The following is a 112,936-nucleotide window of genomic DNA, read 5'->3' as shown; positions in this document are numbered from 1 at the left end:
GCGAATCACCGGCGCTCGCCACGGCAATCTTTCCATCGGCCGATACATCGAAAGCGTCTCCGGCGGAGTAGCGCCGGCCCGTCGGTGGGGGAACCCTGGTGTTGATATCGCTTCGAATGGTCCGAACGATGCGTCCAGTTGCGACGTCGATGACGGAGAACACCGCGTCCATGTTCGTGGATGTCTGCCAGTTCCAGTCGACCGCCGACGTCAGCAGATGGCGGCCCTGGTCGATAAAGGCCGCGTGCTGGCCGCCCATCGATCCGATATGGATCGATGGGATCGTCCATTCTACCCATTGCGTCGAGAGCTTGTAGGACGCCAAGCGCTTCTCGCCGACGATGATGATGCGCTGCTGGTCGGGGGTCCAAAGCAGCTCGTATGCACCTCCATTGTATGGCAGCCGCGTCACGCTCCCGAGCGCCGTCCCTGCATCTTGAGCCTTTACCGGAACCAGTGGCAGGAGGAAGCCAAGGATACCCGCCCCGAGAAGAACCGGAATCGAACGACAGAACCGCAGTGTCACAACACTCCCCCCTCAGGACAGTGTTACAAGATCACCGCTCCTTCCGAATTTCCAGAGCTTGGAGAGCTGCGTCCCTGCCCCGCCGTCAGCCCTTGCCGGCCTCCAGCCGGTAGCGCAACCACAGCGCGCCGTGCTCCAGCACCTCGTGACTCGTGAGTTCCATGCGGGCGAGCGGTGCGGGACCAAGATCGGTGTCGCCGGAATTGAACACGGTGGGCGCGCCGCTGCTGCCGTCGAGGGCAGCCGTGATGACGAGGCTCAGCTCGTCGAGCAGACCGGCCCGCAGGAACGCGCCGTTGGCCCCGCCTCCGCCCTCGATCATCAGGGTCCTGATGCCAAGTTCTGCAGCCAACGCCTCGCACACGCGGGCGAGATCGACCTCGGTCTTGCCGCCGAAGATGTAGGAGACGCCGTCGCGGCGCAGGCCAGCCAGGTGCGAGTCGGGCACCTGCTCGGTCAGGATCACCAGGATCGGATCGCCGCCGATGTCGGCCCGCTCCCAGCACGCCTTGCCGTGCGGGTCGAGAAAAACGCCCCAGGCCTTGGCGTCGCTAGTGGCGAACCAGTTCTGGCGTGGGAAGGTCTCCGTGGTCGGCGGATAGCTCTTGCCCTTGCCGCGCGCGAATTCCTGTGCCGTGACGCGGCCGCACAGCCACGAGGCGCCACCTCGTTCCTCGACCAGCTTGTCGTGCAGCGTCTCGAACAGGTTCGGCACCACATTCGCCTTGGGCCGCCAGCGGCTGCCCCAGATCCGGCCGTCCACGCTCGAAACCATATGGCAGAGGATGTACGGCCTCATGCGCTTCAGAACTCCATCGGATTGCGGAAGTGCGCGGCGAAAACGCGGTCGCGATGGGCGAGCAGGATCGGGTCGAGCGCCGCCACGATCTCGGGCTCGCGCGCGGTGAACCCTTTGCGGAAGGCATCGGGCATGGGGCACTGTTCGGGCGATAGCGGCGCCAGCAGGTTGGAGAAGGCTGTCCAGTAGATGTCGAGCGCGCTCAGGGCGTCGCCGACGAGGTAGGGAATGCCGCGTGCCTGCTGAGCCTCGAGCTGTGCCGCGAGGGCGCCGAGCGTGGCCGCGATGCGTGCGGTGGCGTGGCTGGCCGCCGTGGCATCGAAGCCGTACTTGTCGATCAGCGTCTGCGACATCGGCGGGACCTTGCCACTGTCGATCGCGCGCGCGAAGCCCTGCAAGCGGCGGTTCCAGCCGATCCCGCCCTCGCCGCAGATCTCCGTCGCGAAGCCCCACATCAACGCGCGCTGCGTCGCATCCGCCGGAACGAGCGCGGGTGCGGGTGCAAGACGCTCGGCCAGGCGCAGGATATCGTCCCAGCGGGTGAGCGGCTTCTCGTCCGCCCACGCCGCGACCGGCGCGCTGTTCTGGCCGGACCAGGCGACGATCTCCGGATTGGCGCCGGCCAGTTCGAGCGGCGCTGCGACATAGTCGAGGCCCTTGATCTCGAAGATCGCCTTGGCCGCCTGTCCCCACGGACTCGGCACGCCTCTCACCAGCACGAGCCGAAGCCCGAGATGGTGGACGGCCTCGGCGGGAGAGATGTAGGTCAGCATGACCGCTGCCCCCTAGCGGACCGTGATCTCGGCACCGCCGAGGCCGGCGAACTCGCTCTTCGCCTTGCCCGGCCCAGGCAGGAACTGTGGCGGATGGACGGAGCCGGTCAGCACCATGTCACCGGCCTTGAGATGCTTGCCGTGCGCGATCAGGCGGTTGGCCAGCCAGGCGAGCGCGATCATGGCGCCGCCCATGACCATGCTGCCGGGGCCCTTGGCCAGTTCCTTGCCCTCGTGCTCGGAGTGGCCCTGGACGTTGGCGAAGTCGAGCTTCTGCCAATCCTTGATCTCGGTGCCGACGATGCACGCGGCCTGGAGCACGTCGTCGGCGATGCGGCCGGGACCGCCCAGCTTGGAGACGTCGCCGTAGCGATTCTCCACCACCTCCATGCCGCAATAGAGATTCGAGACGAACGGCACGATCGTTTCTGCAGTGTAGTCGCCCGCAGCCTTCGGCACGTCGCGCGCCAGGCGGGCCACCATCTCGCATTCGACGCCGGCCTTGAGCGGCCAGCCCTTCTCGAACACCACCCCGCTCGGGCGGATGCCATCCTTGTAGAGGCCGGCGAAGGCCGGGCCGGACAGCTTCAGCGGCTCGTACTGCGCCGGCACGCTGAAGGCGACCTTCCAGCCGGCGAGCGGATTCTTGCCGTCCACGGTGAGGCGATCGTGGACCGCGAACTGGACCTTGTAGGCGTCTTCCTCGGACAGCGTGGCCGTGGCGTCGGCGAGGAAGTCCATGACCTTCCGGGCGCGACGATACTCGGCGATGCGGTCGGCCAGCGCGGCGATGTCCTGGGCGTTCATGGCAATTCCCTCCGGTTTCAAAACGGCCGGGGATATTTGCCGCGACTCACTTGCAAGGCAAGTGTTCCCTCGGAACACGCCACGCCCGTGACTTTCTTTCGAAAGTCATGGGAGATGACGCGCGACTGGGGTCGCGCGCCCCCAGCGATGATCAGGCAGCAATGCACGCACGCACCGGGGGCGCGCCACTCCAGTAGCGCGTCTTCGGCTGGCACGAAGGACGCGCGATCGGAATCGCGCGTCCTGACTACAACTACGCCGCCTGCGCGGTCTGGTGGCCGTAGAAGCTCTGGCCCTTGGCGGCCATGTCGCGCAGCAGCTTCGGCACCTCGAACTGCGGGCCGTACTTCTTCGCGAACTCGTCGCACTCGGCGACGAACTTCTTGATCCCGACCTGGTCGATCAGGCTGATCGCCCCGCCGGTCTGCGGCGCGAAGCCCAGTCCCATGATCGAGCCGACATCGCCGTCCTGCGGCGCGGTGAGCACGTTCGCTTCCAGGCAGCGGGCCGTGTCGACGGCCTGCACATAGAGCAGGCGCTTCTTGATCTCGGTCTCCTTGGCGCGCTTCTCCTCGCCCTCGCCGTAGAGCAGCTTGGGATCGGCCGGGAAGTGCTTGGCGAGATCGGGCCACAGGCGCTTCTTGCCATCGGCCGGATACTCGTAGAAGCCCTTGCCGTTCTTGCGGCCGAAGCGCTCCAGTTTCTTCACCATCAGTTCGAGGATGTCCTCGGTGCCCGAGCCCTCGTACTTTTGGCCGGCCGCCTCAGCGTCGCGCCTTGTCTGGTCCATGATCTTCCACGACAGGTCGATGGCGACCTCGTCGTTGAGCGCCAGCGGGCCGACCGGCATGCCGGCCATGCGGGCACAGTTCTCGATCATCGGCGCCGGCACGCCCTCCTTGAGGAGGCGATGGCCCTCGCTGATGAAGGCGCCGCAGACGCGAGAAGTGAAGAAGCCGCGGCTGTCGTTCACCACGATCGGCGTCTTGCGGATCTTCTGGACGAAGTCCATGGCGCGCGCCAGCGTCTCCGGCGAGGTCTTCTTGCCGACGATGATCTCGACCAGCGGCATCTTCTCCACGGGCGAGAAGAAGTGCAGGCCGATGAAGTTGGCCGGCCGCGACGAGGCCTCGGCGAGGCCGGTGATTGGCAGGGTCGAGGTGTTGGAGGCGAAGACCGCATCCGCCGCCAGCACGGCCTCGGCCTTCTTGGTCGCCTCGGCCTTCACGTCGCGATTCTCGAACACCGCCTCGATCACCAGATCGCAGCCCTTGAGTGCGCCGAAGTCCGGCGTCGCGGTGACCTTGGCGAGCAGCGCCTCGGCCTTCTCCTTGGCGAGACGGCCGCGCTTCACGGCCTTGCCGAGTTCGTCGGCGATGTGCGCCTTGCCCTTGTCGGCCGCCGCCTGGTCGCGATCAATCAGCACGATCTCCAGACCCGCCTGGACCGAGACGGTGGCGATACCGGCGCCCATCAGGCCGGCGCCCAGCACGCCGATCTTCTTGTATTCCTGCTTGGCCACGCCCTTGGGCCGGCGCGCCAGCTTGTTGGCTTCCTGCAGGCCGAAGAACAGCGTGCGGATCATGCTCTTGGCGACCGGGTCGCGCAGCAGCGACACGAAATAGCGCGTCTCGACCTTGAGCGCCGTGTCGAACGGCAGCAGCAGGCCTTCATAGACGCAGCTCATGATGGCCTTGGGCGCCGGATAGACGCCGAAGGTCTTGCCCGCGATCATGGCGTTGCCGCCGATGAAGGTCTGCACACCGACCGGGCCCCACACCTGGCCACCGGGGAAGCCCGGGACCTTGAAGCCCTTGCGGTCCCACGGCTGCACGGCACGGCCGTCGATCGCCTTGGCTCCCTTGCCGGCATATTCCGGAACCACCTGCTCCTTGGCCGGCGCGGTGAGCCATTCCTTGGCCTTCGCGAGCAGCTGGTCGGCCGGCACGACCTCGTGGATCAGACCCATGCCCTTGGCGGTGTCCACGGACAGGTCCTTGCCCTCGAGCAGGATCGGGGCGGCGTTCATGACACCGATCAGGCGCGGAATGCGCTGCGTGCCGCCGCCGCCCGGCAGCAGGCCGATCTTCACTTCCGGCTGGCCGATCTTGGTCTTCGGGTTGGCCGCGGCGATGCGGTAATGGCAGGCGAGGCAGATCTCGAAGCCGCCGCCCAGCGCCGTGCCATTGATCGCAGCGACCATCGGCTTGCCGCCGGTCTCCTGGCGCCGGAACATCTTCTGCAGCCGGCTGAACTGCTCCATCAGCTTGGCGGCGTCCGACGTATCGACGTTCAGCAGCATGTCGAGATCGGCGCCGGCGATGAAGGTGTCCTTGCCGGAGGTCAGGATGATGCCCTTCACCTTCTCGTCCTTCAGCGCCTTCTCCAGCGCCTCGGCATAGGCCGTCATCGAGGCCTCGTTCAGCACGTTCATCGTGCGGCCCGGCATATCCCAGGTAATGGTGGCGATGCCGTCACTGTCGACGTTGTAGTTGATCATGTCCTCTGCCCTCATTGGAGCGCGCCACTCCAGTGGCGCTCATGAAATGTTGGATCGAAGAAGATGCGCCACTGGAGTGGCGCGCTCCTCTGATCAGACGCGCTCGATGATCGTCGCGGTGCCCATGCCGGCGCCGACGCACAGCGTCGCCAGGCCGGTCGAGAGGTTGCGTCGCTCCAGCTCGTCGAGCAGCGTGCCCAGGATCATCGCACCGGTGGCGCCCAGCGGATGGCCCATGGCGATGGCGCCGCCATTCACGTTCATCTTGTCGTGCGGGACCTTGAGGATCTGCATGTAGCGCAGCACGACGGCCGCGAAGGCCTCGTTGAGCTCGAACAGATCGATGTCCTTGGCGTTCATGCCGGCGCGCTTCAGCGCCCGCTCCGAGGACGGCGCCGGGCCGGTCAGCATGATCGCCGGTTCCGAGCCGATCGAGGCGAAGGAGCGGATGCGGGCGCGCGGCTTGAGGCCGTTCTTCTGGCCGAACTCCTTGGTGCCCACCAGGATCGCCGAAGCGCCGTCGACGATGCCCGACGAGTTGCCGGCATGATGGACGTGGATCACCTTCTCGATCTCGGGATAGCGCTGCAGCGCTACGGCATCGAAGCCTGGCATCGTCTCGCCCTGGACCTTGAAGCTCGGCTCGAGCGCGGCCAACGTCTGCATGGTGGTCTGCGGACGCATCAGCTCGTCATGGTTCAGAAGCTCGACGCCGTTCTGGTCCTTGACCGGGATGATCGACTTCTTGAAATAGCCCGCATCCCAAGCGGCCTTGGCGCGCTTCTGCGATTCGACCGCGTAGGCGTCGACATCGTCACGGCTCATGCCGTACTTAGTCGCGATCACGTCGGCCGAAATGCCCTGGGGCAGGAAGTACATCGGAATGGCCACCGCCGGATCGACCGGCCAGGCGCCGCCGTCGGAGCCCATCGGCACGCGGCTCATGCTCTCGACACCGCCGCCGATCGCCGCCTCGCTCTGGCCCGACATCACCTTGGCCGCGGCCATGTTGGTCGCCTCGAGACCGGAGGCGCAGAAGCGGTTGACCTGCACGCCGGGCACCGTCTCGTCGAAGCCGGCACGCACCGCCGCGACGCGGGCGATGTCGGAGCCCTGCTCTCCCACCGGCATCACGCAGCCCAGGATCACGTCGTCGACCAGCTTGGTGTCGAGGTTGTTGCGGTCACGCACCGCTTCCAGAACCGTGGTCGCCAGCCGAATCGGCGTCACTTCGTGCAGGGAGCCATCCTTGCGGCCCTTGCCACGCGGCGTGCGGACGGCGTCGTAGATATATGCGTCGGTCATGGTGCTTTCTCCTAACTCAAAATCCCTGCGAACCACGAAGACCTCACCCTGAGGAGGCGCGCAGCGCCGTCTCGAAGGGTCGGCCTCAGTCTTGGTGTTGCCCATCCTTCGAGACGCGGCCTGCGGCCGCTCCTCAGGATGAGGTGGTGCCTCAAAGCGTGCGTCCAATGAGCTCCTTCATGATCTCGTTGGTGCCCCCATAGATCTTCTGCACGCGGCTGTCGGCATAGAGCCGCGCAATCGGATACTCCCACATGTAGCCGTAGCCGCCGAAGAACTGCAGGCACTGATCCATCACCTCGCACTGCAGGTCGGTGGTCCAGTACTTGGCCATGGCGGCGGTGGCGACATCGAGCTCGCCCTTGAGATGGCGGGCCACGCAGTCGTCGACGAACACGCGCGCCACCTGGGCCTTGGTCTTGATCTCGGCCAGCTTGAAGCGGGTGTTCTGGAAATCGATGATCGCCTTGCCGAACGCCTTGCGCTCCTTGACGTAGGCGAGCGTATGCGAAAGGGCGGCCTCGATGGCGGCTATTGCCTGGATGGCGATGACCAGCCGCTCCTGCGGCAGTTGCTGCATGAGCTGGATGAAGCCCATGCCCGGTCCGCCCAGCAGATGATCGGCCGGCACCCGGACATTGTCGAAGAACAGTTCCGACGTGTCCTGCGCCTTCATGCCGATCTTCTCGAGATTGCGACCGCGCTTGAAGCCGGGCGTATCGGTCTCGACGACGATCAGCGACGTGCCCTTGGCGCCGAGCTTGGGATCGGTCTTGGCGACCACGATCACGAGGTCGGCGAGCTGGCCGTTGCTGATGAAGGTCTTGGAGCCGTTGATCACCCAGTGGTTGCCGTCCATGACGGCATTGGTCTTCACCGACTGCAGGTCCGAGCCGGTGCCAGGCTCGGTCATGGCGATCGCCGTGACCAGCTCTCCCGAGCAGGCCTTGGGAATCCACTTCTTCTTCTGTTCCTCGGTACCGTACTGCAGCAGGTAAGGCACGACGATGTCGCTGTGCAGCGAGAAGGCTGGACCGGAGGCGATCGCGCGGCCCTGCTCCTCGATCAGGATGGCACTGTAGAGGAAGTCGGCGCCGGCCCCGCCATAGGCTTCGGGCATGGTCACGCCGAGCAGGCCCTGCTCGCCCGCCTTGCGCCACAACTCACGCGGCACGATGCCTTCTTCCTCCCACTTGAGGTGGAAGGGCACGACTTCCTTCTCGAAAAAGCGCCGGCAGGTCTCGCGGAACATCTGGTGTTCGGGCGTGTAATGGGCAGCCAAGGCTGTCACTGGGCGATTCCTCTTTATGGTGTCGGATGTCTGTCTTGACGCAGACTTTGGGCTTGCGGCGCCGGGGGCGCCAGTGGTGGTTACGTAGTTTACGTTTACGTAAAGGTCAACCTCTAACCAGCCCCTTCCTCTGTGCGGCCAGGCACGGTCGGCAACGGCGATGAACGCAATGTTGGTGATTGATGAAGATCAATTGCCGTAGCCAGATCAAGGCCTAGAGTATCGACCTTAGCTCGGGGCAAATCGCCATGTTCGACCTTCAATTCAACCGCGCACACGAGGTCGTCGTTGCCCACTTCCATGGGCATGTGTGCCGGCGCGACCTTGCCGAATTCGACGTGACGTCGATGCTCCTGCTCGCGGTCGAGGCACCGAGCGACTGCATCTATGATTTCAGCGATACCCAAAGCTTCGACATCTCGATCAAGGTCCTGGCCGACTGGGCGCAGCGGCCCGAGCCATGTCCCGGCCGCCGGCAGATCTTCGTGACGCCCCGTGCCGATCTCAAAGCCCTGGCCCGGCTGTTCGCGGCCTATCAGGAAGTGCTGGGCGGTCAGCCGCCCTTGATTGTCGACCGGCTGGACGAAGCACTCGCCCAGCTCCACTGCCCGAGCGGCGGCTTCCGTCCCGTCGAGCGGAACTGGTTGCGCGCCTCGATCTCGATGGAGGAAAGCGCCTTCATGCACTGAAGGCGATCAGGGCGTCGCGCTTTGATAACAGGCATCGACCGACTGCTCATCGGCCTCGCCGTAGCCTTGGGCGTTGGCCTGCTGATCGGAGCGGATCGCGAGCGGCGCAAGGGCGAAGGACCGTCCCGCGCCGCAGCCGGGCTTCGAACATTCGCCGTCGCGTCCATGGCTGGCGCTGTCGCCATCGCGGCCGGTGGCGAGCTGTTGCTTGTGACTGTGACCCTGGGCGTGATCCTGCTGGCCGGTCTTTCCTATTGGCGGACCCGAGACGACGATCCAGGCATTACCACCGAGATCACGTTGGTCCTGACGACCGTGCTGGGTGGACTCGCGCCGCGGGAGCCGGCCCTGGCCGCGGGTCTCGGCGCGCTCGTGGCGGGACTGCTTCATGCCCGCTCGCCGTTGCATGGCTTCGTCCGTTCGATCCTTTCGGAGGAAGACGTTCGCGACATCATGATCTTCGCCGGCGCGACACTCGTCGTCCTGCCGCTGCTGCCGGATCGTCCGATCGGGCCGTATGGTGCGCTCAATCTCCATACGCTGTGGATCATCGTCATCCTGATCATGGGCGTCAGCACGATCGGCTACGTGATGATACGCATCGCCGGTGCCCGCTTCGGCCTGCCTCTGGCCGGCCTCGCTTCCGGTTTCATCTCCAGCATCGCCACCATCGGCGCGATGGGCGAGCGGGTCATCCAGGCTCCCGCCATGCTGAAATCGGCCGTGGCCGGCGCGGTGCTCTCCACGGTCGCGACCATCGTTCAGATGGCCGTCCTGCTTGCAGCCACGAACCTGGCCGTCCTCAGGACCTTGGCCCTTCCTCTTGCCTGCGCCGGCATCGTCGCTATCGCGTACGGCGTTTTCTTCACGACCCGTTCGATGCACGAGGCAACGGAAAGCGCCTATCGTCCCGGGCGCGCCTTCAGCCTGTTCTCGGCCCTGGTCTTCGCGGCCAGTCTCGGCACCATCAATCTCGCCCTCGCGGCCTTCCAGCACTGGTTCGGCTCGACTGGAACCCTGATCGCCGCCGCCGCTGGCGGATTCGCCGACACGCATGCGGCAGCCGTATCGGTCGCCTCTTTGGTTTCGGCAGGAGAGATGACGGCTCATGCCGCCGTCATCCCCATCCTGGCCGCTCTCTCCACCAACACCGCCACCAAGATCGTCTTCGCGGCGACGAAGGGCGGCCGCTCCTTCGCCCTTTCTGTGATTCCCGGACTGATCCTGGTCATCGCCGCCGCCTGGGTGGGACTGGTGTTGATCTAGACTTCCGGATGCCAACCCGCACTGCTACAGCCGTGCAATTGCGCCTTGGACGCAACTTCTACTGGCAGTTGAAGCATCTGGTTGCTTTCAGGATAACCAATCGCCTATAGCGGCCGAATGGATTTCTTAGGAAAGTTGCGCGGGCTCTTCGGAAACAACCAAGCCGAGAGCCGTATCAAGGTCAAGGTTGACGGGCGCAATATACGCTATTCTGTCCCCACGAACTTCGCCAGGGAAGCGCACGAGATCATTCAACTGTCGGAGTATGATCTGACGAAGATCGACTTCGACAAGGTCTCCCTCGTTGTCGACATCGGCGCACATGTGGGCATGTTCAGCGCCTTGATGCGCTCCCACTACCCGGCGGCAATCATCCACGCATTCGAGCCGCTTTCGGTCAACGTGGCGTTGCTGGAGCGCAATTTCAAAGGTGATGCCTCGGTCGTGGTCAGACCGTATGGACTCGCAAAGAGCGAACAGGAGGCAACCATCTGGCTGGCGCCCTACTATGGCCAAGGCGCCGCGTCGACGAAGAGGACCGTCGATCATTCCGGAGACTTCGAAGTGGTCCGCTTCAAGCCAGCGCTTGCGGAAATTTCCGCTCTGGGAAACCGTATCGATATCCTGAAGATCGATACGGAAGGACACGAGCTTTCCTTGCTTCGGGCACTGGATCCGATGCTCCACCGGGTGGACGCCATCTTCCTCGAAGTGCATTCGTCGCTGGCGCTCGCCAATATCCTCTCGCTCCTCGATTGCCGCTTCATACCGGTACACTTCGGCGAAGGACGCGGGAACCGGTACAAGCCCTTGTTCGTCAGCCGCGATGCAGTCGCGGAAAAGCGGCTCAGCGCAACGATTGCGCCGGACATTTACTACGATTGATCCCGATCCGGCCGCAGCGGACACAGGCTTGTCTCACTGCGGCCAACGTGCCTGGTCTTATTCCGGCGTCGTCGCGCTCATCCCGAGCATGGCCCGGCGCCGCAGCCACTGGCTCGGACGATAGCGGTCGTCGCCGGTGATGGCCTGAAGCTGGACGAGGATCTCGTGGCACTCCTTGACGCCGAGCCAATCGGCGAGGGCCAGCGGACCGCGCGGATAGTTGAGCCCCAGCGTCATGGCGGTGTCGACGTCGGCTGCCGAGGCGATGCCGATCATGGCCATCTCGCAGCCGAGATTGGCGATCATCGAACACATGCGCTGGGCGATGAAGCCCGGCGAATCCTTGATGAGCGTCACCTTGGCCCCCGAGCGCGCCAGGATGGCGGCTGCCGCATCCCGGACGAGGTCGTCGGCGCCCGGTGCCGTCATGATGGTGAGGCGCTTGGCGATATCGCCGGTAAGATCGACCGCCACGGTGCGCCGCGGATCGAGCCCGCGCTCGACCGCGACCGTCGTGCAATCCTTGCCGACCGGAGCCACGAGGATCGGGCTCTTGCCGTCATCGACAGCGAGCGCCTTAGCGCCCGAAGCGAGGACGAGACCGACCAGCTTTTCGTTGTGGCTGTCCATCACCACGACATTTGCCGCGGGGACCACCGAGGGCACGTGATCCGCGCCGGGATCGACCTTGTTGCCCTTGGCATCGTAGGCGTACCAGCCGCCGCCGGTCTTGCGGCCGAGCTTGCCGGCGGCATAGAGGCTTTCGTGATACGGGCTCGGGGTCATCCGCCGATCGTGGAAGAAGCCTTCGTAGATGATCTTGCGCGCCGGGAAATTGACATCGATGCCCGTGAGATCCATCAACTCGAAGGGCCCCATGCGGAAGCCGCAGGTGTCGCGCATGACGGCGTCGATCTGGCTGACCGTGGCCCGGCCTTCCTGATAGATGCGAAGTCCCTCGGTGCCGATGGCCGTGCCGCCGAGATTGACCAGGAAGCCAGGCGTATCGCCGACCACGACCGGCACGCGCGTCTGGCGCTTGCCCAGCGCCACCATGGCATCGATCACCCACGGCGCGGTATCCGCGGCGCGGATCACCTCGACCAGTTTCATCAGCGGCACCGGATTGAAGTAGTGCATGCCGCACACGCGATCGCGATGTTTGAGCGAGCGGGCGATCGAGGCGATGCGGATCGACGAGGTATTCGAGGCCAGGATGGTCTCTGGCGCCACAACGGCCTCGAGCTCGCCGAACAGCTTCTGCTTCACCTCGAGATTCTCGAATACGGCTTCGACCACGATGTGGCAGCCCTTCAGCGCCTCGATCGTGTCTGCGACGTCAAGATTGCCTTCCGCCTTGGCAACGTCGGGATCTGTCAGCCGTCCCTTCGCGACCAGGCCCTTCAGGGTGTCGACGATGGCGGCTTTCGCCTTGGCCGCGCCACCGGGGGCCGCATCGAACATGATCGCCTTCATGCCGCCTTGCGCGGTGACCTGCGCGATCCCCCGCCCCATCGCGCCAGTGCCGACGATGCCCACGCAAAGATCCGATCGATTTATGTCGAGCGTCATACCCTAATTCCTTCCGTCCTTACTCAATCAAACTTCACACAAAAACCTGAACATCGCTGTTCGAAAAACGATCAGGTCTTCGCCGCATAGCCCGCCGACTTCAATCCACCCTCGATCTCGTCCAGCACGACCGGGTCCTCGATCGTCGCGGGCATGGTCCAGGGTTGGTTGTCGGCCATCTTCTGGATCGTGCCGCGGAGGATCTTGCCGGAGCGGGTCTTGGGCAAGCGTTGCACGACCAAGGCACTCTTGAAGAAGGCAACGGGACCAATCCGATCGCGCACCATCTGCACGACCTCGTTCCTGATCTCCTCGTGCGGCCTGTTCACTCCGGATTTCAGGACCAGGAAGCCGAGCGGCACCTGCCCCTTCAGCTCATCGGCCACGCCGATGACCGCGCACTCGGCGACATCGTTGTGCGCGCCCAGCACTTCCTCGATTTGCCCGGTGGACAGACGATGGCCCGCGACATTGATCACGTCATCGACGCGGGTCATGACTGAGACATAGCCCTCCTGATCGATGAAGCCCGCGTCACCGGTCTTGTAGTAACCCGGAAACTCCGTGAGATAGGCCTGCTTGAACCGCTCATCGGCATTCCACAGCGTCGGAAACGTGCCCGGCGGCAGCGGCAGCTTGCCGGCCAGAGCGCCGACCTCGCCCGGCTTCATCGGATGCCCGTTCTCGTCCAGCACATCGAGATGCCAACCGGGCGCCGGCACGGACGTCGAACCCGGCTTGATCGGCATCGGCTCGAGGCCGACGAAGTTGCCGCAGATCGACCACCCGGTCTCGGTCTGCCACCAATGGTCGACCACCGGCACGCCGAGAAGCTTCTGGGCCCATTGTACCGTCGGCGGGTCTCCACGCTCCCCGGCCAGGAACAAGGTCCGGAAACTCGAGAGATCGTACTTCTTCAGGAGCTTGCCCTCGGGATCCTCGCGCTTGATGGCGCGGAAAGCGGTCGGAGCGGTGAACAGCGCCACGGCCTTATGTTCGGAGATCACGCGCCAGAAGGCACCGGCATCGGGCGTGCCGACAGGCTTGCCTTCGTACAGGATGGTCGTGGCGCCGTAGATCAACGGTCCATAGACGATATAGCTGTGGCCTACGACCCAGCCGATATCCGAGGCACACCAATAGACCTCGCCCGGCTTCACCCCATACAGGTTCTTCATGGTCCACTGGAGAGCCACGCAGTAGCCGCCGGTGTCGCGCACCACGCCCTTGGGGAAACCTGTCGTGCCGGAGGTATAGAGGATGTAGAGCGGATCCGTCGCCTGTACCGACACACAGCCGTGCGGCGTCGCCGCCGCGACCGCCTCGTTCCAGTCGACGTCGCGGCCCTCGATCATGGTCGCCTCGGCCTGTGGGCGCTGGAAGACGACCACCTTCGACACCTTGTGCCGGGCCATCTCGACGGCCTGGTCGATCATCGGCTTGTAATGCACCACGCGAGCCGGCTCGATGCCGCAGGAGGCCGTCAGGATGAGCTTCGGCTGGCAATCGTCGATGCGGCTGGCCAGCTCCTTGGCGGCAAAGCCACCGAACACGACCGAATGCACGGCGCCCAGGCGGGCACAGGCCAGCATCGCCATCACTGCTTCCGGAATCATCGGCATGTAGATGATCACGCGGTCGCCCTTGGCAACGCCTTGCGACGCAATCGCACCCGCGAGCTTCGCCACCCGATCGCGCAGCTCCCGATAAGTAAAGCTCTTCTTGGTCCCGGTGACCGGCGAATCATAGATCAGGGCGGTCTGGTCGGCCCTGTTGCTCCCCGGGGCGCCCTCGACATGGCGGTCCAGCGCATTGTGACAGGCATTGAGCTTGCCACCGGCAAACCAGCGATAGAACGGCGCCCGGGACGAATCGAGCACCTTGTCCCAGCGCTTGCCCCAGTCGATCGCCTGCGCCTGCTCTGCCCAGAAGCCTTCCGGATCCTTCAACGAGCGGGCATGAACGGCCCGATAGATATCGCCGACTGCCATGTTCTTCCTCCCTCCTCCTGACGCGTTTGATGCGCTAGGATTGAGTGACTGACAAGGGCTCTGACAGGGAACGCGCATGGCCAAGGGCAAGGGGAAGAGCAGCGGCAAGGGCAAGGCGAAGCGGCCGCCGAAGCGCAAGGTTACCAAGACCAAGAAGCCGGCCGCGAAACCGGCTGGCCGCGGAACGAAAGCCGCTGCCAAGAAAGCGCAGGCCGGCAAGCCCGCGTTGCGCCCGGCGCTGCGGCGTCCGGTAAAGAACCGTCCCTCGGTTGCCCGCGTTCCCGCGGCGCGCCCCGCGCCGCACAAGACGCCCACGCTCAATCACAATATCTACGAGCGCGATCTCGAGAAGACCGGCGCCAACTACGCGCCCCTTACCCCCCTGCAGTTCCTGGAGCGCAGTGCGAGCGTCTATCCCGACCATGTGGCGCTGATCCATGGGCCGCGGCGCCAGAGCTGGGCCGAGACTTACGCCCGCTGCCGCCAGCTCGCTTCGGCGTTGGAGAATGTCGGCATCGGCGTTGGCGACACTGTCGCCATCATGGCTCCGAACATTCCCGAAATGTACGAGGCGCATTTCGGCGTGCCGATGGCGGGTGCCGTTCTCAATTCGCTCAACACGCGCCTCGATGCCGCGATGATCGCTTTCATCCTCGACCACAGCGAGACCAAGGTCCTGCTGGTCGACCGCGAATATCACCGCGTGATGACCGAGGCACTCGGTCTCTGCAAGGTGCATCCTCTGGTCGTCGATATCGACGATCCCGAATGCGACGATCGCGGCCAGATCGGCGATACGACCTACGAGGAATTCCTCGCCACCGGCGATGCCGATTACGCCTGGGACTATCCTGCCGACGAGTGGAACGCGATCTCCCTCAACTACACGTCCGGCACGACGGGCAATCCGAAGGGCGTGGTCTATCATCACCGCGGCGCCACCCTGTCCGCCTATGGCAACGCCACGCAGTGGGCGATGGGCCTGCACCCCGTCTACCTGTGGACGCTGCCGATGTTCCACTGCAATGGCTGGTGCTTCCCCTGGACCCTGGCCCTGGTCGCCGGCACGTCGGTGTGCCTGAGGCGGGCCTCCGCCAAGACGATCTTCGATGCGTTGGCCGATCACGACGTGACGCATATGTGCGGCGCGCCGATCATCATGCAGTTCATCATCGGAGCGGGGCCGGCGGATCGCCGCCCGCTGAAGCGCCGCGTCGAATTCATGACAGCAGCCGCGCCACCGCCTGCCGCGGTGCTGGAGGCGTTGGAGAAGGAAAACTTCCGCGTCACGCACGTCTATGGCCTGACAGAGGTTTACGGGCCCGCGACCATCTGTTCGTGGCATCCGGAATGGGATGCGCTCGATTCCGGAACGCGGGCCAGCCTCAAGGCCCGGCAGGGCGTGCGCTACGCCGCCGAGGACGGCGTTACCGTCATGGATCCAACCACCATGCAGGCGGTGCCGCGCGACGGGAAGACCATGGGCGAGGTCATGTTCCGCGGCAATCTCGTCATGAAGGGATACCTCAAGAACCCGAATGCCACCCGGGAAGCCTTCGACGGTGGCTGGTTCCATTCCGGCGATCTCGGCGTGCTGCATGCCGACGGCTATCTCGAGCTTCGCGACCGTTCCAAGGACATCATCATCTCCGGCGGCGAGAACATCTCGACCATCGAAGTCGAAGGCGTGATCATCAAGCATCCGGCCGTGGCCAATGTCGCGGTGGTGGCCAAGCCGGACGAGAAATGGGGGGAGACTCCCTGCGCCTTCGTTGTCCTGAAGCCGGGCGCATCAGCGACGGCCGAGGAGATCGTGGCGCATTGCCGCGCGAACCTGGCGCATTTCAAATGCCCGCGTCACATCGTTTTCCGCGACCTCCCCATGACATCGACGGGCAAGGTGCAGAAGTTCGTGCTGCGCGACTGGGCGAAGGCGGTGTGAACCGGTCGCTCTGTCGCGTAGGCTCGCCGCCGATCCGGCACCATCGCACCGCCACAATCGACCGGCTAATCTAGGTCCGGTATGTCCGGCCAGAGTACGCTTGTCGTCACGACGCTGAGCGGCGTTCGCCCCTTGGGCGTGCGCGGCCAGCCGCTGCACAATTCGGCAATCCAGCTCATCCGCATCGTGCGTCATCGCTTGGGCGACACGGTCGCGGACCTGCTGGCCGAGCCGCAGCTCCATGCCGACGGCAAGGGCATCGACTGGTACGCGAACTGGCCGGGGCCGGTGCGACGCCTGGTCGATCTCGACCCCCGACAACGTGGCGATGTTCTTTCCCAGGTCGATCGCGGGTTGATCGAAGTTGGAAGACTGGGCCAGATCCTGTCGACGAGAGGCGACGGCGATGTCATCGGCCGCTCGCTGCAACTCGCCGCCCGCCGACCGGACGAATCCTTCGTCTTCCTGGTCGGCGACCGGCCTGTCGTCGTTTGCTGGGGTTATGAGAAGGAAGCCGCCCAGGGACTGTTGCCGACTGCGTTGCTGCGCACTCCAGTCCGTCAATCGGTACTGGAACCTCCCCCGCTTCAGGCCTTCGCGCCCCGCCCGGTATTGCCACCGCCGCCGCGGACAATTCCCTGGGGCCGCGCACTCCTGCTGGCGCTGCCATTGTTGGCGTTGCTGCTTGGAACGATCTGGGTCCTGCGGAATTGGCTGCCCACCAGCCCGTTCGTCGCCCTGGCGACCAAGGAGAGTACGGCAGCCGTGCAAGTGCCTGCAGCTCCCGCCGATCGCAGGCCCATTCTCAAGGCATCGCTGTCTCAGGAGCAGGCGCGCGCCAAGGCCTTGCAGGTCGAGCTGGCGGCCATCGAAGGCGAATTGAAGAAGCGCGTCGCCGCGTGCAAGCCGCCGGAACCGCCCCCGGCGCCCAAACCTCCCCAGGTCGCGGTCGCTCCCCCACCACCCAAGCCTGCTCCCCCGCCTGCACCGCCGGAACCGCAACGGCCGCGTGATAACCGACTGCGCCTGCCGAGCGGGCCGACACGGGACTTTTCCTTCTTGCAGGGCTGCTGGCGAAGCGACCAGTTCCGCCACGAACTGGTTCAGCTCCAGCCCGGAGTCTCGTCCTACTGCTTCGATTCCAGCGGCTACGGTCAACTCGAATGGCGCAGCGGGCGCACTGCTTGTCGGACCAGCGCTCAGGCTCGTTTCGATGGCTCGACCCTGCGGTTGCACGACTCCGATACAACCTGCAACGACGGTTCGCACTGGTATGCCGACCAACTGGTCTGCCAGCGTGGTGCGGACAACGTGGCGCAGTGCAGTGGCTATTCGCGCGGCGCGTTTGGCCCAACCTCCTGGACCGTCAATCTGCACAAGTTGAATTGATCGCGCGGGGCGAGCGGCAAACGCACAATGGGGACGGGCGCACCCGAGTCGCAGCCGTCATTGTGCTTGCGCCCGCCCGCGCGCGGCGCTGCCGTAAACAGCACCGCGGTGCCTGATTGTCGCTTTGGGGGAATGCGGCTAGTGCGACGTCACTCGCTTGAGTCGCGTGATCTCGTCCTTGATCTGCAGTTTCCGCTTCTTGAGGCTGCAGATCGCGTCGTCATCGGGCTGCGGACGCGCGTTCTCTTCGCTGATCGCATGCTCGAGCATCGCATGCTTGGCCTTCAACGCTTCGATGTGATCTACGGCACTCATAGACACCTCCGAGCTGATTGCAGACACAAAAACTCTGACTCCGTCCGATGGCCAAGTCACGGCCAAATCGGTCGCCGTCGCCGCCCTGTGCAAAAGTAGGCTAGAATGGTCAATATGGTTGACCGTCCAAGGCTGATCGTCGGCATCTCCGGCGCATCAGGCGTGATCTATGGCGTTCGTTTATTGCAGACACTGCAATCGTTGCCGTTGGAAACTCACCTCGTCATGACGCGGACCGCGGAGGTGACGCTCGCGCATGAGACTGATTTCAAGGTGGACGACGTGCGGCGGCTCGCGGATGTGGCATATAGAATTGACGATCTCGCCGCTGCGATTTCGAGTGGGTCATACCGGACCATCGGAATGATCGTGTCGCCCTGCTCTATGCGCAGTCTCAGCGAAATCGCCCACGGCATCACCAGCAATTTGCTGACGCGAGCCGCCGACGTCGTGCTGAAAGAACGCCGCAAATTGGTCTTGGTTGCCCGCGAAACGCCACTTCATGCGATTCATCTGCGCAATATGACGACGCTCGCCGAAATGGGCGCGATTATCGCTCCATCGGTACCCGCCTTCTACAATCGACCCCAGTCGCTCGACGATCTCATCGACCACACGGTCGGCCGGATCCTGGATCTTTTCGATCTCGAGAGCGGCAGGGTGAAGCGTTGGAGAGAATGAGCTAGAGGCCGATGGCGCGGTCGACCTCCTCCTTCAAGAGGCTCGGGAACGTTGCCGCCATCAATTGAGCCACAGCGACACGGTCGTGCTTGTCCGGAACGACCCCCAGACACACTGCATAGACGCCAAGATTGCCGACGGCAGCCCGTAGGCGCTGCTCGGCCGGACGATCGCGATCCGCCGGCGGGCCGTGCAAAGAGACGAGCGTCAGCTGTTCGGCATGCTCGGCGGCCAGTTCGGCCTCTGCAACCCTGCGCCGGGCCGCGTCTACGGTCTCCGGGAGCGTTTCGCTCCAGGACCGCTCCTTGAGGGCTTTCCTGACCTGGCGCAGGGGGCGCACGACGTCGGCCTGCCACCGGTCGCTCACGGCCAGGATGCTCTTCAGCCTGTCCGCCGTCAGGGTCGGCCGCCCCGACGCTCCCAACCAACAGCAGAAAAGCAGGATATTGACGTCGCAGCCGCGGCGATCCTGAAGATCCAGGCAAGCTGGCGCCACGCCCTCGCTGGCATAAAGTTCGAGGGAGAAATTCCAGAATGGGTGAGGTAGGAAGTCTGACATGGCGTGGGGTTATGCGCTTCCCTTTGGGCGGCCGAAGGGGTACACGGCCCGCATCCACGTGGCTAGCCCGCCGGGACGAGTGCGCTGAAGCATGAACGACGACGTGCCATCGGAACCTCAGGATGCCGAAGCCCTCAAGGCCAAGCTGGAGACGTTGCGAAGCGAGCATCGAGATCTCGACGAGGTGATCGATCGCCTGATCGAGAAGGCTCCCTTTGACCAACTCCAGCTTCAGCGCCTCAAGAAACGGAAGCTTGGGCTGAAGGACCAGATCACCAGGTTGGAAAGCCAACTCATCCCCGACATCATCGCCTGAAGACATTTTCCAAGACCAAATGGCAAAAATCTCCGCCAAACGCCGCCCGCTGGTGGGCCTGATCATGGGAAGCCAGTCGGACTGGGCGACCATGCGCCATGCCGCCGAGACCCTCGACACTCTCGGTGTCCCTTACGAGGCCCGCATCGTGTCCGCGCATCGGACGCCGAAACGGCTGGTGGCCTACGCCTCGGGCGCCAAGGAGCGCGGGTTGAAAGCCATCATCGCCGGAGCCGGTGGCGCCGCCCACTTGCCGGGCATGACAGCCTCCATGACGCCTTTGCCGGTGCTGGGCGTGCCAGTCGAGAGTGCTGCCCTCAAAGGCATGGATAGCCTTCTTTCCATTGTCCAGATGCCGGCCGGAATCCCCGTCGGCACACTGGCCATCGGCAAGTCAGGGGCCATCAATTCGGCGCTTCTGGCAGCCTCCATCGTCGGTCTTGGCGACGCCAAGATCATGGCAGCAGTCGAGCGCTGGCGGCTACGCCAGACCGAGGCGGTCGCCGACGCCCCGTCGGATACCCCGCCCGAGCAGCGATAGAGGCATGGCCGGACAGATTCTGCCTCCCGGATCGACCATTGGCATCCTGGGCGGGGGCCAATTGGGTCGGATGACCGCGATGGCCGCGGCCCGGCTTGGCTATCGAACCGTCGTCTTTGCTCCCGAGGCGCATTCGATCGCAGCCGACGTCTCAGCGGGCTATGTCCAGGGAGCCTATGACGACGGAGACGCCCTCGGCCGGTTCGCGGCCAAGGTCGATGTCATCACCTACGAGTTCGAGAACGTGCCGGAAAGCACGGTCGCCATGTGTGCCCGGTACAAGCCGGTGCGCCCCGGAACTGCCCCGCTGTTCGTCGCGCAACATCGCCTGCGCGAGAAGGCATTCTTCCGCGACTCCGGTCTCGGCACGGCGGACTACCAGCCCATCCGCACCGAAGCGGACGTCGCCAGTGCCACGGCCTTTCCCGGCATCCTGAAGACCTGCACCGAGGGCTATGACGGCAAGGGGCAGGCCCGGGTTTCGAGCCGGGAAGACCTCGCATCAGCCTGGAACAGGCTCGGCCGCCGCGAATGCATCCTCGAGGTGCTGGTCGATTTCGACTGCGAGGTCTCGGCAATCGTCGCGCGCGGCCTCGACGGCCAGGCGCGTTGTTTTCCCATCGGCCTGAACGATCACCGCGACGGCATCCTGCGCACCACCACGGTGCCCTCGGGCCTGCCGGCGGAGACGCTCACCATTGCCGAGCGCTATGGTCTTCAGCTGGCCGAGAAGCTGGATCTCGTCGGCCTGGTCGCGCTCGAGATGTTCGTGACCAGCGACGGCAAGGTGCTCGCCAACGAAATGGCACCCCGCCCCCACAATTCCGGCCATTGGACGCTCGATGCCTGCGCCACCAGCCAATTCGAGCAGCTCGTGCGCGCGATCTGCGGTCTTCCGCTTGGAGCCGTCGACATCCTGGCGCCATCGCGCATGGTCAACCTGATCGGTCCCGAAGCCGACGACTGGGCCCGCTACGTCGCCGAGCCCACGGCGCGCTTGCATCTCTACGGCAAAGGCAAAGCGCGGCCCGGCCGCAAGATGGGCCACGTCACCTATGTGACGGTGCCGCAGGAATAGGTCAGCGCCGTACGGCTGTCCGCATGCGGTTGCCGGGCTGCCAGGACCGTGCCCGGGCCTTCAGCTTCTCGACTGTCATGACGTTGTCGATCCGCCGGTCCAGAAACTTCCAGGTCGCTTCGCTGCCGGGCGAACGGTCGTTCAGCCAATAGAGCAGCGTCGAGGAGTAGACCGCCGCCAGCGTCGCCCGCTTGGTATAGAAGTTGAAGTCCGTGCTGGTGTCGCCGGCCGAGTACCATATGGCATCGACGGTGCGATACAGGAGCTTGAGACCAAGCGGCGCGTTGAACGGCAGCGCAAGCAGTGCCAGGGCCCGGCGGGCCGCCTCCTTGTTGCCCAGATGCCGGTCGAGCCGAATCCGGATGGCCTCGCGGATGCGGTCGCGGATCTTGAGGCTGCCCATCCCCTCGGCCTCCATGTCGGCCACCATACGGCGATCGGCTCGGAGGCTGAGGTGGTTCAGGACGTCCAGCGCCCCGCCCGGAAACAAGCGGTCCGCCTCGCCGGCCGGCAATCCCAGCCCGCGGGCGGCGGCCCGGAGGGCGGTTCCAGTCCATCCTTCGAAGGCCGCCTCGTTGGCGACGGCGTCGGCCAGACGGTCGCGAAGGTCGGAGTCGGGGTCGCTTTGCGGGGAATTGAAGTCGTTCATGGCCGAAATATATGACCTTCGCCGGGGCTTCCCAAGGGCGGTCCCCTGTGATACCTACGCGCCTCTCGAATTCATGCCCTGGAAATCCCGGGGCGTATTAGCTTGGAAGGAAGCAATCGCAGTGCAGGTTCTCGTCCGCGAAAATAACGTCGATCAGGCGCTCCGCGTCCTGAAGAAGAAGATGCAACGTGAAGGCATCTTCCGCGAGATGAAGCTCCGCCGCAATTACGAGAAGCCCTCCGAGCGTCGCGCCCGCGAGCGGGCCGAGGCCATCCGCCGCACGCGCAAGCTGATGCGCAAGCGCCTCGAGCGCGAAGGCTATTAAGCCTCCGCTTCAATGGAAGCACCCCCAAATACCCCCGGCACTGTCGGGGGTTTTTTATTGGTTGCCCGCTGAATTGCGCCTTCTTGCCGGCGGGCGCTGAGCAACGTCGTGCCGACGCCCAACGTTCTCAGACACCGGAGTTCAACAGGAGAAGGCATATGACCAAGATCTCCCTGATGACCGCCTGTGCGCTGGTTCTGTCGGGTTCGATGGCCATGGCGCAGATGCCGGCCGGCCCCAACAGTGGTCCGGGCGGAGCGAGCGGCGCCGCACCGACGCGGGATGTCGGCACCCTGCCCAACGCCGCGACCACCAGCAACTCGACCTCGACGTCGAGCAGCATATTGGAGCAACAGAACAAGCAGGTGAGCGCCGGCCAGGCCGAGCCGCGCGGGAGCTACGGTCAAGGATACCGGCAACAGGCGACGGCCCCGATGGACTCGCAGGCCAGTTGCGGCGGCCCTGGCCGGCATCAGGTGGCTATCACCGACGAGTATGGCTTCAAGTACGATAGCTGCGGCAATCGTCTGAATGCCCAAGGCCATTCCATGGCGCCCCATACGCGCTAACGGCGGCGTGTGGCGATCATCCTGTGACGATTGGCAGGGGCCGCCCGAGGGCGGCCCTTCGCCTACCGACTGTCTGCCAGTAGAGCGAAAATCGCTTCTTCGAGTTCCCGTACATCTGTCACGGTGACGTCCGGCGTCTCGGCGGCAGAGCGCGGTTTTTGGCGGCGCCATCGCCCGCTCCGAAACTGGATCGTCGTCATCCCCTGCGCCTTGGCTGGCGCGACATCCTGATCGAGCCGATCGCCGACGAAGATCGTCTCGACAGCGGGAATGTGCGCGTCGTCGGCAAACAGGGGCGCAATCCCGGCCCGCTCCAGGCGATCTCTGGGGTAGTCGGCGGCTGACAGGACCACCCCATGGCCGACCAGCCTGTGCAGAAGCTGTTCGATCCCGGGCCGAAGCTGGAAAACATCCAGTCCGCGCGTCATCGCCTCGAACCGCTGCGTCACTCGGCCAATGGTCCTGGGTTCCCCGCCGCACAGGATCCCGATCATGGCGCCGTATGTGTCAGCCGCGAAGGACAGCACGGCCTGCTCGGAGGCAGCCTCCACCATTGGCTGATCGACGCGAATGCCCTCGAGGCTGCAGGCGGAGGCGATTGCTCCATCCACCGCCATCTCCCAGGCGAACTCGAGGTCGATCGCGCCGCCGATATCGAACAGGACGGCGCGATACGTCACGTCGACGTCAGTGAGCCGAACCTTCCAGCGCCTTGACGATGTTCTCGCACATCACCTTGGCGTCGGCGAACAGCATCATCGTGTTGTCGCGGAAGAAGAGCTCGTTCTCGACGCCGGCATAGCCCGAGGACATGCCGCGCTTCACGAACAGCACGGTCTGCGCCTTCTCGACGTCGAGAATCGGCATGCCGTAGATGGGGCTCTTCGGATCCGTCTTGGCGGCCGGGTTGGTGACGTCATTGGCGCCGATGACGAACGCCACGTCGGTCGAGGCGAAGTCGCGGTTGATGTCGTCGAGTTCGAACACCTCGTCGTAGGGCACATTGGCCTCGGCCAGCAGCACGTTCATATGGCCCGGCATACGGCCTGCGACCGGATGGATGGCATAGCGCACCTGGACGCCGCGCTCCTTCAGCAGGTCCGCCATTTCACGCAATGCATGCTGGGCCTGCGCCACCGCCATGCCATAGCCCGGCACGATGATCACCGAACTGGCATTCTCCATCAGGAACGCGGCATCCTCGGCCGAGCCGGCCTTCACCGGCTTGTCGGGCTTGCCGCCGGCAGCAGCCACCGCCGCGCCACCGTCGGTGCCAAATCCGCCCAGGATCACATTGAAGATGGAGCGGTTCATGCCCTTGCACATGATGTAGCTCAGGATCGCGCCCGACGAGCCCACCAGCGCGCCCGTCACGATCAGGGCCGTGTTGCCGAGGGTGAAGCCGATGCCGGCAGCCGCCCATCCCGAATAGGAATTGAGCATCGACACCACGACCGGCATGTCGGCGCCGCCGATGGGCAGGATCAGCAGGAAGCCGACCGCCAGCGACAGGATGATCAGCAGCATGAAGGTCACCGGGTGGCCGGCGGAAGCGAACCACACCAGCAGCAGCACGATGACGATGCCGATCAGGGCGTTCAGGTAATGCTGGCCCCGGAACACCAGCGGCGCACCCGAAACCAGCCCCTGCAGCTTGGCAAAGGCCACGATGGAGCCCGTAAAGGTGATGGCACCGATGACCGTGCCAAGCCCCATCTCGATCAGGCTCTGGGTCTTGATATGACCGGGAGAGCCGATCCCAAAGGCATCGGGCGACACGAACGCCGCGGCCGCCACGAACACCGCCGCGAGCCCCACCAGCGAATGGAAGGCCGCGACGAGCTGAGGCAGCGCCGTCATCTGGATGCGCATGGCCACGATCGTGCCGACCGTCCCGCCGACCACCAGGCCGGCGAGGATCAGCCAGGGCGATACGATGCCCGGTGACAGGACCGTGACGCCGATCGCCACGACCATGCCGACGATGCCGTAGAGATTGCCGGCGCGTGATGTCGTGGGCGAGGAAAGTCCTCGCAGCGCCATGATGAAGCAGATAGCCGAAATCAGATAGCCGTAGGCGGCCAGTTCTTGAGTAATCACTTTGCGCCTCGCCTACTTCTTGACCGGCTGCTTCTTCTTGAACATCGACAGCATTCGGTGCGTGACGATGAAGCCGCCGAAGATATTCACCGCAGCCAGCGCGACGGCGATGGCGCCGAAGAGCTGGGCCGCCCCAAGGCCTCGCAGTCCCGCTGCCAGCAGAGCGCCGACGATGATGACGGAGGATACGGCGTTGGTGACCGCCATCAGCGGCGAGTGGAGCGCCGGCGTCACGCGCCATACCACGTAGTAACCGACGAAGCAGGCCAGCGCGAAAATCGTCAGCAACGCCACGAACGGCATATGCCCGCCTTCGGGCGTCGTCAGCGTGCCCTGAGCCGCCATATCGGTGATCTGCTGCGCCAGGTTCTTGAGATTGCCCGCGAGCTCCTGGGCCTGGGTGGCGAACTTTGCCGCTTCGCCAGCGATTCTGTCGTCCATGCCTTCTCCTAGCTCTGGCCGGAATTCTGGATGAGGGAGGGATGCACGATCTGCCCGCCCTGGGTGACGAGCGTGCCCTTCACGACCTCGTCGTTGACGTCGATCTTCAGGGCCTTGGTCTCCTTGTCGACCATGGGCGTGATGAAGTTGAGCAGATTGCGCGAGAACAGCGCCGACGCATCGGTCGGAAGCTCCGCCGGCAGATTGGCCGGGCCGACGAGTTTCACGCCGTACTTCTCGACCACCTTGCCATATTCGGAGAGCGGGCAGTTGCCGCCCTGCTCCACCGCCATGTCGACGATGACCGAGCCGGGCTTCATGGTCTTCACCATGTCCTCGGTCACCAGGACCGGCGCCTTGCGGCCCGGAATGAGGGCCGTTGTGATGACGATATCCTGCTGGCGGATGTGATCGGCCACCAATGCAGCCTGCTTGGCGCGATAGTCCGCGCTCATTTCCTTGGCGTAGCCACCGGCCGTCTCCGCCGCCTTGAACTCCTCGTCCTCGACGGCAACGAACTTGCCGCCCAGCGACTGAACCTGCTCCTTCGTGGCGGGGCGCACATCGGTCGCCGAAACGATGGCGCCGAGTCGCCGAGCCGTGGCGATCGCCTGCAGGCCGGCAACGCCGACGCCCATGATGAAGGCCCGCGCCGGCGCAAGGGTTCCAGCCGGCGTCATCATCTGGGGAAAGATCCGGCCGAAGGTGTTCGCCGCCACGAGCACGGCCTTGTAGCCGCCGAGGTTCGCCTGCGACGACAGGATATCCATCGACTGCGCCCGGGTGATGCGCGGAATCAACTCGAGCGCGAAAGCCGTGACGCCTTTCCCGGCAAGCGTTTGCACCAACTCGGCATTCGTGAGCGCCCCGAGGGGCGACATCAGGACCTGACCGGAACGCAGCAAGCCGATTTCGTCGAGGCCTTCCGCCGCCGACATCGGACGCTGAATCTTGAAGACGATATCGCCGGCTGCAACCGCCGATGCCGCATCCGGCACGATGTTTGCCCCGGCGTCCATATAGGCCTGGTCGGTATAGGCAGCCGCGATCCCGGCTCCGGCCTCGATGGTCACTTCCCCTCCGAGCGCCTTCAATTTCTTCACGGTCTCGGGCGTTGCGGCCACGCGTGTCTCGTATGGCCGGCGTTCTTTGAGGATGGCGATTTTCATGGAGCGCTTCAGATCGTTTCAGGGGGCGCGGAAGGAAACTAGGATGCGAACCATGCCCAGCCGTTCGTTCTTTGCCAAGGAGGTTTTTCGCCGCGTGAGACGGCTGGATTTACGCTCGTGGCCGTTGCGTGTTAGGCGAGATCATGGCTGACCGTCCATTCATTCTCACTGGCTTCACCTTCACGAAGCAGACACTCGCAGCCTTCTCTCGAAACTGCGAGATCGTCGGACATATGGACAAGCCTGATCCCGCGCTCGTTCCGCCCGAGGTTGCGCCGCGTGTGCAAGCGCTGGTGACGACCGGAAGCGTGGGCGCCTCCGACAGGTTGATGGCCGCCTTGCCGCGATTGTCGATCATCTGCTGCTACGGCACCGGCTACGAGCGCATCGATATCGAAGCCGCCCGTCGCCGCAACATCATCGTCACGCACGGCGCCGACGCCAACGCGCCCGACGTCGCGGAGATGGCCGTCGGCATCCTGCTGGCCTCGACGCGCCGCATCGTGCGCGCCGACAAGATGATCCGCCGCGGCGAATGGACCAAACGCATCCCTAACCGCTTCGGCGCCATCGCCGGCCTCACCGGTGGAAAGGTCGGCATTCTCGGCCTTGGCGCCATTGGCATGGAGGTCGCCAAGCGCCTCAAGGGCTTCGACGTGCAGATCGGCTATTGCAACAGGAACAAACGCGCCGACGTCGACTATGCCTATTTTGCCGACGTCATGGCGCTCGCGACATGGGCGGACTATTTGATCGTCTGCCTGCGCTCCGATGCCTCCAACAGGCATATCGTCGACGCCGAGGTGCTGAAGGCGCTGGGCCCGCGCGGCCACCTGGTCAACATCAGCCGAGGCTGGGCGGTGGATGAAGCAGCGCTCGCCGACGCCCTGCGCGACAACGTGATCGAGGGTGCGGCGTTGGATGTATTCGACGAGGAACCCTACGAAGGCCAGGCGTTTCTTCCCCTCGACAATCTGGTGATGACCCCGCATTTCGGCGGTGGCACAGAACATGCGCAGGCGCGCATGACGGCCTTGGTCTGCCAGAATCTCGACGCCCATTTCGCGGGCAAGCCGGTCGTGACGCCCTTGCCTGAATTGCGCGACCTGGCCGCTAGGACGGAGGGTCGACTCCGATGACGACCGGCTTCGCGGCATGGCGGGCGGGCGTGTCGAACCACACGTCATAGTAGGCCCGCAGCGCCGAGGGATAGCGGCGCAGCGTCGTGAAGATGCTGTAGGGCCGGTCGACGTCGCGGGCCGCCAGTCCCCAGGCCTCGATGCCCTCCTCGCGGGCGAGGAAGATGGCGCGGGCAAGGTGAAAGTGCTGCGACACGATGATCAGTCGCTTCTGCCCGAAGACCTCCTCGGCCCTCAGGATCGAATCGCGCGTTCGAACACCGGCGAAGTCGCGATAGATCACATCGGCCGGGACACCCCGGCCGACCAACCCGGCCCGCATCGCCGTCGGTTCGTCGTAAGCCGGACCGCGCCGATCGCCGCTGACCAACAGGTATTTCGCCTTGCCTGCGCTCCACAGGGCCGCGGCCGCATCGAGACGGCGCTCAAAGTAGCGGTTGGGGCCGCCTTCCGGACCGATCGGCGCGGCGCCCAGGACCAAAGCAACCTCCACAGTCGGGAGGGCCGCTGCATCGTCGACGATGAAGGGAGCCGCCAGAGCTTCGAGCCGCCGCTGAGCCATCCAGGCAACCAGCGCGACAAGGAGCACAGCCCCGATGACGGCAAGCACGCCGTAAAGCGCAAGACGCATGATCAGAGCGCCGGATCCGCGCCGACCATTACCTGCGGTCCGATATGGTGGGGCAACACGCCCCTCCACGCGTCATAGTAGGAAAGAACGGCTGCCAGATAGGGACGCACGCGCATCATCAGCGGCATTTCGGGCTCTTCCCTGGCATCGAAGCCATAGGCCTCCATCCCGAGACTGCGCGCGAGGAAAAGCGCCCGCGCGACGTGCGAGCGCTGCGACACGATCACCATTCGATCGAGGCCGAAGACCTTATGGGCTCGAACCACCGAGTCCCAGGTGCGGAACCCCTTGCCGTCGCGATAGATCGCATCGGGCGGGACGCCCCGCTCGATGAGCCCTGCCCGCATGTCCGCAGGCTCGTCATAGCGGCCGGTGTGATTGCCGCTGACGATGAAATATCTCGCCTTGCCGGCCTTCCACAGGGCGGCAGCAGCATCCAGCCGATAGTCGAACGTCAGGTTGGGGGCTCCGCTCGGCATCAGACGCGACGTCCCCAGGACCAACGCCACCTGCACGGCCGGTACCCGCGCCGGGTCGGCAGTCATGCTGCCGTCGCCCAGGAACTCCTGAAGGCGCTCCGCGAACCAGACGCTCGCGGCGGTCATGATGACGGCAAGGAGCATGGTGACAATGGCCCAGCGCAATGGCTGCGCCTTGATGGAATTCCATGGACTCTCGAGACGCGCGAGCATCATCTTCCTGCAGGCCCTGAAAGGACGTCTGCATGCCGCGCATGAGCACTGCCGAAGCAACCGTCGAGACATTGCTGCGACATGAAGTCGATACGGTCTATGCCCTGCCCGGCCTGCATAACGATCCCTTGTTCGATGCCTTTTACCATACCGGCGAGCGCTTGCGTGTGATCCATCCGAGGCATGAGCAGACGGCTGCCTACATGGCGCTGGGTGCGGCGCTCGTCACCGGCAAGCCACAGGCCTTCGCCGTCGTGCCCGGTCCGGGCATGCTCAATGCCAGTTCCGCCCTGCTGACGGCCTACGGCATGAACGCTCCCGTGCTGGGCCTGATCGGCCAGATCCCTCAGGCCGATATCGACCGCGGTCATGGCCATTTGCATGAGATCCACGATCAGCTCGGCCTGATGCGTCACATCACCAAATGGGCCGACCGCATCAGGAGTCCCCAGGAAGCGCCAAGGCTGGTCTCGGAGGCGATCTGGCAGGCGCGCTCGGGTCGCCAACGCCCGGTTGCCCTTGAGTGCGCGCTGGACACATGGGCGCAGCGAGCCGAAGTGGCCTTGCCCGATGCGCCTCTTCCTCTGCCATTCGAAACCGTCGACGACGAAGCGATCGAACGAGCGGCCAAACTCCTCGGCCAGGCCGAGCGCCCGATCCTGGTCCTGGGCGGCGGCGCGCAGGAGGCGAGCGCCGAAGTCGCCAGGATCGCCGAGATGCTGGAGGCGCCCGTCAGCTCCTACCGCCGCGGACGGGGAGTCATATCAAGTTCGCACCGGCTGGCAGTCGACATGCCGGTCGGTCATCGCCTGTGGAAGGATGCCGACGCCGTTCTGGCGATCGGGACGCGCTTCTTCATCCAGAATGGCGGCTGGGGGATCGACGACCAGCTCAAGGTCGTGCGCATCGACATCGATCCCGAGGAGCCCGACCGGCTGCGCAGGCCCGACGTGGCACTGGTGGGAGATGCCGCTGTGCAGCTGCGGGCCCTGATTGCCGCGCTTCCCAGGCACAACCGCAAACGCGCCCCGCGGGATGAAGAGCTGAACAGTCACCGTGCGTGGCTGGCCGAGCGACTATCGCGCCTCGAACCCCAGCTTGGCTTCCTCAAGGCGATCCGGGCTGCCCTTCCCGAAGATGGAATCTTCGTCGATGAAGTGTGCCAGGTCGGCTTCGCATCACGTGTCGCCCTGCCGATCGAAAAGCCCCGGACCTTCCTGTCACCGGGGTATCAGGACAATTTGGGCTGGGGACTGGGGACGGCACTCGGCGCCAAGGTGGCGATGCCTCACCGGAAAGTGCTGTCCATCACCGGCGATGGCGGCGCGATGTATCAGATCGGTGAACTCGCCACCGCCGTCCGCCACAACATCGCTGTCGTACTCGTCGTGTTCGACAACGGCGCTTTCGGCAATGTCAGGCGCATTCAGCAGGAACGCTATGGCAATCGTCTGATCGCTTCGGATCTCCACAACCCGAACTTCGCCCAGCTCGCGGAGTCCTTCGGCATCGCCTCCTTCAAGGCCGTGACCGCGAACCAACTGGAGGACGCGCTGCACAAGGCCTTTGCGCTCGATGCCCCTGCCCTCGTCTGGGTGCCGCACGGTGACATGCCAAGCCCGTGGGACCTGATCATGATGCCCAGGGTACGCGGCTGAACGGCGTGTCGACGACGCCATCCTCGCGATCCATCTGGGTGAGGATATCGCCGAAGTCCGTCGAGCAGACGAAACCAAGGCGGCGCATCGCCTTGCTCGAGTCGTAGACCCGATCGATGTAGTCGAACATCGTCCAGCCTCGGCGCGCATAAATCTCGCGATAGCGTGGAAAGTAGCGATGCACGACCAGTGGCGCATATTCCATGAGCTGGTCGCAGTCTTCCGGGCTGAACGGCGTCAGCGCCGAGATGATGAAGGTGTCGAAACCGATCTGCGGCGCCCGATCCAGCGCCACGACATGGGCCCGCGCGGCATCCTCCACGGTGAGCCGACGAAACAGGAATTCGTTGGCCTTTATGTTGGCATCCGACTGGATGATCTCGTGCGCCATGTCGTCTTCTTCCGGAAAGAACCGCCCAGTGCGCAGTATGACGATCGGCAGTCCCGATGTGTCATGGACCATTCGACAGAGATGTTCGGCCGCGAATTTGGTGACGCCATAGATGTTGCGCGGTTCGAGCGGGCCCATCTCCTCGTCGATCCAGAAGGCACGGTGAACGCCACGCCGGTGCGCCTCGCGAATCTGCCGCGACACCATCAGCGAGGTCGTCGACGTGAAGACGAAGCGGTCCACCGGCGACCCGGGCGCCGACGCCTCTTCGAGAAGATTCATCGTCCCCTGGATGTTGATCGACACGAACTCGCCGCTGTCATGGGTGGCAAGTTGCGGCTTATGCAGCGCGCCGGCATGGATGATGGCCTGGATGGCGTTGCCCCGGATGGCCGTGCGGACGCTCGGCCGATCGGTCACTGAGGCAACAACGTCGGTATGAGGCCCTGGCACCGGATCGAAGCCGACGACACGATGCCCGGCCTTCTTCAGGCGCGGCACCAGATGCTGCCCAAGCCATCCGGAAGAACCTGTGACCAGAATGTTCACGACAGGCCTGCCTCGGTAAGCGCCTCCTGCTGGCGAAGCGCGAGAGCATCGACATCGAAGCCATCGATCAGACTCTCGAACAGTCGGTGCCAGTTGATCGAGGCCCGCAAATGAATGAATACCGACCCGAGCCCGACCGCGGCGCGATCCATGAACACAAACTCACGCGGGGGACGCACCCCGCCCAGGCGGCGCAATTCTCCAAACACCTTCTGCGCGGTGTCGCGACCGAAGCCTTCCGCGACACCTTCCGTCAAGCGGCGCTCCCGGTCATCCATCAGGGGACCATAAAGGAACGCCGCCCAGCGATTCAGGATGACGATCATGTCGCGCGACAGACCGCTGAATCCCCAATCTTCATAGGCGGCGACGGCACGGTCCAGATCGTCGGCCATAAGGGCCCGATAGAGCTCGATCGAGCCGCGCACGAAGCGCGGCGGGAATATCCGCACGCAGCCAAAGTCCATGAGGTTCACGGACCCGTCGGCCCGGACCGAGTAGTTGCCAAGATGCGGATCCCCGTGGATCACGCCGTAGGAGTAAAAGGGAATGTACCAGGCGCGGAACATGTCGGCGGCGAGCGCATTCCGCTCTTCCTGCGACCGCGCCTTCCAGTTCAACAGCGGCTCGCCAGCGAGCCAGTTCATCGTCAGCAGACGATCGGTCGAATAGCCGGCCACGACCTCGGGTACATGGATCCGCGCTTCTTGACGGAGCATGTGGCGATAAAGGGCGACATGACGGGCTTCGCGCCGATAATCCAGCTCTTCGCGCAGGCGGCTCGTGATCTCGGCGTGGATCTCATCCGTGCGGATCGCCGGATCGAAGCGCTGGCCGATGGCGAACACCAGCTTGAGCTGGTTCAGATCGGCTTCGAGCGCCGCACTCATGTCGGGATATTGAAGCTTCACGGCCGCTTCCTGCCCACCGAGCAGGACAGCATGGTGGACTTGGCCCAGGGAGGCTGCAAAGGACGCTTCCTTGTCGAAGCGCGCGAACTTGGCCTGCCAGTCGGGACCGAGCTCCGTCGCCATGCGCCGGCGCACGAAGGCCCATCCCATGGCCGGCGCATTGGCCTGGAGCTGCGCAAGCTCACGGGCATATTCCGGCGGCAGCGCGTCAGGGATGGTGGCGAGAAGCTGCGCCGCCTTCATGAGCGGCCCCTTCAGCCCGCCCAGTGCGACCTTTAGTTCCGTGGCGTGGCGGTCCCGGTCGAGAGACAGGCCGAGATAGCGCTCGCCGGCGAGCCGCGCCGCCAGCCCGCCCACCGAGGCGCCGACCCGAGCATAGCGGCCCAGCCGTCCGCCTAGACTGTCGCCCTCGTCGGCCATGATCAAAGCTTCTCGAGCTCGTCCACCAACCCCGAGATCACGCCCAACCCACGATCCCAGAAAGCGGGATCGGACGCGTCGAGCCCGAACGGCGCAAGCAGTTCCTTGTGCCGCTTGATGCCGCCCGCCTTCAGCATGTCGAGATACTTGCCCTCGAAGCCCGGCAAACCGGACTGATAGGCCGCGTACAGCGAATTCACCAGGCAATCGCCGAAAGCATAGGCGTAGACATAGAACGGCGAGTGAATGAAGTGGCCGATATAGGACCAGTAGTATTTGTACTCGTCGTCGAAGGTGAAGGCCGGGCCAAGGCTCTCGCTCTGCACCGCCATCCAGATCTCGCCAATGGCATCGGGTGTCAACTCGCCCTTGCGCCGCTCGATATGCAGGCGCGATTCGAAATCGTAGAAGGCGATCTGGCGCACCACCGTATTCAGCATGTCCTCGACCTTGCCGGCGAGCATGGCTTTGCGGGTGCTCTTGTCGGGTGCCGTCTTGAGCAGCGACTGGAAGGTCAGCATCTCGCCGAACACCGAGGCCGTCTCTGCGAGCGTCAGCGGTGTGTCAGCCATCAGGGCGCCCTGCGGCGCCGCCAGCACCTGATGCACGCCGTGCCCCAGCTCATGCGCCAGGGTCATCACGTCACGCACCTTGCCCTGGTAGTTCAGCAGCAGATAGGGATGCGCCGACGGTACGGTCGGATGGGCGAAGGCGCCGGGCGACTTGCCGGGGCGCGCCGGGGCATCGATCCACCCGGTGCCGAAGAACTTGCGCCCGACATCGGCCAGTGCCGGCGAGAAGGCGCCATAGGCATCGAGGACGATCTTCTCCGCCTCGTTCCAGGGAATCGTGCGATCGTCGTGTTCCGGCAGAGGCGCATTGCGGTCCCAGTACGGCATCCTGTCGACGCCGAACCACTTGGCCTTGAGCTTGTAGTAGCGATGGGCGAGACGCGGATAGGCTGCCTTCACGGCGGTGGCGAGGGCATCCACGACTTCGTCCTCGACCACGTTGGCAAGGTTCATGGCCGACTGTGGCCGGGCGTAATGGCGCCAGCGGTCCTCGATCTCCTTGTCCTTGGCCAAGGTGTTGGTGATCAGCGAGAAGACGCCGATATTCTCGCCCTGCACCTTGCCGAAGGATTTGGCGGCTTCCTTGCGGATGTCCGGATCCTTGTTCGACAGCTTGTCGAGGATCTGGGGCTCGCTCAGCATTTCGTTGCGGAACGGATAGCGAAGCCGGGCGATGGTCTCGTCGAACAGGCGCGACCAGGCGGCACGACCGACGACATACTTTTCGTGCAGCGCCTTCTCCAACTCGTCCGAGAGCTGATGCGGACGGAACACGCGCAGGTCACGCAGCCACGGACCATACTTGGCCAGCACCGGATCCTTCTGCTTCTCGGCAAGATCGGCGTCCTCGATCTTGTTGATCTCGAGCCGGAAGAACACCAGCGTCGAACCGATGTCGGTCAGTTTCTCCGACACATTCTGCGAGAACTGGCCACGCTGCGGATCTGCCATGTCCTGCGCGTAGTAGAGCGAGGCGTAGGAGCCGATGCGCCCCATCAAATCCTGAAGCACCTCGTATCGTGCAATCGCGCTGCCCAGCGCGGCACCGTCGAGCGACGCAACCTTGCCCTCGTAGGCCTTCGCGAAGGCCTCCGCCTCCCCGGCTGCGCGCTTCAGGTCGCGCTCGAGATCCGTTCCAACAGGACTCGAATAGAGGTCGGACAGGTTCCAGGTGGGGAGGTCGCCCAGGACAGCGTTCATTGACCAAAACTCCTTGCTGGACAGGGATATGGGACCTCGACCGTCTCCCGGCCAGAGCGGCCCTGCTCATGATGTGCTCTAGCATGCCGGCAGCGCTTGGGCATGCGCCCGCGACGTCGCCGCGCGGCGATTTCTTCACGCAGCCTTACAGTTACAGCGGCGTTACGCGCCGTGCCCCGGATCCGCTGCGATGGCGTCAAGAAACGGACCGATCAAAAGTGCCGCAAAGGGTTCTATCTCCGTGACGTCGCTGTCCCGATAATGTCCCGCCGCATCGAGAAGATTGAGGGTGCCGAGAACACGGCCGGCGTAGATCACAGGCACGTTCACGGCGGATTCGCATCCGAGCGACACGATGAGCTCGTGATCGAAGAACGCCCAGGCAATGTCCTTCGCGTCGTGGCCGACCCAGGCCTGCCGCCCCTGGATCACACGCTGGTGCCAGGGCGAGTCGGTGATCTCCTTATAGCCGCCGACCGGGTATTCCTTGGGCATGTTGGTGTAGATGCGCTTCACGCGCTTGCCGCTCGGCGCGACATAGAGCAGCGTAAACAGCTTGTGCCCGACCGTCTCGGCCAAGGCGCGGTCCACAACCTCGAACAGCGCCTGCGGCGGACCAGGCTGCCTCAGGGCAGCCAGGCAGGTTTCGAACGGTGTCATGATTTTCCTTCCATCGGGAGACGTGGAGCCGCCGGAACCCGCTCGGACAACAGGCCGCCGGGCGCGAGACGCAAGACCAGGATCAGAGCGACGGCGATGATCAATTCCTTTAGGGCGGCACGCTGGACAGCGGAGATCACCGGAACGAGTTCGACCAGGAACCGGGCGGATTCCAGCAACACCATCAGCAGATAGGCGCCGATGAGCGCTCCGGCAGGTCGGCCGGTGCCACCACCCGCCACCGCCAGAAAGACGTAGACCGTGATGAGCGGCAAGAACAGATCCGGCGCGATATACGACGTGAAGTGGCCATAAAGCGCGCCGGCGAGACCGGCGATACCGGCGGACAAGGCAAAGGCTTCCGCCTTGAAGCGCAGCACCGGCTTGCCGGCGACCTGCGCCACCTGGGCATCCTCCCGAATGGCGCGCAGGACGCGACCATAGGGCGAACGGTCGATTCGGCGCATCAAGAGGAAGACCAACGCGAGAATTGTCAGAACGATCAGGAGGTAGACCGCGTTGAAATCGCTACCCAGCAGCGCCTTCCACGGTCCTGGAATTCCCGAGATACCATCGGTTCCGCGCGTCAGCCAGACTTCGTTCGCCGCGACGAGACGCACGACCTCGGCGAAGCCCAGAGTGACGATGGCCAGATAATCTTCTCTCAGGCGCGTGGTCGAGAGCGTGACGACCAGACCGGCAAGGCCACCTGCCGCCAGGGCCAGGATCCAGCCCGCGACGATCGGCAAGTGGGCGTCCGTTGTCGCCAAGGCCGAGGCATAGGCGCCGACCGCAAAGAACCCGGCGAGGCCGAGATTCACCATGCCCGCCCCGCCCCAGATCAGGTTCAGGCTGAGGGCCAGCAAGCCATAGATGCTGCCGATCGTGGCGATGAAGAGCAGATAGTTCAGCATCGTCAGAACGCTCGCTCGCCGAGCAGCCCACGCGGCCGCGCCGTGAGCACGACCAGGATGGCAAGGAAGCCCACCGCCGTGCGGTATGGCGACCCGACCACCAGAACCGACAGTTCTTCGGCAATGCCGATCAGGAAGGCCCCCAGAACGGCGCCTGGCACGCTGCCGAGGCCACCAAGGACCGCCGCGGCAAAGATCGAGAGCAGGATGCGCGCGCCCGTCAGCGGATCGATCGAGCTGTCCAGGCCCAGCAGCATGCCACCGATCCCGACCAACCCCATGCCGACGAAGCTCGCGATCATGGCTACGCGCTGCGGCCTGATGCCTTTGAGTGCCGCCAACTCCGGATTGTCGGCCGAGGCCCGCATGGCCTTGCCGATACGGGTGAAGGCGAGCGCCGCGAAAACGGCGAGCATGATCGCCAGCGCCAGCCCCATGGTCTCGAGCTGTTGCGGGCTGACGCGGATATCGCCGACGTGAAGGTCGCGCGCGATCGGCCGGTCAAAGCCGCGCAAGTCGTTGCCGAAGCCGAGTCGAATCACGTTCTCCAGCACCAGGCCGGATGCAATCGAGGCGATGGCTGCGGGCAGCGCCCCTTGTTTAACCAGCGGCAAATGCGCCGTCCGATCCAGCGCCAGCCCGACCAGACCGGCGACGGCAAAAGCCGCAACGAGCGAGCCGATGAGTTCGAGGCCGGCAGCGTAGGCCGCATAGCCGGCGAAGGCACCGAGAGTGGCAATGCCGGAAACCGAGAAGTTCGGAAAGCGCAGCACGGCGAACATGGCAGTGAAGCCGATCGCCGGTACCGCGAGAAGCGTACCGGAGATCAGCCCGTTCACGAGGGCTTGCAGCGCGAGGCTCATCGGCTACCGGACCGCAGGCCTGCGACCGACCGGCCGCGATCGGCGAGCCGGAGACCAGGGAGAAACACCACCCCCCGATCTCTCAACCAATCTTCACCAGGGTGAACTTGCCGCCCTTGATCTGGTCGTAGCGGAACTTGCAGTCGATGATGTCGCCCTTGTCGTCGAAGTCGCACGGACCCGAGGCGCCGCTATAGTCGACCTTCTGTCCGGCCGCGATTGCCTTGAGGCCATCCACGGCGTTGTCGACCGCCGTGCCGCCGCCCTGCGCCACGGCACGAATATTGTCCTTGATGCCGACACCGGTGGCGGCCTTGCCCTGAGCAATCGCCATCAGCACCAGATTGACGTGATCGTAGACCTGGCAGGTATAGGGATCAGGGTTTGCAAGGCCGGTCGCCTTCTTGACGCGTTCGTAGGCCTTGCTGCCTTCGTCCGGTGACGGCGAATAGGCATACACGCCTTCGACGACCTCGGGCTGTCCGATCTGATCCACCAGCTTCTGGTTGATGGCATAGCCGAAGCCGATGATCTTGCCCTTGAACCCGGCGCGATAGAGGTCCTTCAGCAGGATGATCGTGTCGGGCGTGTAGCCGGCAGCGAAGATCATGTCGGGATTCGACCGCAGCACCTGATCGACCTCGGTGCGGTAGGTGGTCTTCTTGTCGTCGTAGATGAGGCCCTGATGGGTGGCGCCGGCCTTGGCCACGAGCTTGCCCATCAAGTCGAAGGTCGTCTGCGTAAACGGCGTCTGCGGGATCATGGTGTAGATCTTCTTCGCGCCCAGGGAGAGCATGAAGGTCCCCGATCGCGCTACCTGCAGGGTCGAGTTGGGCTGAGTGCGGACCAGGAAGCCCTGATGCGGCAGCTGCGTGATCGAGTCGGCACCCGACACGGTGCAGAGGAAGGTCTTGCTCTCCCAGCACAGCGGCGCAACCGCGGTCGTCACCGACGATGCCCAGGTGCCCATGATCGCCGCCACCTTGTCGACGTCGATCAGCTTGCGCGCGGCGCGAACGCCGGCATCCGGGTTGGTCTGGTCGTCTTCGCTGGTGAGCTGGATCCGGCGGCCGAGAACGCCACCCGCAGCATTGACCTCATCGACCACGGAAGCGGCAACCTTGGCCATGACCGGTCCATAAGGACCGCCTGCCCCGGTCAACGGGGTCAGCGTGGCAATCTTGATCGGGTCGGATTGCGCCCTCAGAACCGCCGGCGCGGCCAAGGCAGCAACACCCGACAGAAGCGCCGTCCGGCGCCTCAAAGTAACTCGCTTCATGTCTGTCCCCCAGATTTGCCGGCAAGCATAGGCTGCGCCTTGGCGCCGAGAAAGAGATCGCGCACCGTGGGATCCGAGGCCAGGTCCGCCGCGCTGCCTTCGCGCTCGGCACGGCCCTGGACCAGCACATAGGCACGGGTCGAGACGACGAGCGCCTCGAGCGCATTCTGTTCGACCATCAGGATCGATACCCCGGTCCGGTTCAGTTCGACGATCGTGTCGAACAAATCCTCCGCGGCCTGAGGGCTTAGCCCGGCTGTCGGTTCGTCGAGCAGGAGCAGCTTCGGCGCATTCATCAAGGCGATGGCCATCGCCAGGATCTGACGCTGCCCCCCGCTCAAGGTCCGGGCCGCGGCGCGCCGCTTCTCGGCCAGCAGAGGGAAGCGTTCGTAAAGTTCGTCGCGGCGGTCCCGCATGTGCCGGCCGTCGAGAAAGCCGCCCATCTCCAGGTTCTCCGCCACGGTCATCGAGCCGAAGACATTGCGCTCCTGTGGCACGAAGGCGAGCCCCAGCCGGCTGATGGCCGAGGCATCGAAACCAGCGATCTCCCGGTCGAACAGGCGGACCTGGCCTGCCCTCGGCCGCAACAGCCCGGCGATCAGCTTGAGAAGCGTAGACTTGCCCGCACCGTTGGGACCGATCAGCGCGACGATGTCGCCTGAATCCACATGCAGGGTGGCGCCCTTCACGATCTCGTCGGCGGCCGCGTAGCCTCCGCGCAGGTCGGTCACGGTGAGGAGAGCCATCGCTTTGCCTATGCCGCTCTTCGGCCCAGATAGGCCTCGCGAACTTGCGGATCGGCCCGCACGGAATCGAAGGAGCCTTGCGCCAGGACCCGCCCTTCCGCCATGCAGATGACCGGATCGCACAATTCGGCGATGAAGCCCATGTCGTGCTCGATCAACAGGATCGACACCCCTCGCTTGGGCAATTCCAGGAGCCTTTCGCCGATCTCGTTGCGCAGCGTCGGGTTCACGCCCGCGGTCGGCTCGTCGAGGAGGATGAGCTTGGGCTCCGCCATGAGCGCCCGTCCGATCTCGAGAAGTTTCTTCTGGCCGCCGGAAAGCGCCACGGCCTGGTTGTCGATCACCTTGTCGAGCCGCAGGAACCGCGCGATGTCCCAGGCCTGCTCCGCCAGGGCTGCCTCCCTGTCCCGAGCCGCGCGGGATCCGAGTACCGCTCGCCACAGGCTTTCGCCGGGTTGGTCACGGCCGTAGAGCATGAGGTGCTGGAACACCGACAGCTTGGGAAAGCCGCGAGCGACCTGGAAAGTGCGAACCAGACCGGCCCGGCTCACCTTGTCCGGAGAAAGGCCGCCGATTTCACTCCCCGCGAACCGGATCGATCCGGCATCGGGCGGCACCAGGCCGGAGACGACATTGAAGAGCGTCGTCTTCCCGGCGCCGTTGGGTCCGATCAGGCCGGTGATGCGGCCGGCCGCGACGGAGAAATCGACGCCGCGCAGCACCTCCAGACCGTAGAAGGCACGACGCACATCGCTAAGCTCGAGAAGAGACGACGACAACGGGATTGAAGCTCACAGGCGGTTATAGGCTTTGAACCACTCTACGAACTTTGGGATGCCCTCTTCCACAGAGACTTTGGGCGTCCAGCCGAAATCCCGCGTGGTCTCCGTGATATCTGCCGAGGTTTCCAGCATGTCTCCCGGTTCGCCGGGCTTCAGCTCGATCTTGGCCTTTTTGCCGATCGCCTTCTCGAACAACTCGATGACGCGGACGATGTCCTCGCTGCCGGCGGTGCCGATATTGTAGAGCCGATGACTCGGCTCCTGCGGCGGCTTGTCGAGCACGGCCAGCGTGCCGGCCACGATGTCGTCGATATAGCTGAAATCGCGCTTCACAAAGCCCAGATGGAACAGGTTGATCGTCGAACCCTCATGGATCGCCTTGGCGAAGATGTAGGGCGACATGTCAGGCCGGCCCCAGGGGCCGTAGACCGTGAAGAAACGCAATCCGGTCGCCTTGATCTTGTGAAGGTGCACATAGGCCTCGGCCATGAGCTCCGCTGACCGCTTGGTCGCCGCGTATATCGAGACCGGATGGTCGACCCGGTCCGCGACCGAGAAAGGCAGTTTCGGATTGCCCCCGTAGACCGACGAGGACGAGGCATAGACAAAGTGCCTCAAGCCGGTAAGGCGGCGGGCAAGATCCAGGACAATGAGCTGCCCCATCACGTTGGCTTGGGCGTAGATGAAGGGATCGGTGATGGACTGGCGCACGCCCGGCTGGGCCGCCAGATGGACGATGCGATCGACCTCCGGATAGCGCGCCGCCAGGGACAGCATCGCCTCGCGGTCGGTGATGTCGAGTTCGCAGAAGGTAAAGTCCTTATTCTCCCGAAGGGGTTTCAAACGGGCGAACTTCAGGACCGGATCGTAATACGGGCTGAAATTGTCGACGCCGAGGACGCGCTCGCCCCTTGCCAGCAAGGCTCGCGCAACATGCGAGCCGACGAAGCCGGCAACGCCGGTAACCAATATCGTCATGAAATGTGGGCTTGCCGATCAAACGAGGGACGGAGCGCTGATTACAACGTTTCAACGCCGAACGAAACCTTGAAACGGGGCGCAAGGTTGAAGCGGTGCATATTCAGAAAAACGTCTTTTTTTGTCGCCCTCTTCCTTCCGGATTGATCGGCGCAACATTCTGTCGCTACCGTTACCTATATAAAGGGCCAGGGAGGTTGCCATGACCCAAGCGGTGACCTTGGACGACAAGTACGTACTGGAGAGCGGTCGGGTCTATCTGACCGGAACACAGGCGTTGGTCCGCCTGCCAATGATGCAACGCCAGCGCGATCAGGCTGCCGGCCTCAATACGGGCGGCTATATCAGCGGGTATCGCGGCTCGCCGCTCGGAGGCTTCGACCAGGCCCTCTGGCAGGCCAAGCGCTTCATCAAGAAGAACCACATCGAGTTCCAGCCCGGCCTCAACGAGGACCTGGCCGCGACTGCCCTGTGGGGAACGCAGCAGATCCATCTCTATCCGGGCGCGCGCTACGACGGCGTTTTCGGCATCTGGTACGGCAAGGGTCCCGGTGTCGATCGCTCCGGCGATGCCTTCAAGCACGCCAATTACGCCGGCACCTCGAAGCACGGCGGCGTCGTGGCGCTGGCCGGTGACGACCACATGGCCAAGTCATCGACGGTGGCGCATCAGAGCGAACCTGCCTTCATGGCCGCCGGCATTCCGGTCATCCATCCGGCCGGCGTCCAGGAGTATCTGGATTTCGGCCTCCACGCCTTCGCGCTGTCGCGTTATTCCGGCCTATGGGTCGGCTTCAAGGTCCTGAGCGAGACCGTCGATTCGTCCGCATCGGTCTATGTCGATCCCCATCGGATCGAAGTCCATACGCCGACCGATTTCATCCTGCCGCCCGACGGTGTGCATATCCGCTGGCCGGACGACTGGCTCGGCCAGGAAAAGCGCGTCGTCACCGTCAAGCTGCCCGCGGCGCTGGCCTACTGGCGCGCCAACCGCCTCGACCGACTGGTTCTTGGCCGGCCTGACGCGCGCTTCGGCATCGTCACGGTCGGCAAGTCCTATCTCGACGTCCGCCAGGCGCTCGATGAGCTGGGGCTCGACGACGCGGAAGCCGAGCGGCTGGGCCTTGCCATCTACAAGGTCGCGCTGGTCTGGCCACTGGAAACGCAGGGCGCCGTCGCCTTCAGCGAGGGCAAGCGCGAGATCCTGGTGGTCGAGGAGAAGCGGGCCCTGATCGAGCCGCAGCTCAAGGACGCGCTCTTCAACGCTCCGGCCGATCGCCGGCCGGTGGTGGTCGGCAAGTTGGACGAGCGCGGCCAGCCGCTGTTCAAGTCCGACGGCGAGCTGACACCCTATGAGATTGCCTCGGCGATCGTGAGTCGATTGGGCCTCGAGAGCCTGAGCGAACGCAGCCGGCAACGCTTCGAGGCGCTGAAGCGGCGGGCCGGCCGCCAGATCCGCAACGAGGCCGGCATGGCCCGCGTGCCCTATTTCTGCTCGGGATGCCCGCACAACACCTCGACCAAAGTGCCGGAAGGCTCGATGGCGATGGCCGGCATCGGCTGCCACACGCTCGCCATCGGCATGGAACGCAACACCAAGACCTTCACGCATATGGGGGCCGAGGGCGTGCCGTGGGTCGGCGCCAGCCACTTCAGCGACATGCCGCACGTGTTCCAGAACCTGGGCGACGGCACCTACTTCCATTCGGGCTATCTAGCCATCCGCCAGGCCATCGCCACCAACACCAACATCACCTACAAGATCCTCTACAACGACGCCGTCGCCATGACGGGCGGCCAGCCGCATGACGGCAACGTCCATCCTTGGACGATCAGCCAGCAGGTCTATGCCGAAGGCGTCCGGCGTATCGCCCTGGTCAGCGACGATCCGGACAAGTACCCGGCCGGCACCACGTGGGCCCCCGGCGTCACCTTCCATCACCGCGAAAAGCTCGACGAGGTGCAGCGCGAATTGCGCGAGGTGAAGGGCGTCTCCGTCCTGATCTACGATCAGACCTGCGCCGCCGAGAAGCGCCGGCGCCGCAAGCGCGGTACCTTTCCCGATCCCAACAAGCGCGTCTTCATCAATCAGGCGGTCTGCGAAGGCTGCGGCGACTGCTCGGTGGCCTCGAACTGCCTGTCGGTCACGCCCGTCGAAACGGAATTCGGCACCAAGCGAGCGATCGACCAGTCGTCCTGCAACAAGGATTTCTCCTGCCTCAACGGCTTCTGCCCGAGCTTCGTCAGCGTCGAGGGCGGCCGCCTGCGCAAGGGCAAGGCCCAAGCCGCCGCCTCCGCGACAACGGCGGAACCGCCGCTTCCTCCCGCCCCCACTCTGCCGTCAGTGACCGACAAGCCCTATGGCGTGCTCATTACCGGCATCGGCGGCACGGGCGTCGTGACCATTGGCGCCATCATGGGCATGGCGGCGCATATCGAGGGCAAGGGCGCGACCGTGCTCGACCAGTTGGGCATGGCCCAGAAGGGCGGCGCGGTCATCAGCCATGTGCGCATCGGCGCGACCCCCGAAGCCTTGCATGCCGTCCGCCTCGGTGCGGGTGGCGCGGGGACGCTGCTCGGCTGCGACCTCGTGGTCAGCGCGAGCCCGGACGCCTTGGCCAAGCTGGAGCCCGGCGCCTCGCGCGCCATCGTCAATACGCACGAGACCATCACCGGCGAGTTCACCCGTCATCCGGATCTCTCCTTCCCCTCCCACACGTTGCGGCTATCGATCGAGGCGGCGACCGGCGCCGAAGCCTGCGATTTCGTCGAGGCGACCCGGCTCGCCACGGGATTGATGGGCGATTCGATCGCCACCAACCTGTTCATGCTGGGCTACGCCTATCAGAAGGGCCTGATCCCGATCGGCCACGCGGCGCTGGAACAGGCGATCGAGTTGAACGGTACCGCTGTTCAGATGAATCTCGGTGCGTTCCGCTGGGGCCGACGCGCAGCTGCCGATCGCGCCGCTGTCGAGAAGCTCGTCGCCCCGGCCGTGGAAGCTCCCAATGTCGTCGCCTTCCCCGGCGGCAACCGTTCCCTGGACGATCTCGTCGCCTCGCGAATGAAACACCTGACGGCGTTCCAGAACGCATCGCTCGCGCAGCGCTACGAGGCCCTGGTCTCCAAGGTCCGGACTGCCGAGCAGAAGGTGCAGCCCGGCCAGAATGCGCTCGCCGAGGCTGTCGCGCGGTCCTATGCCAAGCTTCTGGCCTACAAGGACGAATACGAGGTCGCCCGGCTCTACAGCGAGGCCGCCTTCGCAGCGCAGCTGAACCAGCAGTTCGAGGGAGACTTCAAGCTGAAGTTCCATCTCGCGCCTCCCCTGCTGTCCCGGCGCGATCCGAGAACGGGACATCTGCTCAAGCGCGAGTTCGGTCCCTGGATGGGGTCGGTCCTGCGGCTGCTCGCCCGGTTCAAGTTCCTGCGCGGAAGCTCGCTCGATCCTTTCGGCTACACGGCGGAACGGCGGCATGAACGGGCCTTGATCGGCGACTACGAGAACCTGGTCGGCGAACTGCTGGCCGGCCTGACCACGGCCAACCACCCGCTGGCGGTGAAGCTCGCGTCGATCCCCGAGGACATCAAGGGTTATGGGCACGTCAAGGAGGCCCACCTTGCCAAGGCCAAGCGCAAGGAGGCCGAGCTCCTGGCCCAGTGGCGCCACCCAGACGCCCTGAAGCAGGCGGCGGAATAACCGCCGCTGCCCGATGGCGGCCGAGCCTATCCCCTGCAGGGTGTTGGCAAAGACCTGCCAAACGCTCTAGAAGGAGCCATGCGCTTTCTATCGTCGACTGCCGTGTTGGCTGTGCTTTGCGTGGCTGCCTGCGCTCCCGCTTACGAGGATGGTCACCTGTCCCGAGCCATCAACCAGCAACGTGTCATTCGCGACAATTGCCTATCGACTGAGGCGGTCTCTCTGGACGACCGCCGGTCTCCCGCCGAAGCCATCGGCCGGGCCGCGGCCTCAGCCTGTACCGCCCAGAACGACAAGCTCATCCAGCTTATGTCGACCATGGATCGCAGCGGCGAACTTCACATCACCGATGCCGTCCGCAAGGATGCGGTGGTGAAGGCGACCTCCTACGTGTTGAACGCCCGCGCCCAGGCGCGTTGACGCCCGTTCCCGTTATTGCGGGATGACGCGCTTCGAACGCAGGATCGCCGCCTGCCCTTCGCTCGGAGATACTTCCTTGATGGAGCAGCGGGGTGCCCAAAGACCGGGATTCATGGCGACCTCGACATAGCGCGTCTCTCCGGCGCTGACGTCGATCTGCTGCTCGGCGGTGTTGTCGGTCTTGCACATGAGGTCGATGGGGCCGGGCGGACCTTCCAGCCGGAAGTAGGTATTGGACGCCAACTCCGCGTGGTAGCCGCCCGCCACGCCGACATCGACTGTCTTGGCGAGCGCCATCCAGCCCGGCCTGTAGACGTAGACCGTGCCCGAGCCGGGCGCCGGCGGATCGAATCGCTTTCCTTCCTGGTCGGCCTGGGGATCGGCCATCGGCACCGAGGCGCAGGCGCCCACAGCCAACGCCAACAACAACGGCAAAGGACTTCGGGTCATGGCGGTTCCTCCCTGGTATCGGAGGCAAATCGTCGGTCCGCGTTCCGGCGATTTGGCGGCGGAATCGTGGAACCAGGCAGCCGAGGCAACGCGGAACGGCAGTGTCGCGTTGCCTGAAGACGGGATTGCACACCATCGGCAACCTGCCCTCGAACCGATGCAGGAGAGACCATGTCCCCCAAGAAGTCAGCCGCCTCCGAGACCAAGAAAAAGGTCGACAAGAAGCTCGATGAAGCCCTGGCGGAAAGCTTTCCCGCCAGCGACCCGGTCTCGCTAAGCGAGCCCACGCCTGACCGCGATCCGGAAGACGACAAGACCAAGGACGACAAGAAGAAAAAGTAACGGAGATGCCGCGGCCGGCCGGCTAGCGGCCGATCCGATCCCACCAGGGCCGTGCCGGCTGGGCCCAGCCCTTGGCTTCCATGCAATTGGCCATCACGCGGTCGCTGGCCTTGTTGTCCGAATAATTGTCCATCTGGGTCGGCAGTGCGCTCTGGCCGAACCGGTCCTGCTCGCCGCGGAAGACGTCCTGACGGGAGCTGTCCACGCGGCGGCGTGTCTTCATGTAGTCGTTGACCTGCGCCTGGCAGTCCGACCGATCGCGATCGTATTTATCCGGGTTCTTGGCGCGGGCGTCGTCGGACGGCTGGGTGCAGCCACTGAGCAGTCCGACCGCCGCCAGAGCCACCGCCAAAGCGATGCCGTACTTCATTTGGCCGCCTCCAGCGCCCCTTCGATCGCCTTCAAGGCATCGTTCGCCTTGGTGGCATCCGGACCGCCGCCTTGGGCCATGTCAGGGCGCCCGCCCCCGCCCTTGCCGCCCAACGCCGCGACGCCGGCCTTGACCAGTTCGACCGCGCTCAGGGTCTTGGAAAGGTCGTCGGTGACGCCGACAACGGCCGAGGCCTTGCCCTCGTCTACCCCGATCAGCGCCACGACGCCCGAACCGAGCTTCTTCTTGAACTCGTCGGCCATCGCCTTGAGGTCCTTGCCGGGGACACCGTTGAGGACCCGGCCGATCATCTTCACCTTCCCGACCTGGCGGATCTCGTCCGCTGCCGCAGCACCGCCGGTGCCACCGGCCAGGGCCAGCGCCTTGCGGGCATCGGCAAGTTCACGCTCGATCTTGCGCTGCGCGTCGACGAGCGACTGAAGACGCGACGGCAGATCCTCGGGCCGTACCTTCAGCGCGGCCGCGGACTGGCTCAGGAGGTCGAGCTGGTGACGGACGTATTCTTCCGCCGCCGCTCCGGCCAAAGCCTCGATGCGTCGCACGCCGGCGGAAACCGCGCCTTCGCCGACGATGCGAAACAGGCCGATATCACCCGTGCGCTGGGCATGCGTGCCGCCGCACAGCTCGATCGAATAGCGTTCGCCGTTGACGCCGCCCATCGACAGCACGCGGACCTCGTCGCCGTACTTTTCGCCGAACAGGGCCATGGCGCCGGCGGCAATCGCCTCCTCCGGCGTCATCAGCCGGGTATCGACCGGACTGTTGAGGCGGATGCGTTCATTCACCTCGTCCTCGATCCGGCGCAGTTCCTCCTGCGAGATGGCCTTGGTGTGGCTGATGTCGAACCGCAGCCGGTCCGGCGCCACCAGCGAGCCCTTCTGCGTGACGTGAGTGCCGAGATGGCGGCGCAGGGCCTCATGCAGAAGATGCGTCGCCGAATGATGGGCCCGGAGCTGGGCGCGGCGGACGGCGTCCACCGTCATGGAGACCTCGTCACCGACTTTGATCTCGCCCTTGGCGACCTTCGCGTGATGCGCGTGCAGGTCCCCCACCATCTTGTGAACATCGGCGATCTCCGCCTCGCCGCCTGCCGCCACGAAGCGGCCGGTGTCGCCGAGCTGGCCGCCCGACTCGGCGTAGAACGGCGTCTGGTTGACCACCAGCCAGCCTGTCTCGCCCGCCTTCAGCGAGGAGACCTCCTTGCCGTCGACGACGATCGCCGTGATCTTGCCCTCGGCCCGCTCGGTCTCGTAGCCGAGGAATTCCGTTGCGCCGACCTTCTGACGAACGTCGAACCAGATCGCCTGATCGGCCGTCTCGCCGGAGCCGGCCCACGCCGCACGCGCCTTGGCACGCTGCTCGTCCATGGCCTTCTCGAAGCCTGCGTTATCGACCGCGATATTGCGGGCTCGCAACACGTCCTGTGTCAGATCGAGCGGGAAGCCGAACGTGTCGTACAGCTTGAAGGCCACATCGCCTTTGAGCGTGCCGCCGGACGGAAGGTCCTTGGTTTCGTCCTCCAGCAACTTGAGGCCGGTGCCGAGGGTCTTCTTGAAGCGCGTCTCCTCGAGCTTGAGCGTCTCGGTGATCAAGGGCTGGGCGCGGCCGAGTTCGGGGTAGGCGTCGCCCATCTCGCGCACCAGTGTCGGCACCAACTTGTAGACCACGGGCTCGGTGGCACCGAGGATGTGCGCATGGCGCATGGCGCGGCGCATGATTCGGCGCAGCACATAGCCCCGCCCCTCGTTCGAGGGCAGCACGCCGTCGGCGATCAGGAACGACGTGGCGCGCAGATGATCGGCGATGACCTTGTGCGAAGCGGCCTGCGGACCGTTCGGGTCGACGCCGGTCTCGTGCGCCACCGCCTCGATCAGGGCGCGGAACAGATCGATGTCGTAGTTGTTGTGCTTGCCCTGCAGGACGGCGGCGATGCGCTCCAGCCCCATGCCGGTATCGATCGAAGGCCTGGGCAGCGGCACGCGCAGTTCCTTGGTCTGCTGCTCGAACTGCATGAAGACCAGGTTCCAGATCTCGATGAAACGGTCGCCATCGGCATCGGGACTGCCGGGAGGTCCGCCGGGAATGCCTTCGCCGTGGTCATAGAAGATCTCCGAACATGGCCCGCACGGACCGGTATCGCCCATGGCCCAGAAATTGTCCGAGGTCGGGATGCGGATGATCTTGGAATCAGGGAAGCCGGTGATCTTGCGCCAGTAACCCGCCGCCTCCTCGTCCTCGCTGAAGACCGTGACCAGGAGCTTGTCCGACGGCAGGCCGAACTCCTTGGTGATCAGGTTCCAGGCCAGTTCGATCGCCCGTTCCTTGAAATAGTCGCCGAACGAGAAGTTGCCCAGCATCTCGAAGAAGGTGTGGTGCCGAGCCGTATAGCCGACATTCTCGAGGTCGTTGTGCTTGCCGCCGGCGCGCACGCATTTCTGCGACGTCGTCGCGCGCGCATAGGGCCGCTTCTCGAGACCGGTGAACACGTTCTTGAACTGGACCATGCCGGCATTGGTGAACATCAACGTGGGATCGTTGCGTGGCACCAACGGGCTCGAGTCCACGATCTCGTGGCCGTTCTTGTGGAAGTATTCTAGGAATGTACGACGGATGTCGCTGACGCTTGCCATAATGCAATCCTTGTAGCGTGCGTGCGTCGCTCAAGTCCATAACAGGGGAATAGCGGTTTCATGGTCGATTCTGGCCGAGTCACGGCCACTTTGCGCCTCGCGGTTGGTCCGTTGCGCATCGCCCACCCCATCACGGTGCCCAGCGCGCCGGTTCCGGCGGCGGCCGTGGTGCCGGCCCTGCAGCAACTGGTCAACGCTGTCGTAGCCGCAGCCGAGGATCAGGTCGTCCACAAGGGACAAAGCATCTCCTGTCGCAAAGGCTGCGGCGCCTGCTGCCGGCAGCTCGTGCCGGTTTCCCGCACGGAAGGTGAAAGACTGTTGGTGCTGGTAGATGCCATGCCGGCCGAGCGGCGGCAGGTGCTGAAGGCGCGCTTTGCCGCCGCGGAAGAAAAGATCCGGGAGGCAGGATTGGCCGATCGAGCCGGCCGCAGCGATCGCGAACTTTCCTCCGCCTACTTCGCTCTGCGCGTGCCTTGTCCATTCCTGGAGGAGGAAAGCTGCTCCATTCATACCGAGCGGCCGCTTGTGTGCCGGGAATACCTGGTCACCTCCGCCGCCGAGCTTTGTGCCGGGTCGGCGCAGGCCGATGTCACCCCGGTGCCAGTGCCCAAAGTTTCGTCGGCGGCGCGCGGCCTCCAGGACGAGACCGACGATTGGTTCCCGCTGGCCATGCTCCTGGCGCGGGGACGCAGAACCCCGCCCCATGCGAGACGACGCACCGGCCCCGAATGGATCCAGCGCTTCGTCGCCCGCATGACGGGACACTAGACTGGGGCAGCCCACCGTTTTCACCGTTTATTAACGGTTGGAAAACGGTGAGCACCATCAGGTTCTGAAAAAGAGTTGGGCGGTGCTGCGCGTGGGGGAACAGCACCGCCCCGGACCGGAGGGAGACAGAGGCCAGTCCTAATCCGGTCGCGACGATCTATTCGTCCTCGTCGTCGTCCTTGCCGCCATCCATCAAGGCATCGGCGACGATGCCGGCATTGGCACGGACCTTCTGCTCGATTGCCTGAGCGATTTCGGGATGTTCCTTGAGGTAGTTCTTGGCGTTCTCGCGCCCCTGGCCGATACGCTGGCCGTCATAGGAGAACCAGGAGCCCGACTTCTCGACCACCCCGGCCTTCTCGCCGAGATCGATCAGTTCGCCCGTTTTCGAGACGCCCTCGCCATACATGATGTCGAACTCGACGACCTTGAACGGCGGCGCGACCTTGTTCTTCACGACCTTCACGCGCGTGGCGTTGCCCACCACCTCGTCCTTGTCCTTCAGCGCGCCGATGCGGCGGATATCGAGGCGGACCGAGGCATAGAACTTCAGGGCATTGCCGCCCGTCGTCGTCTCCGGGCTGCCGAACATCACACCGATCTTCATGCGGATCTGATTGATGAAAATCACCAGGGTGTTCGACTTGGAGATCGAGGCCGTGAGCTTGCGGAGCGCCTGGCTCATCAGGCGGGCCTGCAAGCCCGGCAGCGCGTCGCCCATCTCGCCTTCGAGCTCGGCTCGCGGCACGAGGGCCGCCACCGAGTCGATCACCAGCACGTCGATCGCGCCCGATCGAACCAGCGTGTCGGCGATCTCAAGCGCCTGCTCACCGGCATCGGGCTGGGAGATGAGAAGATTGTCGATATCGACGCCCAGCTTCCTGGCATAGCCCGGATCGAGCGCATGCTCGGCATCGACGAAGGCGCAAGCGCCGCCTTTTTTCTGGGCTTCCGCTACGACATGCAGCGCAAGCGTGGTTTTGCCCGAGCTCTCGGGCCCATAGATCTCGACGATGCGGCCTTTGGGAAGGCCGCCGATGCCCAGGGCGATATCGAGGCCCAGCGAGCCGGTCGATATGGCTTCGATCTCCAGCGCCTCGCGCTGGCCGAGCTTCATGATCGATCCCTTGCCGAAAGCGCGTTCGATCTGCGCCAGGGCAGCATCGAGCGCCTTGTTCTTGTTCTCCATGCCCTCTTTCTCGACCAGTTTCAGCGCTGCCGACATTGGCTGCCTCCTCTTCTCCCACGCCCGCGTCCGGAGCGGCAATGCGGATAAGTCTATCGGGGAACAAGGTCACTGTACGCATTTTGTTCTCATCGGCAAGGGCGCATATAACTCGCTGAGAGAATTAAATTTATTGACACAAGTTCTAGATATGTTCCCATCCCTGCCACAGCCTTTTGTGAAAGACGGGCAAACCGTTGATCTTAGGGCGACCGTCTGGCCGCCGGTCGCGTCTTCTCGCCGGAGATCACGCGCCGACTGGACCTGCCGGCCAAAATCGATCAACCAGCTTGGCCATGAATTGGCGGCGGCTTGACCTCAACCTCTTGGTCGTCTTCGACGCGGTGATGCAGGAACGCAGCGCCACCCGCGCGGCGGAGAAGCTGAATATGAGCCAGCCGGCGGTCAGCCATGCCCTCGCCCGCTTGCGGACGGCGCTGCGCGATGACCTCTTTGTCCGCACGCCGGAGGGCATGGAGCCCACGCCCCAGGCCGAACGCCTGGCTCCATCCGTCCGGCAGGCTCTTGCCGATCTGCGCGCGGCATTGGATGGCGCGCGGGATTTCGAGCCCGCCGAAGTCGAACGTCGCTTCGTCGTCTCGGTCAACAATTACGCCGCCCTGGTGATCGCACCGGCGCTGGCCGCGACGGTGTCGCGCGAAGCGCCCTTCGTCACGCTCGATCTGCGGCCCAGCGGCACGATCAACATCGCCGAACAGCTCGATCGCGGCGACATCGATCTCGCGCTTGGAAGCCTCGCGGCTCCGGCCGAACGCTTCTCCGACCTGCGCCTGTTCGAGGATCGCTTTGCCTGTGTGCTGCGGCGGGACCATCCGCTCCTGAGGTCCCGGAAAACCATCGACGTCCCGAGCCTCGCCACCCTGCCGCATCTGGAACTGTCTTCGACAGGCGATGGCACGAAGTTCATCGACGACGAACTGGCACGCTTCGGCCTCGAGCGCCGGATCGCCCTTCGTGCGCCGCTGCTGTCAACGGCGGGTATCCTGGCGCAATCGGACATGGTCGCGGTGATGGCCGAGCGTGCCGCCCTGGTCTTCGCCGACAGAGTCCCTCTCGAGGTCGTCGCGCTTCCCTTCACCTCGCCGCGACTCACCGTTGCCATGCTGTGGCACCGTCGCGTCGACGATCAACCCGCACATTCCTGGCTGCGCAGCCTCGTGACGCGACTTTCACGGTCGCTGTAGCATCACAGGTGCCTCATCAAGAGTTGATGGCGCGCGCCGCGGCTCGCCCTCTCCTGTCCTCATTCGGCGGTCATGGTCGCGCGCATGAAACCAGATCATTACCGATGGCAGGATTTCGTCATCCCGCCCCGCCGAAGCGCCGTTGATTTCGTCGCGACCCTCCTCGTGATCGCGCTCACAGTCAGCGCCGTCGTCACCACCGGTACGAGCAAGGTCGTCGGCCCACCGGCCACCAAGACCGCGGAAGCCAATGCTCCGTGGGCCGCGGCACCGCCTCTAGCCCAAAGCGTCAAACGGCCGGTTACCCCGTTGATCACGGCCAGTTGTCTGTGACGGATCGTCAGAGAGCAGGCCAGAAAGCGGCGACGACCAAGTCGCAAGCGCACTTGTCCCCGCCCGCGCAGCGGAAGTAACGTTTCTGTAACATAAATGAAATTGCTGCATCATCGGCTGACAGTAGCGGGTCAGCGATGAGCAGCATCGCCACGGGGGCGCCCCCTCTGGACGACCTCCGCCCGGTTCGGCGCCTTGCGCGCAGACGGTTGGGACGACGGGCGCTGCCCTTCATTCTCCTGACGCCGTCGCTGTTGCTGCTGGCAGCCTTCACGTACCTGCCGGTCGTGCGCGTGATCTGGGATTCGCTGCACGAGCAAATACACGGCTCGCGCGAGAGCCTGTTCGTCGGCCTCAAGAACTACATCGGCCTGTTCTCGGACGCCGCCTTCCTCCAGTCAGTCGTCAACAACCTGCTCTATGCCGCCACCACCGTGCCGATCAGCATGGCGCTGGGCCTTCTCTTCGCGCTCGCCCTGCAGCACTCGAGCCGGTTCAATTCGGTCATGCGGGCGCTGCTGCTGTTCCCGTCGATGGTGCCGCTCGTCGCCGCCGCCTCGCTCTTCTTCTTCATCTTCCTGCCGGGCGTCGGCCTGTTCGACTACTACCTCGCCAAGATCGGCCTGCGCGGCGCCAACTGGCTCGGCAATCCCGACATCGCCCTGTGGTCTCTGGTCGGCATCACCGTGTGGAAGAACGCCGGCTATTACATGCTCTTCTATCTCGCCGGCCTGCAGACCATGCCCGGCGAAGTGCTCGAGGCCGCGACCATCGACGGCGCCAATGGCTGGCAGCGGCTGCGCCACATCATCGTACCGCTTCTGGCGCCGACCACCGCCTTCGTGCTGGTGATCGCGCTGATCAATGCCCTGACCCAGGTCGATCACGTCATCGTTCTGACCAAGGGCGGACCCAGCAACGCAACCAAGCTGGTGCTCTATTACATCTTCGAACAGGCAGCGGAGAATTTCGCCGCCGGTAAGGCTGCCGCAGCCAGTGTCCTGTCGGTCGGCTTCCTCCTGGCGCTGTCGGTCGTCTCGCTGAAGACGATGGAACGGGGATCGCATGCGGCGAGCTAGCCTCATCGTCGGCGGATTGATGCTGGCGGTTGTCTTCCTCTGGTCGACACCGTTCCTGTGGATGCTGGTGGCGTCGTTCCGCCCGGACGCCGGGGCCGGCATCGGCATGGCGTCGCTCGTTCCCGACTACAAGCCGACGCTGCGGAATTTTGCTGACGCTCTCGAGAGCGGTGACTTCGCGCTCTACTACCTCAATACGGCAATCGTCGCCTTCGGCATCCTGGCGGCCCAGATCGTCACCATCTCGCTGGCGGGCTACGCCTTCGCCCGGCTCTCCTTTCCCGGCCGCGACCTGATCTTCTATCTGTTCCTGCTCCAGCTCATGCTGGTGCCGCCGGTCCTGATCGTGCCGAACCTGCGGACGGTGGTCGATCTCGGACTCTATGGCAGCCTGCTGGGGGTGATGGCGCCCTACTTCGCCTCCGCCTTTGGCACCTTCCTGATGCGGCAGACCTTCCGCCAGATCCCGCGCGATTTCGAGGAAGCGGCGGTGATCGATGGCGCCCACTGGTGGCAGACGCTGTGGCATGTGCTGCTGCCGATGGCCAAGCCGGCCCTGGTCGCCTTTTCGCTGGTCTCGCTGATGGCGCACTGGAACGAGTTTCTGTGGCCCCTGATGGTTCTCAACGAACCGCGCACCCAGACGCTGACCATCGGACTCGCCTCCTTCGCCCTGGGCAGCGAAGGCGGCAAGGAATGGGGCGTCCTCGCCGCCGGCACTCTGCTGGTGATGTTCCCCCTGCTGGCGTTGTTTGCCGTCTTCCAGCGGCAGTTCGTCGACAGCTTCATGTTCTCAGGCCTCAAAGGATAACAGGAGACACAAATGCGTTGGCTTCCCTCTCTGGCCACGGCCGCGTTGGCCGTGCTGGCGCCGGCCCTCGCCGGTGCCCAGACCAAGATCGACTTCTTCTTTCCCGTACCGGTCGATGGCAAGCTCGCGCGCGAGATGACCCGGCTGGTCAAGGTCTACAACGACAGCCAGAAGGATGTGTCGGTCACCGCCGTCTATACCGGCAGCTACGACGACACCAAGCTCAAGGCCCAGGCCGCCGCGAGCGCCGGCAAGCCGCCGGCCGTCGTGCTGATGAGCGCCAACTTCGTGCTCGACCTCAAGCTTTCCGGCGATCTCATCTCGCTCGAGCCCATGCTCAAGACCGATGGCACGACGCGCGGCCAATTCCTCGCCGATTTCTGGCCGGCCCTGCACGCCAACGCGACCGTCGACGGCGAGCTCTACGCGGTGCCGTACCAGAACTCGACGCCGCTCCTCTATTACAACAAGGATCACTTCAAGGAGGCCGGTCTCGATCCGGAGAAGCCGCCGCAGACCTGGGCCGAGCTGGTGGCCGATGCCAAGAAGCTCACCAAGGGCAACGGCGACAGCGTCGAGCGCTACGGCTTCGGCATGCCGGAAGGCTACGACTACATGGGCTGGCTGATGGAAGCGCTGACCATGTCGAACGGCGGCCAGTACTTCAACGACGAGTACGGCGGCGAGGTCTACTACGACACGCCAACGATGCTGGGCGCGGCCCAGTTCGTCGAGGATCTCGTCTTCAAGCACAAGGTGATGCAGCAGGGCGTGGTCGAGGCGGGCGGCGTCTCCACCAACTTCCTGGCCGGCAAGACCTCGATGGTTCTGCTATCGACCGGCAGCCTCTCCTTCGTCCGCGACAACATGAAGGCGGCCTACGGCGTTGCCTTCGTGCCCCGGAACGTGCGCAACGCCGTGCCGATCGGCGGCGGCTCGCTGGTCATGTTCAAGGGCCTGAACGACGAGCAGAAGCAGGCGGGCTGGAAGTTCATCAAGTGGCTGACCTCGGCCGAGACGCTGGCCGGCTGGAGCCGCTTCACCGGCTACTTCGCGCCGCGCAAGTCGTCCTACGACCTGCCGGAGATGAAGGACTTCATCGCCAAGAACCCCGACGCCAAGGTGGCGCTGGAGCAACTGCCCTACGCCAAGCCCTGGTTCGCGACCTACCAGACCGTGGCCGTGCGCAAGGCGCTCGAGGACGAGATGCAGGCCGTGCTGAACGGCAAGAAGAAGGCACCGCAGGCGATCAAGGACGCCCAGCGCAATGCCGACGCGCTGATGAAGCCCTATGTCGATCAGACGGCGCTGAAGCTGCCGTAATTTCATTGGACCTTGGACTTCCGGCCGCTCAGGAATCACGAGCGGCCGGAAGAGCTGCGATCCGCCTGACAGGAACATCACCATGACTCTGATCGCCCAAATCACCGACATGCACATCCGGCCGTCGGGCAAGAAGGCCTATGGCGTCGTCGACACCGAAGCCATGCTGCGCGCCGCGGTATCCTCCCTCCTGGCGCAGCCGCGGCGGCCCGACGCGGTCATCGCCACCGGCGACCTCACCGACTGCGGACTGACGGAAGAATATGAGCTGCTGCGCGACATCCTGGCGCCGCTCTCCATGCCGGTCTACTTGGTGCCCGGCAATCACGATCGCCGCGACAACCTGCGCAAGGTCTTTGCCGGCGACGGCTACCTGCCGCCAGACGGCGAGTTCCTCCACTACACGGTCGAGGATCAGCCGCTGCGCCTGATCGCGCTCGACACGGTCGTTCCCGGCAAGGGCCACGGCGAAATGGATGCGGCGCGCCTGGCCTGGCTGGAGGAACGGCTGGCCGAGCAGCCCGACCGGCCGACCTTCATCTTCATGCACCACCCGCCCTTCCCGACCGGCCTGCAGCACATGGATTCGATCAACTGCCGCAATGCCGATCCGATGGCCGAGCTGCTGCGCCGCCATCCCAATGTCGAGCGCGTCGCCTGCGGCCATCACCATCGCTCGATCCAGATCCGCTGGGCCGGCACGATCGGCAGCGTCGCACCGTCGGTGGCCCATCAGGTCCTGCTCGACCTGCAGCCGCACGAGGACGCCCTCTTCACGATGGAGCCGCCGGGCTACCATCTCCATCTCTGGCAGCCGAGCGCGGGCGTGATCACGCACACGGCCTTCATCGGCGCGTTCGCGGGCCCGTATCCGTTCCTGCTGGATCCGGACTATCCGGCGTTCGGCGACAAGGAATCGGCCCCGCTCACCCACGCCTCCGGCCGCGACTAGTTCGCCCTCACTCTCCCCGCCGTGTTTGGGTATGGTCACGCCCTGACACGGTGGAGAGAGAGCGTATGAGTGGCCCGACAATCGATCGCGTAAGGCTGTTTCTGATCGAAAGCCCGATCAAGATGGCCCGCCTTCAGGGCGTCGGGAACGTCAAGGGCACGGTTAAGCGCGTGCTGCTCGAGCTGACGGCCAGCGACGGCCTCGTCGGCTGGGGCGAAGCGGCGCCGTGGGAGGTCTTCACCGGCACCGCCGAGGGCGCCTTTGCCGCTATCGACGTTTATCTGCGCCCTCTCCTTCTGGGCAAGCCGGTCCGTCGCGTGCGGGCGCTGATGGCCGAACTGGATCGCGCCCTGGTCGGGCACATGGAGGCCAAGGTCGCGATCGAGACGGCGATGCTGGACATCGTCGGGAAGGCCGCCGGCCTGTCCGTCGCCGACCTGCTGGGCGGACGCGTGCGCGACACGATCCCGCTCTCCTTCTCGATCGCCGATCCGGATTTCGCGGCCGATCTCGACCGCATGCGGCAGATGGTTCCGTCCGGCAACCGCATCTACAAGGTCAAGACCGGGGTCAAGCCGCACAAGGAAGACCTCGCCCATCTCGAAGCGATCCGCACCGAGTTCGGGGACACGGTCGACTTGCGGCTGGATTACAACCAGGCGCTCCAGCCGTTCGGGGCGATGCGCATCCTGCGCGATGTCGACCGCTTCGCCCCGACCTTCATCGAGCAGCCGGTGCCGCGGAACAATCTCGATGCGATGGCGTCCTTCGCTGCCGCCCTCGACACGCCGATCCTGGCCGACGAAAGCTGCTTCGACAGCCGCGACCTGATGGAGATCGTCCGCCTCCAGGCCGCCGACGCGATCTCGGTCAAGCTGATGAAGGCCGGCGGCCTGTTCAAGGCGCAAGGCATCATGGCCATCGCCGACACCGCCGGATTGCCCGGCTATGGCGGCACGCTGTGGGAAGGCGGCATCGGCCTCGCCGCCGGCACGCATCTGATCGCCGCGACGCCCGGTATCTCCCTCGGCTGCGAGTTCTACATGCCGCACTGGGTGCTGACCGAGGACGTGCTGGAGGAGAAGGTCCCCAACCGCGACGGCCATGTCGTCGTGCCCGACGGACCAGGCCTCGGCATCAAGGTCAGCGATCACTCGGTGCGGGCAAACGCCCGCATCCTCGCGGAACGTTGATCAACCCTTGGGGCCGAGCGTTCCCGTTGCCTTGAGACTCGCGATCCCCGCCGCGTCGTAGCCGATCTCGGCCAGCACCTCGTCGTTGTGCTGGCCGATCTCGGGCGGATTGCTGACCAGCGGCGGCCTCCAGCCGAACATCTGGAACGGCAGCAACGGCAGGCGCGTCTGCACGCCGCCCGGCAGCGTCGTCGGCGCCAGCGAGCCGTTGGCCAGCAGATGCGGATGGTCGAACAGATCCTGTGGCCGCGCGATCGGTGCGAAGGAGATATCGGCCTCCAGGCATAACTGCTCGAGCTGGTCCTTGGTGTGGCGCTTGAACACCTCCGCCACCTTGGGTACCAGCCAGGGTCGCGCCTCGATGCGCAGATTATTGGTGGCGAGCTTGGGGTCGGCGGCGAGATCGTCCTGCTTGAAGAACTCGCAGAACCGCTTCCACTGCCCGTCGCTGGTGATGCCGATGAAGACCTGTTGGCCGTCGGCGGTGTTGAACACCTCATACACCGCCCACGACGACACACGCTCCGGCATCGGCGGCGGTGGCGCGCCGTTCATCGCCGTGATGGCCAGGTGCTGGCCCATCAGGAACACGACCGACTCGAACAACGCGCTCTCGACCAGCCCCCCCTTGCCGGTGCGGTCGCGCTGCTTCAGCGCCAGCACGGTGCCGAAGGCGCCGAACATGCCGCCCATGATATCGACCACCGAAGTCCCCGCCCGCAGCGGCCGGCCGCTCGGGCCCGTCATGTAGGCCAGCCCGCCCATCATCTGCACGACCTCGTCGAGCGCAGGCCGCTTCTCGTACGGCCCGGGCAGGAAGCCCTTCAGCGCGCAGTAGATGAGGCGCGGATTGATCTTCTCCAGATGCTCCGGTCCCAAACCGCGCTTGCCCATCGAGCCGGGCGCGAAATTCTCGATCAGCACGTCGGCCGACTTGAGGAGCTTCTCCAGCACCTTGCGGCCCTCGGGCGAATCGGCATCGAGGGCCAGGCTCTTCTTGTTGCGGTTGAAGTAGCCGAAGAAGCCGGCGCCGAAGCCGCGCAGCTTGCGCGTGCGATCGCCGTCGACCGGCTCGACCTTGATCACCTCGGCGCCGAGATCGGCCAGGATCATGCCGCAGGACGGCCCGAGAATGGTGTGCGTGAGTTCGACGACGCGGACGCCCTTGAGAGGCGGTTCAATGGATGAAGCCATGGCCCTCCTTACCTTACGATTGCGCCGTCTGCAGCTGTGCTCTTGGCTTGCCGGCACTCCTTGGCGCCGGGAAGCGGTCGACATATCGGCGGGCACGCGGCAAGGCATCGTGCAGGAACTGATGCGGCTCCCGAAGCCACAAACCTTCGTACTGGCGCGATCGTGCCTCCGAGATCAGGACATCCTTGGGAATCAATACCAAAGCCGCGTCCCATCCCGGCCACCGCTGACGGGCACGCTTCCAGGTGTGCCGCAGGAAGGTTTGTCTGTCGGAATATCCGTGGAAGTCGAACACCCACGCATCGGTCGCGATGACGATGTGATTGCCGATATGACCGGCGGCCGGCCTGATCCACAGCGTTTGATAGTCGGCATCGCCGTAACGCTCGAGGAACGCGTAGGCGAGGATGTGACAGGCACCGCAGGCGAAGAAGACGCGATCAGGCAGGTTCCATCGCATCGTCTGATTGGACTTCGAATAACCGGGCGTCCGCGGCTGGTACATGGGCGAACAGCACGCCGCGTTCAGATCCGCGGATGTGCCGCGACCAACATCACGAAAACCAGGTCTCGATATCCTTCACGAGCGGCAGGCCGGCGGCCTCGCCCAGCACCCGATGGCCCATGCCGGCACCCACAATGAAAGCCTCCTGATGCGGCACGGCGTTGGCCTTCAGCATCGCGCGTATGGCCTTGCCGTCATGGCCCCAGCCGATCGCCTCGACCTTGCCGTCGAAGGCGCGGTTCACGGTGGCGAGGAACTCCGTGCGTTCGGCGTCACTCAGCCCCGGAACGGCATCGATATCGCCCAGCAGGAATAGCCGCCCGACGAACTTGCCCACCAATGCCGCGACGGAATTGCGCGGCTCGACCACGATTTCGCCCTTCGGTCCGCGGCGCACCCGGGCCGCGAGCGAGAGCGGCAGGACCGCGGCGCCCAGGTTGGCGCCGGAATCCATCAGGGCCGAGGTCAGTTCCTTGTAGGTGATCCCGAGCCGCTCGGCCCGTCGCACCCGCATCTTCGCGACTTCCGGGCTCGGCGTCTTCCACGCCTTGGCCGTGGCGCGGCGCCAAACCCAGGCCTCCCATGACATGTCGAAGATCGGGCCATTGTTATGGCCGATGCCGGGCCTGCGCAGGAGGGCCTCGACATTGACATGGCGGACGCTTAGACGGTCGAAACGATCACCCATTGCGATATCCTAGCGCAAAATTGGGGCCAAAATCGAGGAGCAGTGCGTGGACGATTTTCAGGTCGATGTTCTGGTTGTAGGGGCCGGAAATGCAGCCGCGTGCGCGGCGCTGGCGGCCCGGGAAGCCGGCGCCTCCGTGGCAATGCTGGAGGCGGCACCGGAAGCCGAGCGCGGCGGCAACAGCACCTATACCGCCGGGGCCATGCGCGTGGTCTTTCACGGGGTCGACGACCTGGTGCAGCTCTACGACCTGACCGAGGACGAGAAGCGCGATGTCGATTTCGGCAGCTACTCGGCCGACCAGTATCTCGACGACATGGGACGGGTGACCAACTATCGCTGCGACCCGGAGCTCACCGACATCCTGATCGGCCGCAGCTTCGAGACGCTGAAGTGGATGCGCTCCAAGGGCGTGCGCTTCCAGCCCTCCTACGGCCGGCAGGCCTTCAAGGTGAACGGCAAGTACAAGTTCTGGGGCGGGCTGGCCGTCGAGGCCTGGGGCGGCGGTCCGGGACTGGTCGATCTCGAACACAAGGCCGCGGTCAAGGCCGGCATTCCCATCCACTACGAGACGCCGGCCGTGTCGCTGATCGAGGAAGATGGCGTCGTGCGCGGCGTCATCGCCCGCCACAAGGGCCGCAAGATCCGGATCGGCGCCAAGGCCGTGGTGCTGGCCTGCGGCGGTTTCGAGAGCAATGCCGAGATGCGCACGCGTTATCTCGGCCCGACCTGGGATCTCGCCAAGGTGCGCGGCACGCGGTTCAACACCGGCGCCGGCATCAACATGGCATTGGCGGTCGGCGCCATGCCGCACGGCAACTGGTCCGGCGGCCATGCTGTGGGCTGGGACATGAACGCCCCGCAGTTCGGCGACCTCGATGTCGGCGACAATTTCCAGAAGCACTCCTACCCGCTCGGCATCATGGTGAACGCCAACGGCGTGCGCTTCGTCGACGAGGGTGCCGACTTCCGCAACTACACCTATGCCAAGTACGGCGCGGTGATCCTGGCCCAGCCGCAGCAGTTCGCGTGGCAGATCTTCGACTCCAAGGTGCTCGACAAGCTGCGCGACGAGTACCGCATCAAGCGCGTGACCAAGGTGCGCGCCGATACGATCGAGGAACTGGCCAAGAAGCTCGAAGGTGTCGACGAGCAGCAGTTCCTCAAGACCATCAAGGAATGGAACGCCGCCGTGATGACGGACGTGCCGTTCAATCCGGCGGTCAAGGATGGTCGCGGCACGCGCGGCCTCGCCGTGCCGAAGAGCAACTGGGCCAACACGATCGATACGGCGCCGTTCGAAGCCTATGCCGTGACCTGCGGCCTGACCTTCACCTTCGGCGGGCTCAAGATCACCACCGACGGCGCGGTCGAGAGCACCGATGGTCATCCCATCCCAGGCCTCTATGCGGCGGGCGAGCTGGTGGGCGGACTCTTCTATCACAACTACCCGGGTGGCACGGGCCTGGTCTCCGGCGCAGTGCTGGGCAAGCTGGCCGGCGATTCCGCCGGGCGCTACGTTTCTGGCAAGAACTGAAAAATCACAGGGAACTTCACGTCATGACCACGATCACGCGGCGCCACGCGCTGATTGGCAGCGCCTCCGCTCTCCTGCTCCCCTCGGCCGTGCGCGCCGAAGGAACCTGGCCCTCGGGCCCCGTCACCCTGATCGTCGGCTACGCCGCCGGCGGTGGCGCGGACATCAATGCCCGGGAACTGGCGCAGATCATGTCGCCGCTGATCGGCCAGCAGGTGATCGTCGACAACAAGGGCGGCGCCGCCGGCAGCCTGGGCGTGCGCATCGTCGCGAGCGCCAAGCCGGACGGCCAGACGCTGTTCTATGCCGTCGGCACCAACGTGATCATCAACCCGCACATCCAGAAGGGCGCGATCGATACGCTGGCCGCGCTGGCGCCGATCTGCCAGACGACGGCCTATCAGTACGTTCTGGCGGTCAATCCCAAGGTACCCGCCAATTCCGCGGCCGAGCTGGTGGCCCTGGCCAAGAAGGATCCGGAGAAGCTCACCTTCTCCTCCTCTGGCGTGGGCGGAAACAACCATCTCGCCGGCGCCCTGTTCGCTCAGGCGGCCGACATCAAGATCACCCACGTGCCCTACAAGGGCACCGGCCCGGCGCTGGCCGACGTGATCAGCGGCCAGATCACCATGAACTTCTCGTCGTTGCCGCCGGCGGTCAGCCAGATCAAGGCCGGCAACCTGAAGGCGCTGGCCGTCACCGGCGACAAGCGCGTCAAGTCTCTGCCCGACGTACCCACCCTCAAGGAACAGGGCATCGATGTGGTGGTGAACAGCTGGCACGGCCTGTTCGCGCCGGCCAAGACTCCGGACGCCATCCTCGACAAGATCGAGAAGGAGGCCAAGGAGGCGATGAAGGATCCCAAGTGGGAAGCCGCGCTTTCCAAGGATGGCCTCGAACTGCCGCCCGATCGCACCCGCGCCGAGTTCGCCAAGTTCGTCCGCGACGAGCATGCCTTCTGGGGCAAGACGCTCAAGGACCTCCACGTCGAGATGGAGTGACGGGGCGGGCGCGCAACTCTCCTGGTTGCGCGCCTTCGCATCTTGCATCGCCAGAGGCGAAGCGCCCGTCAGAAGTGATAGGCCAGCGCCCCCATCACGACAGCCTGGGTCGTGGAGAAGACGATCGGACTGTTCTGGGTATCGCCAGTCAATCGCATGACCCGACCCTGGGCAATCAGCTCCCAGTGCTCGCCAAGCTTCTGGGTCAGCCCCAAGCCGAAATTGACACTCTGGATCCCCGCTCCGGCATTGTATTGGGCATAGCCCGAGTTGGCGGCTTGCACCGCCGTCACGCCGAAATGAGTCTGCATGTAGCTCTGGTTCGCCCAGTCGGCCGAAACGGAGGCTCGCACCATGGTGCTTTCCGTCAGCTTGTACGGTAGCGCCATGCCGAAATTGAGAACGACACCGTCGTTGCCGTTGGCGGTGAGCTTCTTCACCGCTGCGTTGAGAACAACGGGGCCGAGCCTGTAGTCGGCAAAGGCCTTCAGCGCGAGGGCCGCCGGAATGTCGCCCATTCCGGCAAGACGATAGTCTCCTTGCTGGAAGGTGCCGGTGCTTTGCGACCGGCCAGTGTCGTACGTCAGACCGCCGCCGACGCGCAGATTACCGTAACGCCAATAAGCGCTGAGACCTTCCACATTGAGGGCGACCGTGTCGTTCCAGATCACGTTCACGAACGGCACGGGCGACACGATGTACCGATCGCTGCCTTCGTAGGTCGGCCTGACGGCCGCTCCCGCGCCGAGCGTCACGTCCCAGGTCGCGCGCTGCCGGTCCTGGGCGGAGAGAGTAACGGGAAGAGCGAGTTCCGTAGCGATTGACGCGCAGAGGAAGAGAACCGACGAACGCGTACGCGGGGACATAGTGCGCATGGGGAGTTCCGTACTTGTGGAAGGACGCGCAGCGCTTGTACGCGCGATCCCTCTACCCACTGCGAGGAGTGTTATTGCCGAACGCTTCCAAGGCGCGGCTGGAAACAGTCAGAAATAAAAGTTGGTAGGCGATCAGTGGGCATGCCGCGTGTAAAATGGTCGCCCGATGCAGAGCCCTCACGTCTTGATCGTCGAGGACGATCCCGAAATACGGACGATGGTTTCACGCTTCCTGGCGAAGCATAGTTGCCGCGTGACCGTGGCGAACGATAGCCAGTCGATGGCGCGCAGCCTCGAGGCGGCACGAATCGACCTGATCATTCTCGACATCATGCTGCCGGGCGAGGATGGACTCAGCATCTGCCGGCGCCTGCGCGCAACCTCGGCCATCCCGATCATCATGCTGACCGCCGCCGGCGATCCGGTTGCCCGGGTCGTCGGGCTGGAGATGGGCGCCGACGACTACATTGCCAAGCCATTCGATCCGCACGAGCTGCTGGCGCGCATCCGTGCCGTTTTGCGCCGGGCTGCGGCCCTACCCGCGGCTGGCCAAAAACCTCCCCGACCGATGAGCTTCGCCGGTTGGCGCATCGACCCTCTCAATCGCGATCTCCGTAATCCTCATGGCGCGCGCGTCGTGCTCACGGGCGCCGAGTTCGACCTGCTCGTCGCCTTCTGTCAGCACGCCCAGCGCACGCTGACCCGAGACCAGTTGCTCGACCTCACCCAGGGCCGCGGCACCGAGGCGCTGAACCGCAGCGTCGATATCCTGGTCAGCCGCATCCGCGCCAAGATCGAGCGCGATCCCCGCGACCCGGCCTTGATCAAGACGGTCCGATCGACCGGCTATATCTTCACGCCCCTGGTGGAAGTGCAATGAGGGTCCTGACTGCGCTCGGCCTGACCAATCGCATTGCCACCCAGATCGTCGTCCTCCTTGTGCTGGCCGGGCTCGCGGCCTGGGCCGCCATCGTATCAATCATCTTGACGGTTGCGCCCGAATTCGAACTGTCGCCGATGGCGACACGACATGCCGCAACTATCGCTGCGATATTGCGCGGGCTGGAGACTGTACCCGCTGCCGACCGCAGAATTCTGCTCTCCGCCTATCAAGCTGACGAACTGAACGCGGCCTTCATTCCCGAAAAGCCGGAGCGGCTGCAGAGAGCCCTGAATGTTCCGAAACGACTGCAAGCCTGGGTCGAGGGGCAGCTTCCTTCGGGTATTAGAGTTCTCGGCGTCTACGAGGATGGCAAAACCCACATCGCGGTCATCGTTGCCCTGACCGACGGCCAACTGGTTGCGTTCCGCCTGATACGGGATCCGCAGCTCAGGCTCGCCTTCCCCGTCATTCTGATGGCTGCGTTCTTTGGCGCATCCATAGCCCTACTCCTCGGCTGGGCCCTGCGCCGCCTCGTCGCTCCCTTGTCCAGATTTGCCGCGGCCGCCGATCGCTTCGGAGGGGAAGCCCATGAAGCGTCGCTCAAGGAAGAGGGTCCCGAGGAGATTCGCCGCGCGACGCGGGCCTTCAACCGCATGCAACAGCGCATCCAACGGTTGATCGAGGATCGTACCCGAATGCTCATGGCTATCAGCCACGACCTGCGCACCCCCCTGACACGCCTGCGCTTGCGGATCGAGGAGAGTGCGGAGGACGCCTCGAAGCAGCGCATGCTGGACGACGTCGCGCTGATGAACACTTCCATCGAGTCGGCCATCGCCTACGTCCGCGAAGGCGGTGCGACCGAGGCGACGGAGCTGACCGACCTGCCCACTCTCGTGCAAACGATCTGCAGCCAATTCGAAGATGCCGGGCACGTCATCACCTACGACGGACCATCGCATCTCGACGTTCATTGCCAGCCCCTCGCCCTGGAGCGCGCCATCGCCAACCTGATCGACAATGCGGTCAAGTTCGGCGGCTCCATCGTCGTCCGGCTCCGCATGACGCCGGCCAACCAGGTGGTGATCGAGGTCGAGGATGACGGGCCGGGTATTCCCGACGCCGAGAAATCACGCGTCGTCGAGCCCTTCTACCGTTCGGACCAGGCGCGCCGAACCGTCGGCGGCTTCGGGATGGGACTGGCGATCGCCGTCACCGTTGCACGCCATCACAACGGCACCCTGACCCTGCATGACCGTGTACCCCATGGCCTCTGCGCGCGACTGACGATCCCCGTCTTCGGGCCACTCGGAAGCGATCGTGCCTAGATCCCACCGGACTCAGAAATCGAGCGGGGCGTTGTCGACCACTTCCTTCATCACGAAGAAGGTCCGCGTCTGACGGACCCCCGGCAGCGCGATCAGTTGATCGCCGTGGATGCGGTTGAAGTCCGCCATGTCGCCGACCCGGATCTTCAGGAAGTAATCGAAGTCGCCGGCCACCAGGTGGCAATCGAGCACGAAATTGAGCCTGGCGATCGCCTTCTCGAATTGGGCGAAGCTCTCCGGCGTCGAACGATCGAGCACGACGCCCACCATGACCAGCGCACCGCGACCGACCTTTCCCGGATCGACCATCGCCCTCACCTGCCTGACATATCCGTCCTCGAACAGGCGCTGGGTCCGACGGTGGCAGGTGGCCGGGCTGACCCCGACTTTGTCCGCCAACTCCGCATTGGTCAGGCGTCCGTTGCCCTGCAGCAGCCTAAGTATCTTCAGGTCGATCTTGTCCAGCCCTTCGTCTTGAAAGGTTTTCTCGTTTCTTGCGGCCATGGCGAGATATTACGCCCATAAGACGCACGTCTATAGCGCTATCTGGACTATTTACCGGACAATTTCGGAAGCACCTTAGCGAGGCCAGATGGTAAAAACTCTGCATCAGCGCGACACGCAGAGGACACCCGCATGCTTGAGAATTTCGAGCGTTATCCGCTCACCTTTGGCCCCACCCACATCGAGAAGCTGGATCGCCTCGGCGCCCATCTCGGCGGCAAGGTCGAGCTCTATGCCAAGCGTGAGGATTGCAACTCGGGTCTGGCCTTCGGCGGCAACAAGCTGCGCAAGCTCGAATACATCATCCCGGATGCGCTGGCCTCCAACGCCGACACGCTGGTGTCGATCGGAGGCGTGCAGTCCAACCACACCCGCATGGTCGCCGCCGTCGCCGCCAAGATCGGCATGAAGTGCCGGCTGGTGCAGGAGAGTTGGGTGCCGCACGAGGATGCGGTCTACGACCGCGTCGGCAACATTCTGCTCAGCCGCGTCATGGGCGCTGACGTGCGGCTGGTCGATGAAGGCTTCGACATCGGCATCCGCGAGAGCTGGCAGAAGGCACTGGAGGAAGTGAAGGCGGCCGGCGGCAAGCCCTACGCCATTCCCGCCGGCGCGTCGGTGCACAAATATGGCGGCCTGGGCTATGTCGGCTTCGCCGAGGAGGTCCGCCAGCAAGAGAAGGAACTCGGCTTCTCCTTCGACTACATCGTCGTCTGCACCGTCACCGGCTCGACCCATGCCGGCATGGTGGTCGGCTTCGCCAAGGATGGCCGCCAACGCAAGGTGATCGGCATCGACGCCTCGGCCACGCCGCAGCAGACCAAGGCGCAAGTCCTGGAGATCGCCCGCAACACCGCCAAGCTCGTGAAGCTCGGCAAGGAGATCGAGGACGAGGATGTCGTCCTGGTCGAGGACTATGCCTACCCGCTCTATGGCGTGCCGTCGGAAGAGACCAAGGAAGCGATCCGCCTGTGCGCGCGCCTCGAAGGCATGATCACCGACCCCGTGTACGAGGGTAAGTCCATGCAGGGCATGATCGACCTCGTGAAGAAGGGCTACTTCCCCGCCGGCTCCAAGGTCCTCTACGCCCATCTCGGCGGTGCCCCGGCCATCAACGGCTACGGTTACGCCTTCCGCAACGGCTGATCGCTGTAAATCGCTCGCGGGGAGAGCGCCAACGCGCGTGGCGCTCTCCCCGTCCTGCGTGTCAGCGCTTCGGCACCAGGCAAAAGCCCTGAGCATCGATCCCCAGGGCTGGATTGAACTTGCTGCGGAAGTTCTCCAGTGCCACGGCCGCCGTGAGTTCGACGATCTGCGGTTCCGTGAAGTGTTCCTTCACCTTGGCGAAGAAGGCATCGTCGACCTGCTGGTCGCTATAGGTGATGCGCTCGGCATATTCGAGCGCCACGCGTTCGGACTCGCTGAACAGCTTGCTGTCGCGCCAGCTCAGCACTTCCGCGACCTTGTCCAGGCCGCCTTCGGTTTCCGTCACACGGACGGAATTGATATCAATTCAAAATGGACAGCCGTTGATCGACGCGACGCGCAGGTAGATCAGCGGCAATAATGCCTTCGGCAACTGTCCCGACTGTTCGATCGACTGTCCCAGGAGCTGGGCCGCCCGCAGGATCGGCGGGCAATGGGCCATCACCTTCGTTGGATTGAGCAGGTCGCCAAAAATCTCGCGCTGCTTGTCGAAGATCGACTTCAGCGTCGGATCGCCGCCGTCATCGGTGATTTCTGTGACTCGAGGCACTCAGCCAGCTCCTTCCCTGTTTCAAGAGGAAGGAGCGTACCTCCTGCTGTCCGGGTATCGCGACAGAGGTTTTCTCATGAAGCCCCCGAAGGCGGCGACGCCTCGCCCGTCGCCGCTCTCGTTTCCGGACCTCAGAAGGTCAGCACCTTGGCCTGCACCACGCTTTCGAGCGCCGCGATCTTGGTCAGCAGCTCGGGCGAGATCGGCTGGTCGACCTGCACCAGGGCGATCGCCGAGCCGCCCGGCGTGTCGCGGCCGAGATGGAAGGTCGCGATATTGACCTTGTGCTCGCCCAGAAGCGACCCCAGCCGGCCGATGAAGCCGGGCTTATCGTCATTGGTTATGTAGAGCATGTGCTGGCCGAACTCGGCCTCGATCTCGATGCCCTTGATCTCGACGATGCGCGGATGCTTGCCGCCGAACAGCGTGCCGGTCACCGAGCGCGTGTACTTCTCCGTCGTCACCGACAGGCGGATCAGCGAGTGGTAGTCGCTGTCACGCTCGTGCTTCACTTCCGCGACATCGACGCCGCGTTCGCGGGCGATGGCCGGCGCGTTCACCATGTTCACCGTATCGAGCTGCGGCCGCAACACGCCCATCAGCGCGACCTGGCTCAGCGGCTTGATGTTGAGCGCCGCCACCTGGCCCTCGTACTCGATCGACACCGCCTTGATATCGGTGTCGGTGAGCTGGCCGGCAAACGAGCCGAGCTTCTCGGCGAGGTCGAGATACGGCGCCAGCTTGGGCGCGTCCTCGGCCGACACGTTCGGCATGTTGAGTGAGTTCACGACCGCACCGGTCAGCAGATAGTCGGACATCTGCTCGGCGACCTGTAGCGCCACGTTCTCCTGCGCCTCGACCGTCGACGCGCCGAGATGCGGCGTGCAGACGAGGTTGGGCGTGCCGAACAGCACGTTCTCCTTGGCCGGTTCGACGGTGAAGACGTCGAAGCCAGCGCCGGCGATGTGACCGGACACCAGCAGATCGCGCACGGCGAGCTCGTCGACCAGGCCGCCGCGGGCACAATTGACGATGCGCACGCCCTTCTTGGTCTTCATCAGGTTGGCTCGGCTCAGGATGTTCTTGGTCTGCTCGGTGAGCGGCGTGTGGACCGTGATGAAGTCGGCGCGCTCCAGCACCTGGTCGAGCGTGGCTTTCTCGACGCCGAGTTCGGCAGCACGCTGATCCGACAGGAACGGATCGTAGGCCAGGACGCGCATCTTCAGGCCGATCGCGCGGTCGGCGACGATCGAGCCGATATTGCCGCAGCCGATCAGGCCCAGCGTCTTGAAGCTGAGCTCCGAGCCCATGAAGCGGTTCTTCTCCCACTTGCCGGCCTGCGTGCTGGCATTGGCTTCGGGGATCTGGCGCGCGACGGCGAACATCAGCGCGATCGCATGCTCGGCCGTGGTGATGGCGTTGCCGAACGGCGTGTTCATCACGACGACGCCACGGGCGGTCGCGGCCTTGATGTCGACGTTGTCGACGCCGATGCCGGCGCGGCCCACCACCTTGAGCTTCTTCGCTTCCGCCAGCACTTCCGCCGTGACCTTGGTCGCCGAGCGGATGGCGAGGCCTTCATACTGGCCGATGATCGCGCGCAGTTCGGCCGGCTTCAGGCCCGGCTTGAAATCGACGTCGCAGCCGCGCTCGGAGAAGATCTCGATCGAACGCGGGCTGAGCTCATCGGAGATGAGAACTTTGGGCTTCGCCATTTGAAATGCCTCCTTCATCGGAGCGCGCCACTCCAGTGGCGCTCATGTTCCGAGCGCCACTGGAGTGGCGCGCTCCCTTGAATCCTTTAAGCCGCCTTGGCGCCGAACTCGCGTTCGATCTCGGCGTAGGCCCAGTCGAGCCAAGGCAGCAGCGCCTCGAGATCGCTCTTCTCCACCGTGGCGCCGCACCAGATGCGCAGGCCAGGAGGAGCATCGCGGTACGAACCGAGGTCGTACCCGGCTTTCTCGGTCTCGAGCAGGTCGGCCATCTTCTTGGCCGCCGCGGCCTGCTTGTCGGCCGGCAGCGCCGTGAACCAGGGCGCGGTGATGTTGAGGCACACCGAGGTGTTGGAGCGGATCGCCTTGTCGGCGGCGAGGAAGCCGATCCAGGTGCGTTCGGCGGCGAACTTCTCCAGCACGCCGAGATTGGCGTTGGAGCGCGCCATCAGGCCCTTGAGGCCGCCGACGCTCTCGCCCCAGCGCAGGCCGTCGATCGCGTCCTCGACGCACAGCAGCGACGGCGTGTTGATCGTGTCGCCCTTGAAGATCGCCTCGGAGAACTTGCCGCCCGAAGTCAGGCGGAAGATCTTCGGCAGCGGCCACGGCGGCGAATAGCTTTCCAGGCGCTTCACCGCGCGCGGGCTCAGCACCAGCATGCCGTGCGCGCCCTCGCCGCCCATGACCTTCTGCCACGACCACGTCACGACATCGAGCTTCTGCCACGGCAGGTCCATGGCAAAGACGGCGGAGGTGGCGTCGCAGATGGCAAGGCCGTCGCGATCGTCGGCGATCCAGTCGCCGTTCGGCACCTTCACGCCGGACGTGGTGCCGTTCCAGGTGAAGACGACGTCATGTGTCCAGTCGACCGCCTTGAGATCGGCGATCTGGCCGTAGCCGGCCTTGAGGATGCGCGCGTCCTTGAGCTTGAGCTGCTTGACGACGTCGGTGACCCAACCCTCGCCGAAGCTTTCCCACGCCAGCATATCGACCGGGCGCCCGCCCAGCAGCGACCACAGCGCCATCTCGACGGCGCCGGTATCCGAGGCGGGCACGATGCCGACCTTGTAGTCGGCGGGAATGCCGAGGATGGCGCGCGTGCGATCGAGCGCTTCGGCAATCTTCTTCTTGCCGAGCTTCGAACGATGGGACCGCCCCACGGCGGCATCTTTGAGGGCTTCCGGAGTCCATCCCGGACGCTTGGCGCAAGGTCCCGAAGAAAAATCGGGACGCGCCGGACGAGTCGTCGGCTTCATCAAACCTCTCCCTTACAGAAGAGCTGCGCTCCGGTGGGGGAGCGTGGCCCGCCGCCCCTATAAGCGGGAGGCAGGCTGCCGTCAATGTGCGTTGTTGGTCGCGAGGCGCTAGGCGCGCGAGTTCCAGTAACGCAAGAGCGCCGCCTCGTTACCCGCGAACAGGTTGCGGTCGCAGTGGGACACGCCTTGCACGGCGCGCGGCACCGAGCCGTAGGCGGCATCGAGTTCCGTCTCGTCGCCAGCGTACTGCCACATGTGCCAGCCGCGCCCCGCCCATGCGACCGGAACTTCGGGCGATTCGCGATAATCGGCGAGCCAGAGATCGCAGCGCGCCAGGATCGACGTCGGCGGAATCGGCTGCCCCAGCGTGAGGCCGCGGGCGACGCGCCGGCCATTCGCCCAGTTCGGCTGCGTGTAGATCATCGGCAGTCGCCCGGTCGCCGCATAGACCGTCTGCACGAAGACTTCGGCCTGCACGAGCGTCATCGTGTTGCGCGGATTGTGATCGTTGGGCTCGAAGTCGAGCGCCATCACCGTCTTCGGCCCGGGCTGAGCCGCCGCGAGGAAACTCCTCGCCTGTCGTTCTCCAGGATACTGCCGCGTGCCGAAGTGATAGGCGCCCCACAGCAGACCCGCCGCTTCCGCCTCCGGGCGTCGTACGCTGTACGAGGGATCGACATAGTCGCCGCCCTCGGTCGCCTTGTGAACGACGGCGAGAATATTGCTGCGCCGGCGCACGGCGCCGAAGTCCGTCACGGTCACGTTGTGGCTGATATCGATTACCGCATCGAGGCCACCCGCCGGCGCTCTGCCAGATGCCTGCGGCGCCATCGTCGCTTGCGCAGCCTGCCGGGACGCACATCCCGTCACCGCGGGCGCGGCCACTGCGGCCAGCCCTGCGAGTACGTTTCTTCGCGATATCATGTCGATTGCATCTCTCACGGGTGACCCGCCGATCCCGGCGGTGACAATCGTGTGATAAATCATCCGTGAATTGGGGCAAAAAAGCAATCAAATCGAGGAAGCCGCGCCGCAATGCCGCTGTCACGGCGGGCTGCGGCGGCGCAGCTCGTAGTACGGCCCGATCAGTGGATTACTGAAAACGGGCACGACCTCGTAGTCGTGATGCAACATGTCATAGAGAGCCGGTGCGCGAGCCGACGCCGAGACACCACCGAGCCGACGGGCCAACTCGTCCTCGCTCCAATTCCAGAAGTCCGACACCGCGATCCGGTAGCCAAGACGAAAGGCGAGATCGATCTGCTGCTTGAGCGCCGCCGCGTGCTGCTCGGCAGTCCACTGCGGATGACGGATCGCGCCGGCATTGACGGCGATCCATTTGAAGCGCGGCCAGTCGCTGGGTGCCGGCCCTGGTGGAGGAATGAAGTCCCAGTCCCAGGTGTGACTCCACAGGGCGTACTGCCAAGTCGCGATATACTCGAAGCCCCAATAGAGGAAGACGGTGCGGTCGGTCGGGAAGTACCGCTCGATTTCCGCCACGGCGGCAACCGCCGCCGCATCCTCGCCGCGCCAGCGCGCCAGCGACACGACATTCCAGGCCAGCGGCACGAGCGACAATACCGCCAGCAGCCCCATCGTCTTCGGTCTCAGCTCGGCCCAGCGACGGCCGGCCAGGACCGTCGCCACGATCAGCGCCCACGTCACCGTCAGCCACGGCATGACGTTGACCTGCATCTGCGGATCCTGCGGCTGGGAGTACAGGTTCATCGCCTGCCCCGCCGCCAGCGTGCCCAGGAACACGGCCGCAACCGCGCGCAGCCGCGGCTCGGCGCGCCGCGGCCACAGCAACGCAAGCCCGACGACGAAGATCGCGAGTTCGATGAGTACCGATAGCGACAGCGGCAGGACGCCACGCGCCGCCGAGGCCGGATCGAAGTAGTTGCCGGTGATGAAGAGATAGTTGCCGAGGCCGGCCAGCATCATCCAGGCCTTGCTCCAGCTCAGGCCACCCCAGCCGCTGTCGACGCCCTTCCCCGTCCACAACAGGTCCGGCAGGCCGACGGCGCCATTATGGCCCTCCCAGACCTGCTGCACGATGCCGGTTACAGCGACGATCGTGACGAGCAGCGTCGCGATCCAGCCGAGGCGCTGCCGCAATGGCGCGTCGGCGATGGCCAGCGCCAGGACGAAGGCTGGCAGCGTCGGGAAGATCAGCCGCCATTCGGTCAGCCAGCCCAGCGTGAACAGGATCGCGACGGCGATCACCCGCCAGTGTGTCGGGCGATCGAACCACAAGGCCGCCAGCAGCATCGATCCCAGCACCAGCGTGTAGCCCGGCATGATGTCTTCGCTGATGACGGCGAGCAGCAGGAAGAAGCCGGTGCCGAGATGGAACAGCGTCGCCAGGATCGCCGTCGTCACGCTGCCGGTGAACCGCAGGACGAAGGCATAGACGCAGACGAGGCACAGGCTCGCCCAGAAAGCGTTGAGATAGGCGAACTGCTTCCAGGCCACGCCTTTCAGGATGCCGGCGAGGTCGAGCAGATGGGCGAGGAAGCCGTAGAGCGGGAAGTACAGATAGTTCGACTGATCGAGCCGGGCATGGGCGAAGTCGTGGATCCAGGGCTCGGCCTGGATGCTCTTGTACATGCCGTTGGCCGTGAGGATGTGCACGTTCTGCAGCCAGGCGATCATGGCCGTCAGGAACAGGAGCGACAGGATGAAGACCGGCGGCAAGTGCCGGCCGAGCGACGGCGTCTTCATGGCCGGGCCCAGATCGAGGAAGCGAACATCAGCCGAGCTTACGAGCGCAGACCGCATACTGTGCCCCGAGCGGCAGCCAGGCCAGCAGGCGGTCGATGCCGCGCAGGAAGCCCAGGGCCGGAGGCGTGAACATCAGGTAATCCGTCTCGAGGTCGTAACGTGCGCTGTCGAGCAGCCCGTGCCGCACCTCCTGCGCGTCGAGCAGGATAGCATTGGCATCGATCGGCGTGCGCGCGATCACATGGCGCACCAGCGGATTGCGCGGATTGTGCTCGAAGACAACGAGCCGGCCGCCGGGCCGCAGCACCCGTCCGAGCTCTCGATAGACCGCCGGCCGTTCCGACACGGGAACGTGATGCAGCACCGCGCTCGCCACCACGATGTCGAACTGGCCGTCGGCGAAGGGCGTGCGTTCGTCGCGCTGCGTTTCGAGCCGCGGCAACGGTGCGGCGGCCATCGGCCAGCGCCGCAGCGCTTCCTCCAACATGCCCTGCGAGACGTCGCAGCCGGCGAACGGTGCGCGGGCCCCGAGCCCGACCAGCACGCGCATCAGGTCGCCAGCGCCGCAGCCATAATCGAGCAGGCTCGACGTGCCGTCGCGCAATCCCTTCTCGTGCCGCAGCAACCAGCGCGCCTTTACGGCGATGAACTGGTCGGCCGAGCGGCCCATCAGGCGCTTGACCGGATTGTCGAAGCCGCCGTCATAGCCTTCGGCGTGGCGGTCGAACTCGGCCGGCTTCACCGGTCGCCTCCGACGATGTCGCGGATCATGAACAGCGGCCGGCCCTTGCTCTGGTCGTAGAGCCGGCCCAGATAGGCCCCGATCACGCCCAGCATCAGGAACTGCATGCCTGCCAGCAGCCCGATCGCCGCCATCAGCGAGGTCCAGCCCGGCAGGTTGACGCCGAGGAACCAACCGACGATCGAATAGAGGAAGAAGGCGAAACCCACCGCCGCCATGATCCAGCCGATGGTCATCGACGCCATCAGCGGCACCACCGAGAAGCCGGTGATGGCATCGACGGCGAAGCCCATCATCTTCTTCAGCGGATACTTGCTCTCGCCAGCCACGCGCGCCTTGCGGTCGTAGACCAGCGCCACCTGGCGACCGCCGATCCAGGCCACCATGCCGCGGATGAAGCGGTGGCGCTCGGGCATCGCCAGCAAGAGATCGAGGATGCGTCGGTCGACCAGCCGGAAGTCGCCGGTGTCGCACGGGATCTCGACATCCGTCAGCCGGCCGATCAGGCGATAGAAGGCGGCGGCCGTGCCGCGCTTGAACAGGCTCTCCCCTTCGCGCAGCCGGCGCTGTCCGTAGACGACGTCGGCACCCTCATCCATCAGGGTCATCATGTCGGGCAGCAGCTCGGGCGGGTCCTGCAGGTCGGCATCGATGATCAGGATGCGCGCGCCGCGGCAGATCGACAGGCCGGCCGTAAGCGCGAGCTGATGGCCATGATTGCGCATCAGCCGCACCGCGACGACCCGCCGGTCGCGCGCCGCCGCCTCGGCCATCACCCGCCAGGTGCCGTCGGTCGAGCCGTCATCGACCAGCACGATCTCCGTGCTACCCGATCCGGCCGCCTCCGGCCCCGCCGTTGCGGCCAGCCGATCGAGCACCGCCCCGACCCGCTGCAGAAACTCCGGCAGCACGCCCTCCTCATTGAAGCAGGGGGCGACGACGGAAATCGCCGGTCGGTCAGTCTTGTTCATTCTTTTGCAGCAATAACGCCTGTTCCTTTCCCCCGCTACCCCCTCGCCGTGCCCATTCCGACCGACCACGTCGGTTCCCCTAGCGGGAACAAGGAAGAAGAGGCTATCAAGCCGGCCATGAGCGCCAACGACAACGACCATCGCGGTCTCCTGCCAGCCGGGCTGGCCGACCTGCTTCCTCCCGACGCCGCCCGCGAGGCGCGCGCCATCGACGTGGCGATCGAGCGCTTCGCCGCCTTCGGTTACGAACGCGTGAAGCCGCCGGTGGTCGAGTTCGAGGAGTCGCTGCTGGGCGGCCCCGGCGCCGCCCTGGCCTCGCAGACCTTCCGGCTGATGGACCCGGTATCGCAGCGCATGATGGGCGTGCGGCCCGACATGACGCTGCAGGTGGCTCGCATCGCCGTCACGCGTCTGAAGCATGTCGAACGGCCGCTGCGACTCTCCTACGGTGGCAACGTCATCCGCGTGCGCGGCAGCGCGCTGAAGCCCGAACGCCAGTTCGCCCAGGTCGGAGCCGAGCTGTTCGGCGTCGATACCGCCGAAGCCGATGCCGAAGCCGTGCTTCTGACCGTCGATGCCCTGCGCGCGATCGGCGTCGCCGAGCTCACCGTCGATCTCAACCTGCCGACCCTGGTCGCCGCGGTCGCCGGCGGATTGAAGCTCTCGGGCGAGCCGCTGCGCCGCCTGCGCCGCGCCCTCGACCGCAAGGACGAGGCCGCCATCGCCAAGGCGCTCGACGACCGCAAGGCGATCGACCTGTTCGTCGGCCTGCTGCGCGCCGCCGGACCGGCGGACACCGCGATCGCGCAGCTCAAGAAGCTCAAGCTGCCAGCGGCCGGCACGGCCGAAGCGGCCCGCCTGGCCGAGGTCGTGACGCTCGTCCATCGCGCCGATCCCGACCTGCCTCTGACCCTCGACCCGGTCGAATATCGCGGCCTCGAATATCAGACTGGCGTTTCCTTCTCGGTCTTCGCCCTCAAGGGCCGGCAGGAGCTGGCCCGCGGCGGACGTTATTCGGCCGGCTATCCAGAAGACGGCGTCAGCGAACCCGCGACCGGCTTCACCCTTTACATGGATGCCGTCCTGGCCTCTTCCGATGCCACGTCCGAACGCCCGCGCCTCTATCTGCCGTTTGCCACGGCCTGGAGCGAGGCCGCGCATTGGCAGGACAAGGGGTATGCCGTCGTGCGCGCCGTCACCGCGGCCGCCGACACCCGCAAGGAAGCCAAACGCCTGCGCTGCACGCATGCACTGATCGACGGCGACGCGGTGCCCCTGTAGTCGACGCGTCGGCACCGACGATCTCACTCCTCGTCGTAGAAGGCGGCGATGGGATCGTAATCCTCGTCCTCGGGATGACGCGGCCGGACGTCCTCGTAGTCGGAAGACGCCCGCCAGAACACCGGACGGATCTGCATATGCTCCGGGATGTCGGTCGCTTCCGGCACGACCGGCATTGCTTCGGGACAGGTGACCTCATCCGGTCTCGACTTCTTCGAGACGGGCGGCGGTCGAGGCTCCGGTGCTGGCGCGGCCGCAGCCGGGTTCGACGGCGGCTCTGCCCGCGGCTCCGGTAGCGGCTCTGGTGCCGGCTTGGGCGCCGGGTTTGGCGCCGGCTTCGGCGATGGACTTGGACGCGCGACCGGACGCGGCGTCGGCCTGACACAGGTCACGCCAGCCGCCGCCAGGATGGCCGCCTTCTGCGGATGGTCCGCGAGATAGTCCTCGAGTTCCTTCTTCTTCAGCAGAAACTCGAGCTCCTGCTCGGCCAGGATCAACTCGCCGAAGGTGTCGAGCCAATCGACCTGGGCCTCGAGGCGCTTGAGCCGCGCCTTCAACCTCATTTCAGGCGCTTCCTCAGGTCCTGCACCTCGGCCTCGAGCCGCTCGACGCGCTCTTCCTGGCCGAGCAGCTCGAAGGCGCGGCGATGGGTTTCCAGAACGGCGGCGATTGCGGCGCCGTCCTGCGGCGTGATGGTTTGTGCCGCCATCGCCGACATGACCGCGGCATGCGCGGCGACGAGATCGGCGGGTGTGCCGATCTCGGGCAGGTCGATCTCGACCGGCCGCCCCTTGGGCGCCGACCAGACGCGATTCAACACCAGTCGCGCAGCGACGCGGTCGCCCTCGGTAGCGACCTCCACCATCTTCTTGACCACCGCTTCGGCGCCCTCGCTGGCGACCTGGTCGAGCAGGAGGTTCACCTTGTTGCGGCTGCCGACCGGACGGCCGGGGCCGCCGGGATTGCCTTTCTGGAATTTTGCCATGACGAGTCTTCTCCACGGATGAGAGCGGCTTCCCGTTAAAGAAACGGGAATTAAACGACGGACCGCCCATGGAATGACCGAAGCGACACGCGCCCCGTGACCAAAGGCGATCCATCACAGCCACGATAAGAGCGACTCAGGGAGAACGACGATTCCGGTCGTTACCCACCTCGCAGGAACAATCACCTATGGCGATGATTCTCCGTCGTCCTGAGCGGAGCCAAGCGTAGCGAGGCGCAGTCGAAGGACCCTTCCTTCAGCGCATCGTTGGATGGAGCATCGCCAAGACAGGCCCCTCGACTGCGCCGCCCTTCGGACAGCTCCGCCAGGCTGACGATCGAACCTTCACAAGCGATTGCCCTGCTGGCCCCCTACAGCGTCGCCGACAGCATGCCCAGACGGACTATGCCGGCGGCAGATCGAGGCCGTTCGGGAGGGAGATCCAGATGACCGTTTGGGCTTCCGGGGAATGCCGTGACAGATGGCCCTTGCCGTGTGTGTCCGCCACCAACACGAAGCTGCCCGCCGGAACATGGCGCACCTCTCCATCGCTCGTCTCGTAGTCGACCGCCCCATCCAGCCTGACGGTGAGGTTCGGCTCCGGAACCTTGTGCCAGGCAACCTCGCGCATGCCCGCCGGAATGCGGGTGATGCGGACGCGGGACGCCGGATAACTGGCCGTCACCTCGAACGGCGTGGCATCGGGATGCACCGACAGCTTCGTCGTCGGCAATTCGATTTCGTCGAAATGCGATTCGCCATCGGGAGTGGCATAGATGCGCAGGCATTTCATCGCGGCTGCCTCCTCGGTTCGCCGTGCCGAACGAGGCATCTCTAGCATGACGAAAGCGGAAGCAGCCACGGCTCTGGTGCGAGCGCGCCCCCTCAAGGTGCCTGTGGCCCCGGACTCATGAGCCCATGGCGTCGTTGAATTCCTGACCGTCCAGTCGTGGCGCGACCGCGCGCACCAGCTCGGCGACCAGCGTCACTGCCGGATCCATGTCGGTACGACTGTGCCGGACGAGGTGAAGCGAAACCGGCTCGAGGGAGATCGGCACCGCACGCGACGTCAGCTGCGCCGCGGCCGTGCACGCCATTACGCCCGACGGAAACGCGCCAAGGAGGTCGGTGTCACACAACAGCTCTAGCGCGTGCAGGAACGTGGGCGCGACGGCGGCGACGCGTCGCTGGCGCCCGATCCGGGCGAGCGCCGGTTCGACCGACCCCTGCCGATCCCCACGGCCGGAAACGACGACATGGGGAAAGGCCAGCCAGCGGTCGAGGTCGAGCGTCTCACCGGCTGCCGCCGGATGGTCGCGTCGCATCACGACGACATAGGGGTATGTGGCGAGGGGTTCGGTCCGCAGCGAGGCGCCGGAGGCGGACGCGACGGTAACGACGAGGTCCACCTCGCCGCGTTCGAGTCGCTCGATTTCATTGCCGACGTGCCAAGGATGAAAGATCAGGTCGATTCCCGGCGCCCGCTTCGCCAGCTCCGCCGTCAAGGCGGCGCCGAGGGTGACGGCGGGAACGTCGGACGCGACGAGCCGCACCGCGCCGCGAAGATCGGCCAGGTCCGGCGGGCCGGCCGACACGATGACAGACAGTTCGGCGAGAGCCGCCCGCAGCGGCTCGCGCATGGCGTCGGCGCGCGCTGTCCGGCGAAGCCCACCCGGCGACGCCCGCACCAGCAGCGGATCGCCGAACAGCGCCCGCGCCCGGGCGAGCGCGTTCGAGGCCGCGGGCTGGGACAGGCCGAGCCGCTCGGCAGCCCGACCGACATGCGCTTCGTCCAGCAGCGCATCCACGATCACGAGCAGGTTGAGGTCGATTCCACGAAGCTTCATCTGGTGAATGGCATATCATAACAAACATCATTTTGAACAATGTCTGCCGGGCCGCCATTTTCACGGCGTGTCAGGAGGCCTTGAACGTGACCACCGTGCTGCTGCTTGCCCATCCCGATTTTGCCGCCTCTCGAGTCAACCGCGCGCTGCTCGCGGGGCTAAACGATCTGCCCGGACTGGAGGTCGCCGAGCTTTACGCGCTCTATCCCGATGGCCGGATCGACTTCGCGGTCGAGCGCGCGCGGGTGCTGCGCGCCGGCAGGCTGGTGCTCCAGTTCCCGCTCTACTGGTACTCGACTCCGCCGCTGCTCAAGCACTGGCAGGATGCGGTGCTGACGCCGCTCTTCTATCGCGAGCCGGAGATCGCCGCGGCGACGGCGGGCCTGCCGGTGCTCGCGGCGACGACGACGGGCGGTCCGCCGGCGAGCTATCAATCGGGCAACCCGGCCGGAACGACGATCGATGAGCTGTTTGCGCCTCTCCGGGCCACCGCGCGCAAATGCGGCTGGCGGTGGCAGGCTCCGTTCGCGCTCCACGATGTGCGCAACCTCGATGACGCTGCGCTGACGCGGGCGGGCGAGGATTACAGATCGGCAATCCTTTCGGCACCGATGCGGGAGCGGCGGTTGGAAGTTGCCGCGTGAACCGCGGCATGCGCGGCGACGAGATCGCCCTCGGCACGAGGCGCTCGCATACCGGCCCGGCTGCGCTTCTCCCCTGTCGCAAAAGCTCGCCGGAATACGGACTACCGTATCATGACGGCCGTGCCCGTCCCTGAACCGGCCGGATCTTGCGCGGTCCCGCGATCCAGATCGCCATCATGGACACGAGGCAGAAGCCGATGATCAGAAGGAAGGCAGGCCGATAGCTGCCAGTCTCGTCGTGGATAGCACCGGCCATCCAGGGACCCACGGCGCCGCCGACGATCAACGAGACGCTGATGGCTCCAAAGATCGAACCATAATGTGGTCCCTCGAAGATCTCCGCCACGATCGGCCCCATGACGGACGTCAGCGCATATCCCAGGAACCCTTGTGCAAACACCATGAAATAAAGCAATGCCGGCGACGGCCAATGTTCGAGCCCGATCAGCGCCGCGTAGGCAAGGGCAAACCCGAGGCAGCCCGCTGTCCATATCCACTCACGGCCGACGCGGTCCGACAACGCCCCCAGGAGGATCTGGCCGGGAATGCCGATAATGCTCACCGCGCCGAGCGCCCATGCCGCCGTCAGCGGCGCAAAGCCGATCTCGACGAGGTACGTCGTTTGGTGAACCTGTATGGCGTACCAGGCGACGAGTGCCAGGAAATAGCCAAGCGAGAGCCACCAGAATCGCGCCGTGCGCATCGCGCGGCGGAGTGACCACTCGGTCGCGGCCCAGGCGTGATCGGTGATCGCGGCACGCCGCGCGGCCAGCATACCGGGGGACGCGCGATCGCCATCCGGATTCTGTCCAACGTCTGCCGGTCCCTTCCTCACGAACAGCGCCAGCGGCGCAATCCCGAGCAGGACCAACCATCCCATCGCCACGCACGATGCCCGCCACCCCTCCGTGACAATGATGGTCTGCAACCACGGCAGCAGCAGAACGGCGCCGACGCCCGCGCCTGCGAAGGCGATGCTGATGGCAAGCCCGCGTCGTCGCACGAACCAGTGCGGCAGGAATTGCGAGTGCACGGTGTACGTCATCATGTTGGCGCCGCCGCCGACGGCGAGGCCCAGAGTGGCGTAAAGCTGCCAGGGACTTGTCACGTATGGCGCCAGCATCAGGCCGGCCGACATCAATACGACACCGATCAGGATGAGGATGCGTGGGCCACGTGCATCCACCACCCGGCCAACGAACGGGCTTAGGATGGCCGAGACAAGAAAGCCGAAGGAGAAGGCACCAGCCGCCAGGCCGCGATCCCACTTGAACTCGTCGATCAGAGGCGGCAGGAGCAGCGAGAAGGACGTGCGTCCCGTCACTCCGATCGCCATCGTCACGAATGCGATGCCGACGATGAACCATCCATAATAGAACGGCAGTCTGGCCGACCAGTGTCTCGACGTTGGCTGCATCCGGGTCATGCCGCCGATGAAACGAGACCAAGCGGCTGCTCGCCGATGCGATCGAGGCCGGCTCCCGGCACCTGCACAAGCCGAAGCCTCTTGCCCGCGGCCGCCAGCTCTTGCGTAAAAGCCATCGAAACAAGAATGTCGGCATCGCCAAGTTGGCTGACGATGTCGGCCTCGTCTCCCGAGACGAACTCGCAGGGGATGGTCAACCGCTGGCGTCCCGGCTCGATCAAACGCACGGCAAAGACCCGGTGAACACGGCTTTCAATATCTTCGATCCTCCAGGCAGCGGCTCTTCTTACTAGCAAGCTTGGCCGGCACTATCGCGGCGCGGGTGGCATCAATCAACTACAGGCCAGGTGGTCATGGGCAGGAAATCGAGCGTCCTATCGCACCTCATGAGCCTCCGGAAATGGCGGGTTCTTCGCCGTCGCGGCTTGCATCGGCGGCGAATTGTTCCCGGCGCCACATCAGCTTCCTTGAACTCGCCGGAACCCAGTTGAGCCGGGAGATAGCGCAGCGGCAATGCGCAGGGAGTGCTACTTTCCCATGAACGACGAGACGTGCGAGGTGTTCAGGAGAGAAGACGGGCCGCTTCCCGACTCCCTCACCGCTTCGCCCCAGGAGATCTGCCGCGCGGAAGCGGGGCCCGGTTCAACTCCCGCCGCAGGCGATGCGCCAGGGCGACGAAGGCGCCCAACGCCGGATTGTCGTTGGAAGGTCGGAAGGCGATGCCCAAGGCATACTTCACTGGCACGATGCCGCGCCGTACCTGGACATAGGCGACATTCTCCATCTGCACCGATTGCATCGCCTGCGGGACAAGGGCGATGCCCATGCCGCTCGCGACCAGGGCGAGCACAGTCTGCATCTGCGGCGCGACCTGGACGAAGTTCGGGATGAAGCCGCTGTCCTGGCAGGCGGCGACGACGACACTCTCGAACCCCGGCCCTTCCTTGAAGGAGAAGCCGACGAACGCCTCGCCGCTCAGGTCACGCAACTGCACGCGGCGCTGATTGCTGATGGCATGGGTACGCGGAACCGCGAGCATCAGCTCCTGCTCGCAGAGATTTTCGACGCGCAGGTCCTTCGCGTCGTGAAGCGGCGGCACGACGATGCCGACATCCGTCGTCTCGCCGAGCAGCGCCGCCAGTTGCTGCGACGTCGTCTCGCCGCTCGGCATCAGCTTGACGTCGGGATAGTCGGCATGAAAGGCGCGCAGCAGCCGGGGCACGACGTCGAGCGCCGCGCTGGGCACGAAGGACAGGCGCAGCGTCCCCAGTTTGCCGACGGCGGCCCGCTGGGCGACCTCGACCGAGAGCTGTGCATGGGCGAGCGTCCGCCGCGCCTCGCGCAGGAACGCCTCGCCGGCAACGGTGAGGCGCACGTGATGGCGGGTGCGATCGAGCAGCGTCACGCCCATGTCGGCTTCGAGCCGCTGCACCGCCACGCTCAACGGCGGCTGCGACACGTTCAGGCGCTCCGCCGCGCGGCGGAAACTGCGCTCCTCCGCCACCGCCACGAACTGCCTCAGTCGGCGCAAATCCATGAGATCACTCTAGGATCTCGATCCGGCGCGGTCCATGGCGGTGATCGTGAATCGCTATCACCAGGGCACGTAAACGGTATTGGACGGATCGACCGGCCTGCCGGAGCATCCGCCTATCATTTTCATTCGCGATCGTGGAACCGCCATGCAGCCCTCCTTGCTGGAAGAACTGACCCCCGTCCCCAATCCCTATCCGATCCGGTCGGAGGTCGAATATCCCGAGGTCTGGCGGCTGTGCGAACAAGCGCGCGAACTGGCCTGGGATCCGACGTCGATCGATTTCAGCGACCTGCGCAACGCCGACCTCCCGAGCGAAGTGCGGGCGGCGGGTGCCGAATGGTGGAGCCTGCGCGCCTGGATGGAACATGGCGCGGTGCCCTACGGCACCGAACGGCTGCGCGAGGCGATCTTCCGCCACGAGCCGTTCGAGATCAAACAGCAGATCACCAACTTCATCGCCGAGGAACTGCGCCATCACGAGGCATCGTTCCTGATCGCCAACGGCCTCGCCGGCTATCACGACGAACCGCGCGCGGAATATTTCAAGGCCATCATCCCGAAGTTCCACGACGAGCGCGACGAAAAGGCGATGAGCTTCTACGCGGGCCTCGCCGTCAACACGCTGTTCGAGCAGCTTTCGGGAGAACTCCTCCAGGCGCGCTACGAGAATGCCCGCTTCGAGTCGGTGCGTCTCGCCTGTCAGCTCATCCTGCGCGACGAGGCGCGGCATATCCAATTCGGGCGCATCATCATGCGGCGCTTCTTCGCCGAACTGTCGGCCGACGACCGCCGCCTGCTGGGCGAGAAGTTCGCCAAGAAGCTGCGCGGCAGCCTTCTCAACGGCGTCTACGCCGTCGTGAACCTGCCACCGGCCGAGCGCGAGCGCGCCGGCCGCAACCGCGCCCTCGCCGCCGAGTACGGCCTCGGCGCAACGCATCCCGATGACGAGATCTCCATCATCAAGCGCGGCGTCGACCAGATCCGCGAGGATGTCGCGCCCTACGGCGTCGTCATTCCCGAAATCGCGGAAGTGGACCGCCCGAGCGCGGCCACTCACTGATCTCCCCGGCCCCAACCTTGCATCGCCACGATCGGCGCCCCTCGTCGAAGGATCCCGTGACCCGCTTCTCCACCGTCCTGTCCGGCATTGCCGCCGTCGTCGCGCTTGTCCTGGGCGTCGCCGCCCAGGCCCAGAGCGCCTATCCGAACCGGCCGATCACCCTGGTGGTTCCCTACCCGCCGGGCGGGTCGGCGGATATCCTCGCGCGCACCGTGGGCGCGGAACTCGGCAAGCGGCTCGGCCAGCCGGTCGTGATCGACAATCGCGGCGGCGCCGGCACCGCCATCGGCACCAAGGTCGTGGCGAGCGCCGCACCCGATGGCTACACGCTGCTGCTCGGCACGGTCAGCTCGCAGGCCATCAACCCGGCGATGAACAAGGTGGCCTACGATCCGCTGAAGGATTTCACCGCAGTCTCGCCGCTCGCCTCGATCCCCTTCGTGCTGGCGGTCAATCCGGCCGCCAAGATCGACAGCGTGGCGGCGCTGATCGCCCAGGCCAAGGCGCAGCCCGACGGGCTGAGCTACGCCTCGGCTGGGCCCGGCACCTCGAACCACCTGGCCGGGGAGCTGCTGGCGTCGGAAGCCCATATCCGCCTGCTCCACGTTCCCTACAAGGGCAGCGCGCCGGCGCTCAACGATGTGATCGCCGGGGTCGTGCCGATGATGTTCGACCTGCAGACGACGACGTTGCCCTATCTCAAGTCGGGCAAGCTCAAGGCGCTCGCCGTCACGAGCAAGACGCGCAGCTCGCTCCTGCCCGACGTCCCGACCATGATCGAAAGCGGACTGCCCGGTTACGAGGTCACCGCCTGGTTCGGGGTGTTCGCGCCGGCCGGCCTGCCCGCGCCGATCCTGGCGCGCCTGAATACAGACATCACGGACATCCTCAAGACACCGGAAATGACGGCGCGCCTGCGCGAGCTCGGAGCCGAACTCGAAAGCGGCGATCCGGTGACCTACGCCGCCTATGCGCGCAGCGAGTCGGTCAAATGGGCCGATGTGATCAAGCGCTACGGCCTCGCGCCGTGACGTGTCGCCGGCTCCATTAAGCCCCCTCTCGCTCACTGCCGCGCGTCCCTCATGTCCCCTGACGTTTCCACCGTCGACACCTCGGCTGCAGCGACGGATGCGCTGCGGGCCGCCCTGGCCGAGATCGGTCCGCGATGGGCGAGCGATATCGCCTTCTACAGCCAGCGCACCAAGGACGCCTATGATCCCGTGCTGGCGCGGGCGCCGAAAGCCGACATCGCCGTGACGCGCGATGTCGCCTACGGTGATCACGCCCGACAGGTGCTCGACATATTTCGGCCGGTCGACGCCAAGACCGCGCCGGTGGTCGTGTTCGTCCATGGCGGCGCCTTCGTCCGCGGCGCCAAACGCACCACCGACGAGCTCTACGACAACGTCCTCTACTGGTTCGCGCGTCAGGGCTTCGTCGGCGTGAACATCGAATACCGGCTGGCGCCGGAGGCTGCCTATCCGGCCGGCGCGCACGATCTTGCCCTCGCCCTCGACTGGGTCCAACGCCACATCGGCAGCCACGGCGGCAATCCGGGGCGCGTGCTCCTGATCGGCCATTCCGCCGGCGGTACGCACGTCGCGAGCTATGCCTGCGATCCCGCCCTCGGCTATCTCGGCCGGCATGTGTCGGCAGTGGTCCTGATCTCGGCCCGGCTGCGCGCCGACCAGTCGCCCGTCAATCCGAACGCCATGGGCGTCCGCGCCTATTTCGGCGACGATTCCAGTCTCTACGACATCCGCTCACCGGTCTCGCACGCGACGCACTGCCATCTGCCGGTGCTGGTCGCGGCGGCTGAGTTCGAGAACCCGCTGCTCGACGTCTACGCCCTGGAGTTCGCGCATCGCCTGGCCCAGGCCCGTGGACGCGCGCCGCGGTTCGTGCAGATGAAGGGCCACAATCACATGTCGATCGTGGCCCATTTCAACACCGAGGAAGAAACGCTGGGGCGGATCATCCTCGACTTCTTCGATCAGGAAGGGCGAGCCTAGAGCCCGAGCAGCTTGGCCGCCGTGCCGCCCAGGATCGCGATCCGCTCGTCGTCGCTGAGGCCGGGCGTGTTCAGCACGAGGTCGATCTCGGTGCTGGTCCAGGGGAACGGATAGTCGGTGCCGATCATGATCTGGCTCGCGCCGGTCTCGGCGATCAGGTGGCACAACGCCTCGGGCGTGAAGACGATGGTGTCGAAGAAGAGCTGGCCGTCGCGCAGATAGGCCGTCGGCTTCTTCTTCGGCAATGGACCGACGCGGTTGGGAAAGGTGCGGATCACGGCGTCGGAGCGGTTGGCATAGGACGGCAGGAAGCCGCCGCCGTGCGCGGCGCAGATCTTCAGTCCCGGAAAGCGATCGAGCGTGCCCTCGAAGATCAGGTGCGACAGCGCGAGGGTGGTTTCGAGCGGATTGCCGATCGTGTTGGTGAGCAGGCCGGAGCCGCCGAGCCGCCCGCTGGGTTCCAGCTCGCGCGTGCCGAGCGGATGCAGGAACACCAGCACGCCCAGCTCCTCGCACTTGGCCCAGAAGGGATGGAACTTCGGATCGGCCAGTTCCAACCCGGCCACGCTGCCGCCGACACCGACGCCGCGGAAACCGAGCTGGCGCACCGCATGCTCGACCTGCTCGGCGGCGAGATCGGGATGCTGGAGCGCCGCGGTCGCGAAGCCGACGAAGCGCTCCGGCTGCTCGGCGCAATACTCGGCCAGCGTCTCGTTTTGCAGCCTGATCAGCTCCGCCGCGACGTCGCGCTCGGCGCGATACCAGAACGGATTGATGCTGAGCGCCTCGACATCGATCCCCTGCGCATCCATCGCCGCCAGCCGGGTATCGACATCGGTCATCAGCAAGCCCGGCGCCTCGAGCGGATGCTTGACCAGCGCCATCGCCGCCGGCACCGCGCAATGGGCATGGATATCGACGGTCTTCACGCGCGTGCCCTTGACCACCACTTCGCGACGGCGGGAACCGGCGCCGGCGTGGGCGTGCGCATGTCCGTGGCCCTGCTCGGCAGCGTGCGGTGCCGGTCTCGGCGCGGCGAAGGGACAGCCGGTGAAGGCGATGCCGTTGAACCTCGAACCGATGGATGTCGCGCCGCTGGTCATCATGTCGAGATCTCCCGCAGACTGGGCCAAACGCAGCCGGAGCCTACACCGACGGCCGCCAGGCGTCGCCTGACGAAGTGTTGATGGTGCCTTACCCCCCGAGGGCACAGGAAACGGCAGAGCCCACGCCTGCGGCATGTGACCTTGACCGGGCTGCAGCCTCCGCATACGTTCCGCGCCCTTTGCGACAAACCGGCGGATTGCCGTCATGCCCCAGATCCTCGTCGAGGCGCTGGCCAAGACCTATCGCGTTGCCGAGCGGACACCAGGTCTGATTGGTGCCGTCCGTGGCCTCGTGCATCGGCAATGGCGGGAAGTTTGGGCTCTGGCTGACGTCTCGTTCAGCCTCGAGGCTGGCGAACTGCTGGCCTTCATCGGGCCAAACGGCGCAGGAAAATCGACCACCATCAAGATCCTGTCGGGAATCCTGCGTCCGACGAGCGGCCGGGTCGAAGTGGACGGCCTGGTGCCATACGAGGATCGCATCCACCATGTCGCCCGCATCGGCGTCGTGTTCGGTCAGCGCAGCCAGCTCTGGTGGGATCTGCCTGTCATCGACGGGTTCGACCTGCTGGCCGATATCTACCGAGTAGAGCCGGCCCGCTATCGGCGCCGCCGCGACGAGCTCGTGGCCATGCTGCGGCTCGAACCGCTGCTCGACCAGCCGGTGCGCCAGCTCTCGCTCGGCCAGCGCATGCGCGCGGAATTCGCCGCCGCGTTGTTGCACGACCCCACGATCCTTTTCCTCGATGAGCCCACGATAGGGCTCGATGCACCGTCGAAACTGGCCGTGCGCGAGTTCGTGCGCCGACTCAATCGCGAGCAAGGCGTAACCGTGCTTCTCACCACTCATGACATGCACGATGTCGAGGCGCTGGCGGAACGCGTCATCGTGATAGGCCACGGGCGCCTGCTCGTCGACGGCCCCTTCGCGAGCCTGCGTGCCGGCGTTCTCGCCGAACGACGGCTCTATATCGATTTTGTCGGTCCCGCGCCGATGCTCGACATCGACGGCGTCACGATCAAGGCGCGGGAAGGCCGTTCGCTCGAACTCACCTTCAATCCGGGACGCCTTCCGGCGCCGAAGCTGATCGCGGCCATCACAAGCTCGCATGCTGTCGACGACATCCATGTCGAAGAACCGGCGATCGAGGAAGTGATCGCGCGCCTTTACGAGCTTCACGACGCGCACGAGGCATGACGATGCGCGCCCCTCGCCCCTATCTTGCGGCTCTTCGCGCCCGCTTCCAGCTCATGCTGCAATATCGCACGGCAGCCTTGGCGGGGTTTGCGACGCAGTGCTGGTGGGGCGGTATTCGCATCATGGTCTTTGCCGCTTTCTATGGCGCCAATGCAGCGGCGGCGCCGATCAGCCTTGCCAATGCCGTCACCTATGTCTGGCTCGGCCAGGCGCTGCTGGCATTGATGCCCTGGCTCGCCGACCCGGAGATCGGCCAGGCCGTGCGCAGCGGCGCCGTCGGCTACGACCGACTCCGGCCGCTCGATACCTATGCTTACTGGTATGTGCGCACCCTGGGCTGGATGCTTGCCCGGGTCATGCCGCGTGCGGCGCTGATGGTGTTGGCGGCTGCCATCGTGCTGCCGTGCGTCGGCCTGGAGGCCTGGTCATGGCGACCGCCCACAGGTCTCGCGGCCGCTCTTCTGTTCGTACCGGCTTTCGTGCTCATGGTCGCCTTGAGCGCGTCGATTCTCACGTTGGCCAATATCGTTGTCGCGGCAAGCCTCAACGAGCGCGGCGTGAACGCCGTTCTCGCCCCGCTTGTGATCGTCTTTTCCGGCAGCCTGCTGCCGCTCGACTTCTTCCCGGACGAAGCGCGCCTTCTATTGCACCTGCAGCCGCTGGCCGGCCTCGTCGATATCCCGTTCCGGATCTACTTTGCGGACCTGCACGGCATGCAAGCGGCGCAGGGATTGGCGCTGCAGGCCGCCTGGACCCTGGTGCTGATCGGCGTCGGCCGCCTCGCCATGGGTCGCATGATGCGCCGGCTCGAAATGCAGGGGGGATGATCGTGAATGCGCTTGCCCTCTATGCCCGCTATGTCGCCGCTTCCCTCCGGGCCCAGGCACAGTATCCGGCATCGACCCTGATGCTCACGGCGGGCCACTGTGCGGCAACGGCGATCGAGATCCTGGCCGTCTACGCGCTGTTCGCCCGCTTCGGTCCGGTCGGAGGTTGGTCGTTTGGCGAAGCCGCCCTGTTTTATGCCTTGGTCAACATCATGTTCTCGGTTGCCGACCTGCTGACCCGCGGCTTCGAGGTCTTCGGGACAGAGTTCGTACGCACGGGCGCCTTCGACCGCCTGCTGTTACGGCCACGCGCCGCCGCCCTGCAGCTTGCCGGCCACGAAGTGAGGCTTTCGCGGCTGGGACGGTTGCTGCAGGGCTCGCTGGTCCTGATCCTGTCAACGCGTCTCGTGCCGATCGCCTGGGACGTGAGCACGATCGTGACAGCCATCTGGGCCGTTGCGGGCGGCGTGGCTCTGTTCGCAGGAATCCTCGTGCTGCAGGCCACGCTCGCCTTCTGGACGGTCGAAAGCCTGGAGGTTGCGAACGTCATCAGCTACGGCGGTGTCCAGGCTGCGCAGTATCCGCTCAACATCTACGCGGCCTGGTTCCGGCGTCTGCTGACATTCGCGGTGCCGCTCGCCTGCGTGGCCTATTACCCGGTGCTTGCGGTCCTGAAGCGGCCCGATCCCCTTGGCGCGCCGGACTGGCTTCTGCCACTGACACCGGCCGCGGGATTCATCTTCCTGGCGCTTGCGTTCCTCGCCTGGCGGGCCGGCATGGCACGTTACGCCTCCTCAGGCAGTTGATCTGGCACAGAGGCCGCCGGCGCAGCAGGTCGTCTCATCACACCCTACCGACAGTCGGTGTCTCTGACGAAGAGTTGATGGCGGACAAGGCGGCTTCGAGGGCTGGCGTCAATCAAACCTTCACCCCCTCCCCGGCCCGTGCCACCATGCGGCGCAGGAGGAATCGCCCATGCCCATTTATGAACGAGGCCCCGTCCGCATCCATTACGAGGAGATGGGTTCCGGCTTCCCGCTGCTGGTCATTCCGGGCGGCGGCCTGAACTCGACCATCGCCGGGCTCGACGCCACCCATCCGTTCAATGCCATGAAGGAGCTGAAGGACCGCTATCGCTGCATCGGCGCCGATCTGCGCAATGCACCCGACGGCCAGTCGTCCGGTCCGCTCGAGGCCGACCGGCCCTGGGACTCCTTCACCGACGACCATCTCGGCCTGATGGACCATCTCGGCATCCGCCAGTTCATGGTGCTGGGCTACTGCATCGGCGGGCCGTTCATCTGGAATCTGCTGAAACGCGCGCCCGATCGCGTGGTCGCCGCGGTGCTGACGCAGCCGAGCGGTCATCGGCCCGAGCTGCCCGACCAGTTCTACCAGAACAACATCGCCAACTGGGGGCCGAAGATCACGGCCAAGCGGCCCGACATCACCCTGGACCAGGTCAGCGCGTTCCTCACCGCCATGTATCGCGACCGCGCCGACTTCGTGTTCACCGTGACGCGCGACTTCGTGCGCGCCTGCCACACGCCGGTCCTGATCCTGCCCGACGACATCCCGCCCCACCCCTACGCGGTGGCGATGGAATCGGCGATGCTGGCGCCCAACGCGCAGGTCTCGATGTATCCCTGGAAGGACGTGAAGGAGAAGATCCCGCTGGCGGTACGGCACATCCGGACCTTCCTGAAGGCGAACGAGCCGGCGGCGAGCGCTGCCGTCGGGCATCGCGCAGCGGCGGACTAGAACCCGTCCCTCAATGGCTTGCACATTCCCGGACCCGATGGCGGTCCCGACGACTCATGGAGATTCGAGATGAAGACCTACAGGATCGCGGCCATTCCCGGTGACGGCATCGGCGGCGAGGTCGTCTCCGCGGGGACCGAGGTCCTGAACGCGCTGGCCAAGCGCGTCGGCACGTTCGATTTCCGCATCGATACCTTCGACTGGGGCGGCGACTACTACAAGAAGCACGGCCGCATGATGCCGGAGAACGGCCGCGAGCTGATCCGGCATCACGACGCCATCCTGTTCGGTTCCGCCGGCCATCCCGACATTCCCGACCACATCACGCTGTGGGGCCTGCGGCTCGCCATCTGCCAGCCGTTCGACCAGTATGCCAACGTGCGGCCGACGCGCGTCCTGCCCGGCATCACCTCGCCGCTGCGCGCGGTCAACGACAAGGAACTCGACTGGGTGATCGTGCGCGAGAACTCGGAGGGCGAGTATGCCGGCGTCGGCGGGCGCGTCCATCAGGGCTCGCCGCTCGAAGCGGCAACGGATGTCGCCATGTTCACCCGCGCCGGCGTCGAGCGGATCATGCGCTTCGCCTTCCGGCTGGCGCAGTCGCGGCCGCGCAAGCTGCTCACCGTGGTGACGAAATCGAACGCCCAGCGTCACGCCATGGTGATGTGGGACGAGATCGCGGCCGAGATCGCGCGCGAGTTCCCCGACGTCACCTGGGACAAGATGCTGGTCGACGCCATGACCATGCGCATGGTGATGCGGCCGGCCAGCATCGACACGGTGGTGGCGACCAACCTGCATGCCGACATCCTGTCGGATCTCGCCGCCGCGCTGGCCGGATCGCTCGGCATCGCGCCGACCGCCAACCTCAATCCCGAGCGCACCTTTCCGTCCATGTTCGAACCCATCCATGGCTCGGCCTTCGACATCATGGGCAAGGGCATCGCCAACCCGATCGGCACCTTCTGGTCGGCGGTGATGCTGCTCGACCATCTCGGCGAGCCCACGGCCTCGGCCCGCCTGATGGGCGCCATCGAGCGCGTCACCGCCGACAAGCGCTTCCATACCCCCGATCTCGGCGGCACCGCCCGCACCGCCGACGTGACGGCGGCCGTGATCGCCGCGATCCACGGGGCGAATGCGTGACCGGAACGCCGTAGATCGAACAATGTCTTCGGCTCCCAAGAACAACATCGATCAGGATTTCTTCGGCTTCCTCTCGCATCGCGACCAGCTCGGGTCGCTGCAGAACTTTACCGGGTCCCGGCCCTCGCGGGCGGAGCGGATGGAGATGGGGCGGCAGCTGCGCAAGACGGTGCCGCGCACCAGCCACGCCGCCTGGACGCCCAGAGCCGATCGCGCCGATCCGGTCGACATCCTGATGGCGCAGAACGCGACCCGGGTGCAGAAGCTGGTGCCGCTGCGTAACGCACGCATGCTGGCCTCGCCCTTCACCTTCCTGCGCGGCGCGGCCGCTGTGATGGCGGCCGATCTCGCCACCACACCGGCGACCGGGCTGAACGTGGTCGCCTGCGGCGACATGCACGTCGCCAATTTCGGCGTCTTCGCCTCGGCCGAGCGCAAGCTGATCTTCGCCATCAACGATTTCGACGAGGTCCATCCCGGACCGTGGGAGTGGGACCTAAAGCGACTGGCCGCCAGCGCCGCCGTCGCCGCGAGCGACATGGGCGCCGACCGCGTCGGCGCCGAGGAAGCGGCGCGCGCCGCCGTCGCGTCCTGGCGCGAGCGGCTGCGCGGCTACGCGGAGATGCCGTTCCTCGAGGTCTGGTACGACGAGATCGACGATCGCACGATCCTCGATGCCGCCTCCCCGCGACTGCGGACGCAGATCGAGGCGATCTTCGACAAGGCCCGGGCCAAGGGCCATATCCGCTCGCTCGACAAGCTGACCGAGGATGTCGCCGGCCAACATCGCCTGATCGAGATCGCGCCAGTGCTGGTGCGCGAGACGCATCGCGAGGACGGCGTGCCGATGGCCGAGGTCATCGACGACGTGCTCAGGAGCTACTTCCATTCCCTGCCCGACGATCGCAAGCGGCTGATGTCGCGCTATCGCCTCGTCGATGTGGCGCGCAAGGTGGTGGGCGTGGGTAGCGTCGGCACGAGCTGCTGGGTTGCTTTCCTGCAAGGGCTGGATGACGACGATCCGCTGTTCCTGCAGATCAAGGAGGCGCAGCGCTCGGTACTGGCGCCGTATGCGCCGATCAGCCTGCCCTATACGCATCAGGGCCAGCGCGTCGTCGTCGGCCAGCGGCTGACGCAGGGCGCACCCGACATCTTCCTCGGCTGGGGCGACTCCACCTACGGCCGCCAGTTCTACGTGCGCCAGCTCGCCGACATGAAGGGCGGTGCCCGCTTCGGCGAGGGCGTGACGGAAACGCTCGACGGCTTCGCCAGCTATTGCCGGCTGTGTGGCTGGGCCCTGGCCCTGGCGCATGCCAAGTCGGGCGATGCGGCGATGATGGCAGGCTATGTCGGCAAGGGCGACACGCTCGACGAAGCGATCGGCCGGTTCGCCCTGGCCTACCTGGAGCAGACCGAACGCGACCATGACCGCTTCGCGGCGGCCCGGCGCGCGGGACGCATCTCCGCATCGCTGGAGACGGTGCCGCCGGGCTAGAGGTTCCCGCGGGGGCCGGCGGTTTCAGGGCAACGCCGCGGCGGCTGCGTCGTTCGTACAGGAGAACCCCAACCCAAGGAGGAACGTCATGTTCCGTCCCGACCCCATTTCCGCGCTCACCGGCGCGACCCTCGCCGTGGCCCTGGCTTGGCCGGTCGCCCTGTGGGGGCAAGCGGTGCCGCGCTCGACCGAGTCGATCCCCGCCCCCGCTACCAACGACCAGATCGCGCAAAGCCTGCCACAGAAGATCCACGACAAGCTGGTGGCGCAGGGCTTCAAGGATGTCGTGGTCGTGCCGAACTCCTTTATCGTCAGCGCCCGCGACAAGGACGGTCAGCCGGTGCAGATGCTGATCGGACCGGATTCCATGACCGTGGTCACACCCTCTCCGGGGATGGGCGCGCCGGGGATGCAGCGGCCGGGCCCGGGCGACCCGGGCCTGCAGACGCCGGCGCCCGACACCGCCGAGCGCCCCGACGGCAAGGACCGGATCATCCAGCAGTAGGCAACCTCAGGCGTCGAAGCGGCTGATCTCGAGGCCCGATCCGACAGGGACGAGGATGCTGGTCATCCTGGGCTTGGCCCGGACGGCGTCCCTGTACTGCGCGACCTCGGTGAAAGCGGGAAAGATCATGTTGTCGGCAACCACGATCGCACCGGGATTGAGCTTGGGATAGAAGGCCTCCAGGCAGGGCACGTAGAGATCCTTCCACAGATCGACGAGAACGAAGTCGATCCCGGACGGCAGCGCCTCGATCATCTGGACGGCATCGCCGACCTTGAAATCGACGAACGAGGACAGTCCCGCCTTCTCCGACATCTCGCGGGCGTGGTCGGACTTGTACTGCTGCAGTTCCATCGTCGTGACGCGGCCGCCCGTGGCACGTGCGGCATCCGCCAGCCAGATGCCCGAATAGCCATAGGACGTGCCGAGCTCCAGGATGGTCGGCGCCTTGAGGCTGCGAGCCAGGATGTTGATCAGCCGGCCGGTATCCGGTCCCACCGCCAGCAGGTTGCGGTCGAGCTCGGCATTGGAGAGGGTGTGCGGCGGCGGTCCCGCGCGCATCGCCTCGCGCTCCTTCTCCATGCGCTGGTGATAGAGCGCGAGAACGGCCTTCATCCTGTCATCCATTTGCAAGCTCCTCTGGTACGCTGTGGTCGATTTGCTGTCGGTCGTCAGGCGTCGCGCCAGTCGAAGGCGAGCGGCGCCTCGCGGAAGGCGAAACGGTCGAGATGTCGGGCGACGGCGCCCTTCAGGGCCTCGCGCTGCTCCGCCGCGCTCGCTTCCAGCCGGCAGTCGAGACCGTCGGGCTGCGCCTTGAGGGCCAGCGTGGCGTCGCCCGGCCAGTCTGCACCGCGGGCGTTGCGCGGGAATGTCACCGTGCCTTCGGTCTCGGTGAAGGTGACGGCGAGGTTGTGGCTCCAGTGCTTGCAGAGCTGCTGGAGGTAACGGCTGGCGTGCGCGGTCGGCACGCGGACGGTGGCGATGAACATTGAAGGTCGTCCTTGGCTGAGGGGATCGATGATGCGGTACCGCTTGCGCAGCACGTCGACATAGGTCTGCCGCATCGAGCGCCTCCTCAGAGGCGCTCGATCTTGCGCGCGGCCTCGTCGAGGATCGCCGCGATGTCGTGCTGGGTCTCCGCCTTCACGTCGCCGCGCTCGAGACGATAGAGCAACGCCGTCTTGAGGTTGCGCATGGCACGGCGAACCGAGGCGACGTCGGTGCGCTCGCGGATCGAGGCCAGTTCGGCCAGGCGGGCGAATAGCGCCTCGACCTCCTCCTTCTTTTCGGCCAGATGGGCGGTGCCCTCCGGCGTCACGGCGAAGGGCTTGCGTGCCCCTTCCGCATCCGCCTCGGCAATCTGGCCCATCTCCTGCAGCATGGTCAGGGTCGGATAGATGACGCCGGGGCTCGGCACATACGCGCCGCCGGTCAGTTCCTCGATCGCGCGGATCAGCTCGTAGCCGTGACGCGGCTGGTCGGCGATCAGCTTGAGCAGGACCAGCCTGAGCTCACCGGAATCGAAGACACGCCGACGGCGGCCGCCGCGGCCCTCGTCCGCCTCTTCGCCCCACGGGCCCCGGCCATGGTGGCCGAATCCGTGCCGCCCGAACCGCGCCGCGAGCCGGCCGATCTTGTCGCCAAACCGGCCTTCGCCCTGCGGGCTCTGGAACCGGTGATGGCCATAATGATGGGAATGACGCACTTGATGTGCTCCTCTATGTTTAGACATGACTGAGATATATCTTAACACATCTCAGATTCAAGAGCGGCGCTTGATTTTTCCTCCGACTGCCATTGTGCAGTGCGGAATTCGTCTTGGATTTGCCTTACACTGTCGATAGGACTCTTAGGTGCGCCGCAACATGGACGGCGCCGTCCGGGAGGACGCCCGCCCCTGTAGCGTATGGTGCGGAGGAGCCGATGCCGGATACCGGATATGTCAGCGACGATGGACAGGAGCGCCCGCAGGATATCGAGGCGCTGGAGCCGCGGGGCCAGTTGGCCTCGCGCATCCTGGCCATGCCCAGCGACACCAATCCCAAGGGCGATATCTTCGGCGGCTGGATCATGTCCCTCATGGACATGGCCGGGAAGATGTCCGCTACCACCGTGGCCAACGGCCGGGTCGTGACGGTGGCCGTCGATCGCATCGTGTTCCGCCAGCCGGTGAACGTCGGCGACGTGGTCTGCTGCTACACCGACCTGCTTCGTACCGGCCGGACGTCGATCACGCTCTCGATCGAGGTCTGGGCCATGCGCCAGGGCCAGGGCACGCGCGTGAAGGTGACGGACGCCGTCTTCACTTTTGTCGCCATCGACGACACCGGCCGCCCGCGGCCCATCGCCGACGTCGTCGAGATGCCGCCGTCCGAAGAGGCCGAACGCCTGGCGCGCAGCGGCTGAGCGTCAGATCTTGTCGAGATCCCACTCCTCCGCGGAGGCGCCGGCCAGCGACTGGATCAGACCCTCGTCACCGGCCAGGGCCGCGGCAGGCCCGTGATGCACGACGACACCGTGATCCAGCACGTAGGCGGTGTCGGCGATCTCCAATGCCATGCGCACGTTCTGTTCGACGAGCAGCACGGTCATGCCCTCCCGCCTCATGCTGGTGACGATGCGGAACACGTCCTTGACGATCAGCGGCGCCAGTCCCTGCGATGGCTCGTCCAGGATCAGCACCTTCGGATTCAACAGCAGCGCGCGGGCGATGGACAGCATCTCCTGCTCGCCGCCCGAGAGCTGCCGCCCGCGATTGAGCCGCCGCTCCTCCAGCCGTGGAAACAGCTGATAGATGCGCGGGATGTCGAACGGCCCGGCATGGCCTTGCGGCACCTTGAGATTGTCCTCGACGGTGAGGTTGGGAAAGACGCGCCGCCCCTCGGGCACGTAGCCGACGCGCAGGCGCGCCACGCGATAAGGCGCCAGCTTCGCTGCTTCGGTGCCGAACACCTTGATCGAGCCCGACCGCGACGGCGTAAGCCCCATGATGCTTCGCATCATCGTCGTCTTGCCGGCACCGTTGCGCCCCAACAGCGTCGTGACGCTGCCCTCCTCGGCCACGAGGGAGACATCGTGCAGGATGTGGCTCTTGCCGTAGAAGGTGTTGAGCCCGCTGACCTCGATCGCGTTCATTCGGCTTTTCCCAGGTAGGCGTTCTGAACGTGCTCGTTGGCGCTGATCTCCTGCGGCGTGCCTTCGGCCAGCAACTTGCCCTCGGCCAGCACCGAGATGTGATCGGCCAGATGGAACACCACGCGCATGTCATGCTCGATCAGCACGATGGTGTATTTCGAATCGCGATGGAGGCGCCGGATCAGGCCCGTCACCTGATAGGTCTCCTCGTCCCCCATGCCGGCGGTGGGTTCGTCCAGGAGCAGCAGGCTGGGCTTGAGGGCAAGCGCCATGGCGATTTCCGCCGAGCGCTGGTCGCCATGCGACAGCTCCCCCACCAGGCGATCGGCCTTGGCTGTCAGGTTGGCCATCGCCATCACCTCCTCGGAAGCGTCGGTGACGCGCTTCTTGTCGGCGGCCCCGAGCCACGGGCGCAGGCTGAAGCCGAGGCCGGTCTCGACGGCGATGCGCGTGTTCTCCTTCACCGTGAGCTCGGGAAAGATCTCGGTGATCTGGAAGGTGCGGCCCATGCCCATCTTGACCCGGGTCGCGGCCGGAACGCGGCTGATGTCATGGCCGTCGAGCAGGATCTCGCCCGATGACGGCGGAAAGAAGCCGGTGATCAGGTTGAAGAACGTCGTCTTCCCGGCCCCGTTCGGGCCGATGATCGCCCGCAACTCGCCGTTCTCGACGCGCATGGACACGCCCGAAACGGCCTTGAGGTTACCGAAGTTCTTGGAAACGTTGCGGACCTCCAGCTTCGGCACCGTCCCGCTCATGCGGCGGACCTCTTCTGCAGCATGCCCATGAGTCCGCGTGGGAAGAATAGCACGACGAGCACGAACGCCATGCCGACGAAGAACATCCAGTTGGTGGTCATCGACGAGACATAGTCCTGCAGCATCACGAACAGCACGGCGCCGACCAGCGGCCCCCAGAAGGTGCGCATGCCGCCCATGACGGTGATCATCACGATGTTGCCCGACATGATGTAGTTGAGGCCGAGCGGATCGGCGAAGTTGTTCAACAGCGCATAGAGCGTGCCGGCCAGCGCCGTGAAGAAGCAGGAGATGGAGAAGGACAGCCAGATATGGCGCTCCACCGGCAGGCCGAGAAAGCGCGCCCGACGTTCGTTCTCACGGATCGCCAGAAGCGTTCGCCCGAACGGCGAAGCAAGGATCAGCGCCTGCAGGCCGACAGCGAGGCCGAATACGAACAGGACGAAGAAGTAGAAAAGCGTCTCGTTGCCCGCGATATCGATGCGGGTGAAGCCGAGATCGATCGGCGCCCGCAGGAAACCGCGCAAGCCGTCATAGCCGCCCGTGAAACTGTCCCACTTGTAGGCGATGTAGAAGCAGACCTGGCCGAAGGCGATCGTCACCATGGCGAAATAGACGCCGCGACGCCGCACCAGCAGCAGGCCGAACAGCGTGCCGGCGATGCCGCCCAGCAGCGTTCCGGCCAGCATGGCCAGCGGCGTCGAGGCCGCAACGTATTTCAGCGTCAGGCCGGCACCGTAGGCGCCGAGCCCGAAATAGGCCGCATGGCCGAAGCTCATGACGCCAGTGAAGCCCAGCAACATGTTGAAGCCCATCGCCGCCAGGGCGAAGACCAGCACGCGACCGGCGATCGCGGTGTAGCCGCCCAGCATCGGCAGCCACAGCGGCACCGTCAGCAGCAGGGCCCAGATGATGCCGAGCTGCAGGTAGGTGCGCGTCCCGGCCGGCCGGCCGGTAGTCATGGCGGTGCTCATGTCAGCATGCCCTCCTCGCCCAGCAATCCGCGCGGGCGGATCAGCAGGACGATCGCCATGATGATGTAGATGACCGCTTCGGCGCCGGCCGGATAGAACACCGTCGTGAGCGCCGCCGCGACGCCGATCAGCAGGCCGCCCAGCAGCGTGCCGGTCAGGCTGCCGACGCCACCGACGATGATGGCGATGAAGCTCGGCATGATCAGGTCGTCGCCCATATTGGGATTGAGCCCGATCTGCCCGGCGGCCAGGACGCCGGCGAGGCCAGCCAGGAAACTACCGACGGCGAAGTTGTAGGAGCGCAGCGCCGCGACATTGACCCCGAGCGCCGACACGGTGTCGAGGTCGAGCGTGCCGGCCCGGATGCGCATGCCGACCCGCGTGTAGCGCAGAAGGGCGAACAGGCCGCCGACGGCGGCGATCACGATGGCGACCATGAACACGCGATACCAGGTGACGAAGAACAGGTCCGCCGTGACCGGAATCGACAGGATATCGGGAATTCCCAGGGGCAGCGGACTGGGGCCCCAGAGATAGCGACAAGCGTCCTGCAGGATGAAGCCGAGGCCGAAAGTCAGCAGCAGGCTGTAGATGTGGTTGCGCGCATAGACGTGGCGGATCAGCAGCTTCTCGATCACGTAGCCGAAGACAGCCGTCAGGAACGGCGAAACGAGGAGCGCTCCCCAGAAGCCGAGATAGGGCGTGAGCGTGTAGGCAAGGTATCCGCCGATGGCGAGGAAATTCCCATGGGCGAAGTTCACGACGTTGCTGAGATTGATGATCAGCGACAGCCCAAGCGCCATCAGGACGTAAAAGGCGCCCACGATCAGCCCGTTGGTCAGATTAAACAGGACGAGTTGCAGCATCAGCCGACTCCGGACGGAAGTGCGAAAAAAACGCCGCCGGGAAAATCCGGCGGCGCTTGCGGCCAGCCTAGGAGGGCCAGACGAGCTTGCAGCCCGTCTCCTCCGCTGGGCCTGCCGCCTTCTCGCCTGTCACGATCTCTTCCACCTTGAACAGGTCGTCCGGTCCGTCCGGCCCGGGCGGATGGACCTGGCCCACGAAGATGTCGCTCATCAGCTGGTGGTCGCCGGCCCGGTACTTGATCTTGTTGGGCGACAGCGAGACATCGGGCGGCAGTTCGAGGTCGGACAGCGCCTGGGCCATCTTCACCGCCTCGAGGGTCTTGGCCTTTTCAGCCGCAAGCTTCACCGCTTGCAGCGAGACATAGGCCATCCAGTGGCGCGCCGTCGGCTTCCTGTTCCCGATCGAGGGTGAGATCGCATCGACGAATTCCTTCACCTGCGGAACATTGGGCTGGTTCCAGTACCATTCCATGACCCACCAGCCGGTCTGCGCCTCCTTCGGTACCGACCGGATCGCCTCGATCTCGAACAGCGCCCCGCCCAGCGCCATCTCCTTGGCCATGCCGAACTGCACGAACTGCTTCATGCAGTTGATCTGGGCCGCGCCGCCCATATTGTTCAGCAGCACATCCGGCTTGAAGGCCTTGGCCTTGATCAGGGTCGCCGAGAAATCGGCGTTGGCGATCGGAAGCATGTCGCCCTGCCATGTGCCGCCCAGCTTCTCGAGGTTCTTGACGAAGTTGGCCTGCAGCGTCTGGCCGTAGGCGTAATCCGGCGTGACGAAGAACCATTTCTTGCCGAAGCGCTTGACCAGTTCTCCCGTCACCGCAGCGGCGTCCATGGCCGTGGTGTTGCAGGTGCGGAAGGTATTCCACTTGCAGTCCTTGCCGGTGATCGGGTCGGTATGGCCACCCGGCACGATGTGCAGCACCTTCTTGTCGGACGTCACTCCCATGATCGCGTAGGCGATACCGGAGTTCACGTCGCCCATGATGACGTCGACCTTGTCGCGCTCGATCAGCTTATGGGCCTTCTGGACGCCGGTACCGGTGTCGTTGGCACTGTCCTCGACCAGAAGCTGGACCGGCCGGCCGAGAATGCCGCCCTTCTTGTTCATCTGGTCGACCGTCCATTTGGCGCCCTCGACCTCGCTGACCGCGAGGGCCGAGAGGCTGCCGGTGATCGGATCGATGAAGCCGATCTTCACTGGCACGTCGCCGCGCGCCTTGATGATGAATGGACTGCTGAGTTGAAGGCCGCCCACAGCCGCCGTGGCGGCCAGAAATTTGCGACGACCCGCCGTTAGCCTGATCCCGTCAGACATCGTTTGCCTCCCTAAGGCTAATGCAGGTCCCGCTTAGGCTTGTGCCCGCGTCCCGCTTTGCGAACGATATGCATTGCTAGACGGAAGACAATCATTACTTCGCGGAATTGCCCTCGAAGGGATGCTTTGACGCGGATTGAACACACTTGGGATAGGGGCTTTGGTCCGTCTCGGTGCGCCGCACGCGCGCCCTGACAACCGATCATTTCTGCCGCACCGCCTGCGGGCTTTTCCCTTAGCCCCGACCCGACCAAAGTGCTATCCAGCGTCACGCCTCTCCGGAACCGGCCCGGGGAGGCGTTTTCGTGTGTGATGGGAACCGCCGAAGGAAAAGACAATGGCCAACGTGGCAGTGATCGGCGCCCAGTGGGGCGACGAAGGCAAGGGCAAGATCGTGGACTGGCTGAGCGAGCGCGCCGAGGTCGTGGTGCGTTTCCAGGGCGGCCACAATGCCGGCCATACGCTGGTCATCGGCAACCAGACCTACAAGCTCGCCCTGCTGCCGTCGGGCGTGGTGCGCAAGGGCAAGCTGTCCATCGTCGGCAACGGCGTCGTCGTCGATCCCTGGCACTTCCTCGAAGAGGTGAAGAAGATCTCCGCTCAGGGCGTGTCGGTGACGCCGGAGACCCTCAAGATCGCCAATCACGCCGTGCTGATCCTGCCGCTGCACCGCGATCTCGACGGCTGGCGCGAGGACGTGCCCGGTACGATCAAGATCGGCACGACCCGCCGCGGCATCGGCCCGGCCTACGAAGACAAGGTGGGCCGGCGCGCCATCCGCGTCGGCGATCTCGCCGAACCCGAACAGCTGCGCAAGAAGATCGACACGCTGCTGGCGCACCATAATGCCTTGCGCCAGGGCCTCGGCAGACCAACCGTCGATGCGGAAGCGCTGTTTTCCGAGCTGCTGGAGCTTGCTCCGAAGATCCTGCCCTTCGCCGAGGATGTGTGGGAGCGCCTCGATGCCCTGCGCGCCGCCGGCAAGCGCATCCTGTTCGAGGGCGCGCAGGCCACCATGCTCGACATCGATCACGGCACCTATCCCTTCGTCACCTCCTCCAACACGGTGGCGGCGCAGGCCATGATCGGTTCCGGCATGGGCAACGGCGCCGTCGGCTACGTGCTCGGCATCGCCAAGGCCTACACCACGCGAGTCGGCGACGGCCCCTTCCCGACCGAGCTCAAGGACGAGATCGGCCAGCTCCTGGGCGATCGCGGCAACGAGTTCGGCACCAACACCGGCCGCCGCCGTCGCTGCGGCTGGTTCGACGCGGTGATGGTGCGCCAGGCTGTGAAGCTCAATGGCATCGACGGCATCGCGCTGACCAAGCTGGACGTGCTCGACGGCCTCAAGGAGATCAAGGTCTGCGTCGGCTACGAGCTCGACGGCAAGCGCATCGAGCGTTTTCCCTTCACCATGGGCGCACAGGCCAAGATCAAGCCCATCTGGGAGGAGTTCGAAGGCTGGGAGGAGAGCACCAGGGGCGCGCGTTCCTTTGCCGAACTGCCGGCCACCTGCATCAAGTATGTGCGCCGCATCGAGGAGCTGGTCGGCTGCCCGGTCGCGCTGCTGAGCACCTCGCCCGAGCGCGAGGACACGATCCTGGTGACGGACCCGTTCAGGGACTGACCGGTCGTCCCTCGTTCGCCAGGACGTCGCGCAGACGCGTTGCCGCCGTTCGCCCCAGCAGCAAAGGCTCGACCAGTCCCTCGAGCCTGATGCGTGTCGCGGAGCGCGAGACCGACTCGATATCCTTGAGCCGGTCCCGGTTGATGATCAGGGAGCGGCTCAGGCGCTGAAACGGCGGCGACGGCAGGCGGCTCTCGAAATGCCCTAACGTGCGCCAGATCAGGACCGATGACTGATCGGCAACGAAGACACGGGTGAAATCGTCTTCGGCGCGCAAGGCGACGATCTCGTCCGGCGGTACCAGCAACGAGCGCTTCGGAGTCTTGAGCTCGATGACTGTCGCGCCGTTGCGCGCCGATTCGGCCACAGCGAGCTGGCGCCGCACCCGGGTCAGCGACTCGGCCAGGCGCGCCGGATCGACCGGCTTCAGCAGATAGTCGACGGCATCGACGGCAAAGGCTTCCACCGCATATTCGGCATAGGCCGTCACGAACACGACGACCGGCGGCTCCGGCAAGGCGGCGAGGACATCGAAGCCGTTGCCGAACCCGAGATCGATGTCGAGAAAGACGAGCTGCGGATGCAGCCGCTCGATCGCACTCACCGCTTCGGCGGCAGTCTCGGCCTCGCCGACGATCTCGAGGTCGGGATGGGCCGACAGCAGGCGACGCATCTCCTGCCGGGCGAGCGGCTCGTCGTCGACGATCAGTGTCCGGAGCACGGCTCGCCTTCCAGAACCAGCGTCGCGATCACGCTATTGTCCTCGGGTTTCACCTCGCCGTCACGGTGAAGCTGACGCAAGCTGAACTGGTGACGCCCCGGGTAATGCAGGGCGAGCCGGCGCCGCACATTCTCGAGACCGAGCGGTGCCCGGTGGCGGAGGCGGTCGACGCTCGGCGCCAGCGTGCCCGAGTTCTCGATCTCTATCTTCAGGGCATTGCCGGCCAGACGGATCTCGATCCTGACCCGCCGCACCGTATCGCGATTGCCGTACTTGACGGCATTCTCGACCAGCGGCTGGAGAAGGAAGCTGGCGATCCGATGCGATGTCGCGGCCGGATCCACATCGACCTCGGCCTGCAGCCGCCGACCGAAGCGCGCGCGCTGGACGCGCAGATAGGCCGACAATCCCTCGACCTCGGCCGCCACGGTCACCACGGTCTGGTGAATTCCCGCCAGCGAATGGCGCAGATAGGCCGTGAGATCGCGCAGCATCGCCAGCGCGGCGACCGGCTCGCGCGGAATTTCCGCCGCGACGCCGTTCAAGGCATTGAACAGGAAATGCGGATCGAGCTGCAGCCGCAGCTCCTCGAGTTCGGCCCGGAGCGCAACTGCCTCCGCCGCCAAGGCGCGCCGATGCTCGTCCTGCCGGGCCGTCTCGGCGTGGGCCCAGAAGTAGCAAAGGCTCCACGCGGCGAAGGCGAGGAAATAGCGCACCGCCGGGATCACCAGAGGATCCTTTCCCAGCTCCGCGGTTCCGGATGCGGCATGGATGAAGAAGAGCAGCACGACCATGACCGCCGAGGCGGCCACCGAGGACAGAACGACGATGACCAGGAGGCGAAGCGTCAGTTCAGGCTTCTGGGCCTGCGCGGCATAGATCGCCCGCAACCCCATGGACAAGGCGACCAGCGCCGGCGCGATCACCAGCGTCGCCAGCAGCGAAAACAGGAAGGTGTCGTGGGTCAAATGCCGGTCGATCAGCTGGCGGTCGGCCAGATCCATCAGGACGAAGGCGCCCCATCCCAGACTCTGCGCCTTCCAGAAGCGCGGCAGGCGCTTCCACCAGGCTTCGATCGACTCGATTGCCGTATCCAACACGTTGTCGCCCCTCGCAGCCGGAGACATCGGTTTCCGGCTTCGACCCTGCGCCTATACCTATCGTCTTCCCCCGGCCCACCGCAATGCCTGCGCTCATCGACGCGAGTCGCTCGCAAATAGCTTTGCGACGCAGGATGCAACTGTCGCTTCACCGAGTTGTTTGCCCGCTTCACCGAGTTGCCGGCGGCACCCCCATCTTCGCTAAACCAGTGTTGATATGGTTCGTCGGCGCATCCGCCGCGACGAGGAGCTTGATGACGACGACCGCGATCACCTGGGCTTGGGGAACCAACACGCAGCTCAACTTCAACCCGGCAACCGACACGCTGAACTTCGGCTGGTTCCAGGGCGGCCAATTCACAGTGGCTGAAGTCAACGGCTCGGTGGTGATCTCGATCCCGTCGAACAACCAGACCTACACGCTCGAGAATGTAACGCTGAGCCAGCTGCATCTCTCCAATATCGTTGCCAACGACTCGACGGCGATCAGCGAGTGGACGACGGTCCTCAACGGCGCGAGCAGCGGCGGCACGACGACTGGTGGTACGACGACGGGCGGAACGACAACGGGCGGCACGACGACGGGCGGAACCACTGGCGGCACGACGACGGGCGGAACGACAACGGGCGGGACGACGACAGGTGGCACCACGACAGGTGGGATGACCGGTGGTTCAATCCCGGCCTGGTCCTCGACTATCGCCTATACGGCGGGCATGGAAGTCACCGAGAACGGCGTGACCTACGTCGCCAACTGGTGGAACAAGGGCACCGATCCGGCAGCGAACAGCGGCATCGCGGGTGCGAGCGGCGTGCCCTGGACCATCGTCTCCGGCGGCAGCACCCAGCCGGCGGCGTGGTCTGCGACCAGCGTCTACACGGCCGGCCAGGAAGTGGTCGAGAACGGCGTGATCTACAAGGCGAACTGGTGGACGGAAGGCTCCGATCCCGCGACCCACACCGGGTCGGGTCAGCCCTGGACGGTGGTCGGAGCGACGGGATCGAGCAGCGAGTCCGTTCCGACCGTGCCGGTGCATCTCGCTTCCACCGCCACGACCGCCAGCGCTGCGGTGCTGAGCTGGGATGCATCCACCGTGCCTGGTGGGGGAACCGTCACGAACTACGCCGTCTACGAGAACGGCCATCAGGTCGGCACCACGACCGGCACTAGCTATACTGTCACCGGCCTGACCGCCAATACCGACTACCAGTTCAGCGTGGCGGCGATCGACCTTGCGGGATCGTCCGCCCAGTCGAGCGCCATCACCGTTCACACCGCGGTGGCGACGAGCACCGGGGGAACCACGACCATCGCCCATGAGTTCTCGCCCTATATCGACATGTCGATGGGTGTCGATGCCGACCTGAGCGCGATCTCGAAGGCTTCCGGCGTCGAGAACTTCACCCTCGCCTTCGTGCTCAGTTCGTCGGAAGGCATTGGCTGGGGCGGAACCGGCTCGATCACCAACGACACGCTGTCCAACGGCACGACCATCCAGCATCAGGTCGAAGCCATCCAGGCGGCAGGCGGCAACATCACCATCTCGTTCGGCGGCGCCAATGGCCAGGAGCCGGCACTCACCGCGACCAGCGCCTCGCAGCTGCAGGCCGAGTACCAGTCGGTGATCGATCGCTACCACGTGAACTCGATCGACTTCGACATCGAGGGAGCAGCAGTGTCCGATCAACATTCGATCACGCTGCGTGACGCCGCGCTGGTCGGGCTCGAAGCGGCCAATCCCAATCTCAAGGTCACCTATACCCTGCCCGTCCTGCCGACCGGCCTCGATGCCAACGGCCTGAACGTGCTCCAGAATGCGGTCAAGGATGGCGTCAAGGTCAACGTCGTGAACATCATGGCGATGGATTACGGCCCCGCGGTCGACAATGGCGGCCAGATGGGGCAGGACGCCATCAACGCCGTGATCGCCACCGAGAAGCAGCTCGCCAGCATCGGGCTGGCGGCAAAGATCGGCGTCACCGTGATGATCGGCGTGAATGATGTCGCGGGCGAGACCTTCACGCTCGCCGACGCCCAGTCCCTGGTCAACTACGCCAAGACCGACTCCCATGTGGTCGAGCTGTCGATGTGGTCGATGGCGCGCGACAACGGCAACACGGCCGGCGCCCATTACGCCTCGCCGGACAGCAGCGGCGTGGCCCAGACGCAGTACCAGTACTCGTCGATCCTGCACCAGTTCGAGGTGACGAGCTGACCGGCTCGTGACGGAGGCTGCACTGCGTCCCGCATCATCGGAACTTGCGAAGGCCCTCGCCTCATGCCGTGGGGCCTTCGTGGGCATCGGCGTGTTCAGCGGCGTCCTGAACATCCTGTATCTCACAGGGTCGTTCTTCATGCTCGAGGTCTACGATCGGGTGCTGCCCAGCCGCAGCGTCCCGACGTTGGTCGGCCTCGCCGCCCTCGCCCTGCTCCTCTACGCCTTCCAGGGCCTGCTCGACATCATCCGCGGCCGCACGCTGCAACGTGTCGCCCGATTCGTCGACGACACCGTGAGCCTAAGGATCTACCGCATCGTCGTCAGACTGCCGCTGCTGGCTCCCGCGGCACGTGGCGTGCAGCCACTCCAGGAGCTGGATAACATCCGCTCCTTCATGGCGACGGTCGGACCGGCGGCGCTGTTCGACCTGCCATGGATCCCGCTCTATCTGGCAATCTGCTTCCTGTTCCATCCGCTGATCGGCGCCGCCGCGACCGTCGGCGGCCTGCTGCTGGTCGGCATCACCCTTCTCACCGAATTCATGACACGGGCGCCGGCGCGCGAGGCAGGCGCCCTGGCAAGCCGCCGGAGCGGCCTCGCGGATTCCAGCCGACGCAACGCGGAGGCCGTGCAGGCGATGGGCATGGCCGGCCGGCTCGGGACGCGCTGGAACGAGATCAACCAGCGCTATCTCGATACGCAGCAGCGCGCCGCCGACATCGCCATCGGTCTGGGCTCGATCTCGAAAGTGCTGCGCATGGTGCTGCAATCGGCCGTTCTCGGCATCGGCGCCTATCTCGTGATCAATCAACAGGCGACAGCGGGCATCATCATCGCCAGCTCGATCCTGACGGCCCGCGCCCTCGCTCCCGTCGAACTCGCCATCTCGCAGTGGCGCGGCTTCGTTGCCGCTCGCCAGAGCTGGCACCGGCTGGCCGATCTCCTGAACAAGATCCCGGCTGACCGTGAGCCCCTGCCGCTGCCCAAGCCGTCGCACTCCGTGGTGCTCGAGGCCGTGACGGTGGTGCCGCCGGGCTCGGGCCGCGTCGCCGCCCACGAGGTAACGTTCCAGCTCACGGCCGGGCATGGGCTCGGCATCGTGGGCCCCAGCGCTTCCGGCAAGTCGTCCCTGGCCCGTGCGATCGTGGGTGTGTGGGTGCCTGCAGCCGGAAAGATCCGGCTCGATGGCGCGGCGCTGGACCAGTGGGCACCGGAGGCGCTGGGGCAGCATATCGGCTACCTGCCCCAGGATATGGAGCTGTTCGCCGGCAGCGTGGCGCAGAACATCGCCCGCTTCGACCCACGGCCCGATGCCGAATCCGTCATTGCCGCGGCCAAGGCCGCCGGCGTCCACGAGCTGATCCTCGGCCTGCCCGACGGATACGAGACGCAGATCGGAGACGGCGGCACGAATCTCTCGACCGGGCAGCGCCAGAGGATCGGCCTCGCCCGCGCCCTCTATGGCGATCCGTTTCTGGTGGTGCTCGACGAGCCCAACTCCAACCTCGACAAGGAAGGCGACGAGGCCCTGACGCAGGCAATCCTCGGCGTACGCAAACGTGGCGGCATCGTCATCGTGATCGCCCATCGTCCGAGCGCGCTTGCCGGAGTCGACACGGTGCTGGTGATGCGCGTCGGCCGCCAGCAGGCGTTCGGCCCGCTCGAGGTTGCCCAGGGCCACACCACGGCACCGACCCCGCTGCGAACCAGCGGAGCCATCGCATGACAGCGCGGCAGTCGATACGGCGTCATCTGGCCGGCGGCGTAGCCACGGTCCTGCTGATCGTCGGCGGCATCGGCGGCTGGGCCGCGGTCACCGAACTGGCCGGGGCGGTCATTGCGCCCGGCCAACTGGTCGTCGATTCGAGCGCCAAGAAGGTCCAGCATCCGACCGGCGGCGTGGTGGCCGACCTGCGGGTAAAGGACGGCGACCAGGTCAAGGCGGGCGACATCCTGGTGCGGCTCGACGATACGCAGACCCGCGCCAATCTCGCGGTTCTGACCAAGGCGCTCGACGAGCTCGCGGCCCGCCAGGCGCGCGACGAGGCCGAGCGGGACGGGTCGGACAAGGTGACATTCCCCGCCGAGCTTGTCGCACGCCAGGGCGATCGCGAGATCGACAAGACCATGGCCGGCGAGCAAAGGTTGTTCGAGATCCGACATGCCGCGCGCGAAGGACAAAAGGCCCAGCTGCGCGAGCAAATCGCGCAGCTCGAGCAGCAGATCGCCGGCAACGTCGAACAGACCACCGCCAAGACCAAGGAGATCGACTGGGTCCAGCAGGAGCTCAAGGGCGTCAACGAACTGTGGACGAAGAATCTGATCCCCTTCAGCAAGGTCACCACCCTGCAACGTGATGCGGCGCGGCTGCTGGGCGAGCGCGGCGCACTGATTGCCACCGTCGCCCAGGCCAAGGGCCGCATCGCCGAGATCCAGCTCAAGATCCTCCAGATCGACGACGATCTGCGCACCGAGGTCGGCAAGGATCTGTCGGAAATCCGGGCCAAGAAATCGGAACTGAGCGAGAAGCGCGTCGCGGCGGAGGATCAGCTGAAGCGCGTCGATCTCCTGGCGCCGCAAGACGGCAAGGTCTTCCAGGCTACGGTGCATACGGTCGGCGGTGTCATTCAGCCGGGCGAGACGGTCATGCTCATCGTGCCCAATAGCGACAGGCTGGTCATCGACGCCAAGCTGCCGCCGCACAATATCGACCAGGTCCATCTCGGCCAGCGTGCGACCTTGCGCTTTCCCGCCTTCGACCAGCGCACCACGCCGGAGATCGAGGGCGAAGTCGTCCGCATCGGGGCCGACGTGACTCAGGACGACAAGAAGAACGAATCGTACTATTCGGTGCGCATCACCCTGTCCGACGACGAGGTCGGACGATTGGGCAGCGTGGCGCTGATCGCGGGCATGCCGGCGGAAGCCTTCATCGGCACCGGCTCCCGCACCGCCCTCTCCTATCTCGTGAAGCCGATGCGCGACCAGATCGCGCGCGCCTTCAAGGAACGGTAGCGGCGCGCCCTCACTGCTGAACCGGCGGCCGCCGGCGGCGCGGCGGCGGCTGGTCGGACGAATCAGCGGCAGGCGCGTCATCGGCGGGCCTGCTGACACTACCGGGATCCGGGGCGGGCTTCGCCGCCGCTGTTTCCACACCAACAGGGCCGAAGCTACGCGCCGGCCGGAAGCCTGTACTGGACCCTAATCCTGGCTGCTGTGCGAAGGACCTCGCCTGCGTGCCAAGGGAGGACGCAAAGGTGCGGCCGGGCGAGAAGCTGCGCGCCGGCAGCAAGCCCGACTGCGGCTTGAAGGCAAGCGATTCCGCCCAACGCTCGGCCAAGGTATTCCTCGGCGGCGCCACACCTCCGCCGCCAGGCCGCTGCACGGCCAAAGTCGATTCCATCGTCGCGAACGCGTTCCACTGGTCGGGTGGAGGCGTCGTCACCCATGGCTTTTCGGGCCCGCCCGGGCCGGCCAGCGACGGCAAGGCACTGTCCGGCTTCGAGTCGCCCAAGGGGACCGGCTTGGCCTGGTTCGATCCAGTCTGCGCCGCGGCTGGCAGGGCAGCCGCAGCCAACAAGACTGTCAGCGCGGATAGAAAGCGGAACATGGCTTTGCCTGATCGTCGGAACAATGAAACTCAGATGCTCAAATCAAGGAGATTATAGTCCCTGATGCCGGCTTTGGCAGCCGTATCCCAGCGATAGGTCAGGCCTTCGTCGAGGTGCGGCTTGTAGACATAAGGGGTCTCGCCGGGAAAACGTTGCCGGCGGGCATCGATGGCATAGCCGATCAGACGGGCGCGCTCACGGATGCGATCGGCATCGTACACGGCTTCCTTGTTGTGGACACCACCGGCCTTCACGCCCAACACCGACCCGCGACGATGGAATCCGAAGTTCACCGTCACGCGCCAGTCCTTGCTGGTATTGGCAAAGGAGCCGTGCAGGGATTGGCGGTTGGTAATAGCGACATCGCCGGGCGCGGCGATGATCGGCACGGCGTCAGGCAAACGCTCGCTGCCCGCCGCGGCGACCTTGGCCTTGATGTCGATCCTGCCGAGCTTGTGCGAACCCGGCACGACCCAGACGCCGTTGGCGGCCGTGCAGCCATAGAGCTGGGCCATGAAGTTGAAGCCGTGCGTGCCCTCGTCCCACTCCGGACTGTCCCAGTGCGTGGTGCCATCCTGGTGCCACGCGACCGACGCCCCTCGCCCAGGCTCCTTGATGAACAGCGCCTCGTTGAAGGGAGCGAAGTCCGGCCCGTTGAAGGCAGCGGCGACGGCGAGGAGCTGCGGATGACCGTAGACGCGCAGCGCCGCTTCCGAGAACTGCAGCGAACCCAGGATCAGGTAGACCACTTCCTTGGGAGCGTCCTTCGCCGCCTGCGGTTCGAACATCTTCACCGGATGCCGGCCGTTGGCGAGATCGGTACCGCCGAAGGGATCGCCCAACGGCTTGGACCAGAGCAGGGTCGGCGCAGCGCAGTCGCTTGCCAGCGCCGGCCACCCCTTGGCATCGACTTTGGCGCCGCGCTCCACCGGCAGCCGGTCGAGAATATCCTTGACGTCGCGCTCGATGTCGGCGAGTTCGTCTGCCTTCAGCACGCCCTCGAAGACATAGAAGCCGCAACGCCAATAGGCCTCAACGATGTCGGGGTGGAGTTCGCCCGAGGCTGTGAACCGGATGGGGCCGCGATTGCCCAGCGCAAGAGCGCGCTTCTCGCCCTCCCGCAGATAGGCCTGCATGGCCGCTTCTTCGGATCCGTAACCGATGCCGTCCATGGCATTTCCTCCGGGATGTTCTTCTTTCCCGAAGGATAACGCCCGGCAGCGAAGGCTGACAAAGCCTTCTTGGCCTTCCCCTTGGCGCATTCCGCCAAGGGGAAGGCACTAAGCCTACTCCACGCTCACCAGCGAGAGGTCCACGAACCAGGACTGCGGCGAGACGAAGCCCTTCACCTTCTTGCTCATGGCGCGGGGGTTGAGGTCGTGGACGATGTAGAGCCAGGGCGGATTGTCGACCAGCCGCTCATGGGCGAGCGCGTAATACTTGTTGTACGTCGCCTCGTCGGTGGCCTCGGAGAGCTTGGCCATGGCGTCCTCGAACTTGTCGTCCTTCCACTGCTCGAAGTTCGAGCCATTGGGCGAAAAGTTGGCGGCCGCGAAGTAGCGATACATGGCGCCCGCATCGCTCGAGGGCGAGCTGACATTGAGCCCCATCGCGCCGTTCAACATCGGCGCATCCGGCGCGGCGCGGCTGGCATTCAGCAGCACCTGCCATTCCACGGCGTCGATCTTCACGTCGACATTGCAGGCCTGCTTGAGATTCTCCTGCAGCGCCTCGTTCATCGGCAACGGCAGCATCTGGCCCGAGCCCGAGGTCGAGATCATGACCTTGAAGGACAGCGGATGCTTGTCGTCGAAGCCGGCCTCGGCGAGAAGCTTCTTGCCCTTGGCCGGATCGAAACTGTAGCGGTTCTCGGGCTTGCCGAAGGCGACGTCGTTCGGCTTCAGCCAGCCGACGCTGGGCTCTGCCGTGCCGTTCAGGAGGCCGACGATGGCGTTGCGATCGACGCAGTAGTTCAGCCCCTGGCGCACGCGAACGTCCTTCAGCGGGCTGTCCTTGGCACCGATATTGTAGAACCACGGCCAGACGTGCGGATACGAGCCGGTGGTGATCACGAAGCCGGCCTGCTTGAGCGAGGGGATGCCGTCCGGCGGCGGCACCTCGACCCAATCGACCTGACCCGAGCGCAGCGCGGCCAATCGGGTATTGGCCTCGGGGATCGGCATCAGGACGACCTGGTCGACCTTCGCCATGCGCTTGGGGTCCCAGTAATCGGCGTTCTTGGCCAGCGTCACCGACTGGCGCTGCACCACCTTGGTGATCTTGAACGGGCCGGTGCCGGCTCCGCCGATGGCCGCGACCTTGCCCCAGTCCTTGCCGTTCTTCTCGAACGTCGCCGGCGAGGAGAAGATCATGTAGGGCATCATCCACTGGAAGAATGAGGCCACGATCG

112 protein-coding genes (2 of these 112 cut by a window edge) are annotated in these 112,936 nt (G+C 65.2%); 47 read left to right on the top strand and 65 right to left on the bottom strand.

Annotated elements, in window-relative coordinates; genetic code table 11:
• The 7 genes from B5D62_RS04515 to B5D62_RS04485 all read right to left on the bottom strand — a co-directional run.
• Positions 1–526, bottom strand: the 5' end (the start) of a protein-coding gene (locus tag B5D62_RS04515) for a WD40 repeat domain-containing protein (protein ID WP_139373719.1). It extends 623 nt beyond the left edge of the window; 526 of the gene's 1,149 nt are visible here — the first part of the coding sequence; its start codon is at positions 524–526; the stop codon falls past the left edge of the window.
• 85 nt (positions 527–611) lie between these two features.
• Positions 612–1,325, bottom strand: coding sequence for a RibD family protein (locus B5D62_RS04510; protein ID WP_085932590.1), 714 nt, complete (start codon positions 1,323–1,325; stop codon positions 612–614).
• Positions 1,326–1,330: 5 nt separating this feature from the next.
• A complete protein-coding gene (locus B5D62_RS04505) occupies positions 1,331–2,098 on the bottom strand; it encodes a glutathione S-transferase family protein (protein WP_085932589.1) in 768 nt (255 codons plus the stop codon).
• Between the two features lie 12 nt (positions 2,099–2,110).
• A complete protein-coding gene (locus tag B5D62_RS04500) occupies positions 2,111–2,905 on the bottom strand; it encodes a 2-keto-4-pentenoate hydratase (RefSeq protein WP_085932588.1) in 795 nt (264 codons plus the stop codon).
• Positions 2,906–3,158: 253 nt separating this feature from the next.
• Complete coding sequence (locus tag B5D62_RS04495) at positions 3,159–5,405, bottom strand: 3-hydroxyacyl-CoA dehydrogenase NAD-binding domain-containing protein (protein ID WP_085932587.1); 2,247 nt, start codon at positions 5,403–5,405, stop codon at positions 3,159–3,161.
• 93 nt (positions 5,406–5,498) lie between these two features.
• The gene (locus B5D62_RS04490; protein ID WP_085932586.1) at positions 5,499–6,710 is read right to left on the bottom strand and encodes an acetyl-CoA C-acetyltransferase; all 1,212 of its coding nucleotides are present in this window, start codon (positions 6,708–6,710) and stop codon (positions 5,499–5,501) included.
• Between the two features lie 151 nt (positions 6,711–6,861).
• Positions 6,862–8,001 (bottom strand): acyl-CoA dehydrogenase family protein, encoded by a 1,140-nt coding sequence (locus tag B5D62_RS04485; RefSeq protein WP_269435078.1) that lies wholly within the window; start codon positions 7,999–8,001, stop codon positions 6,862–6,864.
• A gap of 248 nt (positions 8,002–8,249) precedes the next feature.
• Here B5D62_RS04485 and B5D62_RS04480 point away from each other — a divergent pair, with 248 nt between their 5' ends.
• From B5D62_RS04480 to B5D62_RS04470, 3 genes are all read left to right on the top strand, one after another.
• Positions 8,250–8,690, top strand: a complete 441-nt coding sequence (locus B5D62_RS04480) for a hypothetical protein (RefSeq protein ID WP_085932584.1) — start codon at positions 8,250–8,252, stop codon at positions 8,688–8,690.
• Between the two features lie 21 nt (positions 8,691–8,711).
• Positions 8,712–9,956, top strand: coding sequence for an MgtC/SapB family protein (locus B5D62_RS04475; RefSeq protein ID WP_139373718.1), 1,245 nt, complete (start codon positions 8,712–8,714; stop codon positions 9,954–9,956).
• 117 nt (positions 9,957–10,073) lie between these two features.
• On the top strand, positions 10,074–10,841 hold the full coding sequence (locus B5D62_RS04470; RefSeq protein WP_085932583.1) for an FkbM family methyltransferase: 768 nt from the start codon (positions 10,074–10,076) through the stop codon (positions 10,839–10,841).
• Between the two features lie 57 nt (positions 10,842–10,898).
• On the opposite strand, the gene B5D62_RS04465 is transcribed toward B5D62_RS04470, so the two are convergent.
• Together B5D62_RS04465 and B5D62_RS04460 are read right to left on the bottom strand one after the other, a co-directional pair.
• Positions 10,899–12,413 (bottom strand): 3-hydroxyacyl-CoA dehydrogenase, encoded by a 1,515-nt coding sequence (locus B5D62_RS04465; protein ID WP_085932582.1) that lies wholly within the window; start codon positions 12,411–12,413, stop codon positions 10,899–10,901.
• A 71-nt stretch (positions 12,414–12,484) separates the two neighbouring features.
• Positions 12,485–14,404, bottom strand: a complete 1,920-nt coding sequence (locus B5D62_RS04460) for a propionyl-CoA synthetase (protein ID WP_085932581.1) — start codon at positions 14,402–14,404, stop codon at positions 12,485–12,487.
• 76 nt (positions 14,405–14,480) lie between these two features.
• On the opposite strand from B5D62_RS04460, the gene B5D62_RS04455 reads away from it, so the two are divergent.
• Entirely contained in the window at positions 14,481–16,346 is a 1,866-nt protein-coding gene (locus tag B5D62_RS04455) for an acyl-CoA synthetase (protein WP_085932580.1), read from the top strand.
• An 81-nt stretch (positions 16,347–16,427) separates the two neighbouring features.
• The gene (locus B5D62_RS04450) at positions 16,428–17,735 is read left to right on the top strand and encodes an SrfA family protein (protein ID WP_085932579.1); all 1,308 of its coding nucleotides are present in this window, start codon (positions 16,428–16,430) and stop codon (positions 17,733–17,735) included.
• A 138-nt stretch (positions 17,736–17,873) separates the two neighbouring features.
• Here the strand turns inward: B5D62_RS04450 and B5D62_RS04445 are convergent, their stop codons facing one another.
• On the bottom strand, positions 17,874–18,050 hold the full coding sequence (locus tag B5D62_RS04445; RefSeq protein WP_085932578.1) for a YdcH family protein: 177 nt from the start codon (positions 18,048–18,050) through the stop codon (positions 17,874–17,876).
• 114 nt (positions 18,051–18,164) lie between these two features.
• Here B5D62_RS04445 and B5D62_RS04440 point away from each other — a divergent pair, with 114 nt between their 5' ends.
• Positions 18,165–18,731, top strand: a complete 567-nt coding sequence (locus B5D62_RS04440) for a UbiX family flavin prenyltransferase (RefSeq protein ID WP_085933525.1) — start codon at positions 18,165–18,167, stop codon at positions 18,729–18,731.
• Between the two features lies 1 nt (position 18,732).
• On the opposite strand, the gene B5D62_RS04435 is transcribed toward B5D62_RS04440, so the two are convergent.
• Complete coding sequence (locus B5D62_RS04435; protein WP_085932577.1) at positions 18,733–19,290, bottom strand: TIGR02444 family protein; 558 nt, start codon at positions 19,288–19,290, stop codon at positions 18,733–18,735.
• A gap of 91 nt (positions 19,291–19,381) precedes the next feature.
• On the opposite strand from B5D62_RS04435, the gene B5D62_RS04430 reads away from it, so the two are divergent.
• Genes B5D62_RS04430 through B5D62_RS04420 form a run of 3 tightly spaced genes read left to right on the top strand, consistent with a single transcriptional unit; the run spans position 19,382 to position 21,225 of the window.
• Positions 19,382–19,606: a YdcH family protein gene (locus tag B5D62_RS04430; protein ID WP_085932576.1), complete on the top strand. Its 225-nt coding sequence runs from the start codon at positions 19,382–19,384 to the stop codon at positions 19,604–19,606.
• 19 nt (positions 19,607–19,625) lie between these two features.
• Complete coding sequence (gene purE / locus B5D62_RS04425; RefSeq protein WP_085932575.1) at positions 19,626–20,147, top strand: 5-(carboxyamino)imidazole ribonucleotide mutase; 522 nt, start codon at positions 19,626–19,628, stop codon at positions 20,145–20,147.
• A 4-nt stretch (positions 20,148–20,151) separates the two neighbouring features.
• The gene (locus B5D62_RS04420; protein ID WP_085932574.1) at positions 20,152–21,225 is read left to right on the top strand and encodes a 5-(carboxyamino)imidazole ribonucleotide synthase; all 1,074 of its coding nucleotides are present in this window, start codon (positions 20,152–20,154) and stop codon (positions 21,223–21,225) included.
• Position 21,226: 1 nt separating this feature from the next.
• On the opposite strand, the gene B5D62_RS04415 is transcribed toward B5D62_RS04420, so the two are convergent.
• On the bottom strand, positions 21,227–21,874 hold the full coding sequence (locus B5D62_RS04415) for a COQ9 family protein (protein ID WP_085932573.1): 648 nt from the start codon (positions 21,872–21,874) through the stop codon (positions 21,227–21,229).
• A gap of 121 nt (positions 21,875–21,995) precedes the next feature.
• On the opposite strand from B5D62_RS04415, the gene rpsU reads away from it, so the two are divergent.
• Both rpsU and B5D62_RS04405 read left to right on the top strand, forming a co-directional pair.
• Positions 21,996–22,199, top strand: a complete 204-nt coding sequence (gene rpsU / locus B5D62_RS04410; RefSeq protein ID WP_085932572.1) for a 30S ribosomal protein S21 — start codon at positions 21,996–21,998, stop codon at positions 22,197–22,199.
• Positions 22,200–22,357: 158 nt separating this feature from the next.
• Complete coding sequence (locus B5D62_RS04405) at positions 22,358–22,768, top strand: hypothetical protein (protein WP_085932571.1); 411 nt, start codon at positions 22,358–22,360, stop codon at positions 22,766–22,768.
• A 62-nt stretch (positions 22,769–22,830) separates the two neighbouring features.
• On the opposite strand, the gene B5D62_RS04400 is transcribed toward B5D62_RS04405, so the two are convergent.
• From B5D62_RS04400 to B5D62_RS04385, 4 genes are read right to left on the bottom strand one after another with little or no spacing between them, the layout of a single operon-like run.
• Complete coding sequence (locus B5D62_RS04400) at positions 22,831–23,448, bottom strand: HAD family hydrolase (RefSeq protein ID WP_085932570.1); 618 nt, start codon at positions 23,446–23,448, stop codon at positions 22,831–22,833.
• Between the two features lie 7 nt (positions 23,449–23,455).
• Positions 23,456–24,865, bottom strand: a complete 1,410-nt coding sequence (locus B5D62_RS04395; protein WP_085933524.1) for an NAD(P)(+) transhydrogenase (Re/Si-specific) subunit beta — start codon at positions 24,863–24,865, stop codon at positions 23,456–23,458.
• A gap of 15 nt (positions 24,866–24,880) precedes the next feature.
• Positions 24,881–25,309 carry an NAD(P) transhydrogenase subunit alpha part 2 gene (locus B5D62_RS04390; protein ID WP_085932569.1) on the bottom strand — a complete coding sequence of 143 codons (429 nt, stop codon included), beginning with the start codon at positions 25,307–25,309 and terminating at the stop codon, positions 24,881–24,883.
• A gap of 8 nt (positions 25,310–25,317) precedes the next feature.
• Entirely contained in the window at positions 25,318–26,478 is a 1,161-nt protein-coding gene (locus tag B5D62_RS04385) for a Re/Si-specific NAD(P)(+) transhydrogenase subunit alpha (protein ID WP_085932568.1), read from the bottom strand.
• 143 nt (positions 26,479–26,621) lie between these two features.
• Here B5D62_RS04385 and B5D62_RS04380 point away from each other — a divergent pair, with 143 nt between their 5' ends.
• A complete protein-coding gene (locus tag B5D62_RS04380; protein WP_085932567.1) occupies positions 26,622–27,617 on the top strand; it encodes a 2-hydroxyacid dehydrogenase in 996 nt (331 codons plus the stop codon).
• On the opposite strand, the gene B5D62_RS04375 is transcribed toward B5D62_RS04380, so the two are convergent.
• Both B5D62_RS04375 and B5D62_RS04370 read right to left on the bottom strand, forming a co-directional pair.
• Entirely contained in the window at positions 27,592–28,248 is a 657-nt protein-coding gene (locus B5D62_RS04375) for a SanA/YdcF family protein (protein WP_085932566.1), read from the bottom strand. The two genes, B5D62_RS04380 and B5D62_RS04375, sit on opposite strands and share 26 nt — an antisense overlap.
• 2 nt (positions 28,249–28,250) lie before the next feature.
• Complete coding sequence (locus B5D62_RS04370; RefSeq protein ID WP_170920780.1) at positions 28,251–28,940, bottom strand: SanA/YdcF family protein; 690 nt, start codon at positions 28,938–28,940, stop codon at positions 28,251–28,253.
• A gap of 41 nt (positions 28,941–28,981) precedes the next feature.
• On the opposite strand from B5D62_RS04370, the gene B5D62_RS04365 reads away from it, so the two are divergent.
• Positions 28,982–30,598 carry a thiamine pyrophosphate-dependent enzyme gene (locus B5D62_RS04365; RefSeq protein WP_218190936.1) on the top strand — a complete coding sequence of 539 codons (1,617 nt, stop codon included), beginning with the start codon at positions 28,982–28,984 and terminating at the stop codon, positions 30,596–30,598.
• Here the strand turns inward: B5D62_RS04365 and B5D62_RS04360 are convergent.
• From B5D62_RS04360 to B5D62_RS04315, 10 genes are all read right to left on the bottom strand, one after another.
• Complete coding sequence (locus B5D62_RS04360; protein ID WP_085932563.1) at positions 30,573–31,538, bottom strand: NAD-dependent epimerase/dehydratase family protein; 966 nt, start codon at positions 31,536–31,538, stop codon at positions 30,573–30,575. The genes B5D62_RS04365 and B5D62_RS04360 overlap by 26 nt on opposite strands.
• Positions 31,535–32,869, bottom strand: coding sequence for an ABC1 kinase family protein (locus B5D62_RS04355; RefSeq protein ID WP_085932562.1), 1,335 nt, complete (start codon positions 32,867–32,869; stop codon positions 31,535–31,537). Before B5D62_RS04355 ends, B5D62_RS04360 begins: the two co-directional genes overlap by 4 nt.
• Before the next feature lie 2 nt (positions 32,870–32,871).
• On the bottom strand, positions 32,872–34,641 hold the full coding sequence (locus B5D62_RS04350; protein ID WP_085932561.1) for a M3 family oligoendopeptidase: 1,770 nt from the start codon (positions 34,639–34,641) through the stop codon (positions 32,872–32,874).
• A gap of 162 nt (positions 34,642–34,803) precedes the next feature.
• Positions 34,804–35,301, bottom strand: a complete 498-nt coding sequence (locus tag B5D62_RS04345) for a GAF domain-containing protein (RefSeq protein WP_085932560.1) — start codon at positions 35,299–35,301, stop codon at positions 34,804–34,806.
• The gene (locus B5D62_RS04340) at positions 35,298–36,215 is read right to left on the bottom strand and encodes a branched-chain amino acid ABC transporter permease (protein WP_085932559.1); all 918 of its coding nucleotides are present in this window, start codon (positions 36,213–36,215) and stop codon (positions 35,298–35,300) included. The genes B5D62_RS04345 and B5D62_RS04340 overlap by 4 nt, the downstream gene beginning before the upstream one ends.
• Positions 36,216–36,217: 2 nt before the next feature.
• Positions 36,218–37,078 (bottom strand): branched-chain amino acid ABC transporter permease, encoded by an 861-nt coding sequence (locus B5D62_RS04335; RefSeq protein WP_085932558.1) that lies wholly within the window; start codon positions 37,076–37,078, stop codon positions 36,218–36,220.
• A gap of 82 nt (positions 37,079–37,160) precedes the next feature.
• Positions 37,161–38,357 (bottom strand): ABC transporter substrate-binding protein, encoded by a 1,197-nt coding sequence (locus B5D62_RS04330; RefSeq protein WP_085932557.1) that lies wholly within the window; start codon positions 38,355–38,357, stop codon positions 37,161–37,163.
• A complete protein-coding gene (locus B5D62_RS04325; protein WP_085932556.1) occupies positions 38,354–39,103 on the bottom strand; it encodes an ABC transporter ATP-binding protein in 750 nt (249 codons plus the stop codon). The genes B5D62_RS04330 and B5D62_RS04325 overlap by 4 nt, the downstream gene beginning before the upstream one ends.
• 8 nt (positions 39,104–39,111) lie before the next feature.
• Positions 39,112–39,882, bottom strand: a complete 771-nt coding sequence (locus B5D62_RS04320; RefSeq protein WP_085932555.1) for an ABC transporter ATP-binding protein — start codon at positions 39,880–39,882, stop codon at positions 39,112–39,114.
• Between the two features lie 12 nt (positions 39,883–39,894).
• A complete protein-coding gene (locus B5D62_RS04315) occupies positions 39,895–40,863 on the bottom strand; it encodes an NAD-dependent epimerase/dehydratase family protein (protein ID WP_085932554.1) in 969 nt (322 codons plus the stop codon).
• 202 nt (positions 40,864–41,065) lie between these two features.
• Between B5D62_RS04315 and B5D62_RS04310 the strand changes: the two genes are divergently transcribed.
• Positions 41,066–44,560, top strand: coding sequence for an indolepyruvate ferredoxin oxidoreductase family protein (locus B5D62_RS04310; RefSeq protein WP_085932553.1), 3,495 nt, complete (start codon positions 41,066–41,068; stop codon positions 44,558–44,560).
• Between the two features lie 78 nt (positions 44,561–44,638).
• Complete coding sequence (locus tag B5D62_RS04305; RefSeq protein WP_085932552.1) at positions 44,639–44,980, top strand: hypothetical protein; 342 nt, start codon at positions 44,639–44,641, stop codon at positions 44,978–44,980.
• 12 nt (positions 44,981–44,992) lie between these two features.
• Here B5D62_RS04305 and B5D62_RS04300 read toward each other — a convergent pair whose 3' ends face one another.
• The gene (locus tag B5D62_RS04300) at positions 44,993–45,430 is read right to left on the bottom strand and encodes a DUF2846 domain-containing protein (protein WP_085932551.1); all 438 of its coding nucleotides are present in this window, start codon (positions 45,428–45,430) and stop codon (positions 44,993–44,995) included.
• Positions 45,431–45,601: 171 nt separating this feature from the next.
• On the opposite strand from B5D62_RS04300, the gene B5D62_RS33280 reads away from it, so the two are divergent.
• On the top strand, positions 45,602–45,772 hold the full coding sequence (locus B5D62_RS33280) for a hypothetical protein (RefSeq protein WP_170920779.1): 171 nt from the start codon (positions 45,602–45,604) through the stop codon (positions 45,770–45,772).
• A gap of 22 nt (positions 45,773–45,794) precedes the next feature.
• Here B5D62_RS33280 and B5D62_RS04295 read toward each other — a convergent pair whose 3' ends face one another.
• The gene (locus B5D62_RS04295) at positions 45,795–46,142 is read right to left on the bottom strand and encodes a hypothetical protein (protein WP_085932550.1); all 348 of its coding nucleotides are present in this window, start codon (positions 46,140–46,142) and stop codon (positions 45,795–45,797) included.
• Entirely contained in the window at positions 46,139–48,793 is a 2,655-nt protein-coding gene (gene alaS, locus B5D62_RS04290; RefSeq protein ID WP_085932549.1) for an alanine--tRNA ligase, read from the bottom strand. Before alaS ends, B5D62_RS04295 begins: the two co-directional genes overlap by 4 nt.
• Positions 48,794–48,853: 60 nt before the next feature.
• Here alaS and B5D62_RS04285 point away from each other — a divergent pair, with 60 nt between their 5' ends.
• Positions 48,854–49,561, top strand: coding sequence for a YkgJ family cysteine cluster protein (locus B5D62_RS04285; RefSeq protein ID WP_085932548.1), 708 nt, complete (start codon positions 48,854–48,856; stop codon positions 49,559–49,561).
• Between the two features lie 157 nt (positions 49,562–49,718).
• Here the strand turns inward: B5D62_RS04285 and recA are convergent, their stop codons facing one another.
• Positions 49,719–50,786, bottom strand: a complete 1,068-nt coding sequence (gene recA, locus B5D62_RS04280) for a recombinase RecA (protein ID WP_170920778.1) — start codon at positions 50,784–50,786, stop codon at positions 49,719–49,721.
• 296 nt (positions 50,787–51,082) lie between these two features.
• On the opposite strand from recA, the gene B5D62_RS04275 reads away from it, so the two are divergent.
• The 7 genes from B5D62_RS04275 to B5D62_RS04245 all read left to right on the top strand — a co-directional run bounded on the left by B5D62_RS04275 (position 51,083) and on the right by B5D62_RS04245 (position 57,682).
• Positions 51,083–51,991, top strand: a complete 909-nt coding sequence (locus B5D62_RS04275; RefSeq protein ID WP_085932547.1) for a LysR family transcriptional regulator — start codon at positions 51,083–51,085, stop codon at positions 51,989–51,991.
• A 72-nt stretch (positions 51,992–52,063) separates the two neighbouring features.
• On the top strand, positions 52,064–52,324 hold the full coding sequence (locus B5D62_RS04270; protein ID WP_085932546.1) for a hypothetical protein: 261 nt from the start codon (positions 52,064–52,066) through the stop codon (positions 52,322–52,324).
• 137 nt (positions 52,325–52,461) lie between these two features.
• Entirely contained in the window at positions 52,462–53,403 is a 942-nt protein-coding gene (locus tag B5D62_RS04265; protein ID WP_085932545.1) for a carbohydrate ABC transporter permease, read from the top strand.
• On the top strand, positions 53,390–54,214 hold the full coding sequence (locus B5D62_RS04260; RefSeq protein ID WP_085932544.1) for a carbohydrate ABC transporter permease: 825 nt from the start codon (positions 53,390–53,392) through the stop codon (positions 54,212–54,214). Before B5D62_RS04265 ends, B5D62_RS04260 begins: the two co-directional genes overlap by 14 nt.
• A 12-nt stretch (positions 54,215–54,226) precedes the next feature.
• Entirely contained in the window at positions 54,227–55,537 is a 1,311-nt protein-coding gene (locus B5D62_RS04255; RefSeq protein ID WP_085932543.1) for an ABC transporter substrate-binding protein, read from the top strand.
• Between the two features lie 82 nt (positions 55,538–55,619).
• Entirely contained in the window at positions 55,620–56,489 is an 870-nt protein-coding gene (locus B5D62_RS04250) for a phosphodiesterase (RefSeq protein WP_085932542.1), read from the top strand.
• 65 nt (positions 56,490–56,554) lie between these two features.
• Positions 56,555–57,682 (top strand): muconate cycloisomerase family protein, encoded by a 1,128-nt coding sequence (locus B5D62_RS04245; protein WP_085932541.1) that lies wholly within the window; start codon positions 56,555–56,557, stop codon positions 57,680–57,682.
• Here B5D62_RS04245 and B5D62_RS04240 read toward each other — a convergent pair whose 3' ends face one another.
• Genes B5D62_RS04240 through B5D62_RS04230 form a run of 3 tightly spaced genes read right to left on the bottom strand, consistent with a single transcriptional unit; the run spans position 57,683 to position 60,069 of the window.
• Complete coding sequence (locus tag B5D62_RS04240; protein ID WP_085932540.1) at positions 57,683–58,876, bottom strand: CaiB/BaiF CoA transferase family protein; 1,194 nt, start codon at positions 58,874–58,876, stop codon at positions 57,683–57,685.
• Positions 58,877–58,889: 13 nt separating this feature from the next.
• Positions 58,890–59,381, bottom strand: a complete 492-nt coding sequence (locus B5D62_RS04235) for a hypothetical protein (protein ID WP_085932539.1) — start codon at positions 59,379–59,381, stop codon at positions 58,890–58,892.
• A gap of 49 nt (positions 59,382–59,430) precedes the next feature.
• A complete protein-coding gene (locus B5D62_RS04230; protein ID WP_085932538.1) occupies positions 59,431–60,069 on the bottom strand; it encodes a hypothetical protein in 639 nt (212 codons plus the stop codon).
• A 46-nt stretch (positions 60,070–60,115) separates the two neighbouring features.
• Between B5D62_RS04230 and tcuA the strand changes: the two genes are divergently transcribed.
• Positions 60,116–61,606: an FAD-dependent tricarballylate dehydrogenase TcuA gene (gene tcuA, locus B5D62_RS04225; protein ID WP_085932537.1), complete on the top strand. Its 1,491-nt coding sequence runs from the start codon at positions 60,116–60,118 to the stop codon at positions 61,604–61,606.
• Positions 61,607–61,629: 23 nt separating this feature from the next.
• Entirely contained in the window at positions 61,630–62,607 is a 978-nt protein-coding gene (locus B5D62_RS04220) for a Bug family tripartite tricarboxylate transporter substrate binding protein (protein WP_085932536.1), read from the top strand.
• A 68-nt stretch (positions 62,608–62,675) separates the two neighbouring features.
• Here the strand turns inward: B5D62_RS04220 and B5D62_RS04215 are convergent, their stop codons facing one another.
• Positions 62,676–63,482 carry a MipA/OmpV family protein gene (locus B5D62_RS04215; protein ID WP_085932535.1) on the bottom strand — a complete coding sequence of 269 codons (807 nt, stop codon included), beginning with the start codon at positions 63,480–63,482 and terminating at the stop codon, positions 62,676–62,678.
• 166 nt (positions 63,483–63,648) lie between these two features.
• Between B5D62_RS04215 and B5D62_RS04210 the strand changes: the two genes are divergently transcribed.
• Entirely contained in the window at positions 63,649–64,362 is a 714-nt protein-coding gene (locus B5D62_RS04210; RefSeq protein WP_085932534.1) for a response regulator, read from the top strand.
• Positions 64,359–65,693, top strand: coding sequence for an ATP-binding protein (locus B5D62_RS04205; protein ID WP_085932533.1), 1,335 nt, complete (start codon positions 64,359–64,361; stop codon positions 65,691–65,693). The genes B5D62_RS04210 and B5D62_RS04205 overlap by 4 nt, the downstream gene beginning before the upstream one ends.
• Before the next feature lie 12 nt (positions 65,694–65,705).
• Here B5D62_RS04205 and B5D62_RS04200 read toward each other — a convergent pair whose 3' ends face one another.
• Positions 65,706–66,197, bottom strand: coding sequence for an Lrp/AsnC family transcriptional regulator (locus B5D62_RS04200; protein ID WP_085932532.1), 492 nt, complete (start codon positions 66,195–66,197; stop codon positions 65,706–65,708).
• A 132-nt stretch (positions 66,198–66,329) separates the two neighbouring features.
• Between B5D62_RS04200 and B5D62_RS04195 the strand changes: the two genes are divergently transcribed.
• A complete protein-coding gene (locus tag B5D62_RS04195; protein WP_085932531.1) occupies positions 66,330–67,343 on the top strand; it encodes a 1-aminocyclopropane-1-carboxylate deaminase in 1,014 nt (337 codons plus the stop codon).
• Between the two features lie 61 nt (positions 67,344–67,404).
• On the opposite strand, the gene B5D62_RS04190 is transcribed toward B5D62_RS04195, so the two are convergent.
• The 8 genes from B5D62_RS04190 to B5D62_RS04155 all read right to left on the bottom strand — a co-directional run bounded on the left by B5D62_RS04190 (position 67,405) and on the right by B5D62_RS04155 (position 75,358).
• Positions 67,405–67,689 carry a carboxymuconolactone decarboxylase family protein gene (locus B5D62_RS04190; protein WP_085932530.1) on the bottom strand — a complete coding sequence of 95 codons (285 nt, stop codon included), beginning with the start codon at positions 67,687–67,689 and terminating at the stop codon, positions 67,405–67,407.
• 21 nt (positions 67,690–67,710) lie between these two features.
• A complete protein-coding gene (locus B5D62_RS04185; RefSeq protein ID WP_085932529.1) occupies positions 67,711–67,953 on the bottom strand; it encodes a carboxymuconolactone decarboxylase family protein in 243 nt (80 codons plus the stop codon).
• 131 nt (positions 67,954–68,084) lie between these two features.
• Positions 68,085–69,668 carry a phosphoglycerate dehydrogenase gene (serA, locus tag B5D62_RS04180; RefSeq protein ID WP_085932528.1) on the bottom strand — a complete coding sequence of 528 codons (1,584 nt, stop codon included), beginning with the start codon at positions 69,666–69,668 and terminating at the stop codon, positions 68,085–68,087.
• Between the two features lie 86 nt (positions 69,669–69,754).
• Positions 69,755–70,921 (bottom strand): phosphoserine transaminase, encoded by a 1,167-nt coding sequence (locus B5D62_RS04175; protein WP_085932527.1) that lies wholly within the window; start codon positions 70,919–70,921, stop codon positions 69,755–69,757.
• A 108-nt stretch (positions 70,922–71,029) separates the two neighbouring features.
• Positions 71,030–71,752: a glycoside hydrolase family 25 protein gene (locus tag B5D62_RS04170; RefSeq protein ID WP_231714715.1), complete on the bottom strand. Its 723-nt coding sequence runs from the start codon at positions 71,750–71,752 to the stop codon at positions 71,030–71,032.
• Positions 71,753–71,965: 213 nt separating this feature from the next.
• Positions 71,966–73,645, bottom strand: coding sequence for a hypothetical protein (locus tag B5D62_RS04165; RefSeq protein WP_139373717.1), 1,680 nt, complete (start codon positions 73,643–73,645; stop codon positions 71,966–71,968).
• A 28-nt stretch (positions 73,646–73,673) separates the two neighbouring features.
• On the bottom strand, positions 73,674–74,387 hold the full coding sequence (locus B5D62_RS04160) for a class I SAM-dependent methyltransferase (protein ID WP_139373716.1): 714 nt from the start codon (positions 74,385–74,387) through the stop codon (positions 73,674–73,676).
• Complete coding sequence (locus tag B5D62_RS04155) at positions 74,384–75,358, bottom strand: glycosyltransferase family 2 protein (protein WP_170920777.1); 975 nt, start codon at positions 75,356–75,358, stop codon at positions 74,384–74,386. The genes B5D62_RS04160 and B5D62_RS04155 overlap by 4 nt, the downstream gene beginning before the upstream one ends.
• Before the next feature lie 117 nt (positions 75,359–75,475).
• Between B5D62_RS04155 and B5D62_RS04150 the strand changes: the two genes are divergently transcribed.
• On the top strand, positions 75,476–76,639 hold the full coding sequence (locus tag B5D62_RS04150; protein WP_085932524.1) for an ATP phosphoribosyltransferase regulatory subunit: 1,164 nt from the start codon (positions 75,476–75,478) through the stop codon (positions 76,637–76,639).
• A gap of 23 nt (positions 76,640–76,662) precedes the next feature.
• On the opposite strand, the gene B5D62_RS04145 is transcribed toward B5D62_RS04150, so the two are convergent.
• The 4 genes from B5D62_RS04145 to B5D62_RS04130 form a co-directional block, all read right to left on the bottom strand.
• The gene (locus tag B5D62_RS04145) at positions 76,663–77,202 is read right to left on the bottom strand and encodes a hypothetical protein (protein WP_085932523.1); all 540 of its coding nucleotides are present in this window, start codon (positions 77,200–77,202) and stop codon (positions 76,663–76,665) included.
• Positions 77,199–77,624 (bottom strand): DUF5681 domain-containing protein, encoded by a 426-nt coding sequence (locus tag B5D62_RS04140; RefSeq protein ID WP_085932522.1) that lies wholly within the window; start codon positions 77,622–77,624, stop codon positions 77,199–77,201. The genes B5D62_RS04145 and B5D62_RS04140 overlap by 4 nt, the downstream gene beginning before the upstream one ends.
• 403 nt (positions 77,625–78,027) lie before the next feature.
• Positions 78,028–78,417: a cupin domain-containing protein gene (locus B5D62_RS04135; RefSeq protein ID WP_085932521.1), complete on the bottom strand. Its 390-nt coding sequence runs from the start codon at positions 78,415–78,417 to the stop codon at positions 78,028–78,030.
• A gap of 115 nt (positions 78,418–78,532) precedes the next feature.
• Positions 78,533–79,471, bottom strand: coding sequence for a LysR family transcriptional regulator (locus B5D62_RS04130; RefSeq protein ID WP_085932520.1), 939 nt, complete (start codon positions 79,469–79,471; stop codon positions 78,533–78,535).
• A gap of 86 nt (positions 79,472–79,557) precedes the next feature.
• On the opposite strand from B5D62_RS04130, the gene B5D62_RS04125 reads away from it, so the two are divergent.
• Positions 79,558–80,115 (top strand): NAD(P)H-dependent oxidoreductase, encoded by a 558-nt coding sequence (locus B5D62_RS04125; protein ID WP_085933521.1) that lies wholly within the window; start codon positions 79,558–79,560, stop codon positions 80,113–80,115.
• Between the two features lie 109 nt (positions 80,116–80,224).
• Here the strand turns inward: B5D62_RS04125 and B5D62_RS04120 are convergent, their stop codons facing one another.
• The 3 genes from B5D62_RS04120 to B5D62_RS04110 form a co-directional block, all read right to left on the bottom strand.
• Positions 80,225–81,532, bottom strand: coding sequence for an MFS transporter (locus tag B5D62_RS04120; RefSeq protein WP_085933520.1), 1,308 nt, complete (start codon positions 81,530–81,532; stop codon positions 80,225–80,227).
• A gap of 5 nt (positions 81,533–81,537) precedes the next feature.
• Positions 81,538–81,768, bottom strand: a complete 231-nt coding sequence (locus B5D62_RS04115; protein ID WP_085932519.1) for a hypothetical protein — start codon at positions 81,766–81,768, stop codon at positions 81,538–81,540.
• A gap of 368 nt (positions 81,769–82,136) precedes the next feature.
• Positions 82,137–83,078: a LysR family transcriptional regulator gene (locus tag B5D62_RS04110; protein WP_085932518.1), complete on the bottom strand. Its 942-nt coding sequence runs from the start codon at positions 83,076–83,078 to the stop codon at positions 82,137–82,139.
• Between the two features lie 145 nt (positions 83,079–83,223).
• Between B5D62_RS04110 and B5D62_RS04105 the strand changes: the two genes are divergently transcribed.
• Genes B5D62_RS04105 through B5D62_RS04095 form a run of 3 tightly spaced genes read left to right on the top strand, consistent with a single transcriptional unit; the run spans position 83,224 to position 86,150 of the window.
• Positions 83,224–84,138, top strand: a complete 915-nt coding sequence (locus B5D62_RS04105; protein WP_085933519.1) for a ferritin family protein — start codon at positions 83,224–83,226, stop codon at positions 84,136–84,138.
• 56 nt (positions 84,139–84,194) lie between these two features.
• The gene (locus tag B5D62_RS04100) at positions 84,195–85,169 is read left to right on the top strand and encodes a Bug family tripartite tricarboxylate transporter substrate binding protein (RefSeq protein WP_085932517.1); all 975 of its coding nucleotides are present in this window, start codon (positions 84,195–84,197) and stop codon (positions 85,167–85,169) included.
• 51 nt (positions 85,170–85,220) lie between these two features.
• Entirely contained in the window at positions 85,221–86,150 is a 930-nt protein-coding gene (locus B5D62_RS04095) for an alpha/beta hydrolase (RefSeq protein WP_085932516.1), read from the top strand.
• Here the strand turns inward: B5D62_RS04095 and B5D62_RS04090 are convergent.
• Entirely contained in the window at positions 86,147–87,256 is a 1,110-nt protein-coding gene (locus B5D62_RS04090) for an amidohydrolase family protein (RefSeq protein WP_170920776.1), read from the bottom strand. The genes B5D62_RS04095 and B5D62_RS04090 overlap by 4 nt on opposite strands.
• A 205-nt stretch (positions 87,257–87,461) precedes the next feature.
• On the opposite strand from B5D62_RS04090, the gene B5D62_RS04085 reads away from it, so the two are divergent.
• The 7 genes from B5D62_RS04085 to B5D62_RS04055 all read left to right on the top strand — a co-directional run bounded on the left by B5D62_RS04085 (position 87,462) and on the right by B5D62_RS04055 (position 94,188).
• On the top strand, positions 87,462–88,454 hold the full coding sequence (locus tag B5D62_RS04085; RefSeq protein ID WP_085932514.1) for an ABC transporter ATP-binding protein: 993 nt from the start codon (positions 87,462–87,464) through the stop codon (positions 88,452–88,454).
• Positions 88,455–88,456: 2 nt separating this feature from the next.
• Positions 88,457–89,281: an ABC transporter permease gene (locus B5D62_RS04080; RefSeq protein WP_218190935.1), complete on the top strand. Its 825-nt coding sequence runs from the start codon at positions 88,457–88,459 to the stop codon at positions 89,279–89,281.
• A gap of 2 nt (positions 89,282–89,283) precedes the next feature.
• Positions 89,284–90,087, top strand: a complete 804-nt coding sequence (locus B5D62_RS04075; protein ID WP_085933518.1) for an ABC transporter permease — start codon at positions 89,284–89,286, stop codon at positions 90,085–90,087.
• Positions 90,088–90,256: 169 nt separating this feature from the next.
• Complete coding sequence (locus tag B5D62_RS04070; RefSeq protein WP_085932512.1) at positions 90,257–91,042, top strand: alpha/beta fold hydrolase; 786 nt, start codon at positions 90,257–90,259, stop codon at positions 91,040–91,042.
• 69 nt (positions 91,043–91,111) lie between these two features.
• The gene (locus B5D62_RS04065; protein ID WP_085932511.1) at positions 91,112–92,188 is read left to right on the top strand and encodes a tartrate dehydrogenase; all 1,077 of its coding nucleotides are present in this window, start codon (positions 91,112–91,114) and stop codon (positions 92,186–92,188) included.
• Between the two features lie 22 nt (positions 92,189–92,210).
• A complete protein-coding gene (locus B5D62_RS04060; protein ID WP_085932510.1) occupies positions 92,211–93,683 on the top strand; it encodes a DUF2252 domain-containing protein in 1,473 nt (490 codons plus the stop codon).
• 88 nt (positions 93,684–93,771) lie between these two features.
• Positions 93,772–94,188, top strand: coding sequence for a hypothetical protein (locus B5D62_RS04055; RefSeq protein WP_085932509.1), 417 nt, complete (start codon positions 93,772–93,774; stop codon positions 94,186–94,188).
• Positions 94,189–94,194: 6 nt separating this feature from the next.
• Here the strand turns inward: B5D62_RS04055 and B5D62_RS04050 are convergent, their stop codons facing one another.
• From B5D62_RS04050 to B5D62_RS04040, 3 genes are all read right to left on the bottom strand, one after another.
• On the bottom strand, positions 94,195–94,815 hold the full coding sequence (locus tag B5D62_RS04050; protein ID WP_085932508.1) for an O-methyltransferase: 621 nt from the start codon (positions 94,813–94,815) through the stop codon (positions 94,195–94,197).
• A gap of 44 nt (positions 94,816–94,859) precedes the next feature.
• Positions 94,860–95,177, bottom strand: coding sequence for a DUF2218 domain-containing protein (locus B5D62_RS04045; protein WP_085933517.1), 318 nt, complete (start codon positions 95,175–95,177; stop codon positions 94,860–94,862).
• Positions 95,178–95,263: 86 nt separating this feature from the next.
• A complete protein-coding gene (locus B5D62_RS04040; protein ID WP_231714714.1) occupies positions 95,264–95,893 on the bottom strand; it encodes a PadR family transcriptional regulator in 630 nt (209 codons plus the stop codon).
• Between the two features lie 218 nt (positions 95,894–96,111).
• Here B5D62_RS04040 and B5D62_RS04035 point away from each other — a divergent pair, with 218 nt between their 5' ends.
• The gene (locus B5D62_RS04035) at positions 96,112–96,594 is read left to right on the top strand and encodes an acyl-CoA thioesterase (protein WP_085932506.1); all 483 of its coding nucleotides are present in this window, start codon (positions 96,112–96,114) and stop codon (positions 96,592–96,594) included.
• 3 nt (positions 96,595–96,597) lie between these two features.
• Here the strand turns inward: B5D62_RS04035 and B5D62_RS04030 are convergent, their stop codons facing one another.
• From B5D62_RS04030 to B5D62_RS04010, 5 genes are all read right to left on the bottom strand, one after another.
• Entirely contained in the window at positions 96,598–97,323 is a 726-nt protein-coding gene (locus B5D62_RS04030; RefSeq protein ID WP_085932505.1) for an ABC transporter ATP-binding protein, read from the bottom strand.
• Positions 97,320–98,081: an ABC transporter ATP-binding protein gene (locus B5D62_RS04025; protein ID WP_085932504.1), complete on the bottom strand. Its 762-nt coding sequence runs from the start codon at positions 98,079–98,081 to the stop codon at positions 97,320–97,322. Before B5D62_RS04025 ends, B5D62_RS04030 begins: the two co-directional genes overlap by 4 nt.
• Positions 98,078–99,055 carry a branched-chain amino acid ABC transporter permease gene (locus B5D62_RS04020; protein ID WP_085932503.1) on the bottom strand — a complete coding sequence of 326 codons (978 nt, stop codon included), beginning with the start codon at positions 99,053–99,055 and terminating at the stop codon, positions 98,078–98,080. Before B5D62_RS04020 ends, B5D62_RS04025 begins: the two co-directional genes overlap by 4 nt.
• Complete coding sequence (locus tag B5D62_RS04015; RefSeq protein WP_085932502.1) at positions 99,052–99,921, bottom strand: branched-chain amino acid ABC transporter permease; 870 nt, start codon at positions 99,919–99,921, stop codon at positions 99,052–99,054. Before B5D62_RS04015 ends, B5D62_RS04020 begins: the two co-directional genes overlap by 4 nt.
• Before the next feature lie 67 nt (positions 99,922–99,988).
• Entirely contained in the window at positions 99,989–101,245 is a 1,257-nt protein-coding gene (locus tag B5D62_RS04010; RefSeq protein ID WP_085932501.1) for an ABC transporter substrate-binding protein, read from the bottom strand.
• A gap of 337 nt (positions 101,246–101,582) precedes the next feature.
• Here B5D62_RS04010 and B5D62_RS04005 point away from each other — a divergent pair, with 337 nt between their 5' ends.
• Positions 101,583–102,875, top strand: coding sequence for an adenylosuccinate synthase (locus B5D62_RS04005; protein ID WP_085932500.1), 1,293 nt, complete (start codon positions 101,583–101,585; stop codon positions 102,873–102,875).
• Here B5D62_RS04005 and B5D62_RS04000 read toward each other — a convergent pair.
• Both B5D62_RS04000 and B5D62_RS03995 read right to left on the bottom strand, forming a co-directional pair.
• Positions 102,865–103,596, bottom strand: coding sequence for a LytR/AlgR family response regulator transcription factor (locus B5D62_RS04000; protein WP_085932499.1), 732 nt, complete (start codon positions 103,594–103,596; stop codon positions 102,865–102,867). The two genes, B5D62_RS04005 and B5D62_RS04000, sit on opposite strands and share 11 nt — an antisense overlap.
• A complete protein-coding gene (locus B5D62_RS03995; protein ID WP_170920774.1) occupies positions 103,581–104,696 on the bottom strand; it encodes a sensor histidine kinase in 1,116 nt (371 codons plus the stop codon). Before B5D62_RS03995 ends, B5D62_RS04000 begins: the two co-directional genes overlap by 16 nt.
• Before the next feature lie 254 nt (positions 104,697–104,950).
• On the opposite strand from B5D62_RS03995, the gene B5D62_RS03990 reads away from it, so the two are divergent.
• From B5D62_RS03990 to B5D62_RS03975, 4 genes are all read left to right on the top strand, one after another.
• Positions 104,951–106,912, top strand: coding sequence for a carbohydrate-binding protein (locus tag B5D62_RS03990; protein WP_139373713.1), 1,962 nt, complete (start codon positions 104,951–104,953; stop codon positions 106,910–106,912).
• Positions 106,913–106,919: 7 nt separating this feature from the next.
• A complete protein-coding gene (locus B5D62_RS03985) occupies positions 106,920–108,641 on the top strand; it encodes a type I secretion system permease/ATPase (RefSeq protein ID WP_218190934.1) in 1,722 nt (573 codons plus the stop codon).
• On the top strand, positions 108,638–109,930 hold the full coding sequence (locus B5D62_RS03980) for an HlyD family type I secretion periplasmic adaptor subunit (protein WP_085932496.1): 1,293 nt from the start codon (positions 108,638–108,640) through the stop codon (positions 109,928–109,930). The genes B5D62_RS03985 and B5D62_RS03980 overlap by 4 nt, the downstream gene beginning before the upstream one ends.
• A 242-nt stretch (positions 109,931–110,172) precedes the next feature.
• Positions 110,173–110,583, top strand: a complete 411-nt coding sequence (locus B5D62_RS03975) for a hypothetical protein (RefSeq protein WP_085932495.1) — start codon at positions 110,173–110,175, stop codon at positions 110,581–110,583.
• On the opposite strand, the gene B5D62_RS03970 is transcribed toward B5D62_RS03975, so the two are convergent.
• Together B5D62_RS03970 and B5D62_RS03965 are read right to left on the bottom strand one after the other, a co-directional pair.
• Complete coding sequence (locus tag B5D62_RS03970) at positions 110,556–111,698, bottom strand: phytanoyl-CoA dioxygenase family protein (RefSeq protein WP_085932494.1); 1,143 nt, start codon at positions 111,696–111,698, stop codon at positions 110,556–110,558. The two genes, B5D62_RS03975 and B5D62_RS03970, sit on opposite strands and share 28 nt — an antisense overlap.
• Before the next feature lie 114 nt (positions 111,699–111,812).
• Positions 111,813–112,936 carry the 3' portion of an ABC transporter substrate-binding protein gene (locus B5D62_RS03965; protein ID WP_085932493.1) on the bottom strand. The gene runs 478 nt beyond the window's last position, so only the last 1,124 of its 1,602 coding nucleotides appear in the window; the start codon falls outside the window, past its right edge; the stop codon is at positions 111,813–111,815.

It is taken from the genome of Enhydrobacter aerosaccus, from assembly GCF_900167455.1.
Lineage (GTDB): Bacteria > Pseudomonadota > Alphaproteobacteria > Reyranellales > Reyranellaceae > Reyranella > Reyranella aerosaccus.
The sequence above is the reverse complement of the archived record's forward strand: the minus strand, read 5'-3'. Positions and strand labels throughout refer to the sequence as shown.

Coding starts and splice junctions, on each gene's coding strand:
- B5D62_RS04510 (WP_085932590.1), bottom strand. CDS start 1,325: ATGAGGCCGTACATCCTCTGCCATATGGTTTCGAGCGTGGACGGCCGG.
- B5D62_RS04505 (WP_085932589.1), bottom strand. CDS start 2,098: ATGCTGACCTACATCTCTCCCGCCGAGGCCGTCCACCATCTCGGGCTT.
- B5D62_RS04500 (WP_085932588.1), bottom strand. CDS start 2,905: ATGAACGCCCAGGACATCGCCGCGCTGGCCGACCGCATCGCCGAGTAT.
- B5D62_RS04495 (WP_085932587.1), bottom strand. CDS start 5,405: ATGATCAACTACAACGTCGACAGTGACGGCATCGCCACCATTACCTGG.
- B5D62_RS04490 (WP_085932586.1), bottom strand. CDS start 6,710: ATGACCGACGCATATATCTACGACGCCGTCCGCACGCCGCGTGGCAAG.
- B5D62_RS04480 (WP_085932584.1), top strand. CDS start 8,250: ATGTTCGACCTTCAATTCAACCGCGCACACGAGGTCGTCGTTGCCCAC.
- B5D62_RS04470 (WP_085932583.1), top strand. CDS start 10,074: ATGGATTTCTTAGGAAAGTTGCGCGGGCTCTTCGGAAACAACCAAGCC.
- B5D62_RS04465 (WP_085932582.1), bottom strand. CDS start 12,413: ATGACGCTCGACATAAATCGATCGGATCTTTGCGTGGGCATCGTCGGC.
- B5D62_RS04460 (WP_085932581.1), bottom strand. CDS start 14,404: ATGGCAGTCGGCGATATCTATCGGGCCGTTCATGCCCGCTCGTTGAAG.
- B5D62_RS04455 (WP_085932580.1), top strand. CDS start 14,481: ATGGCCAAGGGCAAGGGGAAGAGCAGCGGCAAGGGCAAGGCGAAGCGG.
- B5D62_RS04450 (WP_085932579.1), top strand. CDS start 16,428: ATGTCCGGCCAGAGTACGCTTGTCGTCACGACGCTGAGCGGCGTTCGC.
- B5D62_RS04445 (WP_085932578.1), bottom strand. CDS start 18,050: ATGAGTGCCGTAGATCACATCGAAGCGTTGAAGGCCAAGCATGCGATG.
- B5D62_RS04440 (WP_085933525.1), top strand. CDS start 18,165: ATGGTTGACCGTCCAAGGCTGATCGTCGGCATCTCCGGCGCATCAGGC.
- B5D62_RS04435 (WP_085932577.1), bottom strand. CDS start 19,290: ATGTCAGACTTCCTACCTCACCCATTCTGGAATTTCTCCCTCGAACTT.
- B5D62_RS04430 (WP_085932576.1), top strand. CDS start 19,382: ATGAACGACGACGTGCCATCGGAACCTCAGGATGCCGAAGCCCTCAAG.
- purE (WP_085932575.1), top strand. CDS start 19,626: ATGGCAAAAATCTCCGCCAAACGCCGCCCGCTGGTGGGCCTGATCATG.
- B5D62_RS04420 (WP_085932574.1), top strand. CDS start 20,152: ATGGCCGGACAGATTCTGCCTCCCGGATCGACCATTGGCATCCTGGGC.
- B5D62_RS04415 (WP_085932573.1), bottom strand. CDS start 21,874: ATGAACGACTTCAATTCCCCGCAAAGCGACCCCGACTCCGACCTTCGC.
- B5D62_RS04405 (WP_085932571.1), top strand. CDS start 22,358: ATGACCAAGATCTCCCTGATGACCGCCTGTGCGCTGGTTCTGTCGGGT.
- B5D62_RS04390 (WP_085932569.1), bottom strand. CDS start 25,309: ATGGACGACAGAATCGCTGGCGAAGCGGCAAAGTTCGCCACCCAGGCC.
- B5D62_RS04385 (WP_085932568.1), bottom strand. CDS start 26,478: ATGAAAATCGCCATCCTCAAAGAACGCCGGCCATACGAGACACGCGTG.
- B5D62_RS04380 (WP_085932567.1), top strand. CDS start 26,622: ATGGCTGACCGTCCATTCATTCTCACTGGCTTCACCTTCACGAAGCAG.
- B5D62_RS04375 (WP_085932566.1), bottom strand. CDS start 28,248: ATGCGTCTTGCGCTTTACGGCGTGCTTGCCGTCATCGGGGCTGTGCTC.
- B5D62_RS04370 (WP_170920780.1), bottom strand. CDS start 28,940: ATGCTCGCGCGTCTCGAGAGTCCATGGAATTCCATCAAGGCGCAGCCA.
- B5D62_RS04365 (WP_218190936.1), top strand. CDS start 28,982: ATGAGCACTGCCGAAGCAACCGTCGAGACATTGCTGCGACATGAAGTC.
- B5D62_RS04355 (WP_085932562.1), bottom strand. CDS start 32,869: ATGGCCGACGAGGGCGACAGTCTAGGCGGACGGCTGGGCCGCTATGCT.
- B5D62_RS04350 (WP_085932561.1), bottom strand. CDS start 34,641: ATGAACGCTGTCCTGGGCGACCTCCCCACCTGGAACCTGTCCGACCTC.
- B5D62_RS04345 (WP_085932560.1), bottom strand. CDS start 35,301: ATGACACCGTTCGAAACCTGCCTGGCTGCCCTGAGGCAGCCTGGTCCG.
- B5D62_RS04340 (WP_085932559.1), bottom strand. CDS start 36,215: ATGCTGAACTATCTGCTCTTCATCGCCACGATCGGCAGCATCTATGGC.
- B5D62_RS04335 (WP_085932558.1), bottom strand. CDS start 37,078: ATGAGCCTCGCGCTGCAAGCCCTCGTGAACGGGCTGATCTCCGGTACG.
- B5D62_RS04330 (WP_085932557.1), bottom strand. CDS start 38,357: ATGAAGCGAGTTACTTTGAGGCGCCGGACGGCGCTTCTGTCGGGTGTT.
- B5D62_RS04325 (WP_085932556.1), bottom strand. CDS start 39,103: ATGGCTCTCCTCACCGTGACCGACCTGCGCGGAGGCTACGCGGCCGCC.
- B5D62_RS04315 (WP_085932554.1), bottom strand. CDS start 40,863: ATGACGATATTGGTTACCGGCGTTGCCGGCTTCGTCGGCTCGCATGTT.
- B5D62_RS04310 (WP_085932553.1), top strand. CDS start 41,066: ATGACCCAAGCGGTGACCTTGGACGACAAGTACGTACTGGAGAGCGGT.
- B5D62_RS04305 (WP_085932552.1), top strand. CDS start 44,639: ATGCGCTTTCTATCGTCGACTGCCGTGTTGGCTGTGCTTTGCGTGGCT.
- B5D62_RS04300 (WP_085932551.1), bottom strand. CDS start 45,430: ATGACCCGAAGTCCTTTGCCGTTGTTGTTGGCGTTGGCTGTGGGCGCC.
- B5D62_RS33280 (WP_170920779.1), top strand. CDS start 45,602: ATGTCCCCCAAGAAGTCAGCCGCCTCCGAGACCAAGAAAAAGGTCGAC.
- B5D62_RS04295 (WP_085932550.1), bottom strand. CDS start 46,142: ATGAAGTACGGCATCGCTTTGGCGGTGGCTCTGGCGGCGGTCGGACTG.
- alaS (WP_085932549.1), bottom strand. CDS start 48,793: ATGGCAAGCGTCAGCGACATCCGTCGTACATTCCTAGAATACTTCCAC.
- B5D62_RS04285 (WP_085932548.1), top strand. CDS start 48,854: ATGGTCGATTCTGGCCGAGTCACGGCCACTTTGCGCCTCGCGGTTGGT.
- recA (WP_170920778.1), bottom strand. CDS start 50,786: ATGTCGGCAGCGCTGAAACTGGTCGAGAAAGAGGGCATGGAGAACAAG.
- B5D62_RS04275 (WP_085932547.1), top strand. CDS start 51,083: ATGAATTGGCGGCGGCTTGACCTCAACCTCTTGGTCGTCTTCGACGCG.
- B5D62_RS04270 (WP_085932546.1), top strand. CDS start 52,064: ATGGTCGCGCGCATGAAACCAGATCATTACCGATGGCAGGATTTCGTC.
- B5D62_RS04265 (WP_085932545.1), top strand. CDS start 52,462: ATGAGCAGCATCGCCACGGGGGCGCCCCCTCTGGACGACCTCCGCCCG.
- B5D62_RS04260 (WP_085932544.1), top strand. CDS start 53,390: ATGCGGCGAGCTAGCCTCATCGTCGGCGGATTGATGCTGGCGGTTGTC.
- B5D62_RS04255 (WP_085932543.1), top strand. CDS start 54,227: ATGCGTTGGCTTCCCTCTCTGGCCACGGCCGCGTTGGCCGTGCTGGCG.
- B5D62_RS04250 (WP_085932542.1), top strand. CDS start 55,620: ATGACTCTGATCGCCCAAATCACCGACATGCACATCCGGCCGTCGGGC.
- B5D62_RS04245 (WP_085932541.1), top strand. CDS start 56,555: ATGAGTGGCCCGACAATCGATCGCGTAAGGCTGTTTCTGATCGAAAGC.
- B5D62_RS04240 (WP_085932540.1), bottom strand. CDS start 58,876: ATGGCTTCATCCATTGAACCGCCTCTCAAGGGCGTCCGCGTCGTCGAA.
- B5D62_RS04235 (WP_085932539.1), bottom strand. CDS start 59,381: ATGTACCAGCCGCGGACGCCCGGTTATTCGAAGTCCAATCAGACGATG.
- B5D62_RS04230 (WP_085932538.1), bottom strand. CDS start 60,069: ATGGGTGATCGTTTCGACCGTCTAAGCGTCCGCCATGTCAATGTCGAG.
- B5D62_RS04220 (WP_085932536.1), top strand. CDS start 61,630: ATGACCACGATCACGCGGCGCCACGCGCTGATTGGCAGCGCCTCCGCT.
- B5D62_RS04215 (WP_085932535.1), bottom strand. CDS start 63,482: ATGCGCACTATGTCCCCGCGTACGCGTTCGTCGGTTCTCTTCCTCTGC.
- B5D62_RS04210 (WP_085932534.1), top strand. CDS start 63,649: ATGCAGAGCCCTCACGTCTTGATCGTCGAGGACGATCCCGAAATACGG.
- B5D62_RS04205 (WP_085932533.1), top strand. CDS start 64,359: ATGAGGGTCCTGACTGCGCTCGGCCTGACCAATCGCATTGCCACCCAG.
- B5D62_RS04200 (WP_085932532.1), bottom strand. CDS start 66,197: ATGGCCGCAAGAAACGAGAAAACCTTTCAAGACGAAGGGCTGGACAAG.
- B5D62_RS04195 (WP_085932531.1), top strand. CDS start 66,330: ATGCTTGAGAATTTCGAGCGTTATCCGCTCACCTTTGGCCCCACCCAC.
- serA (WP_085932528.1), bottom strand. CDS start 69,668: ATGGCGAAGCCCAAAGTTCTCATCTCCGATGAGCTCAGCCCGCGTTCG.
- B5D62_RS04175 (WP_085932527.1), bottom strand. CDS start 70,921: ATGAAGCCGACGACTCGTCCGGCGCGTCCCGATTTTTCTTCGGGACCT.
- B5D62_RS04170 (WP_231714715.1), bottom strand. CDS start 71,752: ATGGCGCCGCAGGCATCTGGCAGAGCGCCGGCGGGTGGCCTCGATGCG.
- B5D62_RS04165 (WP_139373717.1), bottom strand. CDS start 73,645: ATGAAGACGCCGTCGCTCGGCCGGCACTTGCCGCCGGTCTTCATCCTG.
- B5D62_RS04155 (WP_170920777.1), bottom strand. CDS start 75,358: ATGAACAAGACTGACCGACCGGCGATTTCCGTCGTCGCCCCCTGCTTC.
- B5D62_RS04150 (WP_085932524.1), top strand. CDS start 75,476: ATGAGCGCCAACGACAACGACCATCGCGGTCTCCTGCCAGCCGGGCTG.
- B5D62_RS04145 (WP_085932523.1), bottom strand. CDS start 77,202: ATGAGGTTGAAGGCGCGGCTCAAGCGCCTCGAGGCCCAGGTCGATTGG.
- B5D62_RS04140 (WP_085932522.1), bottom strand. CDS start 77,624: ATGGCAAAATTCCAGAAAGGCAATCCCGGCGGCCCCGGCCGTCCGGTC.
- B5D62_RS04135 (WP_085932521.1), bottom strand. CDS start 78,417: ATGAAATGCCTGCGCATCTATGCCACTCCCGATGGCGAATCGCATTTC.
- B5D62_RS04130 (WP_085932520.1), bottom strand. CDS start 79,471: ATGAAGCTTCGTGGAATCGACCTCAACCTGCTCGTGATCGTGGATGCG.
- B5D62_RS04120 (WP_085933520.1), bottom strand. CDS start 81,532: ATGCAGCCAACGTCGAGACACTGGTCGGCCAGACTGCCGTTCTATTAT.
- B5D62_RS04110 (WP_085932518.1), bottom strand. CDS start 83,078: ATGGATTTGCGCCGACTGAGGCAGTTCGTGGCGGTGGCGGAGGAGCGC.
- B5D62_RS04105 (WP_085933519.1), top strand. CDS start 83,224: ATGCAGCCCTCCTTGCTGGAAGAACTGACCCCCGTCCCCAATCCCTAT.
- B5D62_RS04095 (WP_085932516.1), top strand. CDS start 85,221: ATGTCCCCTGACGTTTCCACCGTCGACACCTCGGCTGCAGCGACGGAT.
- B5D62_RS04090 (WP_170920776.1), bottom strand. CDS start 87,256: ATGATGACCAGCGGCGCGACATCCATCGGTTCGAGGTTCAACGGCATC.
- B5D62_RS04085 (WP_085932514.1), top strand. CDS start 87,462: ATGCCCCAGATCCTCGTCGAGGCGCTGGCCAAGACCTATCGCGTTGCC.
- B5D62_RS04080 (WP_218190935.1), top strand. CDS start 88,457: ATGCGCGCCCCTCGCCCCTATCTTGCGGCTCTTCGCGCCCGCTTCCAG.
- B5D62_RS04070 (WP_085932512.1), top strand. CDS start 90,257: ATGCCCATTTATGAACGAGGCCCCGTCCGCATCCATTACGAGGAGATG.
- B5D62_RS04065 (WP_085932511.1), top strand. CDS start 91,112: ATGAAGACCTACAGGATCGCGGCCATTCCCGGTGACGGCATCGGCGGC.
- B5D62_RS04060 (WP_085932510.1), top strand. CDS start 92,211: ATGTCTTCGGCTCCCAAGAACAACATCGATCAGGATTTCTTCGGCTTC.
- B5D62_RS04055 (WP_085932509.1), top strand. CDS start 93,772: ATGTTCCGTCCCGACCCCATTTCCGCGCTCACCGGCGCGACCCTCGCC.
- B5D62_RS04050 (WP_085932508.1), bottom strand. CDS start 94,815: ATGGATGACAGGATGAAGGCCGTTCTCGCGCTCTATCACCAGCGCATG.
- B5D62_RS04045 (WP_085933517.1), bottom strand. CDS start 95,177: ATGTTCATCGCCACCGTCCGCGTGCCGACCGCGCACGCCAGCCGTTAC.
- B5D62_RS04035 (WP_085932506.1), top strand. CDS start 96,112: ATGCCGGATACCGGATATGTCAGCGACGATGGACAGGAGCGCCCGCAG.
- B5D62_RS04030 (WP_085932505.1), bottom strand. CDS start 97,323: ATGAACGCGATCGAGGTCAGCGGGCTCAACACCTTCTACGGCAAGAGC.
- B5D62_RS04025 (WP_085932504.1), bottom strand. CDS start 98,081: ATGAGCGGGACGGTGCCGAAGCTGGAGGTCCGCAACGTTTCCAAGAAC.
- B5D62_RS04020 (WP_085932503.1), bottom strand. CDS start 99,055: ATGAGCACCGCCATGACTACCGGCCGGCCGGCCGGGACGCGCACCTAC.
- B5D62_RS04015 (WP_085932502.1), bottom strand. CDS start 99,921: ATGCTGCAACTCGTCCTGTTTAATCTGACCAACGGGCTGATCGTGGGC.
- B5D62_RS04010 (WP_085932501.1), bottom strand. CDS start 101,245: ATGTCTGACGGGATCAGGCTAACGGCGGGTCGTCGCAAATTTCTGGCC.
- B5D62_RS04005 (WP_085932500.1), top strand. CDS start 101,583: ATGGCCAACGTGGCAGTGATCGGCGCCCAGTGGGGCGACGAAGGCAAG.
- B5D62_RS03990 (WP_139373713.1), top strand. CDS start 104,951: ATGACGACGACCGCGATCACCTGGGCTTGGGGAACCAACACGCAGCTC.
- B5D62_RS03980 (WP_085932496.1), top strand. CDS start 108,638: ATGACAGCGCGGCAGTCGATACGGCGTCATCTGGCCGGCGGCGTAGCC.
- B5D62_RS03970 (WP_085932494.1), bottom strand. CDS start 111,698: ATGGACGGCATCGGTTACGGATCCGAAGAAGCGGCCATGCAGGCCTAT.